Origin of the sequence: Glycomyces buryatensis, from assembly GCF_004912275.1 — a bacterium.
GTDB lineage: Bacteria > Actinomycetota > Actinomycetes > Mycobacteriales > Micromonosporaceae > Glycomyces > Glycomyces buryatensis.
The window spans coordinates 55,707-165,998 of the sequence record NZ_STGY01000021.1 but is presented as its reverse complement, the minus strand read 5'-3'; the positions used below and the strand labels follow the sequence as shown (position 1 = coordinate 165,998).

95 protein-coding genes, 1 other RNA gene and 2 pseudogenes are annotated in these 110,292 nt (G+C 68.5%); 51 read left to right on the top strand and 47 right to left on the bottom strand.

Translation table 11 applies throughout. The features are described from left to right. The 5 genes and pseudogenes from FAB82_RS27435 to FAB82_RS05710 all read right to left on the bottom strand — a co-directional run. Positions 1-413, bottom strand: a pseudogene (locus tag FAB82_RS27435) (hypothetical protein); the annotation flags it as partial. Then, positions 410-1,486 carry a PP2C family protein-serine/threonine phosphatase gene (locus FAB82_RS05725; protein WP_136533578.1) on the bottom strand — a complete coding sequence of 359 codons (1,077 nt, stop codon included), beginning with the start codon at positions 1,484-1,486 and terminating at the stop codon, positions 410-412. The pseudogene FAB82_RS27435 and the gene FAB82_RS05725, both read right to left, overlap by 4 nt. Positions 1,487-1,501: 15 nt before the next feature. After that, a complete protein-coding gene (locus tag FAB82_RS05720) occupies positions 1,502-3,868 on the bottom strand; it encodes a serine/threonine-protein kinase (protein WP_168801433.1) in 2,367 nt (788 codons plus the stop codon). A gap of 13 nt (positions 3,869-3,881) precedes the next feature. Then, positions 3,882-4,853, bottom strand: a complete 972-nt coding sequence (locus FAB82_RS05715; RefSeq protein WP_136533576.1) for a glutamate ABC transporter substrate-binding protein — start codon at positions 4,851-4,853, stop codon at positions 3,882-3,884. Continuing rightward, positions 4,850-6,217, bottom strand: coding sequence for a hypothetical protein (locus tag FAB82_RS05710; RefSeq protein WP_136533575.1), 1,368 nt, complete (start codon positions 6,215-6,217; stop codon positions 4,850-4,852). Before FAB82_RS05710 ends, FAB82_RS05715 begins: the two co-directional genes overlap by 4 nt. Before the next feature lie 68 nt (positions 6,218-6,285). Here FAB82_RS05710 and FAB82_RS05705 point away from each other — a divergent pair, with 68 nt between their 5' ends. From FAB82_RS05705 to FAB82_RS05695, 3 genes are read left to right on the top strand one after another with little or no spacing between them, the layout of a single operon-like run. Beyond that, on the top strand, positions 6,286-6,789 hold the full coding sequence (locus tag FAB82_RS05705; protein ID WP_136533574.1) for a deaminase: 504 nt from the start codon (positions 6,286-6,288) through the stop codon (positions 6,787-6,789). Positions 6,790-6,799: 10 nt separating this feature from the next. Next, positions 6,800-7,609, top strand: coding sequence for a sulfurtransferase (locus FAB82_RS05700; RefSeq protein WP_136533573.1), 810 nt, complete (start codon positions 6,800-6,802; stop codon positions 7,607-7,609). After that, positions 7,606-8,223, top strand: a complete 618-nt coding sequence (locus FAB82_RS05695) for a hypothetical protein (RefSeq protein WP_136533572.1) — start codon at positions 7,606-7,608, stop codon at positions 8,221-8,223. Before FAB82_RS05700 ends, FAB82_RS05695 begins: the two co-directional genes overlap by 4 nt. Positions 8,224-8,494: 271 nt before the next feature. Here the strand turns inward: FAB82_RS05695 and FAB82_RS05690 are convergent, their stop codons facing one another. The 5 genes from FAB82_RS05690 to FAB82_RS05670 all read right to left on the bottom strand — a co-directional run bounded on the left by FAB82_RS05690 (position 8,495) and on the right by FAB82_RS05670 (position 11,712). After that, complete coding sequence (locus FAB82_RS05690) at positions 8,495-9,181, bottom strand: metal-dependent transcriptional regulator (protein ID WP_136533571.1); 687 nt, start codon at positions 9,179-9,181, stop codon at positions 8,495-8,497. 105 nt (positions 9,182-9,286) lie between these two features. Continuing rightward, positions 9,287-10,243 (bottom strand): sigma-70 family RNA polymerase sigma factor, encoded by a 957-nt coding sequence (locus FAB82_RS05685; RefSeq protein WP_136533570.1) that lies wholly within the window; start codon positions 10,241-10,243, stop codon positions 9,287-9,289. Positions 10,244-10,394: 151 nt separating this feature from the next. Beyond that, positions 10,395-10,997, bottom strand: a complete 603-nt coding sequence (locus FAB82_RS05680) for a trimeric intracellular cation channel family protein (protein ID WP_136533569.1) — start codon at positions 10,995-10,997, stop codon at positions 10,395-10,397. Between the two features lie 77 nt (positions 10,998-11,074). Further along, the gene (locus FAB82_RS05675; protein WP_136533609.1) at positions 11,075-11,296 is read right to left on the bottom strand and encodes a DUF3039 domain-containing protein; all 222 of its coding nucleotides are present in this window, start codon (positions 11,294-11,296) and stop codon (positions 11,075-11,077) included. A gap of 89 nt (positions 11,297-11,385) precedes the next feature. After that, positions 11,386-11,712, bottom strand: a complete 327-nt coding sequence (locus FAB82_RS05670) for a DUF3099 domain-containing protein (RefSeq protein ID WP_136533568.1) — start codon at positions 11,710-11,712, stop codon at positions 11,386-11,388. A gap of 41 nt (positions 11,713-11,753) precedes the next feature. Here FAB82_RS05670 and dtd point away from each other — a divergent pair, with 41 nt between their 5' ends. Both dtd and FAB82_RS05660 read left to right on the top strand, forming a co-directional pair. Next, a complete protein-coding gene (gene dtd, locus FAB82_RS05665; RefSeq protein ID WP_136533567.1) occupies positions 11,754-12,176 on the top strand; it encodes a D-aminoacyl-tRNA deacylase in 423 nt (140 codons plus the stop codon). 61 nt (positions 12,177-12,237) lie between these two features. Next, on the top strand, positions 12,238-13,950 hold the full coding sequence (locus FAB82_RS05660) for a DEAD/DEAH box helicase (RefSeq protein ID WP_136533566.1): 1,713 nt from the start codon (positions 12,238-12,240) through the stop codon (positions 13,948-13,950). Positions 13,951-14,118: 168 nt separating this feature from the next. Here FAB82_RS05660 and FAB82_RS05655 read toward each other — a convergent pair whose 3' ends face one another. From FAB82_RS05655 to FAB82_RS05645, 3 genes are all read right to left on the bottom strand, one after another. Continuing rightward, positions 14,119-14,358: a DUF7455 domain-containing protein gene (locus tag FAB82_RS05655; protein ID WP_136533565.1), complete on the bottom strand. Its 240-nt coding sequence runs from the start codon at positions 14,356-14,358 to the stop codon at positions 14,119-14,121. A 259-nt stretch (positions 14,359-14,617) separates the two neighbouring features. After that, positions 14,618-16,222 (bottom strand): RNA polymerase sigma factor, encoded by a 1,605-nt coding sequence (locus tag FAB82_RS05650; protein ID WP_136533564.1) that lies wholly within the window; start codon positions 16,220-16,222, stop codon positions 14,618-14,620. 211 nt (positions 16,223-16,433) lie between these two features. Beyond that, positions 16,434-16,925: a LytR C-terminal domain-containing protein gene (locus tag FAB82_RS05645; protein WP_168801431.1), complete on the bottom strand. Its 492-nt coding sequence runs from the start codon at positions 16,923-16,925 to the stop codon at positions 16,434-16,436. A gap of 342 nt (positions 16,926-17,267) precedes the next feature. On the opposite strand from FAB82_RS05645, the gene FAB82_RS05640 reads away from it, so the two are divergent. After that, positions 17,268-17,567, top strand: a complete 300-nt coding sequence (locus FAB82_RS05640) for a DUF4193 domain-containing protein (protein WP_136533562.1) — start codon at positions 17,268-17,270, stop codon at positions 17,565-17,567. Between the two features lie 223 nt (positions 17,568-17,790). Here FAB82_RS05640 and FAB82_RS05635 read toward each other — a convergent pair whose 3' ends face one another. After that, positions 17,791-18,270 (bottom strand): DUF3093 domain-containing protein, encoded by a 480-nt coding sequence (locus tag FAB82_RS05635; RefSeq protein WP_211116393.1) that lies wholly within the window; start codon positions 18,268-18,270, stop codon positions 17,791-17,793. Between the two features lie 41 nt (positions 18,271-18,311). On the opposite strand from FAB82_RS05635, the gene dut reads away from it, so the two are divergent. Genes dut through FAB82_RS05615 form a run of 4 tightly spaced genes read left to right on the top strand, consistent with a single transcriptional unit; the run spans position 18,312 to position 20,741 of the window. Next, the gene (dut, locus tag FAB82_RS05630) at positions 18,312-18,788 is read left to right on the top strand and encodes a dUTP diphosphatase (protein ID WP_136533560.1); all 477 of its coding nucleotides are present in this window, start codon (positions 18,312-18,314) and stop codon (positions 18,786-18,788) included. Next, positions 18,781-19,527 (top strand): DUF3710 domain-containing protein, encoded by a 747-nt coding sequence (locus tag FAB82_RS05625; protein ID WP_136533559.1) that lies wholly within the window; start codon positions 18,781-18,783, stop codon positions 19,525-19,527. The genes dut and FAB82_RS05625 overlap by 8 nt, the downstream gene beginning before the upstream one ends. An 8-nt stretch (positions 19,528-19,535) precedes the next feature. Next, positions 19,536-19,913 carry an OB-fold nucleic acid binding domain-containing protein gene (locus tag FAB82_RS05620; protein WP_136533558.1) on the top strand — a complete coding sequence of 126 codons (378 nt, stop codon included), beginning with the start codon at positions 19,536-19,538 and terminating at the stop codon, positions 19,911-19,913. A 27-nt stretch (positions 19,914-19,940) separates the two neighbouring features. Next, positions 19,941-20,741, top strand: coding sequence for a DUF3159 domain-containing protein (locus FAB82_RS05615; RefSeq protein ID WP_136533557.1), 801 nt, complete (start codon positions 19,941-19,943; stop codon positions 20,739-20,741). Here the strand turns inward: FAB82_RS05615 and FAB82_RS05610 are convergent. The 4 genes from FAB82_RS05610 to FAB82_RS05595 form a co-directional block, all read right to left on the bottom strand. Further along, entirely contained in the window at positions 20,738-21,802 is a 1,065-nt protein-coding gene (locus FAB82_RS05610) for a lytic polysaccharide monooxygenase (RefSeq protein WP_136533556.1), read from the bottom strand. The genes FAB82_RS05615 and FAB82_RS05610 overlap by 4 nt on opposite strands. A 166-nt stretch (positions 21,803-21,968) precedes the next feature. After that, complete coding sequence (locus FAB82_RS05605; protein WP_136533555.1) at positions 21,969-22,661, bottom strand: lytic polysaccharide monooxygenase auxiliary activity family 9 protein; 693 nt, start codon at positions 22,659-22,661, stop codon at positions 21,969-21,971. Positions 22,662-22,794: 133 nt separating this feature from the next. Further along, the gene (locus FAB82_RS05600) at positions 22,795-23,460 is read right to left on the bottom strand and encodes a potassium channel family protein (RefSeq protein ID WP_136533554.1); all 666 of its coding nucleotides are present in this window, start codon (positions 23,458-23,460) and stop codon (positions 22,795-22,797) included. Then, positions 23,460-24,125, bottom strand: coding sequence for a potassium channel family protein (locus FAB82_RS05595; protein ID WP_136533608.1), 666 nt, complete (start codon positions 24,123-24,125; stop codon positions 23,460-23,462). The genes FAB82_RS05600 and FAB82_RS05595 overlap by 1 nt, the downstream gene beginning before the upstream one ends. A 155-nt stretch (positions 24,126-24,280) precedes the next feature. Here FAB82_RS05595 and FAB82_RS05590 point away from each other — a divergent pair, with 155 nt between their 5' ends. The 5 genes from FAB82_RS05590 (at position 24,281) to FAB82_RS05570 (ending at position 29,931) form a co-directional block, all read left to right on the top strand. Then, entirely contained in the window at positions 24,281-26,266 is a 1,986-nt protein-coding gene (locus tag FAB82_RS05590; RefSeq protein WP_136533553.1) for an APC family permease, read from the top strand. A 105-nt stretch (positions 26,267-26,371) separates the two neighbouring features. Then, positions 26,372-28,000, top strand: a complete 1,629-nt coding sequence (locus FAB82_RS05585) for a BCCT family transporter (RefSeq protein WP_136533552.1) — start codon at positions 26,372-26,374, stop codon at positions 27,998-28,000. 129 nt (positions 28,001-28,129) lie between these two features. After that, positions 28,130-29,308, top strand: a complete 1,179-nt coding sequence (locus tag FAB82_RS05580; protein WP_136533551.1) for a class I SAM-dependent RNA methyltransferase — start codon at positions 28,130-28,132, stop codon at positions 29,306-29,308. Positions 29,309-29,356: 48 nt separating this feature from the next. Next, positions 29,357-29,614 (top strand): hypothetical protein, encoded by a 258-nt coding sequence (locus FAB82_RS05575; RefSeq protein ID WP_136533550.1) that lies wholly within the window; start codon positions 29,357-29,359, stop codon positions 29,612-29,614. Further along, positions 29,611-29,931, top strand: a complete 321-nt coding sequence (locus FAB82_RS05570) for a type II toxin-antitoxin system PemK/MazF family toxin (RefSeq protein WP_136533549.1) — start codon at positions 29,611-29,613, stop codon at positions 29,929-29,931. The genes FAB82_RS05575 and FAB82_RS05570 overlap by 4 nt, the downstream gene beginning before the upstream one ends. A gap of 40 nt (positions 29,932-29,971) precedes the next feature. Here FAB82_RS05570 and FAB82_RS05565 read toward each other — a convergent pair whose 3' ends face one another. The 7 genes from FAB82_RS05565 to FAB82_RS28325 all read right to left on the bottom strand — a co-directional run bounded on the left by FAB82_RS05565 (position 29,972) and on the right by FAB82_RS28325 (position 38,468). Continuing rightward, positions 29,972-31,228: a DUF5685 family protein gene (locus FAB82_RS05565; RefSeq protein ID WP_136533548.1), complete on the bottom strand. Its 1,257-nt coding sequence runs from the start codon at positions 31,226-31,228 to the stop codon at positions 29,972-29,974. A gap of 83 nt (positions 31,229-31,311) precedes the next feature. Beyond that, a complete protein-coding gene (locus FAB82_RS05560; RefSeq protein ID WP_168801430.1) occupies positions 31,312-32,682 on the bottom strand; it encodes an alginate lyase family protein in 1,371 nt (456 codons plus the stop codon). A 169-nt stretch (positions 32,683-32,851) separates the two neighbouring features. Next, positions 32,852-34,162 (bottom strand): alginate lyase family protein, encoded by a 1,311-nt coding sequence (locus FAB82_RS05555; protein WP_136533546.1) that lies wholly within the window; start codon positions 34,160-34,162, stop codon positions 32,852-32,854. 204 nt (positions 34,163-34,366) lie between these two features. Beyond that, positions 34,367-35,287, bottom strand: a complete 921-nt coding sequence (locus FAB82_RS05550) for a glycine betaine ABC transporter substrate-binding protein (RefSeq protein ID WP_136533545.1) — start codon at positions 35,285-35,287, stop codon at positions 34,367-34,369. A gap of 60 nt (positions 35,288-35,347) precedes the next feature. Further along, the gene (locus FAB82_RS05545; protein ID WP_211116392.1) at positions 35,348-36,247 is read right to left on the bottom strand and encodes an ABC transporter permease; all 900 of its coding nucleotides are present in this window, start codon (positions 36,245-36,247) and stop codon (positions 35,348-35,350) included. Next, positions 36,244-37,296 (bottom strand): quaternary amine ABC transporter ATP-binding protein, encoded by a 1,053-nt coding sequence (locus FAB82_RS05540; RefSeq protein WP_136533544.1) that lies wholly within the window; start codon positions 37,294-37,296, stop codon positions 36,244-36,246. Before FAB82_RS05540 ends, FAB82_RS05545 begins: the two co-directional genes overlap by 4 nt. Positions 37,297-37,565: 269 nt before the next feature. Beyond that, positions 37,566-38,468 carry a hypothetical protein gene (locus FAB82_RS28325; protein WP_136533543.1) on the bottom strand — a complete coding sequence of 301 codons (903 nt, stop codon included), beginning with the start codon at positions 38,466-38,468 and terminating at the stop codon, positions 37,566-37,568. A gap of 162 nt (positions 38,469-38,630) precedes the next feature. Here FAB82_RS28325 and dxs point away from each other — a divergent pair, with 162 nt between their 5' ends. Continuing rightward, positions 38,631-40,538, top strand: a complete 1,908-nt coding sequence (dxs, locus tag FAB82_RS05530; protein WP_136533542.1) for a 1-deoxy-D-xylulose-5-phosphate synthase — start codon at positions 38,631-38,633, stop codon at positions 40,536-40,538. Positions 40,539-41,179: 641 nt separating this feature from the next. Here the strand turns inward: dxs and FAB82_RS05525 are convergent. The 6 genes from FAB82_RS05525 to FAB82_RS05500 all read right to left on the bottom strand — a co-directional run bounded on the left by FAB82_RS05525 (position 41,180) and on the right by FAB82_RS05500 (position 51,511). Further along, positions 41,180-42,736, bottom strand: a complete 1,557-nt coding sequence (locus FAB82_RS05525) for an HNH endonuclease signature motif containing protein (protein WP_136533541.1) — start codon at positions 42,734-42,736, stop codon at positions 41,180-41,182. 405 nt (positions 42,737-43,141) lie between these two features. Then, on the bottom strand, positions 43,142-45,799 hold the full coding sequence (locus FAB82_RS05520; protein WP_136533540.1) for an SCO7613 C-terminal domain-containing membrane protein: 2,658 nt from the start codon (positions 45,797-45,799) through the stop codon (positions 43,142-43,144). Positions 45,800-45,935: 136 nt separating this feature from the next. After that, complete coding sequence (locus FAB82_RS05515) at positions 45,936-46,781, bottom strand: hypothetical protein (RefSeq protein WP_136533539.1); 846 nt, start codon at positions 46,779-46,781, stop codon at positions 45,936-45,938. A gap of 337 nt (positions 46,782-47,118) precedes the next feature. Continuing rightward, entirely contained in the window at positions 47,119-47,961 is an 843-nt protein-coding gene (locus FAB82_RS05510; RefSeq protein WP_136533538.1) for a hypothetical protein, read from the bottom strand. Between the two features lie 275 nt (positions 47,962-48,236). Continuing rightward, a complete protein-coding gene (locus tag FAB82_RS05505) occupies positions 48,237-50,321 on the bottom strand; it encodes a 3-hydroxyacyl-CoA dehydrogenase NAD-binding domain-containing protein (protein WP_136533537.1) in 2,085 nt (694 codons plus the stop codon). Beyond that, a complete protein-coding gene (locus tag FAB82_RS05500) occupies positions 50,321-51,511 on the bottom strand; it encodes a thiolase family protein (protein ID WP_136533536.1) in 1,191 nt (396 codons plus the stop codon). Before FAB82_RS05500 ends, FAB82_RS05505 begins: the two co-directional genes overlap by 1 nt. Positions 51,512-51,647: 136 nt before the next feature. On the opposite strand from FAB82_RS05500, the gene FAB82_RS05495 reads away from it, so the two are divergent. Continuing rightward, positions 51,648-52,706, top strand: coding sequence for a flagellar basal body-associated FliL family protein (locus FAB82_RS05495; RefSeq protein ID WP_136533535.1), 1,059 nt, complete (start codon positions 51,648-51,650; stop codon positions 52,704-52,706). 19 nt (positions 52,707-52,725) lie between these two features. Here the strand turns inward: FAB82_RS05495 and FAB82_RS05490 are convergent, their stop codons facing one another. Beyond that, the gene (locus tag FAB82_RS05490; protein WP_246039453.1) at positions 52,726-53,940 is read right to left on the bottom strand and encodes a ribonuclease D; all 1,215 of its coding nucleotides are present in this window, start codon (positions 53,938-53,940) and stop codon (positions 52,726-52,728) included. 199 nt (positions 53,941-54,139) lie between these two features. Between FAB82_RS05490 and hemE the strand changes: the two genes are divergently transcribed. From hemE to FAB82_RS05425, 13 genes are all read left to right on the top strand, one after another. Next, positions 54,140-55,198: a uroporphyrinogen decarboxylase gene (hemE, locus tag FAB82_RS05485; RefSeq protein ID WP_136533533.1), complete on the top strand. Its 1,059-nt coding sequence runs from the start codon at positions 54,140-54,142 to the stop codon at positions 55,196-55,198. After that, positions 55,195-56,595, top strand: coding sequence for a protoporphyrinogen oxidase (hemG, locus tag FAB82_RS05480; protein ID WP_136533532.1), 1,401 nt, complete (start codon positions 55,195-55,197; stop codon positions 56,593-56,595). Before hemE ends, hemG begins: the two co-directional genes overlap by 4 nt. 14 nt (positions 56,596-56,609) lie before the next feature. After that, the gene (hemQ, locus tag FAB82_RS05475; protein ID WP_246039452.1) at positions 56,610-57,323 is read left to right on the top strand and encodes a hydrogen peroxide-dependent heme synthase; all 714 of its coding nucleotides are present in this window, start codon (positions 56,610-56,612) and stop codon (positions 57,321-57,323) included. Between the two features lie 12 nt (positions 57,324-57,335). Then, positions 57,336-57,761: a S24/S26 family peptidase gene (locus FAB82_RS05470; RefSeq protein WP_136533530.1), complete on the top strand. Its 426-nt coding sequence runs from the start codon at positions 57,336-57,338 to the stop codon at positions 57,759-57,761. Positions 57,762-57,826: 65 nt separating this feature from the next. Next, positions 57,827-59,671 carry a dihydroxy-acid dehydratase gene (ilvD, locus tag FAB82_RS05465; protein WP_136533529.1) on the top strand — a complete coding sequence of 615 codons (1,845 nt, stop codon included), beginning with the start codon at positions 57,827-57,829 and terminating at the stop codon, positions 59,669-59,671. Positions 59,672-59,782: 111 nt separating this feature from the next. Beyond that, positions 59,783-61,381 carry an FtsB/FtsL family cell division protein gene (locus FAB82_RS05460; protein ID WP_136533528.1) on the top strand — a complete coding sequence of 533 codons (1,599 nt, stop codon included), beginning with the start codon at positions 59,783-59,785 and terminating at the stop codon, positions 61,379-61,381. Positions 61,382-61,557: 176 nt separating this feature from the next. Then, a complete protein-coding gene (locus FAB82_RS28320; protein ID WP_136533527.1) occupies positions 61,558-64,209 on the top strand; it encodes a putative bifunctional diguanylate cyclase/phosphodiesterase in 2,652 nt (883 codons plus the stop codon). A 287-nt stretch (positions 64,210-64,496) separates the two neighbouring features. Further along, positions 64,497-66,359, top strand: coding sequence for an acetolactate synthase large subunit (locus tag FAB82_RS05450; protein ID WP_136533526.1), 1,863 nt, complete (start codon positions 64,497-64,499; stop codon positions 66,357-66,359). After that, positions 66,360-66,878 carry an acetolactate synthase small subunit gene (ilvN, locus tag FAB82_RS05445; RefSeq protein WP_136533525.1) on the top strand — a complete coding sequence of 173 codons (519 nt, stop codon included), beginning with the start codon at positions 66,360-66,362 and terminating at the stop codon, positions 66,876-66,878. Positions 66,879-66,901: 23 nt separating this feature from the next. Beyond that, positions 66,902-67,912, top strand: coding sequence for a ketol-acid reductoisomerase (ilvC, locus tag FAB82_RS05440; protein ID WP_136533524.1), 1,011 nt, complete (start codon positions 66,902-66,904; stop codon positions 67,910-67,912). 136 nt (positions 67,913-68,048) lie between these two features. Next, positions 68,049-68,303 (top strand): type II toxin-antitoxin system VapB family antitoxin, encoded by a 255-nt coding sequence (locus FAB82_RS05435; protein ID WP_136533523.1) that lies wholly within the window; start codon positions 68,049-68,051, stop codon positions 68,301-68,303. After that, positions 68,300-68,725 carry a type II toxin-antitoxin system VapC family toxin gene (locus FAB82_RS05430; protein ID WP_136533522.1) on the top strand — a complete coding sequence of 142 codons (426 nt, stop codon included), beginning with the start codon at positions 68,300-68,302 and terminating at the stop codon, positions 68,723-68,725. The genes FAB82_RS05435 and FAB82_RS05430 overlap by 4 nt, the downstream gene beginning before the upstream one ends. Positions 68,726-68,733: 8 nt before the next feature. After that, entirely contained in the window at positions 68,734-69,981 is a 1,248-nt protein-coding gene (locus FAB82_RS05425; protein ID WP_136533521.1) for an ATP-grasp domain-containing protein, read from the top strand. Between the two features lie 9 nt (positions 69,982-69,990). On the opposite strand, the gene FAB82_RS05420 is transcribed toward FAB82_RS05425, so the two are convergent. After that, complete coding sequence (locus FAB82_RS05420) at positions 69,991-70,602, bottom strand: TetR/AcrR family transcriptional regulator (protein ID WP_136533520.1); 612 nt, start codon at positions 70,600-70,602, stop codon at positions 69,991-69,993. An 86-nt stretch (positions 70,603-70,688) separates the two neighbouring features. On the opposite strand from FAB82_RS05420, the gene FAB82_RS05415 reads away from it, so the two are divergent. Then, positions 70,689-71,735: an aldo/keto reductase gene (locus tag FAB82_RS05415; protein ID WP_136533519.1), complete on the top strand. Its 1,047-nt coding sequence runs from the start codon at positions 70,689-70,691 to the stop codon at positions 71,733-71,735. A gap of 165 nt (positions 71,736-71,900) precedes the next feature. Next, complete coding sequence (miaB, locus tag FAB82_RS05410) at positions 71,901-73,430, top strand: tRNA (N6-isopentenyl adenosine(37)-C2)-methylthiotransferase MiaB (protein WP_136533606.1); 1,530 nt, start codon at positions 71,901-71,903, stop codon at positions 73,428-73,430. A 42-nt stretch (positions 73,431-73,472) separates the two neighbouring features. Here miaB and FAB82_RS28780 read toward each other — a convergent pair. Then, positions 73,473-73,928 (bottom strand): annotated as a pseudogene (locus FAB82_RS28780) (DUF1707 and DUF4190 domain-containing protein); the annotation flags it as partial. A 117-nt stretch (positions 73,929-74,045) separates the two neighbouring features. Here FAB82_RS28780 and FAB82_RS05400 point away from each other — a divergent pair. Beyond that, a complete protein-coding gene (locus FAB82_RS05400) occupies positions 74,046-74,849 on the top strand; it encodes a class I SAM-dependent methyltransferase (RefSeq protein ID WP_136533518.1) in 804 nt (267 codons plus the stop codon). A gap of 60 nt (positions 74,850-74,909) precedes the next feature. On the opposite strand, the gene FAB82_RS05395 is transcribed toward FAB82_RS05400, so the two are convergent. The 4 genes from FAB82_RS05395 to FAB82_RS05380 form a co-directional block, all read right to left on the bottom strand. Then, a complete protein-coding gene (locus FAB82_RS05395) occupies positions 74,910-76,760 on the bottom strand; it encodes an ABC transporter ATP-binding protein (protein WP_136533517.1) in 1,851 nt (616 codons plus the stop codon). Next, a complete protein-coding gene (locus FAB82_RS05390) occupies positions 76,760-78,568 on the bottom strand; it encodes an ABC transporter ATP-binding protein (RefSeq protein WP_211116389.1) in 1,809 nt (602 codons plus the stop codon). Before FAB82_RS05390 ends, FAB82_RS05395 begins: the two co-directional genes overlap by 1 nt. Positions 78,569-78,720: 152 nt before the next feature. Next, complete coding sequence (locus FAB82_RS05385) at positions 78,721-79,464, bottom strand: tyrosine-protein phosphatase (protein WP_136533516.1); 744 nt, start codon at positions 79,462-79,464, stop codon at positions 78,721-78,723. A 40-nt stretch (positions 79,465-79,504) separates the two neighbouring features. Then, a complete protein-coding gene (locus FAB82_RS05380) occupies positions 79,505-80,722 on the bottom strand; it encodes a DUF349 domain-containing protein (protein ID WP_136533515.1) in 1,218 nt (405 codons plus the stop codon). A gap of 100 nt (positions 80,723-80,822) precedes the next feature. Here FAB82_RS05380 and miaA point away from each other — a divergent pair, with 100 nt between their 5' ends. Further along, the gene (gene miaA / locus FAB82_RS05375; RefSeq protein ID WP_136533514.1) at positions 80,823-81,839 is read left to right on the top strand and encodes a tRNA (adenosine(37)-N6)-dimethylallyltransferase MiaA; all 1,017 of its coding nucleotides are present in this window, start codon (positions 80,823-80,825) and stop codon (positions 81,837-81,839) included. On the opposite strand, the gene FAB82_RS05370 is transcribed toward miaA, so the two are convergent. The 5 genes from FAB82_RS05370 to nadA all read right to left on the bottom strand — a co-directional run bounded on the left by FAB82_RS05370 (position 81,811) and on the right by nadA (position 87,824). After that, positions 81,811-82,806, bottom strand: a complete 996-nt coding sequence (locus FAB82_RS05370) for an aldo/keto reductase family protein (protein ID WP_136533513.1) — start codon at positions 82,804-82,806, stop codon at positions 81,811-81,813. The genes miaA and FAB82_RS05370 overlap by 29 nt on opposite strands. A 63-nt stretch (positions 82,807-82,869) precedes the next feature. Then, positions 82,870-83,952, bottom strand: coding sequence for a WG repeat-containing protein (locus FAB82_RS05365; RefSeq protein WP_136533512.1), 1,083 nt, complete (start codon positions 83,950-83,952; stop codon positions 82,870-82,872). Between the two features lie 210 nt (positions 83,953-84,162). Next, complete coding sequence (locus FAB82_RS05360; protein WP_168801429.1) at positions 84,163-84,810, bottom strand: DUF3043 domain-containing protein; 648 nt, start codon at positions 84,808-84,810, stop codon at positions 84,163-84,165. Between the two features lie 192 nt (positions 84,811-85,002). Beyond that, positions 85,003-86,343: a UDP-N-acetylglucosamine 1-carboxyvinyltransferase gene (gene murA / locus FAB82_RS05355; protein WP_136533604.1), complete on the bottom strand. Its 1,341-nt coding sequence runs from the start codon at positions 86,341-86,343 to the stop codon at positions 85,003-85,005. Positions 86,344-86,657: 314 nt separating this feature from the next. Then, positions 86,658-87,824 (bottom strand): quinolinate synthase NadA, encoded by a 1,167-nt coding sequence (gene nadA, locus FAB82_RS05350; protein ID WP_136533510.1) that lies wholly within the window; start codon positions 87,822-87,824, stop codon positions 86,658-86,660. A gap of 142 nt (positions 87,825-87,966) precedes the next feature. On the opposite strand from nadA, the gene FAB82_RS05345 reads away from it, so the two are divergent. The 10 genes from FAB82_RS05345 to FAB82_RS05300 all read left to right on the top strand — a co-directional run bounded on the left by FAB82_RS05345 (position 87,967) and on the right by FAB82_RS05300 (position 99,947). Further along, positions 87,967-89,295: an RNA-guided endonuclease InsQ/TnpB family protein gene (locus FAB82_RS05345; RefSeq protein WP_211116387.1), complete on the top strand. Its 1,329-nt coding sequence runs from the start codon at positions 87,967-87,969 to the stop codon at positions 89,293-89,295. A 120-nt stretch (positions 89,296-89,415) separates the two neighbouring features. Beyond that, positions 89,416-90,528 carry a glycerate kinase family protein gene (locus FAB82_RS05340; protein WP_211116386.1) on the top strand — a complete coding sequence of 371 codons (1,113 nt, stop codon included), beginning with the start codon at positions 89,416-89,418 and terminating at the stop codon, positions 90,526-90,528. A 119-nt stretch (positions 90,529-90,647) separates the two neighbouring features. Next, positions 90,648-91,013, top strand: coding sequence for an iron-sulfur cluster insertion protein ErpA (gene erpA / locus FAB82_RS05335; RefSeq protein WP_136533508.1), 366 nt, complete (start codon positions 90,648-90,650; stop codon positions 91,011-91,013). A 140-nt stretch (positions 91,014-91,153) separates the two neighbouring features. After that, entirely contained in the window at positions 91,154-91,852 is a 699-nt protein-coding gene (locus FAB82_RS05330; RefSeq protein WP_136533507.1) for a carbohydrate kinase family protein, read from the top strand. A 207-nt stretch (positions 91,853-92,059) separates the two neighbouring features. Further along, positions 92,060-93,730 (top strand): peptide ABC transporter substrate-binding protein, encoded by a 1,671-nt coding sequence (locus FAB82_RS05325; protein ID WP_168801428.1) that lies wholly within the window; start codon positions 92,060-92,062, stop codon positions 93,728-93,730. 100 nt (positions 93,731-93,830) lie between these two features. Next, positions 93,831-94,841 (top strand): ABC transporter permease, encoded by a 1,011-nt coding sequence (locus tag FAB82_RS05320; protein WP_136533505.1) that lies wholly within the window; start codon positions 93,831-93,833, stop codon positions 94,839-94,841. Continuing rightward, positions 94,834-95,757, top strand: a complete 924-nt coding sequence (locus FAB82_RS05315; protein WP_136533504.1) for an ABC transporter permease — start codon at positions 94,834-94,836, stop codon at positions 95,755-95,757. The genes FAB82_RS05320 and FAB82_RS05315 overlap by 8 nt, the downstream gene beginning before the upstream one ends. A 7-nt stretch (positions 95,758-95,764) precedes the next feature. Next, on the top strand, positions 95,765-96,802 hold the full coding sequence (locus FAB82_RS05310; protein ID WP_136533503.1) for an ABC transporter ATP-binding protein: 1,038 nt from the start codon (positions 95,765-95,767) through the stop codon (positions 96,800-96,802). Continuing rightward, positions 96,792-97,880, top strand: a complete 1,089-nt coding sequence (locus FAB82_RS05305; protein ID WP_136533502.1) for an ABC transporter ATP-binding protein — start codon at positions 96,792-96,794, stop codon at positions 97,878-97,880. The genes FAB82_RS05310 and FAB82_RS05305 overlap by 11 nt, the downstream gene beginning before the upstream one ends. A 396-nt stretch (positions 97,881-98,276) precedes the next feature. Continuing rightward, the gene (locus FAB82_RS05300) at positions 98,277-99,947 is read left to right on the top strand and encodes a hypothetical protein (RefSeq protein WP_136533501.1); all 1,671 of its coding nucleotides are present in this window, start codon (positions 98,277-98,279) and stop codon (positions 99,945-99,947) included. On the opposite strand, the gene FAB82_RS05295 is transcribed toward FAB82_RS05300, so the two are convergent. Beyond that, positions 99,897-101,012: a cysteine desulfurase family protein gene (locus tag FAB82_RS05295; protein ID WP_136533500.1), complete on the bottom strand. Its 1,116-nt coding sequence runs from the start codon at positions 101,010-101,012 to the stop codon at positions 99,897-99,899. The genes FAB82_RS05300 and FAB82_RS05295 overlap by 51 nt on opposite strands. Before the next feature lie 141 nt (positions 101,013-101,153). Here FAB82_RS05295 and ctaC point away from each other — a divergent pair, with 141 nt between their 5' ends. Together ctaC and FAB82_RS05285 are read left to right on the top strand one after the other, a co-directional pair. Further along, complete coding sequence (ctaC, locus tag FAB82_RS05290) at positions 101,154-102,116, top strand: aa3-type cytochrome oxidase subunit II (protein ID WP_136533499.1); 963 nt, start codon at positions 101,154-101,156, stop codon at positions 102,114-102,116. A gap of 13 nt (positions 102,117-102,129) precedes the next feature. Then, positions 102,130-102,576, top strand: coding sequence for a cytochrome c oxidase subunit 4 (locus FAB82_RS05285; RefSeq protein WP_136533498.1), 447 nt, complete (start codon positions 102,130-102,132; stop codon positions 102,574-102,576). On the opposite strand, the gene FAB82_RS05280 is transcribed toward FAB82_RS05285, so the two are convergent. Further along, the gene (locus FAB82_RS05280; RefSeq protein ID WP_136533497.1) at positions 102,543-103,103 is read right to left on the bottom strand and encodes an NUDIX hydrolase; all 561 of its coding nucleotides are present in this window, start codon (positions 103,101-103,103) and stop codon (positions 102,543-102,545) included. The genes FAB82_RS05285 and FAB82_RS05280 overlap by 34 nt on opposite strands. Positions 103,104-103,177: 74 nt before the next feature. Then, positions 103,178-103,563, bottom strand: an RNA gene (gene rnpB / locus FAB82_RS05275) — RNase P RNA component class A. Positions 103,564-103,594: 31 nt separating this feature from the next. On the opposite strand from rnpB, the gene FAB82_RS05270 reads away from it, so the two are divergent. The 4 genes from FAB82_RS05270 (at position 103,595) to FAB82_RS05255 (ending at position 107,928) form a co-directional block, all read left to right on the top strand. Next, the gene (locus tag FAB82_RS05270; RefSeq protein ID WP_136533496.1) at positions 103,595-104,356 is read left to right on the top strand and encodes a sulfite exporter TauE/SafE family protein; all 762 of its coding nucleotides are present in this window, start codon (positions 103,595-103,597) and stop codon (positions 104,354-104,356) included. Positions 104,357-104,417: 61 nt separating this feature from the next. Beyond that, the gene (locus FAB82_RS05265) at positions 104,418-106,166 is read left to right on the top strand and encodes an NAD+ synthase (RefSeq protein ID WP_136533495.1); all 1,749 of its coding nucleotides are present in this window, start codon (positions 104,418-104,420) and stop codon (positions 106,164-106,166) included. A 132-nt stretch (positions 106,167-106,298) separates the two neighbouring features. Then, entirely contained in the window at positions 106,299-107,168 is an 870-nt protein-coding gene (gene panB, locus FAB82_RS05260) for a 3-methyl-2-oxobutanoate hydroxymethyltransferase (protein ID WP_136533494.1), read from the top strand. Positions 107,169-107,241: 73 nt separating this feature from the next. Next, the gene (locus FAB82_RS05255) at positions 107,242-107,928 is read left to right on the top strand and encodes an HAD family hydrolase (protein WP_136533493.1); all 687 of its coding nucleotides are present in this window, start codon (positions 107,242-107,244) and stop codon (positions 107,926-107,928) included. Positions 107,929-108,049: 121 nt separating this feature from the next. Here the strand turns inward: FAB82_RS05255 and FAB82_RS05250 are convergent, their stop codons facing one another. Next, positions 108,050-108,673, bottom strand: coding sequence for an MOSC domain-containing protein (locus FAB82_RS05250; protein ID WP_168801427.1), 624 nt, complete (start codon positions 108,671-108,673; stop codon positions 108,050-108,052). Positions 108,674-108,859: 186 nt separating this feature from the next. On the opposite strand from FAB82_RS05250, the gene FAB82_RS05245 reads away from it, so the two are divergent. Next, positions 108,860-110,200 carry a glutamine synthetase family protein gene (locus tag FAB82_RS05245; RefSeq protein ID WP_136533491.1) on the top strand — a complete coding sequence of 447 codons (1,341 nt, stop codon included), beginning with the start codon at positions 108,860-108,862 and terminating at the stop codon, positions 110,198-110,200. The last annotated feature ends 92 nt before the right edge of the window (positions 110,201-110,292 follow it).

Below are 110,292 nucleotides of genomic sequence, written 5' to 3'. Positions count from 1 at the left end.
TGGCCGTAACCACCCTGCTGCGGCTGCTGCCCATACGGATCCGGCTGCTGCTGGCCGTAGCCCTGCTGCTGCCCATAAGGATCGGGTTGCTGCTGGCCGTACGGGTCCTGCTGCTGCGGCTGCCCATACGGGTCCTGGCCGTAACCACCCTGCTGCGGCTGCTGCCCATACGGATCTTGCGGCGGCGGCTGCTGCTGCCCATACGGATCCGGCTGCTGCTGGGCGTACGGGTCGTTCGGCGGGTATCCCTGTCCGAAAGCGGCTGGAGACTGCGGGGCCTGGCCTTGCTGCCACGCCGGGTTGGGCGTACCACACTGCTCACAGAACTGGGCTTGCGGGAAAGCCCCGCAGGCGCACTGGTATCCGCCCGGCTGTGGGGCACCGCCGCCGGGGTAGGTCGGCTGGTAGGTCAAGGTCGTCCCCCTCCAAGCAATTCGGTGTACTCGGCCTCACTGGCGATACCGAGCAGCGGAGCGGGCTCGGCTCCCTTGGGTCCGGACGGGTCCGGGTCGGCAGATTCCTGCTCCTGCACATCGACCTGGACCGAACCGGGGGATTCGAGTTCCACCACCGCGACACTGATGTTGTCGTGCCCGCCATTGGCGAGCGCTTGTCGTGTCAACGCTACAGCCTTGTCGCCAACTGTGCCTTCCGGCAGTGGCAACAGGTCGGAATCGTCATTGAAATAGCGCGACAGACCGTCACTGCACACTACGACATGCCCGCCGCGCAAATCCACCCGGAGGAGGTTCGGATTCAGCGTCGGCGCGTCGGCTCCGAGCCACGCCAGCAGCGCTTTCGCATATGGATTCTTGTACCGGTCGTCCGAGGGATCGACCCCCTGGTAGACCAGGCGGTCGTGGATCGTGTCGTCCACCGTGAGGCGCTTGGCCTCCTTCTCGCCGGCCCAGAACGCCTGCGAGTCGCCCACCCAGCACAGGATGACCTGGTCGCCTTCGATGACCGCCGACACATAAGTGGAGGACGGCGGTGAGTTCGGATACTGCTTGCCGACGGCGGCCACCGCGGAGTGCGCGGCGCCGACCCCGCGGCGCGAGGCGTCCTCGGCGCTCATGCCCTCGCCGAGCCCGGTGCGGATCTCGGCGATCGCCGCTTCCACCCCCGCGAGTGACGCCCGTTCGGAGTCGGAGGCGCCCGAGACGCCGTCGCAGACCACTACGATCTTGCGGCCGTCGTCGGCCAGCGAGATCGCGATCGAGTCCTGGTTGTAGTGGTGCCGCTTGCCGACGTCGGTGCAGGCGCCGATGCCCGGCAGCGAGAACGACGTGTGGTCGTCCGAGCCGCCCGGGTGCTCGGGATTGTCCTCGGTCGCGGCCGAGGAGATCCACGCCGGGGCCTCGGCCGGCAGCGCCAGCTCTTCGAGGTCGCCGCCGCAGATCTCGCAGTAGCGGCCGACGTCGGCGGCCAGGCCGCACGCCGTGCATTGCTTCGAGGAGCCTTGAGCGGCTTCCGTGGAGGGCTGCATTGAATGGCTCCTTCGCTACAGCATCGTGCGGGGACGGTGGCGGTTGGCCTGGTCGAAGTAGAAGACCTGGTCCTCGCGTTTGGTGCAGGCGTGGGCGAGTTGGCGGTAGGTCGTCTCCAGCGTGAGGCGCAGGTCGCGCTCCTCGCAGGGGGCGTTGAAGATGTGCGGAGCGCCGCCCGGCCCGGCCTGGCCGACCAGACCGATGGCCTGGTGCAGGATCCGGGTCGCCACCAGGTGGCGACGCCGCGGCTCCAGCTTGAGTTCGTCGAGCCGACCCGCCATGTGATGCAGATCCATCATCGACGGCAGGGCGGTACGGCTATGCAGGGACGTCTGGATCGCCGCGGTCTGCGCGATCCCGTACTGCGCCGACGTCTTCGGCACCTGGTGCAGCGTGCCGATCGCCTCGGTCGAGCGGCCGTCCAGGTCGAGCAGGCGCGCCCGACCGTAAGCCGCCGAGACGAATCGGTGGTCGCACGTCCAGATGCGCGTGTAGTGCGGCAGCGCCAGGTCGGCCCGGCCGGCCATCTCGGCGCACGCCGCCAGCGCCAGGCGCGGCGCCAGCTCTCCTGGGAGGTGGGAGTAGACGGCATCGAAATGCGCCGCGGCCGTGTGGAAGTCGGCTGCCAGCAGCGAGATGACGCCGCGCAGCCAGGTCACCTGCCAGGTGTTGCCCTCCTGCTGCGCGTACTGGTCGAGCGCGGCGACGGCACCGGCGAGGTCCCCGGCGCCGATGAGCGTCCGGACGCGCCGCAGGTGCACCTCGGGGCTCTGCACCGGCGCGGAGGCGAGCTCGGCGAGGATTCCGGCGGCGTGGGTGGCCTGCATGGAGGCCAGGTAGGCGGCGGCCGGGTCGGCCAGGTCGAGCATCGGGTCCGGCAGTGCGTGGGCGACCTCGAACGGGTCGCCGATCGCGGCCTTGTCGTACTCGATGTCGGGCTCGCCGAACACCGCCTGCTCGGGGCCGAACAGGGTCGAAGGCTCGAACCTCGGCTCGTTCTTCTGCACCGACTGGACCTCGTGGAGGACCCCGCGCACCTGGGTGCGCATCTCGTCGGCGTCCTGGAAGCGCGAGCGCGGCTCGGTGTGGCAGGAGCGCAGCAGCAGTCGGTGGAACGACCCGAAGTCCTGGAACACGGGCGTGTCGGCGGCGGGCGGGAACGAGTCGCGGTACTGCCCGGTGAAGCCCTTGAACTGCAGCGCCAGCACGGCCATCGAGCGGCCGATCGTGTACAGGTCGGAGGTGATCGACGGGCCGACCGACAGCACCTCGTCATTGGGCACTGAGTAGCCGGGGGTGCCGTAGATCGCCGATTCGAGGTCGTCGACGCGGCGCACCGCGCCGAGGTCGATGAGCTTGAGCCAGGTCTCGACGTGGATGACGTTGTCGGGCTTGAAGTCGCAGAACAGCAGGCCCCGGTCGTGCAGGTAGGAGAACGCCGGCAGCAGTTCGGAGGTGTAGGTCAGGACCTGCTCCAGTGACAGCGGCTCGCGCTCGCCGTCCTCGGAGACGTCGTCGCGGATGTCGCGCAGGGACTTGCCCGCCACGTATTCCATGACGATGTAGGACTGGAGTTGGCCCGAGCGCGGGTCGGCGGCGGCCACGAAGTCGTGGATGTTGACGACGTTCGGGTGGTCGATGCCGACCAGGAAGCGCCGTTCGTTGATGGCCGCCTCGATGGCGTCTTCGTCGGTGGTGTTGATGAGGCCCTTGATGACCACCCATCGCTGGGTCAGGTCGTCGGCGAAGTTCCGGTCATTGGCGAGGTAGATCCAGCCCAGGCCGCCGTGCGCGATGGCGCCGAGGATCTCGTAGCGCTCCGAGAGGACGTCGCCGGGGGCCAGCGAGGGCGTGAACCAGTAGCGGGAGCGGCAGTAGGGGCAGAAGCCCTCGACCCGTCCGGCCCGGCCGGCCTGCGGGCGACCGACGGGCTTGCCGCAGGAGGAGCAGAAGCGTTTGTGCTCGGAGACCTTCGGGTCGTCCATGACCGCTTGGGCGGGGTCGCGCGGTGGGACCGGCGGCATGTCGGACAGGCCCCCGCGCTGGCGGGAGCTGGAGGTGGTGGAGCGCGTGACGGGGCCGGTGATCGGCTGGGGGAGTGGCGCGGCGGGCGCGCGGTACGGGGCGGGCGGCGGCGAGGGGGCCTGTGCGGGCGCGACCATCTGCGAGACGGGTCGCGAGATCGCCTGCGTCCCATCGGGCATCGGCGGGGAGGGCGCGAAGCCGGGCTGGGCGGGGACGGCCGGGGGCGTGGAGAGGCGCTTGCGCACCCGGAGGGTGTCGGAGCCGGCCCCCTCGGGGTCGTCCGCCGCTTCTTGCTGGACCTGCCGGACACTGGGCGTGTAGCGCTGTGTGTGTTCGGGCTGCTGCGGGTCGCTCATCTGGTACTCGCCTTCAGTCCTGGTACTTCGCCGCGGGCGGGGTGGCGTCGCCGAGCCTGGGGGCGAGCCACTTGTCGTAGATGTCCTGCCATCTGCCGTCGGAGCGCATGTCGGCGAGGACGCCGTTGACGTAGCGGGCCAGGTCGGTATTGCCCTTCTGGAAGGCGATGCCGTAGGGCTCATCGGAGAAGGGCTCGCCGACGACCTCGATGGTGGGGTCCTGGATGGCCATGCCCGCGAGGATCGTCTCGTCGGTGGAGACGGCGTCGACGGTGCCCTGCTGGAGCAGCACCAGGCAGTCGTTGAAGTCGGGGACGGTGACCGGTTGCGCCTCGGTGACGGCGGCGATATTGCTCGGGGAGGTGGAGCTCTCGCCGGTGCAGACGGTCTGGTCCGCGGTGAGTTCTTCGGCGCTTTCGATACCGGCGTCCTTGGGGACGAGGAGTCGCTGTCCGGCGCTGTAGTACTCGGTGGAGAATTCGACGTTCTCCCACCGTCCGCAGTTCATGGTCATGGTGCGCACGACCATGTCGACGCGGTCGTTGTTGACGGCGTCCTCGCGTTCGCGGGAGGTCATCGGCACCCAGGTGATCTGGGCGTCGGCGCCGAGCAGTTCGGTGATGATGGCCTCGGCGATCTCGATGTCGAAGCCTTCGAGCTGGTTGGTGACCGGGTCGCGGTAGCCCATGAGGTTGGTGGACTGGCTGATGCCGATGGAGATGTGGTCGTCGGAGTCGAGCTGTTCACGGGCCTGTTCGGCGGTGATCGAGCCGGGGTCGTAGGACGCGAGCGGGTCGCAGCTGTCGTCCGCCTCCGCGGTGGAGATGTCGGGCTCGAAATTGATGCCCTCGGGCAGCGGGGTGGGGACGTCGACCTCGGCGGGGTCGATGCCGGCCTGTCCGGAGCAGGCGGCGAGCAGCAGCAGCGCGGACCCGGTGACGAGGGCCAGGGGGGCGGACCAGCGGGATCTGGGTCGATTCATCATGCGTGGTACTCCGACACTCGCATTTGGATGCCCACGGCCGCACTGATGAGGGCGAGCAGGGCCAGGGTCGCCAGTCCGGCCGCCGCGCCGGCCAGGGATCGCCGCGCGTCGGCGGTGGCCTGGTCGAAGCGGTCGGCGCTGACGTCGGTCGCTTCCGTCAGTTGCGCGTTGAGCGTGTTGAACGAGTTGGTGAGGCTGTCGTCTTCTTCGCCGACGGCCATTTCGACGGCGTCGGTGTACTGGCCTTCCGTGGCCAGCTTGATGACCGCGTCGTGGCCGGAGCTCCAGGCCGAGGCGGCCTCGGCGGCGGCGGTCAGCGCGTCGCTGATCTCGGGGTCGTCGCCGTATTCGGCTTCGAGCCGGTCGAACAGGCCGCCCGAGCCCATGAGCGTCTCCATCTGGGCGGCGTAGCGTTCCTCGGCCGCGCTGTCCTCGCCGCGGGCGATGAGCACCAGGGATTCCTCGGCTCGCGCCTGCTGGGTGGCGATGTGGGCCTCGGCCAGCAGTTCCAGCGGGATCGCACCATCCTCATGGGACCGTTCGGTGTGAGTGGCGGACGCCAGCGCGGCCATGGCCAGCCAGCCGGAGAAGAGCGCCAGCATGACGGTGGCGCCGACCAGTCCGAGGTTGAACACCCGGTTGGTCTTGCGGCTCAGCCACATCTGCGCCCACACCAGCACGACGAGCGCCAGTGCGGCGAGGCCGGCGGTGATCCACGGGAACGCCTGGGCCGAGGAGCGCGATTCCGAGAGCTGGTCGAGCGCATTGTGTTGCAGCTCGTCAGCCCTCGGCAGGACCTCGGTACGCATGAGCGTGGAGGCCTGCTTCTGGTAGGTCGCGCCGATCGGCTCGCCGAGCCGGTTGTAGCTGCGGGCCGTTTCGACCAGTCCGGTGTAGACGGGCAGGCGGGCGTTGAGCTCGGCGACCAGCTGGGCGTCGGCCGCGGTCTCGACCTGGCCGGAGGCGGTGGTGAGCGCGACGGTGGCGTCCCGCATGGCCTCCTGGTAGGTGTCGCGGGTGGTCTGCGAGGAGCCACCGGCGGTCAGGTAGGAGCTGGCGGCGGTCGCGTCGGCCTGGGAGAGGGCCTGGTAGAGCTGGAGGGCGGCCACGGACAGGCGTCCCGACTGGGTGGTGGTCTCCTCGATGACGGCGGACTTGGCGAGCACCGCGGTCATGCCGGTGACGCCGGCGCCGATGATGAGGACCACCAGGACCACGAGGATGCCGCGCAGTTGGCCGGGCGTTTGCCGCAGGGCCGCTTGGACTCGCGCGAACCGCTGTCGCCGCCCGGGTGCGGCGCCCGGCGCCGCAGTGGGCGTTGGCGCCTGGGTCGGGGCGGGAGGGGACTGGACGGTCAACTTCACCTCGCTAGTAGACGACTCCGCGAACGTATCGGGGAGTCTGTGTCCGGGGTCGCCTACATCGTATCGGCATGCGGCAACGCGCGGTGACAGCCGCCTGCGGTCGAGTCGCCGGGTATTTTGGGGCCGTGTCAATTTCCGTTAATGCCGACGATGCCCGTTGGATGTCCCGAGCCGTGGAGCTGGCCGGGCAATGCCCGCCGTCGAAGACCGCCTTCAGTGTCGGCGCCGTGATCGTCGCCGACGGAGAGAACATCGGCGAGGGCTATTCGCGGGCCGAACAGGACCACGACCACGCCGAAGAGGTGGCGCTGCGCCGCGCCACAGCATCGGTCGAGGGCGCCACGGTTTACTCCACTATGGAACCTTGCGGGCACCGGGCCTCGCGTCCGGAACCCTGCGCCCAGCTGCTCATCGAAGCGGGGGTCGCCCGTGTCGTCTATGCGGTCGGCGAACCCGAGAACTTTGTCGAAACACCTTCCGGCGCCCGCGCATTGCGCGAGTCAGGCGTGGCCGTCGACGTCATGCCGGAATTCGCCCCGGCGGCCGAAAGGCCCAATTCCCACCTCCGATAGCCTGGGTCGCATGAGCCCACTTATCGGTGCCGACGAGGTCGCGGATCTGGCCGGCGCGGTTCTGCTCGACGTCCGCTGGACGCTCGGCGGGCCCTCCAAGGAAGCGGACTACGCCGCCGGGCACCTGCCCGGCGCCGTCTGGATCGACTTCGACCGCGACGTCTGCGGCCGGGTCGGTGCCGTTGGCGGTCGCCACCCACTGCCCGACCCCGAAGTCCTGCAAGTGGTGCTGCGCGAGGCCGGCATCGATTCGGGCACCCCGGTCGTGGTCTACGACGACGGCGACGGCATGGCCGCCGCCCGCACCTGGTGGACGCTGCGCTGGGCCGGCCACGAGGACGTCCGCGTCCTCGACGGCGGACTCGCCGCCTGGACCCGGTCCGGCCGCGAGCTCACCACCGACGTCCCCTCTCCGCCGCCCGGGGCCTTCACCGTCACGCCCGGCGCCATGACGGTGCTGGACGCCGACGAGGCGGCCACCTGGGCCGACGAGCGCGAGCTCGTCGATGTGCGAGCCCCCGAGCGCTATCGGGGGGAGAATGAACCGATCGACCCCGTCGCCGGGCACATCCCCGGAGCGGTGAACCTGCCGCTCGCCGAGGACAATGCCTCGGGCGGGGGACTGGTGGACGCGGATACGCTGCGCGGACGCTACGAGAAGCACACCGAGGCCGCCTTCTACTGCGGCTCCGGAGTCGGCGCGGCCCGCACGGCCCTCGCCGTCACCGCGGCCAGACTGCCGACGCCGCCGATCTACATCGGCTCATGGAGCGACTGGACGTCGCAGGGCCGACAGGCCGCCACCGGGGAGGAATCATGAAACGACTCGCAATCGCCATACCTGTCGCGGCCCTCCTGCTGGGCGCGGCCGCGTGCAGCGACGACGGCGGCAACGCGGAAGACCCGGTCGACACCGCGGCGCAGGAGGAGACGAGTGCGGACGAATCGACCACCCCGGTCGAACTCGACCTCGAGGAGGCGGGCGGCGCCTGCACCCTCATCGACGGCGACCTGCTCGACTCGGTGACCGGCGAGCACTTCCGCTTCGCCTCCGGCGGCCCCGAACCCGACGGCGAGGAGGAGGACGCCCCCGCCCAGCTCAGCTGCGCCGTCCAGACCGGCGAGGCCGCCTACCCCGACCTGACGACCTTCATCGCCCCCACCGACGCCAGTGCGGACGTCTACAAGGACGAGGAGCCGGGCGACTCCGAAGAGATCGAGGACCTGGGCGACGCCGCCTACTGGATAGTCCACACCGAGGACACCGGAGCCGGTCCGGCCCTGGAACTGGGCTGGCTCGCCGACGGCAATATGTTCGAGATGCGCTACACCACCCCCGAAGGCACCGAGGCCGGGACGGTGGAAGAACTCGTCCCGGGCTTCACCGATCTCGCCAAGAGCATCAACCAGGCCAACGCGGACGCCGCGGAGTAAACGCTTCAGAACGCCGAACGGCCCGGTCGCACTGTCCTCGAACAGTGCGACCGGGCCGTTGCGCTTCGCAATAGCGAGCGCCCTCCCTGCCGGGGGTGCAGGGAGGGCGCTCTGGTGCGGAGTTCGGTATCGGGGGGCGTAGAAAACTAAGGCGCACATAGCGTGCGCAAGCGTTTTCAAGCCGTTCATTACCCTACCCCGGCATAGGAATGCGGTCAAGACACCAGAAAGCACGAATCGCACAACCGCCCCCGGCGATTGTGCGATCGGGCTATTCGACCGGAGCGGCGAACACCTTGGCGGCGTCGTCGACGCTCAGGCGGATCGTGTCGGAGTCGGCGGTGATGACCACATCGCCGTCGGCGCGGTCGACCAAGACCTCCGCCTCGGGATCGATGCCCGCGCGGTGGAGCGAGGAGAGCAGGTCCGGGTGGGTCTGCACCGACTCGCACAGGCGCGTCACGCGCACCTTCGAGCCGGGTGCGACCACACTCATGGGCCGCTCGTCGGTCACGCCCAAGGCCACCACGGCGGCCGAGTCGAGCGCCTGGAGACCGGGGATGGAGTTGCCGTACGGGGAGCGGGTCGGGTGCTTGAGCAGCTCGTAAACGCGCTTCTCGACCGCGTCGCTCATGACGTGTTCCCACTTGCAGGCCTCGTCGTGGGCCTCGATGTAGGACATGCCGATCACGTCGACGAGGAGGCGCTCGGCGAGCCGATGCTTGCGCATCACGGCCACGGCCTGGCGTCGGCCCTCTTCGGTGAGTTCGAGGTGGCGGTCGCTCTTGACATTGAGCAGGCCGTGGCGCTGCATGCGCCCGACCGTCTGGGAGACCGTCGGACCGCTCTGGTCGAGCCGTTCGGCGATCCGTGCGCGCAACGCCGGAACGCCCTCCTCCTCGAGTTCGAGGATGGTGCGCAGATACATCTCAGTAGTGTCGACGAGGTCCGTGGTCACAGCTTCGTTCCTTCACTAGATCCGCCCGAATGCTTCGAAAGGCAGCGGGGCGGGATGGGTCAGGTAGCCGCCAGACCCCCTGTCTCCATCCATGATATATGCCGGTCAAGCCACATATTCAGCCAGCCGTCCCGCGTAGTCGGGTTGGCGCAGGCGGTGGAGCGCATTCTTTTCGATCTGGCGCACGCGCTCCCGGGACAGACCGAAGTCGGCCGAGACCTCTTCGAGCGTGCGCTGGCGGCCGTCGTCAATGCCGAAACGCAGACGCAGGACGGTTTGTTCCCGCTCGGGCAGGCTCGCCAGCACCGAGGCGATGTGGCGGCGCAGCAGCCCGTACGAGACCGCGTCCTCGCTGCCCTGCTCGCGCGGCATGTGGGCGACCAGGTCGCCCAGTGCCGTCGAGTCGTCCTCGCCGACCGTCTGGTCGAGGCTGACCGGCTCGCGGTCGTATGACATGAGCTCCAAGACCTTGCCGGGACTGACCTCGAGCTCTGCGGCGATCTCCTCACAGCGCGGTTCGCGGCCCAGCTCGGCCAGCAGGTCCTGGCGGGCCCGGTTCATGCGCTTGATCTGGTCGACGGTGTGGGCCGGGACGCGGATCGTGCGGGACTGGTCGGTGACGGCGCGGTTGATGGCCTGCCTGATCCACCAGGTCGCGTAAGTCGAGAATTTGTAGCCCTTTTGGTAATCGAACTTCTCCACGGCGCGGATGAGGCCGAGATTGCCCTCCTGAATGAGGTCGAGGAGGCTCATGCCCGCCCCCGAATACCGTTTCGCGACACTGACCACGAGTCGAAGATTCGATTCGAGCATGCGCTGCTTGGCGGCGCGGCCCTCGGCCGCTATTTTCGCCAGGTCCCCGCGCAGATCGGGATCGGTGGTCTCGGAGATACGGCGCACGGCCATGAGGCCTGCCTCGATCGCCTTGGCGCACTCCACTTCCTCGGAAGCGGTGAGAAGCCTGTGTTTGCCGATGCCGTTGAGGTAGGCGCGCACGGGATCGCCGGAATACTCGGCCGGACGCTGAGCCGGGCGTTGACGGATGCTGCCTGCGGATGCCATCGTTGGTTCGCCTTTCGCTGCTGACCCTCCCATGCGGGGTGGGTCGCCCCGCACCTGACCCGGTGGGCACCGGGTGAGGTACCAGCTTGCAGCGGAATTCCCTGAATGAAACCCCTCAGCGCGAAGGGTGGCACGAACCCGGGAGACAGCATCAGAATTTCGGTTTCGGTGCCTCCCACCGAAACCAAATGGCCACCAGCCGGACAACAAAGATCGTCGCCACCGCGATGGTCGTCAGCGTGGCCGAGCCGATCTGCGACTCCCACCGCTGCCCCACCACCTCGACGATCGCGCCGATCGTCGCGGCCAGGGCGTAGAAGTCCGACCGCAGCACCGCCGGTATCTCCTGAGTGAGCAGATCGCGCAGAAGGCCACCGCCGACTCCGGAGAGTACTCCAACGATGCAAGCCGCGTAGGGCGAGAAACCGTAGTCGAGGCCCTTCGCGGTCCCCACCACCGTGAACAGGGCCAACCCGGCCGCGTCCAGGACCAGCATCGTCATGCGCACCCGCGAGAGCGTCGGGTGGATCCAGAACACCACCCCGGCCGCGAACATGGCCACGGTCGGGTAGCGCCAGTCGGTGAGCACCAGGGGCGGCGCGCCGATGAGGATGTCGCGGAGCATCCCGCCGCCGAGCGCGGTGATCACCCCGATGACGACGATGCCGAACATGTCGAGTCTCTTGCCGATCGCGGCCGAAGCGCCCGATGCGGCGAACACGGCGGTACCGACCAGTTCGGCCACCAGACTCATAGAAAAAGGCTCCACCTGTGCGTTATAGCAGGTAGAGCCCGATCACATACCGTCTCCAACAACGATGGCGACGAGGACTACTTTCGCATCGACTCGTAGATCTCCTTGCAGCTGGGGCAGATCGGGAAGCGCTCGGGGTCGCGTGTGGGCACCCACATCTTCCCGCACAGTGCCTTCACCGGGACGCCGTCGACCATTGCGGCCATGAGCTTGTCCTTCGGCACATAGTGCGAGAAGCGCTCCTCATCGCCATCCTCGTAGACGAAGTTCGGCTTGGTCTCGGTCTGCTCGTCGAGCATTGTCGAACCACCGGTGGTGGGAAGCTCGCTCACGGGTCTCACTCCTATGTCGCGGACAAGATCACCCAAGTCTGCCACGAGACCGGCGATTATTCGGAATCGAGCATGCGATGTTCTGGCGCCTCGAGCGTCTCGGCCCTGCGCTGGCGGCGGTGGAACACGCCCGGGCGGTCCTGCGGGAGACTGTCGTTCGCCAGCGACACGGCCAGCCACGGCAGCACCGCCATGCCGATGAAGCCGAGCGGGAGCCACAGCCACAGCAGGGGCGCCTCGAGGATCACCAGGATGCCGCACGCCACCAGCAGGACGACGCGGACGCCCATCATGACGACGTAGCGGATGGTCCGGTAGCGGCGCTCCTCGTCGAGCGAGGTGCGCGCATCCGTGATGCTGGTTGCCTTCTCACGCCGTCCCACCCTTCGAGCCTACGCCGAAGCGGTAGGCGATGATCGTCCGCATGAAAGCCGTTGTGCAGACCGTCAGCGAAGCCGAAGTCACCGTCGAGGGCGCCGGCGTCGGAGCGATCCGGGACGGCCTGCTCGTCCTGGTCGGTATCACCCATACGGATGGACCCGACCAGGTGAAGTGGATGGCCGAGAAGATCTGGAAGCTGAGAATCATGGAGGACGAGCAGTCGGCGTCCGATCTGGACGCACCGATTCTCCTGGTCAGCCAGTTCACCCTCTACGCGGACTCCCGCAAGGGCCGCCGCCCGTCCTGGAACGGAGCCGCCCCCGGTCCGGTCGCCGAACCCCTGGTCGAGGCCGTCGCCGCCGCCCTGCGCGGCCTGGGCGCTCACGTCGAGACCGGAACGTTCGGCGCGATGATGCGCGTATCCAGCGTCAACGTCGGACCCACCACCATCCTGCTGGAGCGGTGAACGTGACCCGCCTCGCCCCTTAGAATCGACCGGGTCCGCCGACCGTCCGTAAGGAGCCCGCATGATCCCGGCCGCCCCACCCGAATCGCTTCCCTCGCTTCGGGTCTGGCAGCGCAAAGCGATGGTCGCCTACCACCGGGATCAGACACGGGACTTCCTCGCCGTGGCAACACCCGGAGCCGGCAAGACCACCTTCGCGCTTCGCATCGCCTATGACCTGCTCGCCGACGGCACCGTCGACACCGTGACCGTCGTCGCCCCCACCGAGCACCTCAAGACCCAGTGGTCCGACGCCGCGGCCCGCTTCGGCATCCAGCTCGACCCGGCCTTCCGCAACGCCGATGTCCACAGTGCCGCCGACTACCACGGCGTGGTCCTCACCTACGCCCAGATCGGCGCCGACCCGGCCGTCCACCGCCGCCGCACCCTGGCCCGCCGCACCCTCGTGATCCTGGACGAGATCCACCACGCCGGCGACGCCCGAACCTGGGGCGACGGCGTCATGACCGCCTTCGACGAGGCCGAGCGCCGCCTGGCGCTCACCGGCACCCCGTTCCGCTCCGACGCCAACCCGATCCCGTTCGTGGAGTACGAGGAGGACGCCGAGGGCGCCAAGCGCTCGCGCGCCGACGCGCTCTACGGCTACCGGGACGCGCTCGCCGACGGCGTCGTCCGCCCCGTCATGTTCATGGCCTACTCCGGACAGGCCAAATGGCGCTCCAGCGCCGGCGACGAACTGAACGTGCGGCTGGGCCAGCCGCTGACCAAGGACCTCACCGCCCAGGCCTGGCGGACCGCCCTCGACCCCGAGGGGGAGTGGATCAAGCAGGTCATCGGAGCGGCCGACCGGCGGCTGTCCAACCTGCGGGCGGCGGGCATCCCCGACGCCGGCGGGCTCATCATCGCCTCCGACCAGAACACCGCCCGTGCCTACGCCGGAATCCTCAAGCGCGTCACCGGGAAGAGCGCGGTCATCGTCCTCTCCGACGACGCCGGATCCTCGGACCGGATCGCGAAGTTCGCCGCCTCCGAGGACGAGTGGATGGTCGCGGTCCGCATGGTGTCCGAGGGCGTCGACATTCCGCGCCTGGCGGTCGGCGTGTACGCCACGAACGCGCAGACCCCGCTGTACTTCGCGCAGGCCATCGGCCGCTTCGTGCGCTCGCGGAGGCCCGGCGAGACGGCTTCGGTGTTCCTGCCCAGCGTGATCCCGCTGCTGGCGCTGGCGGAGAACCTGGAGGCCGACCGGGACCACGTCATCAAGCCCAAGGCCGAGGACGACGACCCCGAGGACCTGCTGGAGCAGGCGCAGCGGCAGCTCAACGAGGGCACCGAGCTGGGCGGCCAGCGCGAGACGCTGGAGTCGAGCGCGGAGCTGGACCAGGTCATCTTCGACGGCGGCTCGTTCGGGCTGCCGGTGCAGTCGGGCAGCGCCGAGGAGCAGGAGTACCTGGGCCTGCCGGGCCTGCTGACGCCCGATCAGGTGCACCTGCTGCTCCAGAAGCGCCAGCGGGAGCAGATGGCGAAGCAGAAGCAGTCGACGGCCACGGCGACGGCGGCGAAGCCGGCGGCCGAGCCGACGATGACGAACGCGCAGCGGCGGTTGAAGCTGCGGAAGCAGTTGAACGCTCTGGTGGCCGCCCGTTCGTTCGCTACAAGCGAACCTCACGGGAAGATCCACGCGAAGCTCCGCTCCAGCTGCGGGGGCCCGCCGTCGGCCCAGGCGACCATCGAGCAACTGGAGGAACGGATCGCGACTATCCGTTCCTGGTAAGCGAAACGACGGGGGGCGGGCGCCGCGGCGCCCGTCCCCCGTCGTTTCGCCCTGGCGGGCGGAGCCCGCGACGCAAGCGGCGTCATCGCCTTCTCGACGGATTTCCCGGACGTGCGAAAAGGCCCGGACGGCTTGTCGTCCGGGCCTTTCCTCAAGTCTTATTGCGCGCTAGTTCTCCGAGGTCATAAGGTCGCTGCCGCGCCACTCGAATTCGGGGTCGGCATTGAAGTCGATGGCGATCGGTACCAGCTTCTCGGCGTACTGATTCGCGTGGTGGCCGCAGAAGACGAGGTCGATGTCTTCCGCAAGCGTTACGCGAAGCTTCGCCGCGGCGCTACACCGATCGCAGCGCTCGCCCGCGATCGGACGTTCCTCCGTCAAGGGCGGGGGCGTCAGGGTGGATGTCATACCAGGTCCTCCGCTGCGTTCGGTAGTCGTTGTTTCCTTTGCCGACCTGTTGACCGGCTCTTCCCGATCAACGCCTGCACTGTACTACCTCTTCCCCAAACCGTCTCAGTGAGACTCGGCTCACTTCGACCGCGGTTCGCGATAGTTGTTCCACACCGTAGCCCACACCGCGTCAAACGACAACCCGGCCGGGCGATCGGCGCCCGACCCGAACGGGTGATACGGATCGGCCGCCGTCATCCAAAGTGGAGAGTGGTTCCTAGTCGAGGTAGTCGCGCAGCACCTGCGAGCGCGACGGGTGCCGCAGCTTCGACATCGTCTTCGACTCGATCTGGCGGATCCGCTCGCGCGTGACGCCGTAGACCTGTCCGATCTCGTCGAGCGTGCGCGGCTGGCCGTCGGTGAGCCCGAAGCGCAGGCGCACCACGCCGGCCTCGCGCTCGGACAGGGTCTGGAGCACCTGCTGGAGCTGACCCTGCAAGAGCGAGAAGGAGACCGCGTCGACCGCGACGATCGCCTCGGAGTCCTCGATGAAGTCGCCGAGCTGGCTGTCGCCCTCGTCGCCGATGGTCTGGTCCAGGCTGATCGGCTCGCGCGCGTACTGCTGGATTTCCAGGACCTTCTCCGGGGAGATGTCCATTTCCTTGGCCAGCTCGTCGGGGCTGGGCTCGCGGCCGAGATCCTGAAGAAGCTCACGCTGTATGCGGCCGAGCTTGTTGATGACCTCGACCATGTGGACTGGTATACGGATGGTCCGTGCCTGGTCGGCCATGGCGCGGGTGATGGCCTGCCGGATCCACCAGGTGGCGTACGTGGAGAACTTGTAGCCCTTGGTGTAGTCGAACTTCTCGACGGCGCGGATGAGGCCGAGGTTGCCCTCCTGGATCAGGTCCAGGAACGCCATGCCGCGGCCGGTGTAGCGCTTGGCGAGCGATACGACCAGGCGGAGGTTCGCCTCGAGGAGGTGGTCCTTGGCGCGGTCGCCGTCGCGGACGATCCACTCCAGGTCGCGTCGGACCTGGGTCGGGATGTCCTCGCCGGCTTCGCGCATCTGCTTGAGGCGCTCGACGGCGTACAGCCCGGCCTCGATGCGCTTGGCGAGCTCGACCTCCTGGGCCGCGTTCAGCAGCGGCACCTTGCCGATTTGCTTGAGGTAGGCGCGGACCGAGTCGGCCGAGGCCGTCATCTCGGCGTCCTTGCGCGCCTGCTTGAGCGCCTGCTTGAGCGCCTCGGAGTCCTCTTCGTCCCACTCGAAGTCGTTCTCGTCGGGGTCGTCGCCGTCTTTCTTGGACGACTTCTTGCCCGCGGCGGCCTTCTTCGCGGCCTTCTTGCGGGTGGCCTTCTTGGCCGGCCTCGCGGCGGCGGCCTCGGCGAGTACGTCGTTGGACAGCTCAGTGTCGGACGGCTCGTCCGCGTCAGCGGACTTCGCGGTGGCCTTCCTGGCGGCGGTCTTCTTCACCGCCTTCTTGGCGGTCTTCTTCGCGGCGGTCTTCTTGACGGTCTTCTTGGCGGTGTCGTCACCGTTGTCGGCGCTCTCGCCGTCATCGGACGGCTCGGCTTTCTTCGCGGCGGTCTTCTTGACGGCCTTCTTCGCGGTCTTCGCCGTCGCGGTGCGGGACGAAGTGGCGGTGCGGGCGGCGGGGACGCGCTTGCGGTGCGAGGAGGAGCCGTCGACGACGACGGTGACGTCGGCTTCGGCCAAGGCGCGCAGGACCTTCTTGCCTTCGGCAGGAGAGGCCTGCACCGACTCCAAGACCTGAGCGACCTTCGCTGACGTCAATTGACCGTCACTCTCACGGGCAAGAGCGAGCAATGAGTCGGTCAATGAATTGACGTCGGTGCCGTTGGGACGTGCGTCAGTCACGAGCAACCTTCCGAGGCAATGGCGGGCACGGCGCAGCCGGGCTCCATGTTGGGTGAGCATTGGAATATTAGGTCGGCAGCCCAGGTCGGAACACGACCGGGCAGGCGTGAATTGTAACGCCGAAAATCGGCTTCGGCCCGTCCGTGCTGTCGTTTCGAGCTGTGTTTCCGCATTTTCAGTGGCAATATCGCTGGTTCGGGGTGACGGCGATCTATTCTACCGTGCAGGTGCCCTCGGGCGCCGTGATGCCGCCGCTCTGCGCGAACGACTGGCGTGCATCCGAGGTCGATCGGACCTCCTTGAAGGCGTCGCCGAGCACCACGGTGATCGGTTCCTCCCATTCCAGGTCGAACCCGTCACGGCCCTGGTAGAAGTACGCATGGGTGTGAATTCCGGCGGCGTACTGCCCGGGTCCGAACCTGACCAGGGCGGAGCCGTCGAATGTCTCCTCGGTGTCGCCGACCTCCACGACGTTGAAGCCGCGGTCCTCCAACTGGCTCGCCGCCTGGTCGCCGAGCCCGGTCCGGTCGGTCCCGTTGAGCACGACCACGTCGATCTCCGAGGGGTCGGGGATCGGGGACGTCTTGATCTCGACCGCGCCCGGCTCGCAGTCGCCGCCGTTGGCGGACAGCTGTGAGTCGTTCCTAATAGCCCAGACCGTGATCACGCCCGCGAGCAGCGCCAACGCAACCAAAAACGTCAAAGCGCGGATGCGAGCTATTCGCACGGCGGCCTCCCCGAGTGTCGATGTAGACCAAAGGCTATCGTGCGCGGGTCGAGTTCGCAGGCGAGAGGCGGTACACTCGCTGCCCTCGCCACAGAAGTGTTTCTCGCCACAATAGGGATGAAAAAGCGAGCGACATGGTGTATAGCAATGGACTGCACGCGGTAAGGTACGCCGCCTGCAAGGACGGAACAGAACCCGTCAGGAAACCGAAGTCGAACCGAGCGTCACCGAAAAAGCCTCCGCGGTACACCCGCCGCAGCCCTCGGAGTCGCCCCGCTCGACGCCTGTGCCAAAAGAAACCAATGGGAGTGGAAGACGATGGCAACCGACTACGACGCCCCGCGCCGGGACAAGGAAGAGCAGACCGGCGGCGCCGACAGCATCGAGGCGCTCGCCAAGGGCCGCAGCGATCAGACCGGGTCGGTCGACGTCGATGAGGCCGAGGTAGCGGAGAATTTCGAACTGCCTGGGGCCGACATCAGCGACGAGGAGCTCTCGGTCAAAGTCCTGCCGATGCAGGCTGATGAGTTCCGATGCGGCAGCTGTTTCCTGGTACACCACCGGAGCCAGTTCGCCAAGGAGAAGAACGGGCAACCGATCTGCAAGGACTGCGCCTAGCCCTAAGGCGCGTCGCCTGGCCCTAGGGGTTCGAACCATCCCCGTGGGCCTGTCGTGTGGATCCGAACGGGCTGTATCCGGCCCATTTTTCGCTCGCTTCGTTGTCGGACCTCCAGATCCAACACCGGGATCTGGAGGCCCTTCCGCCTTGCGAGCGAACAAATGGACTCGGATTCAGCCTCGCCCGGACCCACACGACAGGCCCTAGGTCTCGCATCTTCGATCAGACGGCCTCGCGCTCGCGCGAGGCCGTCAGTGCCTCCCGCAGCCCCTCGGGGTTGCGGGAGGACACCACCCAGTACGGGGTCGGGTCCTGAGGGTCGTCGAGCACGATCCGCACGCCCCGGGAGATCCACGGCCGCTGCACCACGAACGCCAGGGGATGCAGGGCGACGCGCAGCGCGTCCGCGTAGGCCGTCCGGTCCAGCACCTCGACGTCGGAGACCACCGACATGGGCAGTTTCGCGTCGTCGACGTGCAACCACACCTCGTCGTCGGTCTCGACCACCCGCACCGGCACTCGACCCATCCACCAGGCCCCCACCAGCGGGGCCGCGAAGATCAGCACGCTGGCGGTCACCCGCCACCAGCGCAGGTCTCCCATATTCGACAAAGCGGCGGCGATCACGGCGCACGCGATCACGGCCGGCCAACCCAGCCACGGCATGGCCATGCGCTCGGCGTACCGTTCCCGACTCCTCATATCTGAGACCATATCCCTCGTCCGAGAGGAGACAGAACACCGTGAACCACGACGTGCCGGTCGCCATCAGGCGGCTCGATCCCGACCTGCCCATCCCCGCCTACGCCAATCCCGGCGACGCCGGGGCCGACCTCTACGCCGCCGAGGGCGTCGCCCTCGCCCCCGGCGACCGCGCCCTCGTTCCGACCGGGGTCGCGGTGGCCATCCCCGACGGCTACGTCGGATACACCAATCCCCGCTCCGGCCTGGCCCACCGCCTCGGCGTCACCATCGCCAACGCCCCCGGCACCATCGACTCCGGCTACCGCGGTGAGATCAAGATCAACCTCGTCAACCTCGACCCGGAGCGGACCGCCGTCATCGAGCGCGGGGACCGTGTCGCACAATTGGTTATCCAACCGGTAGTACGAGCCAGCTTCACCGAAGTCGCGGAACTGACCGCGACCCAGCGCGGAACCGGCGGTCACGGGTCAACCGGCGGTCACCGCCGACTCGAAGAGGAGAGCGAACGTGTTTAGACGGCGACGGTCGTCGAAGAAGCAGCGCCCCAGCGAAGGCGCCGTCCTCGACTCACTGGCCGAAAGCGGCGAAGAGGTCGTCCGTGAGACCACCGAAGGCCCCTTCGACCTCGCCGACGCCCCAGAGGACGACGTGCGGCGCATCGATCTGGGAGCGATCCGACTGCCCGTACCCAAGGGCGTGGGCTTCCAGGCCCAGACGGACGCAAAGGGCAATATCAGCCAGGTCCTGCTCACCACCGGAGCCTCCGCGCTCCAGCTGCTGGTGCGCGCCGCACCCCGCTCCGAAGGCATCTGGGAGGAGATGCGCGAAGAGCTCAGCGGCCAGGTCACCGGCCAGGGCGGCCAGACCCAGGAGATCGAGGGCCGCTGGGGCACCGAGATCCTCGCCAAGCTCTCCACCAAGAAGGGCACGAACACCGTGCGCTTCGTCGGCGTCGACGGCCCCCGCTGGTTCGTCCAGGCCACCTTCCAGGGCAAGCGCGCCACCGATGAGGACGCCGCCCCCGAACTCGATGAGGCCCTGCGCAACCTCGTGGTCGACCGCGGTTCGTCCGCCATGCCGGTGCGTGAACCGCTCCCGCTGAAACTGCCGCCCAAGATGGCAGAGGAAGCCGCCCAGCGCATCGCGCAGCGCAAGGCCGAAGGCGGCGACGGCTCCCGCGCCATCGTCGCGGCCGGCGACACCCCCAAGCCCGCCGTCCGCCGCAAACCCTCGCCGCGCCCGCGTCGGCATTAGGGCGCGACGTGGCTTCCGGTGAGGACGCGAAACGAAAGGTCACCGGCTGGCTCAGGCGGCTGGCCGCCCCGTCGCAGGAACTGTTCGCCGAGGACGTCCGGCGCACCGGCGCCGGCGACACCACCCCCGTCGACCAGGTCGAGCCGCGCCAGCAGGTGGCCGTGGCCGGGCGCCTGAGGGCGGTCGTGCTGCGCACCGACGGCCGTTCCCCGTCCGTCGAGGCGGAGCTCTTCGACGGCACCGGCCAGGTGCACCTGGTCTGGATGGGTCGGCGGCGTATCGTGGGTTTGGAGGCCGGGACCAGGATCACGGCGCGCGGGCGAGTCGCCCAGCGCGCTGACGGCTCCCTGGTGATCTACAACCCGACCTATGAACTGCGGCCCTAAGGCCGAAAGCGACCTGGAAGGCACGCCTTGAGCACCGAGACGCCCGCCCGCACCGACCCGGACGAGCTCCCGCCGTTCACCGAGCAGCTCTCGCAGCAGCTCGGGGGCGTCAAGGGCGTGGTCGAGGCCGCCGTTCCCATCACGCTGTTCGTCATCCTCAACCCGCTCCTGCCCGAGCAGATGGGGCCGCTCACCGGGCTCCAGTGGGCCATCATCATCGCGGCCGCCAGCGCGCTGGGCATCGCCGCCTGGCGGGCCGCCCGCAAGGAATCGATGCGCCACGCCCTCAACGGCCTGTTCGGGATCGCGCTCGGCGCCTGGCTGGCCTGGCGCAGCGAAGACGCCCGCAACTTCTACCTGCCCGGCATCATCCAGGGCGGGATCTACGGGGTCCTGCTCATCGTCTCGGCCCTGGTGCGCCACCCGGTGATCGGCTGGATCTACGCCATCGTCGCCCAGGGCGGCAAGAAGGAATGGCGGCAGAACAAGCCGCTGGTGGACGTGCTCAGCCGCATCACGATCCTGTGGGGCGTGGTGTTCCTCCTCAAGAACGCGCTGCGCGCGTGGCTGTACTACGTGGACTCCGGCGCGCTCGGTCTGGTGACGCTGTTCGGCGGCTGGCCTGTCACGATCGCATTGACCGCCTTCACGATCTGGGCCGTGCGCCGCAAGATGAGGGACGTCGAGGCCGCCGCCGCGGTGGCCGGTGACGCTCCGGTCGACGCGTCCGGCGCCGCGGCTCCGGACGACTCCGAGGACGAGGCGAAGCCTGCGGTGGCAGAGCCCCGGACCGGCACGAGCGAGCGCCGGCCCGGAGGCGTCCACTAAGCGGGTAGGCAGTCCATTTCTGGCATCGACGTCAGCGATCCGCTGACATTGAAGCCGAACGTGACCGTATCCGACGCGTTGATCTTCTGGTTGTAGGAGACCGGCTCGGCCATCTCCAATCCGCCCATCTGGGAATGCTCAGCGCCCCAGATGTTCGAGATCGCGACGTTCGAACCGTCCGCCCAGGCCCAGTGGAGCATCCACGAGTTGACCGTGCGTGCCCCGGTGGCGGCGACCGTCACCTGGACCGTGGCGCCCGAGCCCCAGCTGGAGACCGTCGCGCTGGCCTCGCAGGCGAGGTCGGCGGGCTCTCCGGTGGTGGGGCCGTCCGAGGTCGGGTCGTCGGTGGGTTCATCGGTGGGGGACTCGGTCGGGTCGGTCGGCTCCTCGGTCGGGCCGCCCTCCCCGAACCAGACGTCCGAGCAGGAGTAGAAGGCCTGGTCGAGGTGGCTGGCCTGCCAGACGACGTAGACGATGTGCGCGCCGGTGCGGCCCGGGGCGCTCACCGGGATGTCGACCGCTTCGCCGGGCTCGTAGGTGCCGGTGGTGACCACCCGTTCGAGGTCACCCCAGCCCAGCGCTTCGGTGGTCGGATCGAACCCCTGCTTCGTCACGTAGACCCAGTAGTAGTCCGAGCCGTGCCTGGCGGTGTCCTCGTAATGGAGCGTGAAGTCGTTTTCGAGCGGTGTGGTGTGCCAGGGACCCACCTCGTCGAGGGAGTTGTAGCGGCCGCCCTCGGCGTGTCCGCCTGAGCACAGCTGGCCGTCGGGGATGGCGGTCTCGTGCTGGTCGTTCAGGCCCTCGCGCAGGAGGCCGTTCCAGTTCCACATCGTGTTGGGGTTGGCCTGCCAGGCCTGCCAGCACATGGGGTCCTCTTGGGCCATGTCGGGATTCAGGTGGTCGTCTCCCCAACGCTCCCAGCAGGAGTACTGGCGCGCGGGCGGGGTGGTGGCGGTGCCGTGGCCGGAGGCGGTCTGGATGAACACCAGCCCCGACACGGCGGCGAACATGGCCGCGACGATCACGATCAGTGATCTTCGGAGTTTCCGCGTTCTAAGCATGATAGCGCTCCCAATGAATTGAGAAATCGAGAACCTTCAATGTAACGTCCGCGGCTCCCAATTGTAAAGGCCCTGGACGAAATGGGGACGGTGCAATGAGGACGAAGCGGGGCCCGCCGAGGCCATCGGCGGGCCCCGCTTCGCGGCGATTCATACGCGGACTCCCCTAGCCGAACATGACGTCCGAGCAGGAGTAGAACGTCTGGTCGAAGTGGCTGGCCTGCCAGATCATGTAGACCACGTGGTGCCCCGTGCGGCCGGGGGCCGACACGTCGATATCGACCAGGGTCCCGCCGCCCTCGGCCGCCTCGCCCTCGCCGGGCGCGATGACATCGGTCTCGGCGACCAGTTCGAGGTCGCCCCAGTCGAGGGCGTCGCCCGCGGCGTCGTACCCCTCGGTGGTGACGTAGATGCGGTAGTAATCGGCGCCGTGGTTGGCCTGGTCCCAGTTGGTGAAGGTGAAGTCCTCCTCGACCTGGGTGGTCGTCCATGCGCCGGGGTCGTCGAGCGGGGCGTACCGGGTGCCCCCCGTCTGTCCGCCCGAGCACAGCTGGTCGTCGGGGATGGTCCCCTCGTGGTCGCCGCCGACCTGCTCGCGGTAGAGGCCGTTCCAGTTCCACATTGCATTGGGATCGTTCTGCCATGCGGCCCAGCACATGGGGTCCTCGGTCTCCATGGCCGGATTCTGGAAGTCGTCGCCCCACCGCTCCCAGCAGGAGTACTGGCGCGAGGACGGCCCGATGGCGGTGCCGTGGCCAGACGCCGGCTGCACGAACAGCGCGGCCGAGGCCCCGGCGACGAGGATCGCCGCGAGAGCGATGAACGTTCGACGGAGCCGGAATTTGGGTGATCTTGTCATGGTTGCGCTCCCAATATATAGGGACATTGAACACAATCAATCTAACTTGTCCTAGTTCGACCTGTAAAGACCCGCGGGAGGCCAGTTAGGCCTTGCGGAGCAAACCCACAGGGAACGGAACGCGCTCAGCGCGTCAGCGGGACTTGCCCAGGATCACCGCTCGGGCGGCGTCCTCGGCGTCCTCGTGGCAGACGAAGACGAGTTCGTCGCCCGATTCGAGGGTGTCGTCCGGGGACGGGGCGAAGACCCGGCGGCCGCGGATGATCGCCACCATGGCGACGTCGCTCGGGAGCGGGACGTCGGCGACGGCACTGCCCACGTGCGGCGCGTCCAGCGGGAGGGTGATCTCGACCAGGTTCGCCTGGGACTGGCGGAAGGTCAGCAGCCTGACCAGGTCGCCGACGCTCACCGCCTCCTCGACGAGGGCGGCCAGCAGGCGCGGTTTGGAGACCGAGACGTCGACGCCCCACTCCTCATTGAACAGCCACTCGTTCTCGGCGCGGTTGACGCGCCCGACCACGCGCGGGACGGCGAACTCGGTCTTGGCCAGCAGGCTCACGACGAGGTTGACCTTGTCGTCGCCCGTCGCGGAGACGGCCACGTCGCAGCTCTCCAGGTGGGCCTGGCGCAGGTTCTCCAGCTCGCAGGCGTCGGCCAGGAGCCATTCGGCCTCGGGCACGCGCTCGGGGCGCATGGCCTCGGGGTCGCGTTCGATCAAGAGGACCTGGTGGCCGTTGCCGACCAGTTCGGCGGCGATGGAGCGGCCCACATTGCCGGCTCCGGCGATTGCGACGCGCATCAGACCCCTCCTTGCGGGGCGGCGCCCGCGATCTCGGCGATCTTCGCCTCGCTGTCGTCGGCCACCAGCATGAAGACCTGGTCGCCGTCCTGCAGCACCATCGACGCCGTCGGCAGCGTGGCGCGGCCGAAGCGGTTGATGTAGGCGACCCGGTGGCCCGTGGCCTGCTCCAGGGTCGCCAGCGGCACGCCGACCCAGGCCTCGTCGCACAGGACCTCGATCATCGACAGCGTCGCCGTCGGGTCGCGCCACAGCGGCTGCTGGTCGGTCGGGATGAGGTGGCGCAGCAGGCGGTCGGCCGTCCAGCGCACCGTCGCGACGGTGGGGATGCCGAGGCGCTCGTAGACGCTGGCGCGCTGCGGGTCGTAGATGCGGGCGATGACGTTGGGGACGCCGTAGTTCTCGCGGGCGACGCGGGCGGCGATGATGTTCGAGTTGTCGCCGGAGGAGACCGACACGAACGCGTCGGCCCGCTGGATGCCGGCCTTGGCCAGCACCTCGCGGTCGAAGCCGACGCCGCGAACGGTCGTCTCGTCGAAGTCGGGGCCGAGCCGGCGGAACGCCTTGGGGTCCTGATCGATGATCCCGATCGTGTGGCCCCGCTCCACCAGGCTGCGCGCCAGCGAGGACCCGACGCGGCCGCAGCCCATGATCACCACGTGCACCTGGCGCACCCCTCCCGTTGTTACGTCGGAGCGACGATACCGCGCGCGGCCCTGCTCCCGCCGCCCACGCTACCCGCAGCTGGAAGCCTCCGACCGGGTCCTGGATGGAATCAACTCCGCGCTCGCGATTCGAAACCGGGCGTTACGCTACGGCTGTGACCCGGTCCTTGTCAGTCTTCAAGCGCCTGCTGGTGGGGGAGCCGTTCACCAGCGAGCGGCAGCAGTCCCTTGAGCTGTCCAAGCGCTACGCCATCCCGCTGCTCGCCGTGAACCCGATTTCCTCCATCGCGTACGCGCCCGAGCAGGTATTCCTCATCATCGGCGCCGCCGGCACCGCCGCCTACGCCTACTCGGTGTGGACCGGCCTGGCCGTCGCCGCCGTCATGCTCGTGGTCATCGCCTCCTACCGCTACACGGTGCAGGCCTACCCGGGCGGCGGAGGCGACTACCGGGTCGTCACCGCGAACCTCGGGCCCGGAGTCGGGAAGCTCGCCGCCGCCGCGCTCGTCCTCGACTACATCCTCACCGTCGCCGTCTCGGTGTCGGCCGCGATCGCCGCCGCGGCGGTCCTGTGGCCGAGCCTGAGGGACTGGCGTGAGCTCGCCGCCGCCGTCGTCATCGCCGCGATCATGGCGTTCAACCTCCGCGGCCTGCGCGTCTCGGGACGCATCGCCGCCGCCATCGCCCTCGCCTTCGTCGTCGGCATGGCCTCGATGCTCCTCGTCGGCTTCATTCGCATCGGCGCCGGCGAGGCGATCCAGGCCGCCTCCGCGGACGCGGCCGCCGCCGAAGAGTCGCGCGAATGGACCTCCGCGGCGCTGTTCGTGCTCTGCGCCCGCGCCTTCGCGGCCGGGTCCGTCGCCGTCACCGGCATCGAAACCTTCACCACCCGCGTCCGCTTCTTCCGCCCGCCCCGGGGCCGCAACGCCGCCGCCGCGATCACCGCCGTCGGCGCCGCCACCATCACCCTGTTCGTGGGCATCGTCGTCCTGGCCCACCTGATCGGGGCCCGCACCAGCGCCGACCCGGTCGAGGCCGGCGAGGCCGACGACTACCTGTTGCACCCGCTCATTGGCCAGCTCGCGAACACCGTCTTCGACGAGTCCCCGGCCGCCGTCTGGCCGTTCATGCTCGCCACCGCCGGGGTGCTCCTGCTGGCCGCGAACACCGCGTTCGTCGGCTTCCCGCAGCTGGCCTCGATCTTCGCGCAGGACTCCCTGCTGCCGCGCCAGCTCCACAAGCGCGGCGACCGGCTCGTGTACTCCAACGGCATCATCATCCTGGGCGCCAGCGCGATCGTCCTCGTCATCGCCTTCGGCGGCGCCACCTACGGCCTCATCGGCCTGTACATCGTCGGCGTGTTCCTGTCGATGATCCTGGCGAACGCCGCGATGGTCCGCCACTGGCGCCGGGTCCTGGGCGTCGAACGCGACCCCGCGCGGCGCACCCGCGCCCGCCGGGCCCGCCGCACCGCCGCCCTCGCCGTGGTCGTCTGCGCGATCGTGCTGGCGATCGTCGCCTTCACCGACTTGCGGCGCGGCGAATGGTTCGCGGTGTTCATCATCGGGTTCTGCTACTGGCTCATGTGGTTCATCTCCCGCCACTATGCCGCCGTCGCCTCGGACCTGGCCCTCCCCAAGGGCAAGCCGAAGCTGCCCACCCGCAACCACGCGGTCGTCCTCGTCTCCAGCGTCAACCGGCCGCTCATGCGGATGCTGTCCTACGCCAAGGCCACCCGGCCCGACACCATCACCGGCCTCACTGTCAATGTGGACGCGGCCTCCTCGCGGGCGCTGCTGGCCGAATGGGAGGAGCGCAAGATCCCGATCTCGCTGACCATCGTGGACTCCCCCTACCGCGAGATCACCGGCCCGATCGTCGACTATGTCAAGGCCATGCGCACCAATGCGCCCCGCGACATCGTCACCGTCTACCTGCCCGAATACGTGGTCGGGCACTGGCGGCAGCGCCGTCGCTTCTCCGGCGACTACTTCCCCTGGGTGACCAACCTGCTGCACAACCAGACGACGAAGGCGATCCGCCGCCAGCTCAAGTACGAGCCGGGCGTCATGGTCTGCATCGTCCCCTGGATCCTCGGAGAGAACACCGAACCGCCGCCGCTGCGCCGCATCAGGAAGTGAGCGGCGCCAGGATCGGCAGCGGTTTTCGCGCGGTTGTCCGGCGGCGGATCGCTACCACTAAGATGAAAAAGGTCCAAGTGCCTACATCTACCCAATTAGGACACAATGACCTCGACAGATACCGAACATAGAAAGTCGGCGTTCGCCAAGGCCCGAGAGGCCATCGCCCCTCGCGTTTTCTACCCAAGCGCCGCAATCATTCTGGCCTTCGTGCTGGTGGGAACGCTGTGGCAGACCCCCGAACCGGCCGAGGGGGAGACGAAGGAGACCGACTTCTCGGTCGTCCTCGACAACATCAATACCTGGATCACCCAGAAACTGGGCTGGTACTACCTCTTCGTGGTCTTCGGCTTCGTGGTCTTCGCCGCCGTGGTCGGCTTCTCCAAGCTCGGCCGGATCAAGCTCGGCCCCGACGACGCGAAGCCCGAGTTCTCCCGCGGCTCCTGGTTCGCCATGCTGTTCAGCGCGGGCATGGGCATCGGCCTGGTCTTCTGGGGCGCGGCAGAGCCCTTGGCGCACTACGCGACCCCGCCCTACGCCTCTCCTGAGACCGAGGCGGCCGCCCGCGATGCCATGCACGCCTCGTTCATGCACTGGGGCTTCCACGCCTGGGCGATCTACATCGTCGTCGGACTCGCCCTGGCCTACGCCACCCACCGCAAGGGCCGTCCGCTGTCGCTGCGTTGGACGCTCGAACCCCTCCTCGGCGACCGCGTGCGCGGCACCATCGGCGACCTGATCGACATCACCGCCGTGGTGGCGACCCTGTTCGGCGTCGCGACCTCCCTGGGACTCGGCGCCCAGCAGATCAACGCGGGACTCGACGCCCTCGGCCTCGCCTCCTCGCCGGAGGACTCCACCCAGACGAACGCCACCCAGATCATCATCATCGCGGTCGTCACCTCGATCGCGATCTGGTCGGTCCTGACCGGCGTCAAGAAGGGCATCAAGTGGCTGTCGAACATCAACATGGTGCTGGCCGCCGTGGTGCTGGTGTTCGTCTTCATCGCCGGACCCACGCTGTTCCAGCTGCGTGAGCTGTTCACCTCGATCGGCTACTACTTCCAGAACATCCTCAGCACCTCGCTGGACGCCGGGGCCTACCCGGCCGAGAACAGCGGCTACCCCGAGGCCGGCGGCTTCCAGGCGGCCTGGACGGCCTTCTACTGGGGCTGGTGGATCAGCTGGGCGCCGTTCGTGGGCGTGTTCATCGCCCGCATCTCGCGCGGCCGCACCGTCCGCGAGTTCTGCCTCGGCATCCTGGCCGTGCCCACCGCCATCTCGTTCGTGTGGTTCGCCGTCCTCGGCGGCACCGCGATCGACCAGGCGCAGGGCGGGGCCGACATTCTCGGCCTCGACGAGGCCTCCGCGCTGTTCGCGGTCCTCGACGGCCTCCCCGCCACGCCGCTCCTCACCGGGCTGGCGACATTGCTGGTCGTCACGTTCTTCGTGACCTCCTCCGACTCCGGCTCGCTGGTGATCGACACGCTCGCCTCGGGCGGGAACCTGGAGCCGCCCAAGCCGACCCGGGTGTTCTGGGCGACCCTGGAAGGCCTGGTCGGCATTACGCTGCTCGTCGTCGGCGGCATCGTGGCGCTCCAGACCGTCTCGATCGTGACCGCCCTGCCGTTCTCGCTGATCATGATCGCCATCTGCGTGGCGACCTGGCGCGGCCTGAACAACGATCCGGCGATCAAACTGAAACCGAAGCGGAAACAACCCGCGAAATCCTGATCCGGCGGGGCCGGGCACCCGTCCAGGGAGCCCGGCCCCGCGCCGCAGCCCTTCCCTGTACCCTGGCGAGTTGGGCCGGATCTCGGCCCGCAGACTTTTTAGACCGCATCAGCAGGGGATTGGAAGACGATGATCGTCACCGTAGGGGACGTCGCAGCAGGAGGCCATTGCGTGGCCCGCGTCGACGGCGAGGTGTACTTCGTCCGCCATGCCCTTCCCGGTGAGAAGGTGCGCATCGAGATCACCGACCGCAAGAAGCGCTTCGCCTTCGCCGACGCCGTCGAGATCATCGAGGCCTCGCCCGATCGCGTCGAGCCCCCCTGCCCGTACGCCGGCCCCGGCAAGTGCGGCGGCTGCGACTTCCAGCACGCGACCCACGACGCTCAGCGCCGCCTCAAGGCCCGCGTCCTCCAAGACCAACTCACCCGCATCGGCGGGATCGACCCGGCCGACCTCGAAGGCGTCGAGGTCGAGGAGCTGCCCTCGAAGGAGGGCCCGCTCGGCTGGCGCACCCGCATGCAGTACGCGGTCGACGCCGACGGCAAGCCCGGACTGCGCGGCCACAAGTCCCGCGACATCATCCATATCGACCAGTGCGCCATCGCCACCGAGCCGATCCGTTCGTCGAAGACCCTCTTCAAGGACTGGAAGGGCATGGGCGCGGTCGGCGTGGTCGACGCCGACGACGACAGGCTCGCCGTCTACACCCAGCTGCGTCGCACTTCCCGGCCGCATCACAAGAGCGGACCCAAGCTCGTCCACCAGCGGGTGGGCGAGTTCGAGTTCGAGATCAACTTCGACGGTTTCTGGCAGGTCCACCCGGCCGCCGCCGAGACCTTCCTGTCGTGCGTGCTCGACCAGCTCGACCCGCAGGACGGCGAGGCCGCCTGGGACCTGTACGCCGGTGCCGGGCTGTTCGCCGCCGGGCTCGCCGACGCGATCGGTGAAACCGGTCGCGTTGTCGCCGTTGAGAACTCCAAGTCCTCCCGCACCGCCTCGAACCTGTCCGGCTTCGCCAATGCCGGAGCGGTCGACGGCGACGTCGCCGAGACTGTTCCCGCGCTCGGCAGCGTCGACCTCGTGGTCCTCGACCCGCCGCGCAGCGGCGCCGGGACCGACGTGGTCGCTTCGATGATCGAGGCCGGTCCGCGCGCGATCTGCTACGTCGCCTGCGACGCCGGCGCGCTGGCGCGCGACGCGAAGGCCTTCGCCGAACACGGCTGGAAGCTGACCCGCCTGCGCGCCTTCGACGCCTTCCCGATGACCCAGCACTTCGAGACGATCGCCCTGTTCGAACCCGCGAAATAGCTGGTGTTCGGGTAGCCGTGACGGTGGTTAAATTGGTATACTCAGGGTATGACCACGATGACCACCATCAAGGTTCCGGTCGATCTACGCGATCGCATCGCGGAGCTGGCGCGGAACCGCCACGAGACCATGTCGGAAGCCGTCGCGCACGCGCTCGACGCCGCTGATGAAGAGCAATTCTGGGCCGAGGCCAGGGCCACGATGGGAGTGGATACGGCCCGTGCCGAGCTGCAGCGCGAGAGCGAGCGGTTGTCCGCGACCTTGACAGATGAGCTTGAGCCCGAGGACTGGAGTGACATCCTTTGAACCGGGGTGACATCTACCTGTGCGACTTGGGCAATCCCATCGGGCATGAACAAGGCGACCGGCGACCGGTCGTCATCGTCTCGCGCGATGAGATGTCGCGGTTCGGTATCCCTGTGGTGGTACCGGTCTCCAGGACCCGCAAGGAGTACCCGACCCATGTCGAGCTGGAGGGCGTCCTCCCGGTGACCAGCTACGTCCAATGCGAGCATCTGCGAACAGTCTCGACTGAGCGGTTCATTCGGCACGTGGGCACCGTGGACGGCATCCACATGATGAAGATCGAACTGGTACTGCGGCGAATCCTCGGTTTGACTTAGCCCGGGCGCGAATGGCTCGCGAGGACGCAGCCGTAGAGCCTCAGCAGCTGCAATCGCAGCCGCAGTCGCCGCAGCATCCGTCGCTCGAACAGCAGTTGCAGCAATCTCCGCAGTTGCCGCAGCATTCCCCGCAGCAGTTGCAACCCTCGCCGCAGCCCTCGGCCTGGTGGCAGCAGCCCGAGCGCGACTCGCCCGTCCACGGGTCCTCGTACTCCGACCGGCAGCAGCTCTGGCAGGTGCAGCACAGGGCTGTGAAGATGCACAGGCCGCCCCAGAAGCCGCGGATCCGCGGGCGCTTCGGGCGCCCCTGCTTGTCCGGCGGCGTCTCCTCGGGGCGCTCGTAACCGGGGGGCCAGCTCTCGCGCGGGGGCCCGCCGGGGAGCCGCGGGTCGGCGCCCGGCTCGCTGTACGAGGCACCGGGTTCGTGGTGGTGCGAGGCAGCGCAGCTGCTGCCGAAGGTCTTCGAGACGGCGTGCCTCGCGTAGCGGTCCAGCAGCAGGTGCACCATCGCCTCGTCCACGAACGTCGCGGCTTCGAGCGCGGCCCGCATGTCGGCGAGCGCGCCCCGCGCCAGGGCCCTGGCCCCCTCCACGCCCGTTCCGGTGGCGGCCAAGGGGTTCCAGGCGCCGCGCGCGGCGTCTTCCTCGAAGTCGTCGGCGGCGTCGAGCAGATGGGCGAGGCGGCCGAAGGCGCGGCCGGCGGTGCGAAAGGCGCCCGCATTCTCGGGGCGGTCGGCCAGGAATGCGGCATGGGCGAAGAGCTCCGCCGTCGCCTCCTCGGTCGGCGCGGTGACGTCCGTCAGCGGTGTGGTCGGGCCGCAGGCGGCCTCGACGGATTGCTGGCGTTCGATCGCGGCGATGACGCGGGCGGTCGGCAGGTCGATCGTCTCGCCGATGACGGTGGCCTTGGTGCGGTAGCGGTCGGCGGTCGCTCCCGCCAGGCCCCGGGCGCCGGGTCGGGCCACGAAGCCGTCGCCGTCCTCGACGTGGTCGCGGAGCTTCGCCGAGGCCAGCAGGAGCGAGGCGGTGGCGGCCAGGCGCGGACCATTGCCCGTCGCGATGCGCTGGCGGCGCATGCCGCGGAGCGCGCAGGGCCCGGCGGTGCGGGAATCGGCGTCCGGATCGCCCTGGGCCTCAACGAGAACGGAGAGGGCGAGCGCGTCGTAGTTGGTGGTGAGGCGAGCGAGGTGCCCGGCGTCGTCGCGCAGTTCGAGGCACAGGCCGCAGAAGTGCCCCATCCAGCGCGGCTTGAGGGCTTCGGGCGTGCGGGAGGGGCAGGGGGCGAGGATGCCGAACACGGCAGGGCTCCTGGGGTCGGGGAGGACGGTCTGGGGAATCCTACCGACGCGCCGCAACGCGGCCGGCAATCCGGCGCCGGTTGTCAGCGGGCGTGGGTGAGGGTGCCGAATCCCAGGTGGTCGAAGCCGCCCGAGCCGAAGCCGTAGTCGCCTCCGCCGCCTTCGGGGCCGTTCTGCGCCATGATATCGGCGACGTTCGGCATCGACAGTCCTTGGCGCCCAGCGTAGTGGTGGTACAGCAGTGCCCACATCGGCCGCACCTGGCCGCGCTGCGCGGCGGAGATCTGGGTCTGCTCGTTGTAGCGGCAGTCTTGGCCGTTGTACCAGATGTACTCGGTGTACGGCACGTCCTGGCCGAGGTTGTAGCGGGCCACGTATTCGGCGCACTTGGCTAGCCGGTTGTCGTCCATGCCGTACAGGTCGACCCCTTGGTTCCAGGCCATCTCGCACAGGGAGCCCAGCAGACCGGTGGCCATCAGGGAGTGCCCCTGGTCGCGGCCGCTCTCCTGCTGCTGGGCGAGGCCCTCGTCGTCGTAGACGAACGGCACCGCGTTCTTCAGCGCGCCGTTGCCCTCGCCGTTCTCGTAGTAGTCCAGGGCCCGGCCGACCAGGCCCTCATCCTCGTTGAAGATCCCGATCGCCAGGACCGAGTTGAGGTTGCACAGGTCCCAGTTGGACCAGTAGTTGGTGACGCAGGCGTCGTTGTGGTCGTTCAGGAAGTGGTCGTTGAGCGGGTAGAAGACGTCGGTGAGCATCGTCTGGAAGCGTTCGAGCTCGAACCCGTCGATGTCGCGCACGAGCTCGGCGGCGTTGGCGGCCTGGTAGCCCTGGATGCCGGCGGCCAGGAAGCGGTCGGCGTTGCCGGTGATCTCCTTGAGTGACGCCGACCAGGCGTTGAGGATGTCGACGGCGGCCGTGGCATGGGCCTCGTCGCCGCTGATCTTCCAGCGCAGGCCGTTCTGGTAGGCGGCGTGGATGTCGGTGAACATCTGCCCGACGTTGTCGCCGTCGCCACCGCGGACGACGGTCTCCAGCGGCCGCGGCGACCAGTCGGCGGCAGAGCGGCCATTGGCGGTGAGGCGGTTCCAGCCGTCGATCCAGGGCGACTCGCCGGCCTCGACCTTCTCGGCCATGCGCTCGAAGTCGGCGGCGGTGTGAAGCATGCCGCGTTCGAACTCCACGCCGTCGACGCGGGCATTGTCGCCCGCGCCCGCGCCGCCGGGAGTGGGTGTGGGACTGGGGGAGGCGCTCGCCCCGGCGGTGGTCTCGGGCGCGGCCTCGGGTGTCGTGGAGGAGGTCTCGGTGTCGCGGGTGAACCAGTACCCGGCGACGCCCACGGCGGCCAGGCCGCCGCCGATGGCCACCCCTTGGAGGAAGCGGCGGCGGTCCCCGAGGAGTCGGTCCTTGAGGCGGCGCGGTGCGGGTACGGCGGAAGACGCACGGTGCTTGGACATGCTGTTCCTAATACGGGTGCAGCGAAATGCCGGGGAGATTCGCTGCCGGTCGGAGGAGGTGCGGAAGCGCCGTTGCTTCACAACAGGATTCTCACACATCACCGAGAACGATCGAAATCGAACAGCGGGTAGCGCGACGGGCTCCGGCTCGGGAGCCCGTCGCGGTCGGTCAGCCGAGCGGGGTCAGATCGTCGGGGATGTCCTCCCAGTGGAGCCTGACGTGGGCGAGCGTGCCGAAGCCGAGGGTGTCGTAGCCGCCGGAGTTCGAGCCGTAGTCGCCGCCGCCGCCCTCGGGGGTGTTGGCCCCCGCGAGCGCCGCGACGTTCGGCATCGCGAAGCCCTGCCGCTGGGTGTAGTGGCCGTAGACCATCTCCCACACCGGCCGCGCCTGCCCGCGTCCGCCCTCGCCCATCACGGTCTGCTCCCGGTAGTCGCAGTTCTGGCCCGTGCCCCAGCTGTAGGTCGTGAACGGCAGGTCGTCGTTGCCGGAGTTGTAGCGCGCCACGTACTCCGCGGCCTTCGCGAAGGCGTTGTCGTTGGCGCCGTAAAGGTCCACGCCCTGATTCCAGGCCATCTCCATGATCGAGGACATCAGGCCGATGCCCATGATCGAGTGCCCCTGGTCGCGGCCCGATTCCTGCCACTGCGCCAGTCCGCCGTCGTAGACGAAGGGGATCGCATTGTCGATCGCGCCGTTGCCCTCGCCGTTCCAGAAGTAGTCCACGGCCCGGTCGAACAGGACCTGGTCGTCGCAGAGGATCCCGGCGGCGAGGATGTTCGCCATATTGCACAGGTCCCAGTTCGCCCAGTAGTTGGTGATGCAGGCGTCGTTGTGGTTGGTGAGGAAGTGCTCCGACATCGGCACGAAGATGTTCGTGATCATGTCCTGGAATCGGGGCAGGTCGAAGCCCTCGACGTCGCGCACGATCTCGGCGGCGTTGGAGAACTGGTAGCCGTAGATACCGGATGCCAGGAACCGGTCGGCATTGCCCGTTACCTCGACGAGGGTCTCGGACCAGGCATTGAGGATGTTCACCGCGCAGTCCCGGTGCGCGGTGTCGCCGCTGACCTTCCAGCGCAGCGCGTTCTGGTAGGCGGCGGCGATGTCCGGGAACAGCTGGGCGTAGTTCTGGCCGTCGCCGCCGCGGATGACCGTCGCGAGCGGCCGGGGGGACCAGTCGGAGTGCGAGCGGCCGTTGGCGACCAGCTTGTCCCAGCCCTGGATCCAGGGCTCCGCGCCCGCGGTGACCTGCTCGGCCATGCGGTCGAAGTCGTCCTGGGTGTGGAGCATTCCGGGGTGGCCGCTCTGAGTGGCGTCCGCGGTGTCGTCGTCTTCTGCCGCCTGGGCGATCTGGAGACCGCCGACGCCGGCGGCGGCGAGGCCTCCCGCGGCCACGGCGCCCTTGAACAGGCGCCGCCGACCGAGGCTTGCGCCACCTCGCTCGTGGCGCGGGGTGGATGTCGAGTTGTGGGTGGACATGGAGCTCCTAAAGCGCCATGCGGTTCACGATGCCGGGGAGCGCGACCGCGAATCGGTGACGTTCGGCGGATGCCCGTCTTGCGTCGATTTCGATGGTAGTACATCGCATCTACATATTTCAATCTATTTCATCGTAAGTCATCGATTCCCCAGGCAGGCAAATGGGGACGGGCACCGCCCGTCCCCATTTAATGACCCTATGTATTACTTGATCAGGTCGGCGAAGCTATTGTCGGCGAGCCACTTGGTGACGCCGCCTTCAACGTCGCCCTCTTCGTCGGTGAATACGGTCTTCTCGAGCGAGGCCAACTGCTCATCGTCCATTTTGAACTTTTCGAGCGCGCCGGCGACATCGGCGAACTCCGAGCTGAAGCCCTCGCGGGCCAGCGTGTTGATCGTCTCGGCATCGCCCAGGGTGACCTCGGGGTCCTCCAGGTTCTTGATGTCATAGGCGGCGTAAGCCCAGTGCGGCTGCCAGAGTGTCACCACGATCGGCTCCTCGGCCGCGATGGCCGAGTCCAGCTCCGCGAGCATCGCCGAGGTGGAGGAGGTCTCCAGCGTCAGGTCGGTGATGCCGTAGGTCGGGATCGTGTTGTTCTGGACCGCCTCGGTCAGGCCCGCGCTGGCCTCGATGCCGATGATCTTGCCGCCGAACAGGTCGGCATTGTCGTTCAGCTCGGTCAGCGAGTTGACGTCGACGTACGACGGGACGGCTACGGTGAGCTTGGCGTTCTCGTTCCAGGTGCCGAGCTGCTCCAGCTGGTCGCCGTACTCCTCCATATAGGTCTGGTGCGTGATCGGCAGCCAGCCGTCGAGGAAGAAGTCCAGCTGGCCCGAGGACAGGCCCTCGAACAGCGGCCCGGCCTCGCTGAACTCCTGGGTGGTGACCGTGTAGCCGGAGGCCTCCAGGGCCTGGCGCCACATCTCGGTGGCGACGACGGCCTCATCCCAGTTGATGTAGCCGATGGTGATCTCGCCTTCGCCCTGGGGCAGGCCGAAGTCCATGTCGTCATTGGAGCCGGAGTCGGTCCCGGGCTCCTCCTCGACGCCGCAGGCGGCCGCGAGGGCGGGGACGGACAGGGCGCTCGCGATGGCGGCGCCTCGCATGATTGAACGGCGTTGCATTGTGCCTTCTTTCCGGTGCGCCGGGGGGCGCACCTATCCGTGGGGTGTCGGTGGTGTTCGTCAGGTGGCCAGCAGGGCGGCCTTGGCGACCGGGGTGCGGTCGGAAAGGCCCTGGGTGACCCGGTCGAGGAAGATCGCCAGCAGCACCACGGCGAGGCCGGCGTTGAACCCGGCGGCCATGTCGAGGCGGCCCAGCGAGGAGACGATGACGCCGCCGAGTCCGCCTCCGCCGACCAGGCCGGCGATGACGACCATGGACAGCGCCAGCATGATGACCTGGTTGATGCCGGCCATGACGGTCGGCAGTGCCAGGGGCAGCTTGATGCGGGCCAGGATCTCGCCGGGGGAGGCGCCGAAGGCCTGTCCGGCCTCGGTGACCTCGCGGTCGACCTGGCGCAGGCCCAGTTCGGTGAGCCGCACGCCGGGGGGCATGCAGAAGACGATGGTGGCGATGATGCCCGGCACGGCCCCGATGCTGAAGAACATGACGGCGGGGATGAGGTAGACGAACGCCGGCAGCGTCTGCATCAGGTCCAGGATCGGCCGCATGACGGCCGAGAACGCCCGGTTCTCGCTGGCGGCGATGCCGAGCGGGATGGCGATGACCGTGGCGATCGCGGCCGCGACCAGGACCATCGCCAGGGTCTGCATCGTCTCTTCCCAGTAGGGCATCCAGGCGACGATGAACATGCCGATGCCGATGCCCAGGCCGAGCTTCCAGCTCCTGGCGAAGTAGGCGATCGCGGCGAAGAGGAGGACCATCAGGCCCGACGGCAGCCACAGCAGGCCGTCGGCGAAGCCCTGGTAGAGCCCGGTGAGGCCCGTGGTGGTGGCGTCGAACATCGGCGCCCAGGCGACGCGCGACCAGCGCACGAACGCCTCGAGCCAGTCGCCGAAGGGCATGTCGGGCAGCGGCTTCCAGATGTAGGTCCAGAACCAGTTCCGGAGGTATTCCATCATGCGGGCTGGGTCTCCTCTTCGGTCTCGGTCCGGTCGGCATCCGTCTCGGACACGAGCGATTTGATGATGGCCCTGGGCGTGACGACGCCGAGCGGATCGGACCGGTCGTCGACGACCAGCACCGGGTGCTGCGAGGACAGCACGGACTCGTACAGCTCGTTGACGTGCGTGTCGGACTCGACGGTGTCGTAGGAGCTGGTGTCGGCGTCGCCCAGCGGCTCCATGACCGCCTCGGCGGTGAGGACCCTGGTGCGGTCGACGTCTGCGGTGAAGTCGGTGACGTAGTCGTTCGCCGGGTTCATGAGGATGTCCTCGGCGGTCCCCAGCTGCATCACCTGGCCGTCGCAGATGGCGATCCGGTCGCCGATGCGCATGGCCTCGTTGAGGTCGTGGGTGATGAAGACGATGGTCTTGCCCAGCTTGGCCTGGAGTTCGAGCAGCTGGTCCTGCATCTCCTGGCGGATGAGCGGGTCCAGGGCGCTGAAGGCCTCGTCCATGAGCAGGATGTCGGTGTCGGCGGCGAGCGCGCGGGCGAGGCCGACGCGCTGCTTCATGCCGCCGGAGAGCTGGGCGGGGAGCTTGTCCTCGGTGCCGGTGAGGCCGACGAGATCGACGGCCTCCTGGGCGCGGGCGAGGCGCTCCTCCTTGCCGAGTTTCTTGATCTCCAGGCCGAAGGCGACGTTCTCGAGCACGGTGCGGTGGGGGAGCAGCGCGAAGTGCTGGAACACCATGCTGATCCGCTCGCGACGCAGCTGGCGCAGGGCGCGAGGGGAGAGCGCCCCGAGGTCCGTGTTGTCGATCCAGATGGTCCCGGAGGTCGGCTTGATGAGGCCGTTGAGCATTCGGATGAGCGTGGACTTGCCCGATCCCGACAGGCCCATGACCACGAAGATCTCGCCGGAGGAGATCTCCCAGGTGTGGTCGATGACGGCGGCCGTCACGTGCTTGGACAGCTGGTCGCGGGGCGTCCCCGACTTCAGTTCGGCGACAGCGTGCTTGGCGCCTTTGCCGAAGATCTTGTAAAGGGAATCGACTGCTATAGCAGGCATTACGTCCTTCCAAACTGCAGGCGTCCGCTTGGCGCGCGGTAACAGGGGCAACCTGAACAACACTAGTCAGAACCTGGGGTTTTTTCATCTGAGCACAGCGTGAGAAGATCGACACGAGGGACGATAATTGATCGTTTTTGCAGGTCACTGGCCTGGAAATCGGTCTCCGCCTGTCGGCGCTCCGATTGTCTGCAATCCGACGTTGTCACGACTGTTGCACAATGGAAACAACTTCCACAGTGAACTGACGCGGAAAGTGCTCCGGGAGCTCAGAGCAGTCGGGCGGTCTTCGCACGCTCGGACAGGTCCGACAAGTCCGACTCACTCAGTCCGAGCGACGCCGCCTTCGCGTACTCCGCGGCGATATCGGTGCCCATTCGCATCGGCGAATCGGTTCCCAGCACCACGTCCACGCCCGCCTCCAAGAACCGCGGCAGCGGATGCTCCTCCAGCGAATCGACCATGCCCAGCACCACCGCCGACGTCAGGCACGCCTCCACCGTCACGCCCCGCTCCGCCAGCAGTCGGACGATCCCCGGGTCCAACGCCGCACCCACGGCATGCCCGATCCGGCCGACCTGCTCGATCTCCGCCAGCGACGCCACGTTCGTGGAGTTGAACGCCCCCGCCGGGACCGTCACGCCCAGCCCGGCCGCCCCGGCCGCCTCGGCCACGATCCGGCCCCGCGTCCAGTCCGCCTCGGCCGCATAGGGGACGTAGATGATCTCGATGCCCGCCAGTCCGGCCGCCGCCGCGTCGCCGAACGCGTCGCACAGCTCCCGCAGCATCGGATCCCACAGGTTCATGCTCAGCACCGCGCCCGCGTCGAACCCCGGATACACCTCCGCCACCCGGTCGCGCGCCGCCAGGAACCGCGCCATGAAACCGGGGTAGACCACCGACTCCTGCGGCAGCCGCAACTCCGTGTACACCGCCCCCGCCGCCGCCGAGGCCGTCAGGGCATCCTCCAGGATGCCCTCGTAGACCTCCGGCTCCACCGCGTCGAGATCGAACCGCGGCACCGCCGACATCCGCTGGAGCCGGGCCAGTCCGGGCGGATCGTCGGTCCGGGCCCGCTCGCGCCGCTGGGTCCAATCGACCGGCGCAGAACTCAACACCTGATCGAGGCGCGCGGGCCACTCGGTGTTCTGATGCAGGTCGATGAGGTCCATGTTGGGATGATCACACCAACTTCGCGGAGCGGCCGGACTTTAGCCCGGCGTGTCCCTTTCGGGGAGTGACTGCTTTCCGACAGTCACTCCCCTCATGCAACCCGTCTCAGCGACCCTCGTGCATTACCGGTCCGGCCGCCTCCCCCGATAGAATTCGACTTTATGAACTCACACGACGAACCCGGGATGGGCCCGCTGCTGTCGTCCATCGGGCGGCTGGCCGATTTCAAGTCGCTCGACGAGGCCGAGCTGCCGCGGCTGGCCGACGAGCTACGTGAGTTCCTCATCGACGCGGTCGCCAAGACCGGCGGCCACATCGGCCCCAATCTCGGCGTCGTGGAGCTGACCATGGCGGTCCACCGCGTCTTCGACTCCCCGCACGACCAGGTCGTGTTCGACACCGGCCACCAGTCGTACGTCCATAAGGTCCTCACCGGGCGCGCCCCGCAGTTCGGCGACCTGCGCAAGCGGGACGGCCTCACCGGCTACCCCAGCCGCGAGGAGTCCCCCCACGACCTGGTCGAGAACTCCCACGCCTCCACCTCGCTGTCCTATGCGGACGGACTCGCGAAGGCCAACGCGCTGGCCGGCTCCGACCGGCACGTCGTCGCCCTCGTCGGCGACGGCGCCCTGACCGGCGGCATGTGCTGGGAGGCGCTGAACAATATCGCCGCCCGCGACGACCTCAAGCTCGTCATCATCGTCAACGACAACGGCCGCTCCTACGCGCCGACCGTCGGCGGCCTCGCCAAACGCCTCTCGGGCGTGCGGCTCAACCCCGGCTACGAACCGGCGCTGGAGAAGATCAAGGACACCGTCGAGCGCATACCCGTCGTCGGCCGCGCCGCCTATTCGGCGATGCACGCGGCCAAGACCGGCATCAAGGACGCCCTCGCGCCGCAGGGCATGTTCTCCGACCTGGGCATCAAGTACGTCGGCCCCGTCGACGGCCACGACCTGACCGACCTGGCCGAGGCGCTGGAGAAGGCCAAGGGCTACGGCGGCCCCGTCATCGTCCACGCCCTCACCGAGAAGGGCCGCGGCTGGGCCCCCGCCCGCGAGGACGAGGCCGAGCAGATGCACTCCCCCTCCGCGGCCTTCGACCCGATCACCGGCGAGCCGATCGCCGCCTCCAAGCGCCGCTGGACCGGCGTCTTCGCCGATGCGCTGGTCGAGCAGGCCGAGGCCCGTCCCGACCTGGTCGCCATCACCGCCGCCATGCCCGGCCCGACCGGTGTCAACAAGTTCATGGAGCGGTTCCCCGAGCGGTTCTTCGACGTCGGCATCGCCGAGCAGCACGCCGTCACCTCCGCCGCCGGGCTGGCCATGAACGGCCTCCACCCGGTCGTCGCCGTCTACTCCACCTTCATGAATCGCGCCTTCGACCAGACCGTCCTCGACGTGGCCATGCACCGCCTGCCGGTCACCTTCGTGCTCGACCGGGCCGGGATCACCGGCCCCGACGGGCCCAGCCACTACGGCATCTGGGACACCTCGATCTTCCGGGTTGTCCCGGGCATGCGCATTGCCGCCCCGCGCGACGAGGTGACCCTGCGCGAGGAGTTCGCCGAGGCCGTCGCCGTGGACGACGGCCCCACCATGCTGCGCTTTCCGACCGGCGCGATCCCCGCCGAGAACCTGTCGCCGGTCGACTCCCGCGAGGGCCTGGACTTCCTGGTCGAGAACGACGACGCCGAGCTGCTCATCGTGGCCTGCGGCGCCCTGGCGGGCACCGCCGTCGCGGCCGCGACGCTCCTGGCCGAGCAGGGCGTCAGGTCCACTGTGGTCGACCCGAGATGGATCGCCCCGGTGCCGGACGCGCTCGTCAAACTCGCCGGGCAGTACCGCCTGATCGCGACCGTCGAGGACGGCATCCGCACCGGCGGTTTCGGTGACGCGCTCGCGCAGTCGCTGCGCGACGCGGGCGAGGACGTCCCGCTGATCGACTTCGCCGTCGCCCGCGACTGGCACCCGCACGGCACCCGGGCTCAGCTGCTCGCCGACCTCGGCCTGACCCCCGCGGCCATCGCCGAGAAGCTGCACGCCGAGGCCGCGCGCCGCCTGCGATAGAAGAAACGGCTCTTCTCTAGTTTCCGTGGGCGGCTGAGCTGGGGGTATAGAAGGGACATGCTGTCGGCTGCATAGGTTTCGGGGTGGCTGGGCCGTGCGAATCTGGTGGAAGAAGACGGTGTGTCCTTGAGTAGCGGATTCGGGCGTCTCCTCGGGTTGGAGGACACGCCGGTCCCGGTCGGCGGTTCGGTGGGCGTCAAACCGATCAGCGACAGCGGGGGTCTGCCCGGGCTGAGGGTGGCCGGCCGGCGGTCGGGGCGTGTGGGGGCCGAGCTTCAGGCGGATCGGCGATGGAGGGGTGGGTTTCCCTTCGGGTCGGCTGCTGGCCTTCGGGTTCGGTGGTGGTTGTGGTCAGGGCCGGCAGCGACAGCGGAGGTCTGCCTGGCCTGGTGCCGGTCGGCTGGCGTTCGGGGTGCGCGTGGATTGAGGTTCAGGCGGATCAGCGATGAAGAGGTGGAGGGTGGCTGCTGTTCGTTGCCGGGGTGGGGTCTTCGGTGGGCCGGTGCGGGCGGTGGGGAGTCCATTGAGGTCCGGATGCCGCCTGTGAGCATGGTGGGCATGACGAGGGGCCCGATCTCCGTTGGTTTCCCTTGGGGTTCGGGCTGCACATCCTGGTATGGGTGTGCTTTCCCCCGCCGCCATCACTGCCTGGCGGCGGGGCATGGTAACCGGTCGGCCGGTTCGGCTTCCGGAGGAGCTGGTGTGCGGAAGCGTTCTCGTGCACGGGCTTTGGCCCGTTTGAGGTCGATGCCGATGCGGTGGAGGGTGTAGGAGTCGAGGAGGTCTTTGAGTTCCCGGTCTGGGACTTGTGCGTGTTCTTCGGGGTAGAGGCCGGTGGGGAAGGCGTCGTCGGGCCCTGCGGTGAAGTCCTCATCGAGGTCCGCATCGGTGCGGTGGTCTTCGCAGCCGTACCCGCAGCCCTGGCCGCCCGAGTATTCGTGCATGTCGGCCGGGGCGGTCTCGTGGCCGTCGTGGTGGACGATCAAGGCCTGGCCGGGGCCGGTCTTCGTGACCGTCCAGCCGGGGGTGTGGATGCGGCCGTGGTGGAAGCGGCACAGCAGGATCAGGTTGTCCGCGTCCGTCTTTCCACCGTCGGCCCAGTGTGCAATGTGGTGGGCCTCGCACCATGCGATGGGCCGGTCGCAGTCGTGCCAGGCGCACCCGCCGGGCTGTTCGGCTTCGAGCTTGCGGCGCAGGGCGGTGTTGGGGAGGCGTTCGGCTCGTCCGAGGTCGACTACTTCACCGGTGGCGTAGTCGTAGACCATGGGGATGACGTTGCCCTCGCAGGCGAGGAGGCGGGCCTTGGCGAGGGAGATCGGCTGGCCTTCGAGGGTGGGGGTGCGGCCGGTGTCTTTGCCTTGCAGGGTCTCCAGGTCGCACAGGAGCGAGAGGGTCGCGGTGTGCCCGTGCCGGGTGGGGGCGTCGGTGCTGGCCCCGTAGGAGGCGAGCATCTGGTGGAGGGCTTCGGCGTTCCGGTTCGCTACCGCGGGCAGGTCCCCGTCGGCATCCGTCTCGTCCTGGCGGGGTGGGGGTACCGATGTGGTGAGCATCTTGGCGAACAGGACACCGGTGTCGGCCGACAACTGCCCGGCGAGGGTCCACATGCCGTTGGGGTTCTCGGACAGTTCGAGGTATTGCAGGGACTGCTCCCCGAGCCCTTCGAACAGTTCCGCGCTCTCGGCGAGGGACGCTTCGATCTCGGCCAGGTGCGCTTTCAAGTCCTTGAACGGTGCGTGGGCGCAGTACTGGACGACCAGGGCTTCAGGAGTCGCACAGGACACCGCAGCGTCGAAGGGGGAGGTCACGGCCTCGCGGTAGGGAGTGCGGGCGTACAGGCGCATCGCAGGGGTCTTGTCGAGTTGGCGCACCGCGTAGGCGACCGGATCGATCCTGGCCTCCCGAGACGTGGCGGCAGTGGCGAGGAGGGCGAACTTCCTTGCGCGGCGGGCGATCGCGGCCAGATCGGAGGCTACCTGCTGATGGAAGTCGAACGTCGACACCAGCCATTCCCGCACTGCGGAGAACCCGTCGAAATCCCGGTGAATGTTCGCCGCCTTCGCATCGATCACCGAAGCCAGCACCTGAGCGTGAGCGGCATTGATCAGAGCCGCCTGCGCATCGAGGAGGGCGTGGATGGCCTCGGACTTGCCCCGCCGGTCAGAACCGGCCGGTGCGGTACTGGTGTTACTGGTAGCCATCTATCTCACCTCCTCGTAGAGTCTGTATCTCGAACAGTTCGACTGTTCTGATGCTCCTGTTCTATGACTCAATGGTGCCATATGGACGGCCTGACCGCATCACTCAAACGGGTGAACACTGGCAGTGTTTTCCCTGCTCAAGTGCCTCGTACCCTGCGGTCGGGCGTGTCGCCCGGGCGCCCTTCCCCCGCTCCTCCGTCGCTGCCGCCTGAACACCGACCCGAACGGCGCGGCAGAGTCCCATGGAAACCCACCCACGGCCACGAGAGAAGAGCCGAAAAAACGGCGGACCCTGCGCGGGGCCCGCCGTTTAACCGGTGCAATGGACAGACGCCGCAGGCAGCCGGATGGTTGCATTCCTGCGGCGTCTCTTTTGGATCGTCGGTGTTCAAGGTCCTTGCGACGCTATCGCATCGATTTCACCGCTTGTCCGATTCGTGCCACGTCCTTGCGGCGCTGCTCCAGCGTCGCGCCCGCACCGATCAGGACGGCGCCGCCGATGGCGAGCGGAATCCACTTCGGGATCAGCGTCCACACCAGCGACAGTTCATTGGCCGTGATGGCCAGCAGGACGATCGCGCCGAGCACCAGGGGCGCCTGCCAGCGCCGGTGCACGCCCGCGATCACGACTGCCACACCGGCGGCGGCGACCCCGGCCCGGCGGACCGGATCGTCGTCGCCGAGGGCCAGCAGCAGGCTCGGCCCGATTCCGATGCCGATCGGCAGCGCCAGTGCCGCCCATGAACCGGTCTGGGGCCGCCGCTCCAGGCGCCACAGTCCGAGCAGGAACAGCACCGCCGCGGGCGGGACGGTGAAGAATTCGAGGGTGTCGATGTCTTGCGAGGAGAGCAGCGTCCACCAGCCGACGGTGCCGGTGCACAGCGCGGCGATCGCATACGCACCCTTCTTGACCGGCACGATGAGCGCGACGCCGGCCAGGGCGAGGGTGTAGATGCCGAACCCCAGCGGGAGCATCATGGTCATCGGCTCGCCGTTCCAGGCCGTTTCGAACCCCTCGATCACCAGCCAGAGGCCGAGCATGGATCCGGCCAGGATGTGCGAGAGCACCACGCCGAGCACCCGGTCGGGGCGGCTGCGCCGGGGTGCCCCGGCGGCGAGCACGAGCATGAACGCGGCCGCGACGACCACGGCCAGCTCGATCGTGTCCTCGGGCAGGTCGAGGTGGAGGGCGGCGCCGGCGGTGGACGCGATCCACGCTGCCAGCAGCACCCAGCCGGTGCAGCGTCCGCTGAGATTCTCCGAGAGGAGGGCGGCGGCGAGGGCGATGGCGGCGCACAGCCCGAGCCCGAGCGTCGCGAGCAGGTGGCCCTCGGGTCCGGAGTTCAGCATGCCGCCGGCGGCGAGGACGGCGGAGGTCAGTGCCAGCGCCAGGAAGTCGAACCGGAATCGGCGCGGCAGGAGCGCGGCGCCGAAGGCCAGGACGCCCAGGACGATCGGGATCTCCCAGTCGAGGGCCCCGGCATCGTCGCCCCACCAGATCAAGGGCAGTGCGGTCAGGGAGATGAGCGTCGCGGCAATGCCGACGCCGACCCCGCCGACATAGCCGGCGCGCCGCACGGCGGTCCGCAGCGGATCGGGCAGCAACAGCGACGACAGTCCGATGGCGAGAGTCGCGACGAGGTAGGCGGTCAGGTCCGGCGCGTCGAAGGTGACGATGGCGAACCCGGCCAGTGCGGTGATCCCGGCGGCGGCCGCGACCACGATCGAGTGGTCGTCGTCGGACTTGTCTTCGAGGTTCACCAGCGCCACGATGACGGCGGCGAGCAGGGCGAGCGAGGGGATGGCCAGCTCGACGGAGCCGGAGCGGATGGCCAGCACCCACGCGCACACCAGGAGCGCGCCGGTGGTGGCGGTGCCGATCAGGAGGGTCGCGAACGTGGCGCCGCCCCGCCGGACGTAGAGGATGGCCAGGAGGTTTCCGGCGGCCATGAACGCGATGGCGGCGGCGACGATCGGGATGATCGCGCCGCTGAGTCCGAAGGCCACGCGAAGTCCGGCGAGGAAGGCCTCGATGACGGCGGTGCACAGCAGCAGTCGGGCGATCCACTGGTCGCTGCGCGGGTAGTGGCTGCCGCGGCGGGAGACGACCCAGGAGGCGGCGGCCAGGACCGCGGCGGTGGCGAGCATGAGCGGGGCGGCGAAGCGGACCGGGCCGGAGGCGGCGAAGGCGGAGCCGACGGCGGCCAGCGGCAGGAGCGCCCAGGCGGGGGCGGCGGTCCTGACGCCGGCGCGGTACGCGGTGAGGGCGGCCAGCACCAGGGCCGACCAGGTGCCGACGGCCTCGGAGCTGAGCGAGCTGCCGCCCGGCAGATAGAGGTAGTAACCGGCCAGGGCCGAGCACCACAGGGCGAGCGCCGCGAGCGAGGCGAAGGTCTCGGCGGTGGCCCACAGTCGGAAGCGGATGAGGACCGCCGGAACGGCCAACAGGAGCGTGGTGAATCCGCCCAGGACCACCAGTCGCCCCGCGTCGCCCATGCTCTGCCAGGCGACGGCGGTGAAGATGATGATCGCGGCGGCGACGAGGATCCCGCCGAGGCTGAGCAGGGTCGTCTGGACGGTCTTGGCGGCGACCTCGCCGCGCTCGGGCCGGGCCTGGACCGGTGGGGGCAGTGTCGGGGGCGGAGGTGCGGCGCTCCCGAGCGGGCCGGCGATGCCCGCCGAGGGGGTCTGGGGCGGCGCGGACTGCGAAGGCGGTGCCGCGTTCGGGGTCTGCGCCGGCGCCTGGAGAGTCTGCCCGGGCGCGAACTGCGGCTGTGGTCGCGATTGTGGCGCGGGCATTGCGGGCGGAGCCGAGGCGGCGGCGTGCTTCGCGGCCTGCTCGGCCTCGGCGCGGTAGGCGACCGCGACCTTCTTGAGCTCTTCGAGGACCCGGAGTCGCTCGGTCTCGACGGCGGCTCGGCTGCTCAGGGTGGGGGGCATGACGGCGAGGGTCGCGTCGAGCTCGGAGAGCTTAGCGAGCAGGGGCACCGGCCCGCGTCCGCACGCATCGCACCGCTCGGGCGGACTCTGCGCGCCGCATCGGGGGCAGTTGTAATTGGTCATGTCGTCAGTCTGTTCGCACCTGTCAAGCGGATGAACGGGCGAAACGGACAACTGTTGTGGGGCGTCCACAACCCACGGGCCCCCGCCTGGGCATTTCCACGGAAAAGTTTGTAAGAATCCTCTAAACGGTTCGGACTCAACCGACCTGGGCGTCGATGATGTCCCAGGCGAGGTCCTCCCACTGGGCGTAGTAGTCGGGGTAGGCCGAGATCTGCACGGCCTGCGCGGCCGAGGCGATCGACATGTCCTCCCACCCGGAGACGTCTTCGAGGGTGCCGTAGAACTTGGCCGCCGACGCCCGAGGGTCCATGAGCTCGGCGACGGTGCCCCAGCCCATCGACGGGCGCTGCTGGAACAGCCCGATCGAGTCGTGGTCGGAGTACTCGATGTCCCAGTCGTAGTCGTACGACGCGGGCACGACCGGGTTGGCCGAGTTGTAGAACTTGGACTCCTGCATGGCGGTCGCCAGGGCCACCGCCCAGGCCCGCTCGCCGAGCCCGCGATCCATGCCGGCCTGGATGATCGCGGCGGCATTGCCCATCTGGGTCTCGTCCAGGCCTCCGACGGGGGCGGCGTCAGCGTTCACGGTCGGCGGGATCTCGTTCGCCTCGGACTTCGCGGCGGCCGGCGCGACGGTCCCCGCGGCCTCCTTCATCGGCATGATGCTCGGCATGGCCTCGACGTTGTCCCAGTCGTAGTCGGCGCCGATGGCCTCGGCGACGATGGTCCGCGCCACGCGCTCCTCGACCGTGGGGTCGTCGGCGTCGGAGAGGGTGGCTCCGGCGGCGCCCGCCGTGCCGGTGGCGACGACGGCGGCGGCCGAGGCGGCGGCGAGGCGGCGCAGCACCTTGGATCGGCGCCGATGGTGGCCGCGTCTGCCTGAGTCCGGTGCGTTCTCGCGGGCGCGGCGGCGCGCCTCGTATAGGGCCAACTCGCTGTCCGGGTCCGCCTGCGGCTCGTCGGGGGAAGTCTGCTCGCGCATTCGCGTAAGGCTAGAGGGGAATCGGCGCAGGTCAGACGGACAAGGAGGGCGACTCCACAAAGTCACGGCCCGGTTCTCACCCGACAGAGTGAGTGGCCGTTTCATCCGGTAGGGGCGCTATCGCTGCGGGTGGGCGCGGCGGCCGGACTCGGGAGAGATGCCCCGGCCGAACGGATGAGCGGCCCCTGACCGGCGGGCGGCGCGGAAAGCGCCGTTGGTGTCGTGTGATCGCCGTCATGTGCACGGAGTCGCAATTCGACTCCGCAATGTAAAGGGAACGGGCCCCGCACCTGAGTGCGGGGCCCGTTCCGCGGGAGGCGAGAAAGGTCTTCCGTGCTTACTTGGCCGCGTTGTAGGCGTCGATGACGTCCCAGGCGAGGCCTTCCCACTGGGCGTAGTAGTCGGGGTAGGCCGAGATCTGCACGGCCTGCGCGGCCGAGGCGATCGACATGGACTCCCAGCCCGAGACGTCCGAAAGGGTGTTGTAGAACTTGCTGGCCGACGTCGAGACGTCCATCAGCTCTTCGACGCTGCCCCAGCCCATCGACGGACGCTGCTGGAAGATGCCGACCGAGTCGTGGTCGGAGTAGCTGACCGAGGAGTCGGAGTACTCGAAGCTCTCCGGGACGGCCTCGGAGGCGGCGTTGTACATCTTCGCCTCCTGCATGGCCGTGGCGAGCGCGACGGCCCAGCCCTGGTCGTCGAAGCCGAGCTCCGCGCCGGTCTCGATAATCGTGACGGCGTTGGCCTCCTGCTCGTCGTCGAGGTCCGAGACGTCGATGTCGACGGGCCCGGGATCGGGCGCCTCGGTGGTCTCCTCCTCGGTCGTCTCCTCGGGGGCGGGCTCCGCAGGGGCCTCCTCGGTCGCTTCCTCGGTAACTTCCTCCGTCGGCGCCTCGGTGGTCGCCTCCTCCGTGGCCTCCTCGGTGGTGGCGTCTACGGCGACGGCCTCCGGCTCGCCGTAGGTCTCCTCATTCGTCGTCAGCGCCCACGCGGCGGTGGCGCCGGAGCCGACGAAGACCGCGGCGGCGAGAGCGATGACGGCGATGCGGCGACGGCCGCGGTGTTCCCCGGACAGTCGCTCGACGGCGGCGACGCGCACCCCGTTCAGGCGGGTCGCGACGGCCGATGCGGCGTTCCGGACGGTGCCGGTCGCGCCTTCAATGATCTTGCTAAGCACCGGGCAACCGTAAGAGCGAAGAACCGCAGGTGAAAGCCGTGCTCATCAAAGGATTCCAAGGAGTGGACGCGATAACATATAACTGTGGACGGCGCGCGAGGTTTCCCGGATAGCTCCGCTTCCGAGCGATGAGTCCGGTTACTCCCCAGTTCACTACAGTCGGGCTCCGGACACGGGACGAGCCCGGACTCAGCCTTTCGGACGAGTCCGGGCTCGGCGTAAAGATATCGTGACTGCTGGCACAGACCAGGCTTTACGCCTGGGCCGAGCCTCGGTCAGCCCATCGCCGCGAACGGCTTACCGGACACCTCGGTCGAAATGCCCACCCGGTCGAGGTACGGCGTCAGGCCACCGAGCCAGAACGGGAAGCCCGCACCCAGGATCATCGCCAGGTCGATCTGCTGCGGACCGGGCACGACGCCCTCCTCCAGCATCAGCGCGACCTCCTCGGACAGGCCCGACAGCACCCGGTGCTCGACCTCCTCGGACGTCAAGACCTTGTCCCCGAACTCCAGCAGCGCCCGGCCGGCCTCCGTCAGGCGCCCCTTGCCCTGCTTCTCCGCATCGAACACGGGGACATCCGACTCGGCCAGGCGCCGCAGGTTCTCCGAGATCGGGAACCGCGGACCCAGGTCCTCGTTCAGGTGCGTCGTCAGGTGCGAGGCGACCTGCAGACCCACCAGCTCCAGCAGCGCGAACGGCCGCATCGGCAGGCCCAGCTTGTCGAGCGACACGTCCGCCACGTCCACCGGAGTGCCCGCGTCGACCGCGCCGGTGACCTCGGCGAGCATCCGCCCCAGCAGGCGGTTCACGATGAACGCCGGCCGGTCGGCCGAACCCACCGCGGTCTTCCTCAGCTTCTTCGCGACCGCATACGCCGTCGCGAGCGTCTCCTCGTCGGTCGAGGAGGTCGCGATGATCTCCACCAGCGGCATGACCGCCACCGGATTGAAGAAGTGCATCCCGACCAGCCGCTCCGGATGCGCCAGCTTCGACGCCATGGCGGTGATGCTCAACCCGGAGGTGTTGGTGACCAGCAGGCACTCGTCCGAGACGATCGGCTCGATCTCCCCGAACACCGCCTGCTTGACCTGCAGCTCCTCGAACACGGCCTCGATGACGAGGTCGCAGTCCGCGTACACCGACTTGTCGGCGCTGGCCGACACGAGTGCCCGCAGCTTCGCGGCCTTGAGCTTCGAGGCCCGGCCCTTCGCCTCCAGCTTGTCGATCTCGGCGCGCACGTAAGCGAGGCCCTTGGCGGCCCGGTCGGCGTCGAGGTCGGTCATGACGACCGGGACTTCGAGCCGGCGCGCGAACATGAGCGCGATCTGCCCGGCCATGAGTCCGGCCCCGACCACGCCGACCTTGCCGATCTCCTTCGCCAGCCCGGGACTCGGCGCACCGGCCGGGCGCTTGCCCAGCCTGCGCACCAGGTCGAACGCGTAGAGGCTCGTCTTGAACTCCGGAGCCATCTCGCAGTCAGCCAGGGCCTCGTCCTCGGCGAGCGAGCCGTCCTCGAACGACGCGGTCCGCGCCAGCTCCAACAGGTCGAGCGCCTTCATCGCGGCGGGGGAGGCGTTGTGGATCTTCTCGTCCACGAGCTTCCTGGCCCCGGCGATGACCATCGGCCAGCTGTCGCGGTCGATGGCGGCGCGGTCCACGCCGATCTCGTCATTGACGACGCCGACGGCCCAGGCCAGGGACTCCTCGATGAAGTCGGCGGCCTCGAACTCGACGTCGGCGATGCCCATGGGCACCAGGTCGGTCCCGCGCATCATCTTGTTCTGGTTCAGCGGGTTGCCGATGATGACCTGCGCGGCCTTCTCCGGTCCGATGAGGTTCGGCAGGATCTGCGAGCCGCCCCAGCCGGGGATGAGCCCGATGGAGACCTCCGGCAGGCCCAGGCCGACGGCGCTGGTGGAGATGGTCCGGTAGTGGCAGTGGAGCGCCAGCTCCATGCCGCCGCCGAGCGCGGTGCCGTTGACGAACGCGAACGTCGGGACCGTGGAGTCCTTGAGCCGCTTGTAGACGACGTGTCCGGCGCGGGCCATGGCCAGGCCCTGCTCGCGGGTCTCCAGCAGCGGCATCATCTTGATGTCGGCGCCGGCCAGGAAGATGAACGGCTTGCCGGTGACGGCGATGAGCCCGACGCCCTCGGCGGCCTCGACCTCGTCCAGGGCCGCCCACAGGCTCTTGAGTCCGCGGGGTCCGAACGAGTTGGGCTTGGTGTGGTCGTAGCCGTTGTCGAGCGAGATGAGCGCGGCCTTGCCGCTCAGGCCCGGTACGTCCAAGAACTGGACCTTGGACTCGGTGACGACCTCTTCGTCGAAGTCGGGAAGTTCAACGGGAAAGCTGCTCATTACTTGGCCCCCTCGAAGTTCGGGTTCTCCCAGATGACCGTGCCGCCCTGGCCGAGGCCGACGCACATGGTCGTGATGCCGTAGCGCACCTCGGGGTGCTCGGCGAACTCGCGGGACAGCTGGTTCATCAGCCGCACCCCCGAGGAGGCCAGCGGGTGGCCCATTGCGATCGCGCCGCCCCACGGGTTGACGCGCGGGTCGTCGTCGGCGATCTTGAAGTGGTCGAGGAAGGCCAGGACCTGGACGGCGAAGGCCTCGTTGATCTCGAACAGCCCGATGTCCTCGATCGAGAGCCCGGCGCGCGCCAGGGCCTTCTCGGTGGAGGGGATGGGCCCGACGCCCATCGTCTCGGGGTCGACGCCGGCGAACGCGAAGCCGACCATGGTCATGCCTACCGACAGTCCCAGCTCGGTGGCGGTCTCGGAGTCGGTGAGCAGGCAGGCGGTGGCGCCGTCGGTCAGCGGCGCGGCGGTGCCGGCGGTGACCTTGCCGTGCGGGCGGAACGGCGTCCGCAGGTTCGCGAGGCCCTCGACCGTGGTCTCGGGGCGGGGGAGCTGGTCCGCCGAGGCGACCGTCCATCCGTCCTCGGTGGACCGCGCGGCCATAGTGGTGATGTCCCCGCTGAGCTGCTCGATGTGGGCCGCGTAGCGCTGCTGGCTGCCCACGGCGTAGGCGTCGGCGCGGTCCTTGGTGATGGCCGGGAACAGGTCGTGCAGGTTCTCGGCGGTGTTGCCCATGACGAGCGCGTCGGGGTCGACCAGCTTCTCCGCGATGATGCGGGGGTTGGGGTCGACGCCTTCGCCCATGGGGTGGTTCGACATCGACTCCACGCCTCCGGCGATGGCGATGTCGTACTGGCGGGCGGCGATCGCGGAGGACACACTGGTCACCGCGGTCATCGCGCCCGCGCACATGCGGTCGATGGAGAAACCGGGGACCGAGCGCGGGAGCCCGGCCAGCAATGCGGCCGAGCGGCCCAGCGTGAGTCCCTGGTCGCCGATCTGGGTGGTCGCAGCCAGCGCCACCTCGTCGACTCGCTCAGGCGGCAGCTCCGGATTGCGGCGCAGTAGCGTCCTGATGCAGCGGATGATCATGTCGTCGGCCCGGGTCTCTTCAAAGAGTTTCCCCGCCTTGCCGAACGGAGTTCGCACTCCGTCAACGAAGACGACATCACGAATGGTGTTACTCACGCTTTGGCCCTCCTTTGGGTATGCGGCGTCACAGCAGATGTTACTCGCAAGTAGCTCCGATGTCACGAGCCGCCCCGAGCATGTCGCAATCGAACGCGGGACCCGCCCGATTCGGGCCGATCGATACGCTGTGGACATGAGCTTCCCCCCAGGCCCGTACGGCTCGAACCCCCAGCCCGATCCCTACGGCCAGCCCCCGGCACAGCAGTACCAGCAGCAGCCGGACCCCTATGGCCAACCGCCGCAGCAATACCAACCGCAGCCCGGCCCCTACGGTCAGCAGCCTCCGCAGCAGTATGGCGCCCCGATGCCGCCGCAGTACGGCGGTCCGCCGCAGACGCCTGGTCCCTACGGCGGGCCGGTGTTGCCTCAGCCGGGGAACCAGAACAAGATCGGACTGATCGCCGGCATCGTGATCGCGCTCGTGGTCCTCCTCGGCGGTGGGGGCGCCGCGGCATTCGTCCTGCTCGGGCAGGAGGAACAGGCGGACTGCGCCGTGGGCACCGAAAGCGGTGTCTATGCCTGCGTCGAACCCAGTCCGTCTGCCGACGAGGCCGAATCGGAGGACGAAGCCGGCACGGAGGAGCAGGCCAACCCGCTCGCCGCCGCCGACGCCGTCGACCTCACCGAGGGCCTCGATCCGTTCGAGCCCACCGACGACTACGTGTCGCTCACCGACGAGGAGGACGCCTGGCTGCCGGTCTATCCCGAGCCCTGGGTCGAGGTCTCCGAGGCGGACCTGAGCGGCGCGAGGCTCGGGTACCAGACGTGGGACGGCGAGGAACGCGTCGCCGGCGTCAGCTGTTACACCGCCTCCGACCGCAATATCGAGATCGCCGACTTCACCGACGACCAGGGCGTCTTCGACGCGGTCGACGGTTCCCTGCGCGACATCCGCGGCGAGGAGGCCGAGTACGAGGCCAACGGCGCGACGGCGTTCGAGCACTACCTCATCGACGGGCACGCCGCATTGACCGCCGAAGTCGTGAACGAGTGGACCAAGGGACTCGACGGCACCACCGGCGAGCAAATCGACGTCGACTGGGTCGAGGTCTGGGGATTCATCGCGATCGAACGCGGCGACGCCGACACCGTGATCTGCTCCTACGGCGAATGGATCGACGGCGCGGGCGGCACTCCCGAGTACATTGCCGAGGCCTCCGAAACCCTCCTGGGGATCCGCCTCACCGAATAGCGCTTCCGGTGATAGAGCCTCAGCCGAGGGCTTCGGCCAGGCCCTCGGCCAGCAGGTCGATCTGCCATTGCCGGGCCCCGGCCTCCGAAAGCGTGGCCCGGATGTGCTTCTCCGAGGCCTTCTTCGGCGGCTCCCACGCCAGCCCCCGCACGATCGCGGGGGTGATCAGGTTCTCCGCCGGGAGATTGTGCTGCTCGGCCACCTTGGCCACCAGCTCGCGGGCGACCGACAGCCGCTCGGCCGCGACCGGGTCCCGGTCGGCCCAGCGGTGCGTCGCCGGCGGACCGTCCTGCGGCGGGGTCGTCGAGGGCAGCTCCGTGCCCGGCACGTCGCGGGCCTCGGACAGCGCCGCCAGCCACAGCCGCGCGTTCGTCCGTCCGCCGCGCCGCCGGAATCCCGGCAGGCTCATCAGCTCGGCGAAGTCGGTGGGGTCGTTCGTCGCCGCCTCCACGATCGCCGCGTCGGGAAGGACCTTCCCCGGCGCGCGGTCCAGCTTGCGCGCCAAGCCGTCCCGGGCCTCCCACACCGCGCGGACCCGGCCCAGTGCCTTCGGCCCGCGGACCTTGTGGATGCCCGACGTGCGCCGCCACGGCTCCTTGCGGGGCTTCGGCGGACCGGCACCCCGGACGTGCTCGAACTCGGCCTCGGCCCATTCGGTCTTGCCCTGCTTCGCCAGCTCGGCCGCGAGCTTTCCGCGCATCTCGATCAACAGCTCGACGTCGAGCGCGGCGTAGACCAGCCAGTCGTGCGGCAGCGGTCGCGAGGACCAGTCGGCCGCCGAATGCTGCTTCTCCAGCCGGAAACCCAGCAGCTGCTCGGTGATCGAGGCCAGCCCGACCTTCTCGAAGTTGCACAGCCGCGCCGCCAGTTCGGTGTCGAACAGGCGGGTCGGGCGCAGCTCCAACTCCTCCAGGCACGGCAGGTCCTGGCTGGCCGCGTGCAGGATCCACTCAGGACCCGTCAGGGCGTGGCGCAGCGGTTCCAGATCGTCGATCGGGATGGGGTCGACCAGGACCGATCCGGCGCCGGCGCGGCGCAGCTGAATGAGATAGGCCCGCCCCGAATAGCGGAAACCCGAGGCCCGCTCGGTATCGATCGCGATGGGGCCCGATCCGGCCTCAAGGCGTTCGGCGGCCTCGGCCAACTCGGCCGAGGTCTGGATCAGCGGGGGCATGCCTTCGCGTGGCTCGGTGAGGAGTTCGGACGCGGGCTCGTCGGGTTGGGGATCGGTCACCTGTTCACGGTACGGCCAGGCGCCCAGCTCGCGCCACTGCCCCGCCCGTCCGGCGACCGATATCCACCCGATAGTGATCCAATCGCCTGTTTCAGGAAAGCGCATCGACGCCGCGCGCGCCACACCCGTTCCGACCGTGCGCGCCACATCGCACTCGCCGCTGCGGGCGACGGTCGAATGGGCGTGCCAAGATTGAGTCGTGTCTAGCGCTGCAACGGCAACATCGACCTCGTCCCCGTTCCTAGCGGCCTGCCGCGGTGAGGAACCCGAGCACACCCCCGTCTGGTTCATGCGCCAGGCCGGGCGCTCCCTCCCCGAATACAAGGAGGCGCGGGCCGGCACCACCATGCTGGAGGCCTGCCGCACCCCCGAGCTCGTCGCCGAGATAACGATGCAGCCGGTCCGCCGCTACAGCACCGACGCGGCCATCTTCTTCTCCGACATCGTGGTGCCCATCGCGGCAATCGGCGTCGACATCGAGATCGTCCCCGGAGTCGGCCCCGTCGTCGCCGAGCCCTTCCGCTCCGACGCCGACGCGAAGCGGCTGCGCAACCTCGACCCCTGCGACGTCGGCTACGTGACCGAGGCGATCGGCCTGCTCACCAAGGAACTCGGCAATATTCCGCTCATCGGCTTCGCCGGCGCCCCGTTCACCCTCGCCTCCTACCTCATCGAGGGCGGGCCCAGCCGCGACCACGCCAAGACCAAGGCGCTCATGCGCTCCCACCCCGACGTGTGGCACTCCATCGCCTCGCGCCTGGCCGCGATCTGCGGCGAGTTCCTCCGCGTCCAGGTCGAGGCCGGCGCGCAGGCGGTCCAGCTGTTCGACTCCTGGGCCGGGGCCCTCTCGGAGGCCGACTACCGCAGGTTCGCGCTGCCGCACTCGACCGCCGCGCTGGCCGGCGTGGCGAAGTCGGTGCCGCGCATCCACTTCGGGGTGGGCACCGGGCACCTGCTCGAGGCCATGAGCGAGACCGGCGCCGAGGTCATGGGCGTCGACTTCCGCATTCCGCTCGACGAGGCCGCCGCGCGGCTGCCGGGCAAGACCCTCCAGGGCAACCTCGATCCGGCCGCGATCCTCTCCGACGACGAGCCGCTGCTCGCCGAGACCGACGAGGTGCTGCGCGCCGGTCGAGCCGCGAAGGGCCACATCTTCAACCTGGGTCACGGCGTCCTGCCCGACTCCGACCCCGCCAAGCTGAAACTGGTCGTCGACCGGGTTCACGAGCAGTCCAGCCGCGAAGCCTCACGGCGATGAGCTGGGCGATCACTCCGGATCGGGCGGACGGCGGCCCGGCGCGGGTCCTCGTCGTCGGCGCCGGCATCACCGGTCTGGCCGCGGCGCACCGGCTCCGCGACCACCTCGGCGAGGACGCGACCATCGTCGTGGCCGAGCAGTCCTCGCGACTGGGCGGCAAGATCCGCACGGTCGACTTCGCCGGACGGGCCGTGGAGACCGGGGCCGAGTCGCTGCTGGCCGCCCGCCCCGAAGCGATCGAGCTGGCCCGCGCCGTCGGGCTCGGCGGCGACCTGGTCTATCCGGCCGGTCTCAAGCCGGGCCTGAGTCTCGGCGGTGAACTGGTCGACTTCCCGGCCGGGCACATGATGGGCATCCCCGGCGACCCGGCCGACGTGGCGGCGATCGCCGATGCGAAGGAGCTGCCCGACGACGGCATGCCGATCCTGAGGCCCGGCGCGGACATGTCCGTGGGCGAACTGGTGCGCTCGCGACTGGGCGCCGAAGTCCTCGACCGGCTGGTCGCGCCGATGCTGTCCGGCGTGTACGCCGGCGACGTCGACCGGCTGTCGCTCCGGGCGGTCATGCCGCAGCTGGCGACCGCGCTGGAACGTCACTCCAGGCTCACCGATGCCGTCACCGAGATCAAGCGGCCCGCGGGTACCGGACCGGCCAAACCGGTGTTCGCCACTGTGGATGGCGGGTTGACCCGTCTGGTCTACGCGACCTCCGCCGCGGCCCGCGCCGATGTCCGGCTCGGCATGACGGTGCGGGAACTGCGCCAGACCCCCTACGGCTGGGAGGCCGTCGCCGGTCCCGTCCCGGACCCGATGCGGCTCAAGGCCGACGCGGTCATTCTGGCCGTCCCCGCCCGCCCGGCCGCCGACCTGCTGCGCGGCGTCGAACCCCACGCCGCCGCCACCCTCTCGGGCGTCCCGTACGCCTCGGTGGCCTTGGCGGCCTTCGCGTTCGACCACATCGACCTGCCCGAGCGCTCGGGCTTCCTGACCCCCGCGTCGGGCGGTAAGACGGTGAAGGCCGCGACCTTCGCCAGCCAGAAGTGGCCGCACCTGGGCCGGCGCCGCCAGATTGTCCGCGTCTCGATGGGCCGCCTCGGCGAGGAGGCGCTGCTCCAGTACGACGACGCCACCCTGGCCAAGACCGCCCTGCGCGAACTCGGCGAGCACCTGGGCATCGCCGTGCCCGAGCCGATCGAATGGCGCATCGACCGCTGGGGCGGCGCTCTGCCGCAGTACTCGCCGGGGCACCTGACCCGCGTGGCCGCCGCCCGTGAGGCGCTGGGCAAGCGCGCCATCGCGATCGCCGGTGCCGCCGTCGACGGGGTCGGCATCGCCGCCTGCATCGCCTCCGGCCAGGCCGCCGCCGACGAGATCTCCGCACAATTGAAGTCCGAATAACGAAGGGCCGCACCGTGGCAGACCACTCGAACAATCCGAACGCGCAGCGCATCAAGGAACTGAACGACACCATCCGCTACACCCTGTGGTCGGTGTTTCGCGCGAGTGAGGCGCTGCCCTCGATTCGCCAGGACCTCGCCAGCGACACCGAGTGGTTCTTCGAGAAGCACTGCAAAGACCTGGACGTGACCGTACGAGGCACCTACGACCTCACCGGGATGCGGGCCGACGCCGACCTCATGGTGTGGTGGCACGCCGAATCTTCCGACCGGCTCCAGAAGGCCTACTCCGACTTCCGTCGCAGCGCCTTCGGGAAGCATCTCGCCCCGGTCTGGTCGAACATGGCCGTGCACCGTCCCGCCGAGTTCAACCGCAGCCACATCCCGGCGTTCCTGGCCGATGAGCGGGTGCGCGACTACCTGTGCGTCTACCCGTTCGTGCGGTCCTACGAGTGGTATCTGCTGCCCGACGAGGAGCGCCGCGACATGCTGCGCGAGCACGGGATGCAGGCGCGGGACTACCCGGACGTGCGGGCCAACACGGTGCCGTCGTTCGGCCTGGGCGACTACGAGTGGATCCTGGCGTTCGAGGCCGACGAGCTGCACCGCATCGTGGACCTGATGCGCGAGCTGCGCGCCTCGCGGGCCAGAAGGCATGTGCGCGAAGAGATCCCGTTCTACACCGGCCGCCGCCGCTCCATCACCAGCATCATCAACGACCTGCCGTAGCGACCGACGCCGATGACTTCTTCTGAGTGGCTGGCCGCGCTGGCGCTGATCGTCGGCGTGCTGCTGATGGCAGAGTCGGTGCGGCAGCTGCGGCGGCGCTGGCTCCTCGTCAGGGTCGAGGGCGTCTCGATGGAACCGGCGCTGCGCGACGGCGATGAAGTCCTCGCCAAGCGCACCCGCCGGTTCGCCACCGGCGACGTCGTGGTGGTCGCCGCCCCCGATCCGGACCTCGGCTGGGCCGAAGTCCGCAAGGCCCGCGCGCCCTGGTGGATCAAGCGCGTCGCCGCCGGTCCGGGCGAGGCGATGCCCGGCACCGGCGACCTCGTCCCGCTCGATCACTACTTCCTGCTCAGCGACAATCCGGCGGGGGAGGACTCGCGCCGCCACGGCCCTGTCCCGGCCGCCCTGATCGCCGGAACCATGCTCCGCAAGTTCTAAAACCTGAGTCAATCCTAAGGAGCGGGCAGTTGTTCCCGCGATCTGGAACGTGGCAGACTGGATCCATGCCAGCGCTACGTTCACGTACTTCAACCCACGGTCGGCAGATGGCCGGCGCTCGCGCGCTGTGGCGCGCCACCGGTATGACCGACTCTGATTTCGGCAAGCCGATCGTGGCCATCGCCAACTCGTACACGCAGTTCGTTCCCGGACACGTGCACCTCAAGGACATGGGCGACATCGTCGCCGGCGCGATCGCCGAGGCCGGCGGCGTCTCCAAGGAGTTCCACACGATCGCCGTCGACGACGGCATCGCGATGGGCCACGGGGGGATGCTCTACTCCCTCCCCAGCCGCGAGATCATCGCCGACTCGGTCGAGTACATGGTCAATGCGCACTGCGCCGACGCGCTCGTGTGCATCTCCAACTGCGACAAGATCACCCCGGGCATGCTCATGGCCGCCCTGCGCCTGAACATCCCCGTCGTCTTCGTCTCCGGCGGCCCCATGGAGGCCGGCAAGACCATCGACGACAACGGCGTGGTGACGCAGAAGCTCGACCTCATCAACCCGATGATCGCCGCCGCGAACGACGACGTCTCGGACGCGCAGCTGCTCAAGATGGAAGAGGCCGCCTGCCCCACTTGCGGTTCCTGTTCGGGCATGTTCACCGCCAACTCGATGAACTGCCTCACCGAGGCCCTCGGGCTCGCGCTGCCGGGCAACGGTTCCACCCTCGCCACCCACTCCGCCCGCCGGGACCTCTTCACCGAGGCCGGGCGCGTGGTCATGGACCTGGCCCGCCGCTACTACGACGAAGACGACTCCTCGGTCCTGCCGCGCTCGATCGCCACGCACGACGCCTTCGAGAACGCGATGGCCCTGGACGTGGCGATGGGCGGCTCCACCAACACCGTCCTGCACCTGCTCGCGGCCGCCCGCGAGGCGGGCCTCGAATTCTCCGTCTCGGACATCGACGCGGTCTCGCGCCGCGTCCCCTGCATCTCCAAGGTCGCCCCGAACTCCGAGAAGTTCCACATGGAGGACGTGCACCGCGCCGGCGGGATCCCCGCCATCCTCGGTGAGCTCCACCGGGGCGGCCTCCTCAACGACGACGTCCACTCGGTTCACTCGGCCTCGCTCGGCGAGCACCTCGCCAAGTGGGACATCCGGGGCGAGAGCCCGTCGCCCGAGGCGATCGAGCTGTTCCACGCCGCGCCCGGCAATGTCCGCACCACCGAGGCGTTCTCGACCTCGAACCGGTGGGCGAGCCTGGACACCGATGCGAAGGACGGGTGCATCCACTCGGTCGAGCACGCCTACACCGTCGACGGCGGCCTGGCGGTCCTGTTCGGCAACCTCGCCGAGGACGGCAGCGTCGTCAAGACCGCCGGCGTCCCCGAGGAGAACTGGACCTTCACCGGCCCGGCGCACGTCTTCGAGTCGCAGGACGACGCCGTGCAGGGCATCCTCGACAAGTCCGTCAAGGAGGGCGAGGTCGTCGTCATCCGCTACGAAGGCCCCAAGGGCGGTCCCGGCATGCAGGAGATGCTGTACCCGACCTCGTTCCTGAAGGGCCGCGGCCTGGGCCGCAAGTGCGCGCTCATCACCGACGGGCGCTTCTCCGGCGGCACCTCCGGTCTCTCCATCGGCCACGTCAGCCCCGAGGCCGCCGGCGGCGGCGTCATCGGGCTGGTCGAGGACGGCGACATCATCGAGATCGACATCCCGGCCCGCAGGATGGAACTCAAGGTGGACGAGGCCACCCTGGCCGAACGCCGTGTCGCCCAGGAGAAGCGCGAGCGGCCGTTCACCCCGGTGAGCCGCGACCGCGTGGTCTCGCGGGCCCTCCAGGCCTACGCCTCCATGGCCACCCCGGCCAGCGACGGAGCCATCCGCAAGGTCGATTAACAAGCGCCGCAAGGTCAAGCGGCCGGGACCCCTGTGGGGGACCCGGCCACTTGCCTCTTCAAGGCACAATGAACGGGCCCGTATCCCCTTGCCTTCGGAGTGTGCATCGCGATGACCCGTGTCAACGAGTGGTATTGGAGCGAAGGGGGCCGCGAGCGGTCCCAGATCAATGCCATCAATGAGCTGGACGCGGAGCTGTCCGCGCACGCCCGCAAGCAGAGCCGCCGACTCGACCAGACCAAGTCCGAGCTCCAGAGCGGCCTCAACCGGGTCCAGTCCACCGTCAACGACCGGATCGACACCGTCCTCGAATGGACCGAACTGCGCTTCCAGCTGCTCGAATTCGAGGAGTACATGGCGCGCAAGGAGATCCGCAAGGCCTTCCGCGCGCTCGTGGAGGGCCGCCCCACCTCCATGCCCGATGTGGACGATGTCCTCGGGTACTGGATGCCGCCCGCTGCCATGGCGGTGCTGCGGCTGATCGTTCGCGACGACGCCGCCGCGCGCGGCCAGGCACCCGCCTACCGGCCGCCCGCCGGTTCCTTCACCGACCTGACCGCGGCCCTTGAGAGCGCGCGCGAGCGCGACCCGATCCGCTCCGAACTGTTCAACCTCACCGTCGGGCTGTGCTTCGAACAGCCGGCGTTCATCGACGCGGCCGTGCTGCGCCTGGTCGGCGAGCCCGTCGAACTCGGACTCGCCAAGAGCGGCCAGGTCGCCGCCGGTTGGCGGACCCTGTGGGAGGAGATCGCCCTCGGGCGCTTCGGCCTCGCCGCCGAGGAGCAACTGGCCGATCAGCTCCGGCCGCGCTTCGAGGAGTCGATGCGCGATCAGGACCTGGCCGACTGGGACCGGTCGATCGAGCGCTTCGGCGCCGAGGAGGGTCGGGAACGGGACCGGACCGAGGCCTTCACCGCGCTCCGCGCGCACCTGGCCGAGGCCGCCGCGGTCCCGGAACCGGTCGCCGTGGACGCCGACACCGCGGTCGATCCGCGCTGGCGCCGCTATCTCCAGGAGCTCATCGAGGAACCCAGCCCCGCCGAGCTGCCGGTGGTGCAGGCGATGGAGGACCTGCACCTGCCCGAGGACGAGATGCAGCGCAGCAAGCCCACCTGGTCCGAGTCCGAGGGGACCGTCGCCGAACTGGTGCGCCGCGACCTGTTCGATCCGGAGGCGCCGATCGCCTTGCGCCGCTTGGCATTGCGGCTGGCCGGCTCGATCGTGCGCGAGCGCGTCGAACTGCTGGCCGCCGCCCCGGCCGACTCTGAGCGAATCACCCGCTCCGTCAAGCGCCGCGGCCGCACCGTCACCGTCGACTCGGGCGGCCACGATGAGAAGGAACTCGAAGTCGTCGCCGCCCGCATCACCGACGGCTTCGCCTACGAGGGGCCGACGAAGCAATTCACCCTCGTCCTGGCCGGGATCTTCGGCGCACTCACGCTGCTGTCGCTCATCGGACAAATCTGGTTCCTGGCCGTGCTCCTCGCCATCGGCGTCGTCGCCCCGATCGTGGTCTACCGCAATGCCCTGGCCAAGCACGCCGGCCGCGACAAGCTCTGCGAGGAGAAGATCGCGGAGGTCCGCGCCGAGATCGTGCGGGCCCGTAAGCAGGTACAAGCCGACGAGCGGGCGCGCGACGAGCAGATGAGCGCCGAACGCGACGCCCTGCGGGAGCTGCTGGAGGCACTGCCCGAGAGATCCCGATTCTGACCTCGGCACAGCTCGAACCATTTATCACACATCGTCAGCCGGTGGCCTCAAAATCCGAGGCACCGCAGCCAAAGAAGGTGCATAATGCTCGCCTCCGTCGGAGGCCGCGGTTGGGAATCGCTGTGCCATGGGGCATCCTGTAGGGCACGAAGCTTCCGAGGATTGGGGCTGCATACATGACGCCGACACTCCGTCGCGCCCGCCGCTGGACGGCGTGGACCGCGGCCACAGCGGTGTGGTGTTCCGTATTCGCGGCGGGAATCGCCGTCAGCGTCCGCTCCGAACCGGGCATCCTCGACCCCGACACCGCCGCGGCCCTCGGCAGCCTCGGCGCCGCCTGCGCCGGACTCCTCATGTGGCGCATCGCCGCCCGCGTCAGGGCCGGCCGGCGGACCTCCTACCGGATCATCGCCGCCGGAATCCAGGTCACCGCCTGCGGCGTCGCCACCGCCTGCTGGGTGCCGAACCCCACCGGCGCCATCCTGGCGGGCATCGGCTTCACCATCGCCATGGTCCTGTATGGACTCGCGTTGCTGCGGCTGCCCGACGAGCGCTGGGACCGCCTCGCCGTGCAGCGGCGCCTGGTCGACGGCGGCTTTGTCGGCCTGTGCCTCCTCTTCGCCGTCTGGCTCGAGTTCTCCCGACCCTGGATCAGGGCCAACCAGCCCCACGTCGACTCGGTCGACCTGTGGATCCTCGCCCCCTGGTCGCTCGCCATCGTCCTGGCCGGCGTCGGAATGACCACCACCTTCCGCCTCCATCGCTGGCGCCGCCGCCACGCCTTCGCCTACCTCGCCGTCCTGGTCGTCCACGCCACCGGACTCGCCACGCTCAGTTCCTGGCAGTGGCACCCCACCGAGGTCCGCGTCCTGTGGTTCGGAGTCGCCTGGATCGCCGCCTGCGCAGCCCTCATCGGCGTCACCTACCTGGCGCGCAGCCAGCAGCCTTCGGTCGCCAAACCCAACTACCCCTCCGTTCACTACACCGTCATGGGCGGGGCCGCCGCCCTCGCCGCCGCCGCGCTCCTCCACAATGGCGCCACCGTCGGGTCCCTCCCGCTCGACGCCGCCCTCATCGCGCTGGCCGCCGCCTCGACGCTCGGCGGGCGCCTCGTGCTCACCTACTACGACGTCCGCCGCGTCACCGGCGATGCCGCCGACCGCCACCGCAAGCTGGCCGCAATCGTAGGCGTCGCCTCCGACACTCTGCTGGTCCTCGACCCCGACCTCAAGGTCACCTGGTATCCCGAGGACTCGGCCTGGCGGCCCGTCACCGACGCCGGCCACTGCATCGGCGCCTCCTTCATCGACCTCCTCTACATCGATGACAAGCGAGGCGCCGCAGAGGATCTGCGCTCCCTGCTCGAGGGCGCCCGCGCCACCGGCAGGGTCACGCTCAACCTGCGGATCCGCGATTCGGCCCGTCGCTGGCGATACACCGAGACCGTCGTGACCGATCTGCGCGGCCAGCCCAACGTGCGCGGCCTGGTCGCCCGCATCGAGGACGTCGGCGCCCGCCGCTCCCTGGAGACCGAGCTGGCCCGCATGGCCTACACCGACCCGCTCACGGGCCTGGCCAACCGCCGCGCGCTCCTGCAGAACCTGGAGGACGGCGTCGCCGCCGAGGAGCACCAGACCGCGCTGCTGCTGCTCGACCTCGACGGGTTCAAGAACGTCAACGACACCCGCGGCCACGACTTCGGCGACGAGCTCCTGGTGGAGGTCTCCCGCCGCATCAAGGACCTGCTGGCCCCCACCGACGTGGGCGCGCGCCTCGGCGGCGACGAGTTCGCGATCCTCTTGCGAGCCAATCGTTCCGAGGCCGTCGCCACCGCCCGGGACCTGGTCGACACGCTCGCCGAGCCGTACGTGTTCCACGACGAGTCCACCGTCTTCACCACCGGCTCGGTCGGCATCGCCACCGCCACCGAGGGACTGGACGACCCCGAGATCCTGCTGCGCAATGCCGACCTCGCCCTGCGGGCCGCCAAACAGGCCGGCAAGAACCGCTACGAGACCTATGACGCCGAGTTCGACCGGAAGGTCCGCCGCCGCAACGAGCTCACCCAGGAGCTGCGCGGCGCCATCGACCGCGACGAGCTGCGCCTGGTCTACCAGCCCGTGTTCTGCCTCAAGAACCGCGCCATCATCGGGGCCGAGGCGCTGCTGCGCTGGAAGCACCCCCGCCTCGGCAATGTCAGCCCCGGCGAGTTCATCCCGGCCGCAACCGAATCGGGCCTCACCCAGGACCTCGCGGTATGGGCGGTCAATCGCGCCGCCGAGCAGCTCGCCGAGTGGCACTCCCACGGCATCCGCACCTGGATCTCCGTCAACGTCTCGGTCAAGGAGCTCCACACCCACCTGTTCGCCACCGAGGTCAACACCGCGCTCATCGCGGCCGGCGTCTCCGCGTCGCGGCTCGTACTCGAAGTCACCGAGCACGACTTCTCCCACCAGATGAACACCCTCATCGCCCAGCTGAAGGCGCTGCGCGGCGCCGGTGTGCGCATCGCCCTGGACGACTTCGGCTCCGGCTACTCCTCACTGGGGCAACTCGACCGGCTCCCGGTCGACATCATCAAGATCGACCGCGACCTCATCGCCAAGGACGACGGCGGCGTCGGCCCTCTCGCCTCCGTCACCATCGAGCTCGGCCGCCGCCTCGGCATGGAGGTCATCGCCGAGGGCGTCGAGACCGACCTCCAGCTGAACGCGATGATCGAGGCCGGGGCCCCGATGGTGCAGGGCTACCTGCTCGCCAAACCCATGCCACCTGATGAACTCACCCGCTGGCTGCGCGACTCGCCGAAGGCCATAACCGCAGCCTGAGGGCTCGTTAAGGTCTCTGTGCGACACGCCGAAACACGTCCCGTCATGTGAGAAAAGTTGACTCGCGGGCTCAAATCGTGCATGCTGGGGAACGTGCCAAAGCAGAGCTACGACATCATCGCGACCGAGGTCCTCGTGACCCCGGCGCTCGTTGTAGTACTTACTTAGCGCACCGTCGTTTCCCTGACGGTGCGCTCGCCCCGTGCGTCTAGCACGCGGGCGATTTTTTCTGCCCGGGGAACGACGCCACATGTCGAACCGTCAGCCAACCCTATTGGACAAAGGACATGAGCACACCAGTGAAGGCACCGAAGCCAGGGCCGCAGGCTGCCAAGGCTCAGCCCGCCAGGCCGAAGGCACCCAAGCCGGCACCGCCGCACGGCACCCATGTGGCCGCCCCCGTCCTCACCGGCGCCCAAGCGGTCGTCAGGGCCCTCGAAGAGCTCGAGGTCGAAGCGGTCTTCGGTATCCCGGGCGGCGCGATCCTCCCCGCCTACGACCCGCTCCTGGACTCGACCAAGGTGCGCCACATCCTCGTCCGGCACGAGCAGGGCGCGGGGCACGCCGCCCAGGGTTACGCGCTCGCCACCGGCAAGGTCGGCGTCTGCATGGCCACCTCCGGCCCCGGCGCGACCAACCTGGTCACCCCCCTGGCCGACGCCCACATGGACTCCGTCCCGATGGTCGCCATCACCGGCCAGGTCGCCAGCGCCTCCATCGGCACCGACGCCTTCCAAGAGGCCGACATCTGCGGCATCACCATGCCGATCACCAAGCACTCCTACCTGATCCGCGACGGCGCCGACATCCCGCGCGTGCTGGCCGAGGCCTTCTACGTGGCCGCGTCCGGGCGCCCCGGCCCGGTGCTGGTCGACATCCCCAAGGACATCCTCGCCGGCCCGGCCCCGTTCGTGTGGCCCCCCCGCATGGACCTGCCCGGCTACAAGCCGACGACGCAGCCCCACGGCAAGCAGATCCGCGAGGCCGCCGCGCTCATCGCCGACGCCAAGCGCCCCGTGCTCTACGTCGGCGGCGGCGTCATCAAGTCCGGCGCGCACGCCGAGCTGATGGAACTGGCCGAGCTGACCGGCGCCCCCGTGGTCACCACCCTGATGGCGCGCGGGGCCTTCCCCGACTCGCACCCGCAGCACCTGGGCATGCCCGGCATGCACGGCACCGTGCCGGCCGTCCACGCCCTGCAGAAGTCCGATCTCCTGGTGGCCCTGGGCGCCCGCTTCGACGACCGGGTCACCGGCAAGCTCTCCAGCTTCGCGCCCGACGCCAAGGTCGTCCACGTCGACATCGACCCGGCCGAGATCGGCAAGAACCGCGAGGCCGACGTGCCGATCGTCGGTGACTGCAAGGCCGCCATCTCAGCCATGACCGAGGCCTACGCCGACCCCGGCAAGGAGCGCCTGAAGACCTGGTGGGAGACCCTGGACGACCTGCGCGGGCGCTACCCGCTGGGCTTCGAGGCCCACGGGCCGGACGAGCCGCTGGCGCCCCAGCACGTCATCCAGCGCCTCGGCGAGCTCGCCGAGGAGGGCACCATCTGGACGACCGGCGTCGGCCAGCACCAGATGTGGGCCAGCCAGTTCATCACCTACGACGAGCCGGGCACGTTCCTCAACTCCGGCGGCCTCGGCACGATGGGCTTCGCGGTCCCTGCCGCGATGGGCGCCAAACTCGGCGCCATGGACCGTCCGGTGTGGGCGATCGACGGCGACGGCTGCTTCCAGATGACCAACCAGGAGCTCGCCACCTGCGCGATCGAGGGCATCCCGATCAAGGTCGCCGTCATCAACAACGGCAATCTCGGCATGGTCCGGCAGTGGCAGACGCTGTTCTACGACAAGCGCTACTCCAACACCAACCTGTCGACCCACCACTCCGAGGCCTCGCCGCGCGTCCCCGACTTCGTCAAGCTGGCCGAGGCCCTGGGCTGCGTCGGACTGCGGGCCGAGCGCCCCGAAGAGGTCGACGAGATCATCAAGCAGGCCAACGCGATCAACGATCGCCCCGTGGTGGTCGACTTCACCGTCGGCCAGGATGCGATGGTGTGGCCCATGGTCCCCGCCGGCGTCTCCAACGACGAAATCCTGTACGCACGCGACGTGCGCCCGAGCTTCGAGGACGAGGGGGAAATCTAAATGGCGAAACATACGCTCTCCGTGCTCGTCGAGAACAAACCGGGCGTGCTCGCCCGCGTCTCCGCCCTGTTCTCCAGGCGCGGCTTCAATATCGACTCCCTCGCCGTCGGCGAGACCGAGCACCCCGGCGTCTCCCGCATCACCATCGTGGTGGACGTCGAGACCGGCTTCCTGGAGCAGGTCACCAAGCAGCTCAACAAGCTCATCCACGTGCTCAAGATCGTGGAACTCGAAGCGGACGCCTCCGTGCAGCGCGAACTGCTGCTGGTGAAGGTCCGCGCCGAAGCCGCCACCCGCGGCCAGGTGATCGCCGCCGCCGAGCTGTTCAAGGCCCGGTCGGTCGACGTCACACCCGACACGGTCACCTTCGAGGTCACCGGGAACTCCGACAAGATCGAGTCGTTCCTCGAAGTGCTGGAACCGTTCGGCATCAAGGAGCTCGTCCAGTCGGGGACCGTCGCGCTCGGGCGCGGGGCCAAATCGATGGCCTCGCTCTCCCGCTACGTCACACCGAGCTAGCCAAGTAAGGAAGAAGTATCTCAATGTCCGCTGAAGTGTTCTACGACGACGATGCCGACCTCGCCCTCATCCAGGGCAAGAAGGTCGCCGTCCTCGGCTACGGCTCGCAGGGTCACGCCCACTCGCTGAGCCTCCGCGACTCCGGGGTCGACGTGGCCGTCGGGCTCCAGGAGGGTTCGAAGTCGCGGCCCAAGGCCGAGGAGGCGGGCCTGAAGGTGCTCACTCCGGCCGAGGCCGCCGCGTGGGCCGACGTCATCATGATCCTGGTCCCGGACACCGTGCAGGCCAAGCTGTACGCCGCCGAGATCGCCCCGAACCTGACCGCCGGGAACAGCCTGTTCTTCGGCCACGGGTTCAACATCCGCTACGACCTGATCCAGGCCCCGGCCGACGTCAACGTCGCCATGGTCGCCCCGAAGGGCCCGGGCCACATGGTCCGCCGCCAGTTCGTGGACGGCAAGGGCGTCCCGGCGCTCGTCGCGGTGGAGCAGGACCCGTCCGGTGACACCCAGGCGGTGGCGCTCTCCTACGCGAAGGCGATCGGCGGCACCCGCGCGGGCGTCCTGAAGACCACCTTCAAGGAGGAGACCGAGACCGACCTGTTCGGCGAGCAGGTCGTCCTGTGCGGCGGCACCGCCGAGCTCATCCGCGCCGGCTTCGAGACCCTGGTGGAGGCCGGCTACGCACCGGAGGCCGCCTACTTCGAGTGCCTGCACGAGCTCAAGCTGATCGTGGACATGATCTACGAAGGCGGCCTGACGAACATGTGGTACTCGGTGTCGGACACCGCCGAGTACGGCGGCGTCTCGCGCGGCTCGCGGATCGTCACCGACGAGACCCGCAAGGAGATGAAGCGCATCCTGGGCGAGATCCAGGACGGCACCTTCGCGAAGGAATGGGTCGCGGAGTCCGAGAAGCGCGAGAACTTCAAGAAGCTCCAAGCCGTCCAGACCGACAACCAGCTCGAAGAGGTCGGCAAGAAGATGCGCGACCTGATGCCGTGGGTTCAGCGGGAGATTACTGAAACTGCCTAGTTCGGTATAAATGCCTCAAAGGCCGGGAACTGCACGGCGGTTCCCGGCCTTCGACGTTGGCGGTCGCGGCTTGGATCGGAAACTCGGCGTGGCGATCATCTTCTAGATTTCTATACCTAGAGGTAGAATGGCAGCCATGGCACTGAGTATCAAAAGTCCGGCGGCCGATCAACTCGCTCGTGAGCTTGTCGCGGCTACCGGGGAGTCCCTGACAGAAGCCGTGGAAACGGCGATCCGGGAACGGTTGGATCGGCAAGTTCATGGCGTTCGTTCTCGGCGCATCCATCACCGACTGGACGCGCTCCGCACCGAGCTGCGGGCTTTGCCCGTCGTCGACGCCCGCGCGGCCGATGACATCATCGGCTACGACGAGGACGGCCTGCCAGCGTGACCGCCGCTGACTACTTCGTCGTGGACACTTCGGCGGTTGTCGCCATCCTGAGCGACGAGCCCGGTGCCGACTGGCTGGCCGATACGCTCGCGCAGGCGACTGCGGCGGTCATGCCCGCGGCGACTTACCTTGAACTCGGCATGGTCCTGGAATCCCGCTTCGGACCGCCCGGAACCGGAGCCGCTGCTCGGTTCGTTCGTGACGCCGAAATCGAGATCGTCGATGTCACCGTCAGCGCCGCTGAACGGGCTCTCGAAGGGTGGCGCAGATTCGGCAAGGGACGGCATCGAGCCAAATTGGACTTCGGTGACTGCATCGTCTACGGTGTCGCCGCCGAACTCGACCGGCCGATCCTGTGCGTTGGTGAAGACTTCGTCCACACCAACATCGCTGTCCTGCGGCCGTCGCCGGAGAACGCCTAAGGAGCGTCATGAGCAGACCCACAATTGTCCTGGTGTACCAGCGGCTTTCGCTGCCTTGGGTGTTCGAGGGCGCGCGGCGCGCCGGCATCGACATCGTGCTCATTCCCCGTCGTGACGAGGAGATCGACCCCGCCCGGCTGCCCGAAGCGGTGGTCGAGGTGCTGCGGCTCGACCTGAGCGATCGGACGGCCGCCCTCGCCGAGCTGCGTCGCCGCCACCGCGAGGCCCCGTTCGACGGCATCACCACGCTCTGCGACCCGGAGGTTCCGTTCGTCGCGGAGGTCGCCGAGGCGCTCGGCCTGCCGGGGATCGGCAGCGGGACAGCGCAAGCGGCGCAGGACAAGCGGGTGATGCGCGAGCGGCTGGCCGCGGCCGGGCTCAACGTTCCCGGCTTTGTGCGCCTCGATGGCCCGGACTCCGAGACCGACGCGTCCGCGTTGACATTCCCGGTCGTCGTCAAACCCGCGCGGGGCTTCTCCAGCCTCGGCGTGGTGCGGGTCGATCGTCCCGGCGACCTTTCGGACGCGCTGGCCGAGGTGCGGCGGATCTGCCGCACCAATCTCGGCCGCGCCGAGGACCTGATCGTGGAGGAGTACCTCGACGGCCCCGAATACGCCGTCGAGTCGCTCGCCTATCGCGGCGAGGTCCGGGTGCTCAGCATCGGCTACAAGGGCGAGCCGACCGGTCCTTACTTCGAGGAGACCGTCTACCGCGCCCCCGCCGCGCTGCCCGAGGCCACGGTGGACGCGATCGAGCGGGAGGTCGTCGCCGCCCACGCCGCGATCGGGCTGACCGACGGGCCCGCCCACACCGAACTGCGGCTTCGAGAAGGCAAGCGGCCCTTCCTGCTCGAGATGGGCGCACGGGTCGGAGGCTCGGGCGTCTCCCACCACATCGTCGCGGGCGCCGTCGGCGCCGACCTGGCGGCCGATGCGCTCCGCATCGCCGTCGGCCGCGAGCCCGAGCGCACCACGACGGTGGCGGCCGGGGCGGCGGCGAACTACATCGTGCCGTGCGGGGGTTCGGGGCGCATCACGGCCATCCACGGCCTTGATGAGCTGCGGGACCACCCGTCCGTCGACCACCTCGTGCAGATCCTCCACCCCGGGGACGTGGTTCGGCCGTACCCGGACTTCACCGGCTATCCGGCGTTCGTCCTCTCCACGCACCGCTCGACGGCCGAGGCCGAGCAGTTCCACCGGCACCTGGACGAGTCGATCCGGATCGACTACGCGCCCGAGGGGGCGGAAAGCTAAAACCCGGACTCAGGCGACGAAGACGCCCGCCTTCGCGGCGGCCACCGCGACCAGTACGGCGCGGTCGGCCGCCGCCTCGTCGAGCGGGTCCCCGCTGGCCAGGAGGCGGTAGTACAGGGGCGCGGAGACGGCCCGGATCACCTCGTGCGGGTCGGTCCCGGCCGGGATCTCGCCGCGTGTGACCGCGGCTTCCACGCACGGCGCCCACTCGTCCAGACGGACCCGGTAGAAGCGGTGCAGTGCGGTGGCGGTCTGCTCGTCGCAGGTGGCGGCCGCGATGAGCGCCTTGAACAGCGGCCCCTGCCGGGTATCGGTCAGGGTCCCCAGAACCAGGCGGGCGAAGGCGGTGAGGTCGCCGTCCAGCGATCCGGTCTCGGTGCGCGGCAGGGAGTCCGCGGCCATCTCGCCGAGCATGTCGGCCACCAGTCCGGGGACGGTGCCCCAGCGGCGGTAGAGGGTCGTCTTCCCGACCTCGGCGCGACGCGCGATCTCGGCCAGGTCGAGCCGATCGAAGCCGTCCTCGGCAAGGGCGTCCCCGGCGGCCCGCAGGACCGCTTCGCGGACGCGGGCGGTCCGGCCACCGGGGCGGACGGTGCCGGGTTCGGACGACGACTCATTCATAACGGGACTCCAGTTGCGTTAACGATGGACCGGTGTTAGTGTAATCCACGTATTAACGGAACTGTAGATCCTTTAAGGGGTTCATCATGGAATACCGCAGACTCGGCTCCTCCGGCCTCCACGTCCCGGCCCTCAGCTTCGGAGCGGGCACCTTCGGCGGCAAGGGCGCGCTGTTCAGCGCCTGGGGCGACACCGGCGTCGAGCAGGCCCGGCGCATGGTCGACATCGCCATCGACGCGGGCGTGAACATGTTCGACTCGGCCGACGTCTACTCCGACGGAGCCTCCGAGGAAATGCTCGGCGAGGCGATCAAGGGCCGCCGGGACGAAGTCCTGATCTCCACCAAGGCGAGCCTGCCGATGGGGGAGGGGCCGAACCGGGCCGGCTCGGGCCGCGCCTATCTCATCGGCGCCGTGGACGATGCCCTGCGGCGGCTCGGCACGGATTACATCGACCTGTTCCAACTGCACGCCTTCGACGCCGGAACCCCGGTGGAGGAGACCGTCCGGGCCCTGGACGACCTGGTGAAGGCGGGCAAGATCCGCTACACCGGAGTATCGAACTTCGCCGGATGGCAGCTGATGAAGTCGCTGGCCGCCGCGGACGAGCACGGCTGGAACCGCTACGTGGCCAACCAGGTCTACTACTCGCTCGTCGGCCGGGACTACGAGTGGGAGCTCATGCCGCTGGGCCACGACCAAGGCGTCGGGGCGGTGGTGTGGAGCCCGCTGGGCTGGGGCCGCCTGACCGGCAAGATCCGCCGCGGCCGGCCGCTCCCGGAAGGAAGTCGCCTGCACGAGACCGCGCAGTGGGGCCCGCCCGTCGAGGACGAGCGCCTGTACAACGTGGTCGACGCCCTGGACGAGATCGCCGAACAGACCGGGAAGACGCTGCCGCAGATCGCCCTGAACTGGATCCTGCAAAGGCCCACGGTCGCCTCGGTCATCATCGGGGCCAGGAACGAGGAGCAGCTGAAGCAGAACCTGGGAGCGGTCGGCTGGAACCTGACCTCCGAACAGGTCGCGGCCCTGGACAAGGCCAGCGGCAAGGTCCCGCCGTACCCGTACTACCCCTACGAGAACCAGGAGGGCTTCAACCGCCTCAACCCGCCGCTGACCCCCTCCGGCCTCTAACGGCGCGAGTGTTCACCGGGGCCGGTCCGTCGATAGGACCGGCCCCGAACCGCGCCGATCGGCAGGCCGCCCCCCGCCTCGCGGGCGGGCCGAACCCGGTCCCCAGCCCCCGCCGGCCCACGGGCCGATTCCCGGGGTCCGACGGTGACGGGGGTCGCGTCTATCCTGGAAGGCGTGGCTCAGCAAGGTGTGAAGACGTATCAGGTCAAGACCTACGGATGTCAGATGAACGTCCACGACTCCGAGCGGATCGGCGGTCTCCTCGAGGAGGCCGGCTATATCCCCGTTCAGGGGACGGACGCGCCCGACCTCGTCGTGTTCAACACCTGTGCCGTCCGCGAGAACGCCGACAATAAGCTCTACGGCAACCTCAGCCACCTCGCCCCCGCCAAGGCCGCCAACCCCGACATGCAGATCGCCGTCGGCGGCTGCCTCGCCCAGAAGGACCGCGGTGAGATCACCAAGCGCGCGCCCTGGGTCGACGCCGTCTTCGGCACCCACAACATCGGCTCCCTCCCGGTCCTGCTCGACCGCGCCCGCCACAATAAGGCCGCCGAGGTCGAGATCCTCGAATCCCTCGAGACCTTCCCCTCCGCCCTGCCGACCAAGCGCGACTCGACCTATTCGGGCTGGGTATCGATCTCCGTGGGCTGCAACAACACCTGCACGTTCTGCATCGTCCCGTCGCTGCGCGGCAAGGAGAAGGACCGCCGCCCCGGCGAAATCCTCGCCGAGGTCCAGGCCCTGGTCGACGAGGGCGTCTCCGAGGTGACCCTGCTGGGCCAGAACGTCAACACCTACGGCGTCGAGTTCGGCGACAAGCTCGCCTTCGGCAAGCTCCTGCGCGCCTGCGGCGAGATCGACGGCCTCGAGCGCGTGCGCTTCACCAGCCCCCACCCCAAGAACTTCACCGACGACGTCATCGCCGCCATGGCCGAGACCCCGAACGTCTGCCACCAGCTGCACATGCCGCTCCAGTCCGGATCCGACAAGGTGCTCAAGGAGATGCGCCGCTCCTACCGCTCCAAGGCGTATCTGGAGATCATCGACAAGGTCCGCGCGGCCATGCCCGACGCGGCCATCACCACCGACATCATCGTCGGCTTCCCGGGCGAGACCGAGGAGGACTTCCAGGCCACCCTCGACGTCGTCGAGGCCTCCCGCTTCTCCTCCGCCTTTACGTTCCAGTACTCGATTCGCCCCGGCACCCCCGCCGCGACGATGGAGAACCAGATCCCCAAGGCCGTCGTCCAGGAACGCTACGAGCGCCTGGTCGAACTCCAGGAGCGCGTCTCCTGGGAGGAGAACCGGAAGCTCGAAGGCACCGACGTCGAAGTCCTGGTGACCGTCGGCGACGGCCGTAAGGACGCCGCGACCGGCCGCCTCTCGGGCCGCGCCCGCGACGGCCGCCTGGTCCACTTCGCCGTGACGCCGAGCGAAAAGGACGCCGTCGGCAATGCCGAGGGCATCCGCCCCGGCGACGTCATCACCACCAAGGTCACCTACGGCGCCCCGCACCACCTGGTCGCCGATGAGCGGGTCCTGACCCACCGCAAGACCAAGGCCGGCGACGCCTGGCAGGCCGGCAAGGCCACCAAGCTCCCCGGCGTCAGCCTCGGCATGCCGTCGATCGGACGCAAGGCCGAGCCGAAGGCCGAAGCGACGACCGAGGCCCCCGGCTGCGCCTGCGGCTAACCACCAGAAGATCGAGCTGATCACGATGAGCGTGATCCACACCGGAATGCTGATCGAACCGAGGATTATCCCGGCCAACGCGCTCGACCTATTGTCGGCCTGACCCTTGTTGACCTTGTCGATCCCGATGGCGCCCAGGACGATCGCAATGATCGAGAACGGGAAGAAATTCACCACCGACAGCAGCCCGCACACCAGCGCCCCGGTCCCATAGCCGTTCGAATACGGCTGTTCGAGAGGCTGCACCGCGGGCGGCACTGGAGCCGGGGGCGACGATTGCGGCTCAGCGGCTTCCGGCACGGCGAGGGCCGCACCGGGCAAGTCCTCCAGCAACCGGTTGAGATCGTCATAGGTGATGGCCTCGTAGACCGCGCGAGTGCGCTCGTCGAACTCGCCCAAGTTGATCCGGCCTGAGTCGAGCGAGCTCTGCAATTGGGCGACGACCGCCTCACGCTCGTCGTTGGAGACGCGAAGCGAGGAGGGATCCGGCTGGGACATGGCGGCATTCCTACGGGTGCAAAGGGGGTGTGCCCGAGGGGCCGGAGGCCCTCCGGGAGCTTTCCCCTCAGTGTACGGGTATCCCTGGTGCTCCCATTCGTGCCAGAATGTGTGGCTATGGCAGCGGAACTGAGCCCGCAGGAGCGGCGCGACCTGATGTACGGCGAGCACGATCTCAGCTCGCTGGCGATCTTCTCCGGTTCATTCATCAACTACGGGTACTGGTTCGGCGCCGATCCCGACCGGCCGATCACCCTCGCCGAACGCACCGAGAGCCAGGCCGAGATGTACCGGCAGATCACCGCCCGGCTCGAACCGGGGCCGGGGAACCGCCTGCTCGAACTCGGCAGCGGCCTCGGCGTCGGTGCGGCCCTGGTCGCCCGCGAGATCGGCGCGACCGTCGCGGGCCTGGACCGCTCGGACGACCAGCTCGCGCGCGCCGCCGAGACGAACGCCGCCGCGCTGGCAGAGCCCGACGCACGCCTCTCGTTCCACAAGGGATCGGTCACCGACATCCCTTGGCCCGGTGGCTCCTTCGACGGCGTGTACGCCATCGAAATGCTCCAGCACGTGGACGACCTGGCCGCCACCGCCCGCGAGATCCACCGCGTCCTGAAGCCCGGGGGCCGCTTCGCCACCGCCACCTTCTTCGCCCCCCAGGCGCAAGAAGCGCCGCTGGCGGACCTGCTCGAAACCGTCGAATCCGGCATCGACCTGATCCGCCCGGTGGGGGAGTTCGTTGGGGACCTCGAGGCCGCAGGATTGACGGACGTCGAGGTCACCTCGATCGGCGAACACGTGTGGCCGTACATGGACCGCTGGCTGTCCCAGACCGAATTCGCCGACACCTGGGGCCGTAACTGGTTGCGCTGCTACGAAAACGGATGGATCGACTACTACCTCGTCACCGCCCGCCGCTGAGCGGGTGCCAACACCAGAGCAGCCCCCGCAAACGCGGGGGCCGACCCGGCCAATCGGGCATCACACCAGACTGTCCGCCCACTGGCGGTGGAGCGTCGCGTACTCGCCTCCAGATTCGATCAGCGAATCCGGGGTGCCGTCCTCCTCGATGACGCCCTGGCTCAGCACCAGGACCCGGTCGGCGATCTCCACCGTCGAGAGGCGGTGGGCGATGATGATCGCCGTCCGGTCGGCCAGGATCGTGCGGAGCGCCCGCTGCACCAGCCGCTCCGAGGGAATGTCCAGCGAGGACGTCGCCTCGTCCAGGATCAGGACCCGCGGATCGGCCAGGAACGCCCGCGCGAAGACCACCAGCTGGCGCTGGCCGGCCGAAAGCCGCCCGCCCCGCTTGCGCACGTGCGTGTCGTAGCCGTCGGGAAGCGCCTCGATGAACTCGTGGGCGCCGACCACCTTGGCCGCCTCCACGATCCGCTCGCGGCTCACCCCGGGCATGCCCAGTTCGATGTTCTCCGCGATCGTGCCGTTGAACAGGAAGTTCTCCTGGGTGATCATGACGACGTTGGCGCGCAGGTCGGCCTCGGAGAGATCGCGCAGGTCCACGCCGTCGAGCGAGACACTGCCCTCCCGCGGGTCGTAGAAGCGGCTCACCAGCTTCGCGATCGTCGTCTTGCCCGCGCCGGTGGCGCCCACCAGCGCGACCGTCTGTCCTCCCGGTATGCGGAGGTTCAGATTCGGCAGGACCTGCTGGTCCTCGCGGTAGTGGAACCCGACGCCGTCGAAGCGGATCTCGCCCCGCGGCGACGCGATCTTCTGCGGCGCCTCGGGTTCGGGCACGTCGATCTCCTCGTCCAGGACACCGGAGAGCTTCTCCAGCGCCGAGGTCGCCGACTGGAGCACGTTGTAGAACTGCACCAGTTCATTGAGCGGGTCGAAGAATCGCTTCATGTACAGCAGGAACGCCGCCAGGACACCGACCTCGGTATTGCCCTGCATGACCTGCCAGCCGCCGAACAGCAGCAGCACCACGGTCGCCAGGTGGCCGATGCCGCGCATACCGCCGGACATGAACGCGTTCTGCTGGTGCCCCTTGGCCTGCGCGAATCGGTTGTCGGTATTGAGACCGGAGAACAGCTCCCGGTCCCGGTCCTCGCGCCGGTAGGCCTGCACGGCCCGCACCCCGCCCATCGACTCCACGAAGTAGACGATGAGGACCGCGACGGTCTCGCGCGCCTTGCGGTACGCGATCGCCGAGACCTTCGAGAACCAGCGGCCCAGCATGAGCATCAGCGGGAACGTCAGCAGCGTGACGGCGGCCAGCAGCGGGTCGATCACCAGCATCACCACGGTGATCGTGACGACGTTCATCGCCGCCATGACCAGGTCGTCCACGCCGTTCTCGGTCAGTTCCCGGATCGACTCCATGTCGGCGCTCTGGCGCGCCGTCACCCGGCCGGACGTGAAGCGCTCGTGGAAGGCCACCGACAGCCGCTGGAACTTCCAGAAGATGCGCTTGCGCAGCTCGTAGAGCATCGTGTTGCCGACCTTGGACGACTGGACGATGTAGAGCCGCACGCAGACGTACTCGATGATCGACGCCGCCGCGAAGGCGATGCCGACGCCGATCATGACCGAGTAGTCGCCGTGGTCGGCGATCGCCGGAATGCCGTGGTCGATCCCGAACATGACCAGGATCGGCGTGGACATGCTGCCCAGGACCTGGACGGTCAGAATGCCGACCAGGAACCAGATCGAGCGCTTGTGGGGCCGCATCATCGACCCCAGCAGCTTCCGGCTGGCCGTGCGCAGCTGCCGGATGGACTCCTCGTCCTCGAGCTCGGCGCTGGTCCGGTCCGCCTCGGCGGACTCGGAGCGGCCGCGCCAGGACGCGTGCTTGTCGTTCTGCACCACCATTACGCGGCCACCTCCTCAGATTCCGCCGACAGCACGTCGACATAGGCGGGACTGGACTCCATCAGCTCCGAGTGCCGACCCACCGCCGCGATCCGGCCCTCGTGCAGCAGCGCGACCCGGTCGGCCAGTGCCACCGTCGAGGGACGGTGCACCACGATCAAGGCGGTGGTCCCCTGGAGGACCTGCGCCAAGGCGCGCTCCACCAGTTCCTCGGTGTGCACGTCGAGCGCCGACAGCGGGTCGTCGAGGACCAGCACCGCCGGCTTCACGACGACCGCGCGCGCCAGGGCCAGGCGCTGGCGCTGCCCGCCGGAGAGCGAGAGCCCCTGCTCGCCGATGCGGGTGTCGAGCCCGTAAGGCAGGTCGTAGACGAACTCAGCCTGCGCGACCCGTACGGCCTCTTCGAGGTCGTGCTCGTCGGCGCCGGGACGGCCGAGCGCCAGGTTCTCGCGCACGCTCATCGAGAACAGCGTGGCCTCTTCGAACGCGGTGGTCACGACGTGGCGCAGGCTCGCGAGTTGCAGGTCGCGAATGTCGGTGCCGTCCAGGGTGATCCGGCCGCCGGTCGGGTCGTTGAGTCGGGACGGCAGGGACACGAGTGTGGACTTTCCGGAGCCGGTCTTGCCCGCGATGGCCACGGTCTCACCGGGTCTGACGGTCAGGTCGACGCCCGCCAGGATCTCCCGGGGGTCGTCGTCGAAGGCGAAGCGGACGTTCTCGAAGACGAGCTCGCCGTTCACGTCGGACCGTTCGACGGCGCGGGCGCCGGGCCGGTCCTGGATGGCCGGTTCGGTGTCGAAGACCTCGTAGACGCGGTCGGCGGCCGTCATGGCCTCGTTGCCGTGGGCCATGACCCAGCCCGATGCCTCGATCGGCCACAGCAGGGCGAGCTGCAGCATGATGAACGCGGTCAGGTTGCCGATCGTCATCTGGCCGTTCGCGACCAGGATCGCGCCGAACACCAGGACCGCGCCGAGCGCGGCCGAGGCGATGGCGCCGAAGGCCGACCAGGAGCGGGAGGCGATGACGCTCTTGCGGATGCCCCGCTCGCGCAGTTCCTTGGCCTCGACGTCGAAGCGCGAGGCCATGAGCGGGCCCCGTCCCAGTGCCTTGATGGCCCGGATGCCGAGCGCCGATTCCTCTGCGGCACTGGAGACCTCGCCGGACTGGTCCTGCTCGGCCCGGGCGGCCGGCAGGAAGTCGCGGAAGAAGGCCCGTCCGATGAGGAACAGCGGGATCGCGGAGGCGATGGCGATGAGCGCCAGCCGCCATTCGATCCACAGCAGCTGCGCCAGGATGATCGTGATCATCCCGATCGAGGTGATGGCGAAGACCAGGCCGCCGGCGAAGAAGCGGCGGATCATGCCCAGGTCGGTGGTCACGCGCGAGAGCAGCTGGCCGGTCTGCCAGCGGTCGTGGAATCCGGTGTGGAGCTTCTGCAGGTGCTCGTAGAGGGCCGCCCGAAGGTCGGCCTCGATGGCCATCGCGGTGGTCGTCTGGAAGTAGCGCCTGACCAGGTTGATCAGGGCGTCGGCGGCGCCCAGGCAGCCGATGACGGCGACGAGGGGCCACAGCCGCGAGAAGTCGCCGTCGTCGATGGGCCCGTCGATCGCCCGGCCGACCAGCGGCGGGATCGCGAGCCCGGAGATGATGTTGAGGAGCACCAGGGTCCACAGGATTCCGAGGCGGACCCGGTAGGGACGCAGGTACTTCTTGATCCGCCACAGGTTCGTCAGGGCGGTGGGCTCGGTAGAGGGATCGTCTGAGTCTGAAGTGCCGGTGGATTTTCGTTTCGTCTTTGCCCGCACTGTGCACCCTCCTGTCGCCCACCGCCGTCGGTTTCGCGGTGGGCAGGTTCCAACCAATGACCGTAAGCGGTTTCTGTGGTCGGGTGCAACTGATTTTCTAGCCGCGCGGCTAGGAGAATTTGTACGGGTTTCGGATGGCGTTGGGGCGCTTGCTATTCGAGCAGGCGCTCCCGCAGCAGGTCGGCCTTGTTGAACCCGGCCGCGATGGCGTAGTTCTCCAGGGAACCGAAGCGGTCGTTCATCTCCGCGATGGTCTGGCGCATCGCCTCGGCGGGGGTGCTCAGGCCGCCGTCGATCTCGGGCTTGCCCCAGGTCGCGTCGCGGTAGGCCCGCCACCGGGCGATGCCCACGTTCGACAGCTCGTAGTCGGCGGCGATGTCGTCGTCGCTCACGCCCAGGATCGACAGCAGCACGGCCGCGAGGATCCCGGTGCGGTCCTTGCCGGCCATGCAGTGGAAGACCACCGGCTCGCCCCGGGCGATGACGTCGAGCGAGTCGCTTATCGACTGGTAGCCGGCCTCCAGCATCCCCGAGTAGCGGTGGCGCAGGAACCGCACGATCTCGGACTCAGCGGAGCCGGACGGGTAGTCCACGCCGATCAGCTCCCACTTGATGTGGAGCAGTTCGAGGTGGTGGAACGTGACGGAGTCGATCTCGGGGAAGCGGCCCGTCGCCTCGAGCTCTTCGTGGCGGCGCAGGTCGATGACGTGGCGGATGCCCAGCTCATTGACGACGCGGTCGAGATCGGCCGCGGTGGCGCTGCCGAAGTTGTCGGAGCGGAAGACGATGCCGCTCTTCACCTTCGCGCCGTCGGCGCCGTTCCAGCCGCCGACGTCGCGGAGGTTGAAGATCTGCTCGGTGGGAATGAACTGCGGGGGGAGGAAGTCGGGGGACATGCGGTCTCCTACTTCGCCCCCTCGGCGATTTGCAACCGTGTCACTTGGTTCCCTCCGCAAGCTCCAGGAACTGCCTCTTGCTCGTCAGGTCCGACTCGGCCTTCTTGATCCGGCCGGCGTTGCCGTCGGCCTTGGCCCGCTCGAGCTTCTCCTCGGCCTCGGTGACCTGCTGGCGCATCTGGAGCAGCAGCGGGTTCTCGTCGACCGGGACCTTGCGCCAGGCGGTGTCGAGCGCGTCGCGGAGCTTGTCCTCGACATTGCGCAGCCGCCGCTGGAGCTTGGCCTGGTTCTTGCGCGGGACGGCGCCGGCGTCGTGCCAGCCGGCCTGGATCTCCCGCATGGCGGCCTGCGCGGCCTTGGGGTCGGCCGCGACGTCGAGCGCCTCGGCCTTCTTCAGCAGCTCTTCCTTGGCGGCCTGGTTGGCCTCCAGCTCCGCGTCGCGGGCGGAGAAGACCTCGGAGCGGGCGTTGAAGAACACGTCCTGCGCGGCCCGGAACCGCTTCCAGGCTTTCTGCTCGGCATCGGGAGCGAGGCGTCCGGCGTCCTTCCACTCGGCCATGAGGGCCTTGAGCCGGTCGGCGGTGGGGCCCCAGTCGGTGGAGGTCGACAGCTCCTCGGCGGCGGCGATGAGCTCTTCCTTCTTGGACGCGATGACCTTGCGCTCGGAGTCGAGCTGGGAGAAGTAGGCGCCGCGGTGGCGGGTGAAGGTGTCGCGGGCGGTGGAGAACTTGCGCCACAGCTTCTGGTCGGTCTTGCGGTCGACGCCGTGGATGGCCTTCCACTGGTCGATCATCTCGCTGAAGCGCTGCCCGGAGGCCTTCCAGTGGCTGTCGCGGGAGGCCAGCTCCTCGGCCTCGGCGACCAGGGCCTCCTTGGCCGCGATGGCCTCGGTGCGCTCGGCGTCCTTGGCGGCCTTGAACTCGCCGACCTTGTCCTCGGCGTGCTTGGACAGCGTGTCCAGGCGGGCGCCGAGTGCGTCGACATCGCCGACGACCGCCGCGGTCTCCAGGCTCTCGCGGAGCTTGCGCAGCTGCGAGGCCGCCTGCTCCACGTCGGCCGAGTCCGAGTTCAGGCGGGCGGCGATGAGATCGACTTCGACCACCAGGTCGGCGTATTTGCGCGCGAAGTGCGCCAGCCCCTCGTCGGTGGAGCCGGCCTGCCACGAGCCGACCGCGCGCTCGCCGGAGGAGGTTTTCACGTAGACCGTGCCTTCGGCGTCGATGCGGCCGAAGCTGGTCCAGTCTCCGAGGTCACTCATCGCGGTAATCTCAAATCCTTCACACGAACTAAGGGACGTATTTCCCGTACCTTACGGTGGTTGCCGGGTCGCTGCCAGCCGGGTCCGTCTACCTCGACGGATGAAACGCGCGAATCTACGCGATCCAGAATTCCAGGGCCAGGCGCGCCTGCCTGCCCGAGCGAACCGAAGGGGTATTCAGTTGGCAAGTGGAGGCAGCTCCCCCACCCTACCGCCGCCGGTGATCGCGGTCGTAGGCCCCACCGCGGCCGGCAAGACGGCGCTGTCCGTCGCGCTCGCCGAAGCGTGCGACGGGGAGGTCGTCAATGCCGACTCGATGCAGCTCTATCGGGGCATGGACATCGGCACCGCGAAGATCACCGAGGCCGAGCGCCACGGGATTCCCCACCACGTCTTCGACGTCCTCGACGTCACCGAGGCCGCCGATGTGGCCCGCTACCAGGCCCTGGCCAGGGAGGCCATCGCCGACATCCGCTCCCGCGGCAAGCGGCCGGTGCTGGTCGGCGGCTCCGGCCTCTACGTCCAGGCCGCCCTCGACGAGATGGACTTCCCCGGCACCGACCCCGAGATCCGGGCCCGGCTCGAAGCCGATCTCGAACGGATCGGCTCCGACGCGCTGTGGCACCGCTTGCGGGAGGTCGACCCCGCGGCCGCGAAGGTGATCCTCCCCTCCAACGGGCGCCGCGTGGTGCGCGCGCTCGAGGTGGTGGAGCTGACCGGTTCGTTCACCGCGAGCCTGCCCGAACCCAAGGCCCACATCGAGGCGGTCCGCATCGGCGTCGACCTCGACACCACCGTCCTGGACGAGCGCATCGAGCGCCGCGTCCGCACGATGTGGGAGGCCGGGCTGCTGGACGAGGTCCGCGAGCTGGAGGCGCAGGGCCTGCGCGAAGGCCGGACCGCCTCGCGCGCGCTCGGCTACCAGCAGGTCCTGGCCCACTTCGCGGGGGAGTACGACGAGGACGAGGCTTTCGAGCGGACCGTTCGCGGCACCCGCCGCTTCGTGCGGCGCCAGCGCTCCTGGTTCAAAAGGGACGGCCGCATCGAATGGTTCGATGCGGCCGACCCGGAGCTTGTCTCGAAGGCGATTACGCGCGCGGTCTCGGCGCCGTCGTGAGGTTGGGGTCGGTCTTGGCGACCGGCTCCAGGAGCTCGTTGATCTTCGCGTAGGTCTCGGCGTCGAGCTTGACGCCGGAGGCCTTGACGTTCTCCTTGACCTGCTCGGGGCGGGTCGCGCCGATGATGGCGGCGGAGACGTTCGGGTGGTGCAGGACCCACGCCAGGCTCAGCTGGGCGATGCTCAGGTCCAGGCCCTCGGCGATCGGGGCCAGCTGCTGGACGCGTTCGAGGGTCTCGTCGCCGAGGAAGCCCTCGACGAAGCGGCCGTACTTGGGGTCGGCGCCGCGCGATCCCGCGGGGGCGGCCTGGCCCGGCTTGTACTTGCCGGTGAGGACGCCCTGCGCCAGCGGCGACCAGACGATCTGGCCTATGCCCAGCTCCTCGGAGGCCGGGATGACCTCGGCCTCGATGACCCGCCATAGGGCCGAGTACTGGGGCTGGCTGGAGACGAGCTGGATGTTCAGGTCCTGCGCGAGCGCGTGGGCGCGGCGGATCTGGTCGGCGGTCCACTCGGAGACGCCGATGTAGTGGGCCTTGCCGGCTCGCACGACGTCGGCGAACGCCTGCATGGTCTCGTCGAGCGGGGTCTCGACGTCGAAGCGGTGGGCCTGCAGCAGCTCGACGCGGTCGGTCTGGAGGCGGCGCAGGGAGTTGTTGATCGACTCCTTGATGTGCTTGGTCGACAGGCCGCGGTCGTTCTTGCCCTCGCCCATGGGCCAGTAGACCTTGGTGAAGATCTCCAGGCCGTCGCGGCGTTCGTCCTTGAGCGCGCGGCCCAGGACCTCTTCAGCGGCGCCGTGCGCGTAGACGTCGGCGGTGTCGAAGGTGGTGATGCCCTCATCGAGCGCGGCCTGGACGCACGCGACGGCGGCGTCCTCTTCGACCTGTCCGCCGTGGGTGATCCAGTTGCCGTAGGTCAGTTCGGAAATGACGAGGCCGGAACGGCCGAGATGACGAAACTCCATGCTGAAGAGATTACCTGCCGCACGGCTAGCGTCAACGAAACCAACGTCACAAGAGCTGAACTCCTAGAGCGGACCGTCGTCGATGGAGACCGCCGCGTCGAGCGTCCGGGCCGCCTCGGCTCTGTCCATTCTGGGTGGACGTATTTCGGCGCCGTCGAGTCCGGCGGTGCCCCAGGAGTAGCCGTCCATCGAGACGAGGAACCCGGCGGGATGGACGGCGATGTGCTGGTAGCGGGGCGGGATGACGATGCGTCCGGACTTGTGGACGACGCCGTAGCGGCCCCGCTGCCCGGCCACGGCGACGCCGCCGACGAAGCCGAGCACATTGCGCCCGTCCACGGTCGGCGTCTCCAGCGAGTCGTAGAGCATCGGGACGACCACGGTGCCGTGCTTGTCGATCGCGCCCCAGTCGCTCTGGCGGACCGCCGCGACGCCGCCGCGGAAGTCACCCGCCTGCGTGAACGCGGCCTTGACGACCGGGCGCCCCTCGGGCCCGAGATAGCCGTAGCGGCCGGAGGGCTGATCCTTGAACAGGTCGGGCGCGGGGTGCCCGGCCCGTTCGGCCCAGCCGCGCGGGGGAGGCCCGAAGCCGCCCTTGGCGGCGCGCTCCTCGGCGAGGTCGAGGCCGGTCTCCACGATCTGCATGACGAAGTTGTGCGGGTTGTACTCGCTGGCGCGTTGCAGGTGGATGAGCGCCTCGGTGACGCGGCCCTGGGCCAGGCAGGACAGCGCCGCGTAGGCGCGGGCGGCGCCGGTGAGGGTGCGGGGGAGTTCGCCGGCCTCGGCCAGGGCGAACAGGCCGTCGGCCTCCTCGAAGTGGCGCTGGACGCGCTTGACCTGGGCGAGCCGGGCCCTGGCGGGGGCGAGGAGGAGGTCGGCGCCGATGGCCTCGGCGTATTTGACGGCGGCGGCCGCATCGATCTCGGCGCCGTCGAAGTCCCCGAGGACTCGCAGGATGACGGCGCGGACGCCGAGCAGCCGGGACTGGTCGGCCTCGGACGCGTGGCGGGCGAGCCGCACGGTGGCCTCCTCGCGGAGCTGCGCGAGGGCCGCGGCGTCGGCGATCGAGTGGCGCATGGTGGCCCGATCGAGCGGTCCGAGGGCGCGGACCAGCCCGGTCCGCAAGTCCGCCGCGACATCGACCACGTTGACTACTTTCCGGGGTAACGGAGGGTTACGACATACAGATTAAGGCATCGGGGTCCGTCTCGGGAGGGGTGAGTGGGCTGGGATCGGGACGGTTCGCCTGGCACGTCGAGTCGGGGCCGATCCGGACCCCTGCCCGGTCCGGGTCGGCGGGCGGGGCGCCGGTGTTCCACCGGTACTACTTGACCCCGTGCCTATTCGACGCTCTGCCTACTTGACGACTTGCCCGAGGTCGTCCTCGGTGGCCTTGTAGCTCATGCGCGGGCGCGGGTTCCGCATGGAGCGGAACATGATGGAGCGCTGGATGGCGTACCAGTACAGGCCGGGCTTGCGCTGCGTGGTCTTGGGGAACCGCTTCATGACCAGGCGCCACACCTTGCGGCACAGGAAGTACGAGTCGACGGCGAAGCCGAGCATCATGGCGGCCCACACCAGCATGAGGATGTTGACGTAGGCGGGGAAGACGTTGGTGGCCAACAGGAGCGCCATCGTCAGGGCGAAGAAGTACTGGGCCACGGTGCGCCGCGAGTCGACCAGGTCGCGCACGAGCAGGCGCTCGGGGCCGCGGTCGCGGGGCAGGTGGTACTTGTCGAAGAGCGGGTCGCCCTTCCACTGGCCCTCGGCGATGCGGGCGCGCTCGGCCCGGATATCGGCCTTGGCCTGCGACTTCTGCTCCTTCGAGAGCGGCGCGGACTTCTGCTGCGCGCGCTTTTCCTTCGAGGTCAGCGGGGGGTTCACCGGCGGGCGAGCCTTGGACTGGGTGGGCCGCTTGGGCGTGGCCTTCCCCTTCTTGTCGGTCGCGGAGACGGGCTTGCTCTCTTCGACGGCCGGGGTGGCTTCGGCGGACTTCTTCCCCACGGGACGATCGCCCTTCCTACATTCGGGACGGCATGCTGTCTTTCCAGCATACCCAGGGTCACGGCGACGTCGATGCCAGCGGCTCCGGCTCGGGCCTCCGGTAGCGATGGCGCAGGCCGGGCCGATGACGGCCCGACCTGTGTCGACGGTTAGACGGGTGGTCGCCCGCTTTTCGCGGGTGATGCCCGTCGTCTAGTTCGCGGCGGCCGCGACCGGCGCGGGGCGCTCGATCTTGGCGCCCAGGCCCTCGAGCTTCGCCTCGAAGTTCTCGTAGCCGCGGGTGATGTAGCGGTCCACGCCGTAGACGCGGCTGGTGCCCTCGGCCGCCAAGGCGGCGATGAGGTGGCTGAAGCCGGCCCGCAGGTCGGGGATCTGGAGGTCGGCGGCGTGCAGCTTCGAGGGCCCGGCGATGACGGCCGAGTGCAGGAAGTTGCGGCGGCCCCAGCGGCACGGCGTGCCCCCCAGGCAGTCGGAGTACAGCTCGATGTTCGCGCCCATCTGACGCAGCTCGCGGGTGTAGCCGAGACGGTTCTCATAGACCGTCTCGTGCATGATCGACAGGCCGTCGGCCTGGGTCAGCGCCACCACGATCGGCTGCTGCCAGTCGGTCATGAGCCCGGGGTGCACGTCGGTCTCCAGCGCGACCGGCTTGAGCGGCGTGCCGGGGTGCCAGAAGCGGATGCCGCCGTCGACGGGATCGTCGTCGACCTCGTAGGCGCCGCCGATGGAGCGGAAGACGTTGAGGAAGGTCATCATGCTGGCCTGGTTGGCGCCCCGCACGTTCACGCTTCCCTCGGTGGCCAGCGCGGCCGATGCCCAGGAGGCGGCCTCGATGCGGTCGGGGAGGGCCCGGTGGGTGTAGCCCTTGAGCTCCTCGACGCCGACGATCTCGATGACGCGGTTGGTGTGGACCTTGATGATCGCGCCCATCTTCTGCAGGATGCAGATGAGGTCGATGATCTCCGGTTCGATGGCGGCATTGCGCAGCTCGGTGGTGCCCTGGGCCATGACGGCGGTGAGCAGGACCTGTTCGGTGGCGCCGACGGAGGGGAACTCCAGCTCATAGCGGATGCCGTGGAGGCCGTCGGGGGCCGACAGGTGGGTGCCGTCGACGCTCTTCTCGACGTGAGCGCCGAACTTGCGGAGCGCGTCGAGGTGGAAGTCGATGGGGCGGCCGCCGATATTGCAGCCGCCGAGGTCGGGGATGAAGGCGCGGCCGAGACGGTGCAGCAACGGGCCGCACAGCAGGATCGGGATGCGGCTGGTGCCGGCGTGGACGTTGATCTCCTCGACGCCGGCGGATTCGACGGAGGTGGGGTCCATGTAGAGCGTGTCGCCGTCGAGCGCGACATCGACGCCGTGGACGCGCAGCAGTCCGGTGACGACCTCGACGTCCCGGATGGCCGGGACGCTCTTGAGCACCGACGGGGAGTTGCCGAGTAGCGCCGCGACCATCGCCTTGGAGACAAGGTTCTTGGCGCCGCGGACGTGGACCTCGCCTTCGAGGGGGGTGCCGCCATGGATGATCAGCATGTCTTCTTGAGGGGGGGCGTCGGTGCTGCTCAACAGGTCTCCTCTGGGATGGAGTTCAGGTGCAAGAGCCGGGAGGCGTCACGGTCCGCTGGCGGCTCCGCCAGGCCCGGACGTTCGACGAATCGTCGCCCAACGATAACGGAACAGCCACCGCGAATACCCCCAGGTAGCGACCTAACCCACGGTGATCATCCGCACCCCGCGGGCATGCAACCCGGGGTGGCCGCAACTCGTGTATCTCCTCTTTGTGAGCCACAAAGGACGGCGCCCGGTCACGCGGGATTCTCCCGCGTGACCGGGCGCCGGAAAGATCGCTACGGCAGGGCGAGCATCCGGTCCAGGGCGGCCCGGGCGTATTTGGCCGTCTCGACGTCCACCGTGATCGGGTTGGGGACTCGGCCGGCGACGAGTTCTTCGAGCGCCCACACCAGGTGGGGCAGGTCGATGCGGTTCATCGTGGAGCAGTAGCAGACCGTCTTGTCCAGGAACGAGATCTTCTTGTCCGGGTGCGCGTTCGCCAAGCGCCGCACCAGGTTCAGCTCGGTCCCCAGCGCCCACGAGGAGCCGGGCTCGGCCGCGTCCAGGGCCTTGATGATGTACTCGGTCGACCCCACGTAGTCCGCGGCCGAGACGACCTCGTGCGTGCATTCGGGGTGGACCAGGACATTGACCTCGGGGTCGAGGCGGCGCATCTCCTCGACGGATTCGAGCGTGAACCGCCCGTGCACCGAGCAGTGGCCCTTCCACAGGATGATCTTGGCGTCCCGCAGTTCCCGCTCGGTGAGCCCGCCGTTCGGCTTGTGCGGGTTGTAGAGCACGCAGTCCTCGAGCGAGAAGCCCAGTTCGCGGACCATCGTGTTGCGGCCCAGGTGCTGGTCGGGCAGGAACAGGACCTTCTCGCCTCGCTCATAGGCCCACTTCAGGGCCCGCTCGGCGTTCGAGGAGGTGCAGACCACGCCGCCTTCGCGGCCCACGAAGCCCTTGATCGCGGCGGTGGAGTTCATGTAGGTGACCGGGACGGTCGCCTCGGCGATCCCGGCCCGCTGGAGGTCCTCCCAGCACTGTTCGACCTGGGAGGCGGTGGCCATGTCGGCCATGGAGCAGCCAGCGGCCAGGTCGGGCAGGATGATCTGCTGGTGGTCGCCGGTGAGGATGTCGGCGCTCTCGGCCATGAAGTGCACGCCGCAGAAGAGGATGTACTCGGCGTCGGGGCGGGCCGCGGCCTGCTGCGCGAGCTTGAACGAGTCGCCGGTGACGTCGGCGAACTGGATCACCTCGTCGCGCTGGTAGTGGTGGCCGAGGACGAAGACGTTGCCGCCCAAGGCCTCCTTGGCCGCCTTCGCGCGTGCGACCAGGTCGGGGTCGCTGGGCGCGGGCAGCTCGCCGGGGCAGTCGACACCGCGCTCGGAGCCGGAGTCGGTGCCCCGCCCGAGCAGCAGGAGCGCGGTCTGAGTGGGAGCAGGTTCGTTGAAGCCCGTCATCTGTTTCTCCTGATGGATACCCCGGTGTTCAAACTGGGGGAGGAAATCATAGTTGATTGCTCGCTCGACTGTCCCGTGTCAACTGGTCTGTTCGACACGTTAGCCGCAGAAAGTGTCACACCCGGTTTTTATTATCGTGAGCGTGACAGTGAATCACATCCGATATCAGTACCGGATCTATCCGACACCAGGTCAGCGGATCATGTTGGCCAGGACGTTCGGTTGCTGTCGCACGGTGTGGAACGACGCGCTGCGGATCTTCCGTGCCGCCTACCAGGCGGGTGAGGATCGGCCCGCGTTCGGGGCGGTGACCACTGCGGTGACGGTGGCCGCGAAGCGGAGGCCGGAGCGGTCGTGGCTGGGTGAGGTTTCGTGTGTGCCGTTGCAGCAGTCCATGCGGCAACTGTATGCCGCGTTCGGAAACTTCTTCGACTTCTTGTCAGGGAAACGCCAGGGCCCGAGGGTCAATCCGCCGCGATTCAAGCGGCGTTCTGCGCGCCAGTCGGCTGAGTTCACCCGAAATGGATTCCGGTTGCGCGAGAACGGGAAGCTGTATCTGGCGAAGATCGGTGAGGTCAAGGTCGCCTGGTCGCGTGAACTGCCGTCAGGGCCGTCGAGTGTGACGGTGATCAAGGCCGCCGACGGGAAGTACTTCGTCTCGTTCGTGGTCGCCGTGGATGGCGCGCCGCTGCCCTGTCTCGGGGAAGACGCGGTGGTTGGGATCGATCTGGGCCTGAGTGCGTTCGCGGTCACGAGTAGTGGGAAGCGGATCGAGTCGCCGAAGTTCCTGCGCCGGGCCGAGCGGAAGATCAAGAAATATCAGCGGGCAGTGTCCCGCAAACAGCAGGACTCGAACAATCGCCGGAAGGCGAGCTTGAAGTTGGCGAAGGTCCATGCCAGGGTCGCAGCGCAGCGTCGCGACTTCATCGAACAGGAAACGACACGCCTCGTGCGCGAGAACCAAGTGCTCGCGGTGGAGACGTTGAATGTCAAAGGCATGGCCACCAAAGGAATGCACCTCGGCAAGAGCGTGCACGACCAAGCATTGGGCATGTTCCTGTGCGTGCTGGCCGCGAAGGCCGCCAGAGCGGGGCGGACCGTGATCGCGGTCGACCGGTTTTACGCGTCCACGCAGATCTGCTCGGCGTGTGAGGCGACGACCGGGCCGAAGGGCAAGGACGAACTCCATATCCGGGAGTGGACGTGCACCGCATGCGGTGCGGTCCATGACCGGGATGTGAACGCTGCAATCAATATCCTGCGGGAGGGCTTGCGCCTGATCGCTGAAGTCGAACAGCTCGCCGCTGGACACCGAAAGGCCCGGAACACGCTTCCGGGAGCGGAGAGTGAAAACGCCTGTGGAGACCGTGTATCAAAGACCGGCTCAGTGTCGGCAGTGGTCGAAACCCCCAGTCATGGGGAAGAAGCAGGAACCCGTGCAGAACCGGACAGTCGAGAGACCTACCGGTAGATGTGAAATCCTCTCCGTTCGCGGAGGGGAGGAGGTCAAAGTTGCACGTCCGGGCGGCAGGTGCACCTGGGGATGGCAAGCGATTACACGCAGTTCCGGGGCATCGACTACCCTTTTCGTGTGCGCATCCTCATAGCTCCCGACAAGTTCGCCGGAACGCTCACGGCCGCCGAGGCCGCCGCCTCCATCGCGGAAGGCTGGCTGCGTTCAAGGCCCGACGACACCGCCACCGAGCTCCCCCTCGCCGACGGCGGCCCCGGCTTCATCGACGTCCTCGAAGCGGCCATCCCCACCGCCACCAGGCGAACCGTAGACACCCTCGACCCCCTCGGACGCGCCGTCAAGGCCGACTACCTCCGCGACGGCGACACCGCCTACATCGAATCCGCCGCCGCCTGCGGACTCCACCTCCTCACCCCCGCCGAGCGCGACCCCCGCCGCACCACCACCTACGGCCTCGGCCTCATCATCGCCGCCGCCATCGAGACCGGCGCCAAGCAGATCGTCGTCGGACTCGGCGGCTCCGCCACCAACGACGCCGGCGCCGGCATGCTCACCGCCCTCGGCTACACCTTCCGCGACGCAGCAGGCGAACCCATCGGCTACGGCGGAGCCGCCCTCGCCGCCGCCACCAGCGTCGACGGCCACCTCCGCACCAGGGACGTCCGGTTCATCGCCGCCACCGACGTCGACTCGCCCCTGCACGGACCGGTCGGCGCCACCGCCGTCTTCGGACCCCAAAAGGGCCTGCGACCCGAAGACCAGAAGCAGCTCGAGCACGCCTTGATGGTCTTCACCTCGATCTGCGAACGGGACATCGGCTACCTCCACGCCGCCGAACAACCGGGAGCCGGCGCCGCGGGCGGCCTCGGCTACGCCTTCAACCTGCTCGACGGACGCCGAGAATCCGGCGCCCGACTCACCTGCGACGCCGTCGGACTCGACGCCGCCATCGCCGCAGCCGACCTGGTCATCTCCGGTGAAGGCTCCTTCGACTCCCAGAGCCTGCGCGGCAAGCTCGCCGCCGAGGTCGCCTCCGGCGCGGCCGCCCACGGCAAGCCCTGCCTCGTCCTCGCCGGACGCTCGGAAGTCGACTCCCACCCCGACCTCGCCGGTGTCTATTCCGTCACCGACCTGCTCGGCAGCGCCGCAAAGGCGATGAAAGCCCCGGCCCAGGGCCTGAGCGCGCTGGCAGAGCAAGTCGCCCGCCAATGGATAGCCAACCGGGCTTGAACACAGATCCCTCACGCAAGCGCTCGGGAATAGAGACGAGCTCAGTCCCGTTGGGTACTGTTGTCAGGTCGAAGAGACCCGATCGACGCCGTTGATCACAAGCAAAGGGAGCTAGCACTGTGAGCGCTACCCAGCAGGCCGAGGACGTCAAGGACACCGCCACCGGCGTGGTGCTTACTGACCAGGCCGCCAGCAAAGTCAAAACCCTGATCGAGCAGGAGGGCGAGGAGAACCTGCGCCTGCGTGTCGAGGTCAGCCCCGGTGGTTGTTCCGGTCTGCGCTACGGCCTGTTCTTCGACACCGACAAGCGCGAGGCCGACGTGATCCAGTCCTACGACGGCTTCGAGGTCATCGTGGACAAGATGAGCCTTCCGTACCTGATCGGCGCGAGCATCGACTTCGCCGACCGCATCGACGCCCAGGGCTTCACCATCGACAACCCCAACGCGCAGGGCAGCTGCGCCTGCGGAGACTCCTTCCACTAGGCCTCTCGCCGAAGGAAGCAGTCCCCGAATCAACGCCGGCCCGGCCGAAGCCGCCCCATAGCGAGTGCGCTCGGCCGGGCTGTGCCGTGTCCGGCCTCCGCCGGCACACCGCCGTCACCGACCGAAAAGGTCCATTCACCGTGAACAGCTTGAACACCGCCGTCGCCGGCCAGACCGCGGCGTACATCGCCCACGGTCTCGCCCAGCTCGGCGTGCCGCCGGTCATCCTCGAACCCGACCGGGCCGACTACGACCTCATCGACGTCATGGAGCGCACCGGGACCTTCGGGCTGCTGCACATCGGCCCCGACGACCCGAAGGCCATGCTCGCCTACGCCGACCAGGCCCGCGAGCTGGGGCTCGACTTCAGCGCCGACCCCGGTCGGCTGGAGGGGACGGAGGCGGTCGACTTCATCGAGGGCGCGAAGTTCCTGGTGGGCAGCCGCGAGCGCTACCAGTTCCTCCAGGCCGCCACGGGACTCACCGACGACCAGATCCTGGCCAAGGTCCGGGTTCGCATCACCACCGACGACGCCGACGGCATCGAGGTGGTCGGCCACGACATCGATCGCGTCCACGTAGGAGCCGCGCGCTTGCGCGGGGTCATCGATCCCGCCGGTGCGCCCGAGGCGGCGACCGCGGGACTGCTCGCCGCGATCGGGTGGGGCATGGGATTGCGCCGGGCCGCCGAGGTGGCCGGACAGATGGCGGTCATAGCACTCGAATCGGTTGGACCGCAGGGATATACGGTCAATCCCGTGGATTTCATGCGTCGCCTGGAGGAGTCGTACGGTGCCGCTGCGGCGGCGGAGGCATCGGCATACCTGTTGCCCGAATGAACTCGGGAGTCTCAGGTTTTCACTACCGCAACACCAATCTCACTGATTGGGATTGGGACGGCAATGCAAACTTAACATTGGCGCTGCAATGTCTCCAGTGGTCGTCCTTGTAGTAACGATTTCACAACGCACTCTTTCTTTTCGATGTGCCGTGCGCCATGGTGTGAGTTAACCCACGACCCTCAACTCACACCTCTGGAGCGACCCTTGAGACGAATTCGAATGACGGTGGCCGCCGCGGCCGCCGCGACGCTCGCCCTCACGGCGTCCGCATGCGCGGGCGACGAAGGCGACGTCGACGGCGAAGGCGGCGGTGGCGGCATGCTCAATATGCAGATCGGCGAGGTGCGGAGCTTCATTCCCGGCGGATCTGGCGAGTCCGAGGGCTACCGCGTCATGAAGAACATCTACGACGGACTCGTCTACTACAACAACGAGACCGGCGAGGCCGAGAACCTCGTAGCCGAGGAGATCACGTCCGAGGACAACCAGACCTGGACGATCAAGATCAAGAGCGGCCTGACCTTCCACAATGGCGAGGCAGTGGACGCCAACGCGTTCATCCGCTCCTGGAACCGCACCGCGTACGCCCCGAACGTGCTGCCGCTCAACTACTTCTTCGCGACCATCGCGGGCTACGAGGAGATGAACCCCGAACCGCTCCCGGCTGAGGAGTGGGCCGACCCGGAGGTTCCCGAGTACGCCGACGTCGACGTCACCGAGCTGTCCGGCCTGACCGCCGTCGACGACCTGACCCTCCAGGTCGAGCTGACGGCGCCGTTCATCGGCTTCCCGACCATGCTCGGCTACGAGGCGTTCTACCCGGTCGCCGAGGAGTGCCTGGCCGACACCGAGGCGTGTGAGAAGAAGCCGATCGGTAACGGCCCCTTCATGTTCGAAGAGGAGTACAACGTCGAGAGCGGCGGCACCGCCGTCACCTGGGCGGACTACGCCGGCGACAAGAAGCCGTCCATCGACGGGGTGAACTGGAAGGTCTACCTCGAAGGCAGCGACTGCTGGGCCGACTTCCTGACCGGTGACATCGACGTCTGCCGCCCCACCGCGGCCGACTACGAGGCCGCCGTCAACGACGAGGAACTGGCCGAGCGCCGGATCCAGCAGCCCGACCCGTCGGTGCTGATGCTGGGCTTCCCGCTGTACGTGGACACGTACCAGGACGTCGACCTGCGCCGCGCGCTCTCGATGGCGATCGACCGCGAGGGCGTTCGCACCGTCGTCGGTCCCGACCGCTTCTACCCGCTCGACACCTGGGTCCCCGACTCGATCCTCGGTGGCGGCCAGGGTGCCTGCGGCGAGTACTGCACGTATGACCCCGATGCGGCCGCGGCGCTGCTCGAGGAGGCCGGCGGCTGGCCCGAGGGCGAGAAGCTGGAGATCGTCGTCAACGACGCGAGCGACAACCTCGACATCTTCCGCGCGATCGGTGACTCCATCACCGAGTCGATCGGCGTCGAGTACGAGCTGGTGTCGATGGAGTGGACCGACTTCCTCGGCGCCCGCGAAAACCACACGGTGACCGGTCCGTTCCGCTCCGGCTGGAGCCCGGACTACAACCTGAACGAGAACTACCTGGAGCCGATCTACGGCGGCGGCGCCGCCACCAACGACCAGGGCTGGGAGAACGAGGAGTACGACGCGAAGATCGCCGAGGCCGGTGCGGCCGCGACGATCGACGAGGCCGTGACGCTCTACCAGGAGGCCGAGATGATCCTCGCGGAGGACATGCCGAGCATCCCGATCTTCGGTGAGACGATCAACTTCTTCTACACCGAGCGCGTCGACAACGTGATCATCAACCCGATCTACGCCGGACCGGGCGGTGACGCCGAACTGCGCGACATCGAAATCGTCGAATAACCCGAACTGAAGACGGGTACCGCGGGCGGGCTAGGGGTTCTTGAACACCCCTAAGCCGCCCGCGGGCCTTGAACGACCTGTCCTCTAGAACGGAATATTCATGGGACGCTATGTCATTCGACGCTTGCTCCAGGCCCTGCTCACGCTGGGGATCGTGCTGTTCCTGCTGCACTACCTGATGGCCCTGTCGGTCCAGGTCCGCGGGAATCCCGCGTTGCTGTTCTTCGGCGGGGAGCGCACTCCCGACCCGGCGATGCTGGCCCAGGTCGAGCGTCTGTACAACCTCGACAACCCCTGCTATGAGCGCACCGGAGATCCGTGCGTGCGGCCGTTCATCGAACGGCTCCAGAACTACGCCGCCGGCGACTTCGGAACGACCCTCAACGGCAACCGCGACGTCGGCGAGCTGCTGGGCGTCTACATCCCCAACACCCTGCGGCTGTTCGTGTTCTCCACGATCACCCTGGTCGTCCTCGCGATGGTCCTCGGCACCTGGGCGGCCCGCCACCACGGTCGGGTGATCGACCACTCGGTGCGCGGCACGACCATCCTCATCGACTCGGTCCCGGTCTTCTTGATCCTGCTGGCCTACGTCTACATCGTGGCGGTCCCGCTCACCAGGTGGGCGAGGGGCATCTGGGACACCGAATCGTTCATGGGCCAGGTGTTCAGACCGAACTACAACCCCGACTATCCATGGACGACGATCATCGTCCCGGGCATCATCCTGGGTTCGGTCGGACTCGCCACCCTGACCCGCCTGGTCCGGGCGAGCCAGCTGGAGAACCTCGGCTCCGACTTCGTCAAGACCGCGAAGGCCAAGGGCCTCAAGCAGATGCGGATCACGGTCGTGCACGTGGTGCGCAACTCGATGATCCCCATCGTCACCGGCGTCGGCTACCTGTTCGCGTTCATGCTCTCCGGCGCCGTCCTCACCGAGGGCGTCATGGGCATCCCGGGCATGGGCCGCATGATCTTCGGCGCCGTCCAGCGCCAGGAGACGAACCTGGTCATCGTCGGACTCACCATCAGCGCGATCGTCGTGGTGGTCGTGAGCCTCCTGGTCGACCTCATCTACGCCGCACTCGACCCGAGGATTCGATATGAGTGAGCTGACCGCCCCGCTCCCCGAGCCGGATGCCGCCCAGGCCTCGCTGTGGAAGGACGCCTTCCGCACCATGCGCAAGCGTCCCGACGTCATCATCGCCACGGTCATCCTGCTGTTCGTGTTCACGATGGCGGCGTTCCCGTCCCTGTTCACCGACAAGGACCCCGCCCGCTGCATCGGCCGCGACGCCCGCCAGCGCCCCGACACCTGGTTCTTCGGCGATCACCCGCTCGGCACCGACGGCTTCGGCTGCGACTTCGCGTCCACCATCGTCCACGGCACCCGGCCCACGATCGTGCTGGCGCTCAGCGTCATCATCTTCTCGGTCATCATCGGGCTCCTGCTGGGGCTGCTGGCCGGGTACTACGGCGGCTGGCTCGACACGATCATCTCCCGGGCCCTGGACGTGTTCATCGTCGTGCCGATGCTGCTCGGGGCGATCCTGCTGCTGAGCCTGTTCCGCGAGCGGGGCTCGGGCGGGAACCTCATAGAGACGGTCGCCCCGGCGGCCATCGCCCTGTCCCTGTTCGGGTGGATGGAGTTCTGCCGCTACGTGCGCGCCGCGACCATGGAGACGAAAAACCTGGACTACGTCGTCGCCGCGAAATGCCTGGGCGCCAGGGACCGGCGGATCATGTTCCGCCACATTCTGCCCAATGCGATCGTGCCGGTGACGGCCGTCGTCCCGACCTCCATCGGCGCCATCATCGTCACCGAGGCGGCCCTGGCCGTCCTCGGCATCGGCGTGCAGCCGCCGGCCACCAGCTGGGGCGTGCTGCTGTCCAAGGGCACCGAATGGGCCGGCGGCGGCTACATCTACCTGTTCGGGATTCCCTTGGCGCTGCTGATCATGACCGTGTTCGCTTTCGCGACCTTCGGCGACGCGCTCCGCGACGCCCTCGACCCGAAGATGAGGTAGCAGAGCGATGTCAGAGACCCTGCGCGTCATCGGCGACACCCTCCCGGGCGCCGACCTGAACGCCCCGCTGCTCGAAGTGGAGAACCTCCAGGTCGAGTTCAAAGTCCGCGGCAAGTCCGTCCCCGCCGTCCGCGGCGCGACCTTCACCCTCGAACAGGGCCGCACCCTCGCCGTCGTCGGCGAGTCCGGCTCCGGCAAGTCGGTCACCAGCCAGGCCATCATGGGCATCGTGGACGACCCGCCCGGCCGCGTCACCGGCGGCGAGGTGCGCCTGCACGGCATCGACCTGCTGAAACAGGACGAGGAGACCCGAAGGACGGTGCGCGGCAACCACATCGCCGTCATCTTCCAGGACGCCCTGTCCGCGCTCAACCCGCTGTGGTCGGTCGGCTTCCAGATCGGGGAGCTGTTCCGCGTCCACCGCGGCTCCACCCGCGCCGAGGCCAAGAAGCGCGCGATCGAGCTGCTCGACCAGGTCGGCATCCCCGACGCGAAGAACCGGGTGGGCCACTACCCGCACCAGTTCTCCGGCGGCATGCGCCAAAGGGTCATGATCGCGATGGCCCTCGCCCTGGACCCCGAGGTGCTCATCGCCGACGAGCCGACCACCGCGCTCGACGTCACGGTGCAGGCCCAGATCATGCGGCTGCTCAAGCAGATCCAGGACGAACGCCACATGGGGCTCATCCTCATCACGCACGACCTCGGGGTCGTCGCGGACGTCGCCGACGAGGTCGCCGTCATGTACGCCGGCGAGGTGGTCGAGCGCGCGACCATCCGCGACACCTTCAAACAGCCCGCCCACCCGTACACCAAGGCGCTGCTGCGGGCGATCCCGCGTGTCGACACCGTCGGGCAGGAACTGGAGGTCATCCGGGGCCTGCCGCCGAACCCGGCGTCGCTGCCCGGCGGGTGCCCCTTCCACCCGCGCTGCTGGGCCGCCGAGGACAAGTGCTCGACGGAGGTCCCGCCGATGATCGAGGCGGCCCCCGAGCACCGCAGCCGCTGCCACTTCGCCACGGAGGTCTACACCAATGAACGCTGAACTGGGGCACGGCGATCCCGAACCCGAGCCGATCCTCGAGGCGAAGGACGTCGTCAAGCACTTCCCGATCCAGCGCGGCATCGTCCTGAAGCGGACCGTGGGCCACGTGCAGGCCGTCGACGGCGTCGACCTGAAGCTGTACCCGGGCAAGACCCTCGGCGTCGTCGGCGAGTCCGGCTGCGGCAAGTCGACCCTGGCGAAGCTCCTGGTCGGCCTCGAACCGCCGACCTCTGGGTCGATCAAGGTGCAGGGCAAGGAGATCGGCAATCTCTCCTCCCGGCGCATCCGGCCGGTGCGGCGCGACATCCAGCTGGTCTTCCAGGACCCGTACACCTCGCTCAACCCGCGCATGACCGTCGGCGACATCATCGGCGAGCCCTTCGAGATCCATCCGCAGGTGGTGGCCAAGGGCGGGCGCGCCGCCGCCGTCAAGGAACTGCTCGACATGGTCGGCCTCAGCCCCGACCACATCAACCGCTACCCGCACCAGTTCTCCGGCGGGCAGCGCCAGCGCATCGGCATCGCCCGGGCGCTCGCGCTGCGCCCCAAGGTCCTGGTGTGCGACGAGCCGGTCAGCGCCCTGGACGTGTCGATCCAGGGGCAGGTCATCAACCTGCTCGAACGGCTCCAGGACGAGCTGGGGCTGGCGTACGTGTTCATCGCCCACGACCTGTCGGTGGTGCGCCACATCGCCGACGAGGTCGCGGTCATGTACCTGGGCAAGGTCGTCGAGCGCGGGACCAGCAGCCAGATCTACGACCACCCGCGGCACCCGTACACGCAGGCGCTGCTGTCGGCCGTTCCCGTTCCCGACCCGGACCTGCGCGGCCAACGCGACGAGATCATCCTCCACGGCGACGTCCCGTCCCCGATCAACCCGCCCTCCGGTTGCCGCTTCCGCACCAGGTGCTGGAAGGCGACCGACAAGTGCGCCGAGGAGGTCCCGACGCTCGAAGTGGGGGACAAGGGCAAGCGCCCGCCCGTCTCCCCCCACCACCCGGACCGGACTGAAGGCTCTAGCCATCCCGCCGCGTGCTTCTACGCGGAGGAACGCGACGTCACGCACGCCGTGAAGTAACCGGCACACTTCACTGCGCTACCCCTCTGAACAGGGCCCCATCGCTTTCGTGATGGGGCCCATGCCGTGTCGACTATCGGCATACAATCTGGCTCACAAAGGCGCACTGCGACAAGTGATTCCCGAACCGGCCAAGGCGTCGGGAGTGAATCGAGTTCGTCACGCTACTGAGGGTGCCCCTGCTATTGGGAGACTTGACACTGGCTTCTGGTGGCATTTATGGTGAATCAGTTCTTGTCCCTCAGACAATATGTATTCAGATGACGACTCCCCAGCCGTGCCCGTCCTTGATCCCCAACGGCCGCAAGCGAGGGCGGATTCGAACCAGATCCAAGGGGATCATTCATGCACCTATTTCCCACCTCTGACCACGGATAGTAAGCGGACTCTTTCGAAATGACCACGGACCCCAATTCCGCCCCGGCGTTGAATATCGATGCGCGCGAAGCGAACCGCATCGCCGACGCCACCGCTCACCTCTGCGCCGCCGTCTATCTGGACCCGGAGCTGCGCGATGCCGTGCTCGACGACATCCTCGACCGAACCGACCGCGCGCTGGCTCCAAGCCCCGGGATCGACGTCGGGCCGATCGTCAGGCACGCTCGCCAGGCGCGCGCGATCAACGCGCTCAGGATGTCCGCGCTGGCTTTCATGGTCGTCTGCTTCTTCGCCTCGCCTCAGATGCAGAGCATGGTCCTCACCGCGGCACTGGTCGTGTGGCTCTTCGTGGCCTGCCTCGCCCAGTTGACACTGGCCAAGGGGAACCTCTTCTTCGATCACCACACGGTCAGCCAGGCGCTCGCCACCGGCCCCGTGCTGTTGATCATGGGCCTCGTGGGTGCCGTCCTGGTCGTCCTGGTGGTCCAGCGGGCGACCGAGTCCAGGGTCGCCTGGGGGCCGCTGGTCGGCTCCGTCCTCGCCCTCGGCGTGGTCGGCTCGCTGGGGCACTGCTGCAGGGCGTGGCGCCTGATCACCATCCCGGAGCAGCGGAACCCGCCCTCGCTTCCCAGCGCCCGGGTGGAGCAGTTCGAAGAGGTCCAATACGCGGAGATCATTTCCCATCGCGCCCGAGGGCCGTTCACCGGTTTCGGGAAATCGGTGCTGCAGATGAACACGAAACTGCCACTGGTCGCCGCGAAAGGCAGGGTACGACCGGACCCCGTCGAACTGGAGGAATTGATCAAACACATCAGGGCCGGGATCGAGGGACTCACCCTCGCCTCCGGCCACAGCTCGTGCCCGGGCAGGCTGGAGTTCTCCGAACCGGTCTTCGTCGCGGACAGGGACGAGCCCGTCTACCGCCTGGCGGACCTCGTACTCGAAGGCCGCTCGTTCGAGTCGGTCGCCCAGATCCGAGCCGATCCGAGCCTGGCCGCACAGCCCATGCTGCGGATGCAGGTGGTGCGCCGCAACGGCGAGCTGGTCACGAACCTGCTCGCCAAGTGCGTGATCCAGGCGGACACGCTCTGGCTCGACTTCTACGGTTTCTGCCTGCCCCCGACCCGGTCCGAATACCACCAGTTCCCTGGAGGCAAGGCCCGGAAGACCGCGATCCTGACCTGGTCGGCGGTCAACGGATTCGTCAACCCGCCGTTGGAACTCATGCAGATCCCGGTCAGCCTCGCCCTGACCGCCTGGCACCAGGGCGCCCGACTCTGGCGAAGCCTGACCAGCGGCGCGAAGCCGACCGCCGGGAACTGCGGCCCCTCCATCTCGATCCGCGAACTCGGAACCGACCTGCAGCAACCGCACCCGGACGAAGAGGAGGAATCACAGCGGATCGCGGCGGTCTTGGCCCACCGCTGCATGGAGGCCGTCAAGGGCTACCTGCGGGACAAGGTCGACATCACCGGGCTTGAAGACCACATCTGCAGGGTCGCCACCAGGTTCGAGATCGACACCTCGGGCGGCGACATCGACTTCTCGATCGGCGTCATCGGCGACGACGCCCACGCGAACATCGGCGCCGTCGGCACCGACAGCCACGGCACCACCCAGGTGAACCAGGACCCCGAGTCAGCGGGCGAGGCGGCGAATGCCCTCGACGATGCCGGGGAGGACCGCTAGGAAGCGGTCGACCTCTTCCTCGGTGGTCTCACGGTGGAGCGAGATCCGGACATTGCCGTGGCTGAGCACGCCCATCGCCTGGAGCACATGGGAGGGCCGCAAGCGCGTCGAGGCGCAGGCCGAACCCGACGAGACCGCGAAGCCCCGCTTGTTCAGCTCCGTCAGCAGCACCTCGCCGTCGACCCCGAGGCAGGAGAACGTGACGATATTGGGGAGCCGGTCCACCGGGTCGCCCGGCAGCTCGACCTCCGGGATCGTCTCGGCGATGTGCTCGCGGATCCGCTCGGTCGACGCGAACATCCGCTTCGAGAGCTCGGCGCGCTCGGCCACCACCGCGCGCAGCGACGCCGCCGCGGCGACCGCCGCCGGGACGTCGATCTCGCCGATCGCCTCCCGGATCGAGGAGTCCTCCCCGGGGTAGGGATTGCGCCAGCGCGTGCCCTTGCGCACCACCAGAAGGCCGCTCCCGGCCAAACCGCCCCACTTACGGGCGCTGGCCGCCAGGACCGACCAGCCGGCCGGTACGGGCTCCCAGGGGAGGCTCGCGGCCGCGTCGCACACCAGCGGCACGCCGTCCAGGTGCGAGGCGATCGCCGCGATCGGCTGGCGGGTGCCGACCTCGTGGTTCGCGCTCTGCACGGCCAGGACGGAGGCGCCCTCGATCCCGGCGAGCGGGTCCTCATCGATGCGGCCGAGCCGGTCGACGCCGACGGAGACCGAGGTCCCGCCGTTCCTGGAGTGCCAGTCGGCGGCGTGCAGCACGGCGGAATGCTCGACGGCACTGTAGACGAGCGGACCCGGTTCACTGCGGGCCGCGATCACGCCCAGTACTCCCGCCTGCACCGCCTGTGTACCGCTCGATGTGAAAGTGACCTCATCGGGGCTCACGCCGAGCGAAGCGGCCGCGGACTGGCGGGCCGCGTCCAGCAGCATCCGCGACCGACGGCCCAATGTGTACAGACGACCGGGACCGGCCCAGCCTTCCGACAAAGCCGCAGCATAGGCATCGCGGGCCGCCGGGTGGGGCGGCTGCGCGGTGGCGCCGTCGAAGTACGTCTCGTTCACCTACCCAATGTAGAAGACTCCGCGCCCCGAACCCAACCCCTTGCGCCCGGCCCCCGGTCTGGGGCAGTAGGCTCTGGTCCGTTAGAACTGCGTCAGTCGCCTGCCCGGCGGCAGGGGCGCAGCCGAAGCGCTGAGAAAGGCATGGGACAAGTGGTCGGAAAACCGTCCCGGGAACGTCGCGGCCGAGCCCGCCGCGCCATAGGTCTCGCCGGCATCGCCGCGTTGACCCCCTTGGTGCTCACAGGTTGCAGCCTTGAGGACGCCTTCTACTTCGGCTGGCCCCGCACCAAGCCGACCGACCAGTCCGAAATGATGATGGACATGTGGATCGGCTCCACGGTCGCCGCCCTCGCGGTCGGCGTCATCGTGTGGGCCCTGATCTTCTGGTGCGTCGTCGCATACAAGAAGCGCGGATCCAACCTCCCCGCGCAGGACCGCCTCGACGAGGAGGCCCTGCCGAGGCAGACGAAGTACAACCTGCCGGCCGAGCTGACCTTCACCGGCCTCCCGTTCATCCTCATCGGCGTCCTCTTCTACTTCACGGTCGTCGTGCAGGACGAGGTCACGCACATGAGCGAGACCCCGAACTCGTGCACCCAGGTGACCGCGTTCAAGTGGAACTGGCAGTTCACCTACTCCGAGTGGGACGCCGCCGAAGCGGAGTGTGTCTCGCTCGAAGGCGCCGACGGCGAACCCGTGCTGGAGACCGGCGACTCCGACTACATCCCGATCATCGTGGTGCCCAACGAGGAGGACGTCCGCTTCGTGGCGAACTCCGAGGACGTCATCCACTCCTTCTGGGTGCCGGACCTGCTCTTCAAGCGCGACGTGATCCCCGGCGGCGAGGCGCAGACGACCCGCTTCGAGGTCGACTTCAACACCGAGGGCACCTTCGTCGGCCGCTGCGCCGAACTGTGCGGCGCCTACCACGCGTTCATGAACTTCGAAATGCGCGTGGTCTCGCCGGACGACTACCAGACCTTCATCGACGCTCGAGTCGACGGCGCCAGCACGCCGGAGGCGCTCGAGGCCATCGGGCAGGACCCGTTCGCCACGACCACCGACGTCTACAACACCGACCCGGCTTCGGGCGAAGCGAGCTAGGGGGAGCTGACTCATGAAGACTGAGAACCGCCTCTTTTTCATCGTCATGGTGTCGATGTTCATCTTCGCGGGCATCTACGCGCCGATCACGTACTACAACGAGAACCCCGCCTACGGGGCGCCGAACCAGGTCGAGATGGTCGGGACGCTGGCCCTGGTCTTCTCCGGGCTGCTGACCGGCATGATCTGGTTCGTGTTCTGGCTGATCTCGCGCCGTATCGACCCGCGACCGGAGGACCGCCCCGACGGCGAGATATCCGACGTCTCCGGTGAGGTCGGCTTCTTCAGCCCCGGCTCCTACTGGCCCCTGGGTCTGGCCGTGACCGCCGTGCTCTCGGGCATCGGCGTCGTGTTCTGGCTGCCCTGGCTCCTGGTCGCCGGCGGCGCCGCACTGCTCTTCGCGGTCGGCGGGCTGACCTTCGAGTACTACACGGGCACGCGCAAACTCGGCCCGCAGTAACCAAGCATTACCGAAAAGGCCCGACGCTTCGTAAGCGTCGGGCCTTTTCGTTCGCCACCTAATGCCAGCGGGCCGAGGCCGTAGTTCGACAAGAGCTTCGCCGTCGCCCGCGTCATCTCGGGAAGCGCGCCGACCGGATGCCAGGCCGCGTCCCACACCTCGTGGCCGTCCACGATGATCTGCGTCGTCGCCGGATCGCGCTCCAGCCGGAACACATTGTCGACCCAGCGGCCGTCGGTGTGGACCACCGCGCAGGGATCGGCCGGAACCAGCTCCTCGACCGAGGCCACGATCCCGGTCTCCTCCTCGAGCTCCCGCCGACATCCCTCGATCGGCTGCTCCCGCCGGTTCAACAGCCCGGCGGGGAGCGACCAGCGCTTCCCTGGAGGCTGACGCAGCATCAGCAGCTGCTCGCGGTCAGGGTCCATCACCAGGACCACCGAACCGAGCGTGTACGTCGGCGTGGCGATCCGCACGATGCGCCGCCGCATCGGATGGGGGAGTGAGTAGAAGACCAGACCCACCATTCGGCGAACCAAGGGGGCCTTGCGTTTCTGAACAGATGGAGCCACCGCTGTACGGTACCCATCGTTCGAACTGGGAGACGAGACGGCCGGTACGCCGGGTCCTGTCGTGGACGGCCATCCATCTAGGCGCGCCGTTGCCGACGCGCTCGAGCGGTCTACCCGCGAAGGCACCCCGAGGGGTTCGGGCGGGCCGCCCTCGAACCTTCGCGCAGAGCCTTGCGGCTCCTCTTGACCTTGCTCCGGGTGGGGTTTACCTAGCCGCCGCAGTCACCTGCGGCGCTGGTGGTCTCTTACACCACCGTTTCACCCTTACCGATCCGAAGACCGGCGGTCTGTTTTCTGTGGCACTGTCCCGCGAGTCACCTCGGGTTGCCGTTAGCAACCACCCTGCCCTGAGGAGCCCGGACGTTCCTCGGCAGCGACAGAACTCTGTCACTGACGCGACCGCCTAGCCGTCTCGTCCCAGCGGCCAAGCGTACGCTGTCCCGGCCATGAATCTGCTCCAGGTCTCCTCCTTGCTGCTCGCCGGGCTCGCCGGCGGCGGGCTCAACGCCGTCGCCGGCGGCGGATCGCTCATCACGTATCCGACCCTGATCGCCGTCGGCGTCCCGCCGCTTCAGGCCAACGCCACCAACGGCATCGCGGTCGCCCCCGCCTACGCCGCCGCGGCAGTCGGCTCCCGCGAGGGCCTGCGCGGCCAGAGACGCCGGGCCCTCCAGCTCATTCCCACCGCCCTGGTCTCCTCCGTGTGCGGTGCGCTGCTGCTGCTCAATACCTCGCACGAGGTCTTCGAGAACATCGTGCCGTTCCTGGTGCTGGGGGCGACCCTCCTCATGGCGGTCGGACCCTGGGTCAACCGCAAGGTGACCGCCCTCAACGGCGGAAGGGACCTCCACCCGGTGGCGCTCCACATCGGCGTGGCCGCCGGCTGCGTATACGGCTCGTACTTCAACGCCGCGCTCGGGCTCATCCTCATCGCCGTGATCGCCATGAGCCTCAGCGAATCCCTCGTCCGCGTCGGGGCGCTCAAGAACTTCTGCACCATGCTCGTCGGCGTCGTCACCAGCGTCATGTACGGGGTGTGGGCGGACGTCGCCTGGTGGGCCATCGGCGTCCTGGTGCCCGCGACCTTCCTGGGCGGCTACCTCGGCGCCAGGGTGTTCCAGAAGATCCCCGAGAAGCCGCTGCGGGCGGCCATCGTCATATACGGCGTCGTCCTCTCGATCGTCCTCATGTTGCGCCATTGGAGTTAATCCGAGGCATCTTTGCCCTACTCGGATGACGAAGCGGTGCCCGACGCGGAAGAATAGGCGCATGCCGACGCTCCGTATCGCACTCGCCCAGGACAACCCGGTCGTTGGGGACCTTGACGCCAACGCCGCCCTCATCCGCGCCGCCGCCGGCGCGGCCTCCGCCGCCGGTGCGCACCTCCTAGCCACCGGGGAGCAGTCGCTGACCGGCTACCCCGTCGAAGACCTGGCGCTGCGTCACTCCTTCGTAGAGGCCAGCCGGGAACGGCTGATCCGCCTCGCCGCCGAACTCGCCGAGGACGGCCACGGCGCCCTCCCGGTGGCCGTCGGCTACCTCGACTCGGACGGACCCATCCCCGAGAGGATCGGTGCGGTCGGCGGACGGGGCATCCGAAATGCGCTGGCGCTGCTTCAGGATGGCAAGGTCCTATTCCGCTACTACAAGCACCACTTCCCGAACTACGGAGTTTTCGACGAGGAGCGGTACTTCGTTTCCGGCCACGAACTGCACCTCGCCCGCATCGGCGGGGTCGATGTGGCGTTCACGATCTGTGAGGACATCTGGGGCGGCGTCCCGATCACCGCGGCCGACGAGGCCGAGGCCGGACTCGTCGTCAATATCAATGCCTCCCCCTATGAGCAGGGCAAACACGAGCGGCGGCTGGCGCTCGTCAAGGAGCGGTCGGCCGAGGTCGGTGCCCCGATCGCCTATCTCAATCTCGTCGGCGGCCAGGACGAGATCGTCTTCGACGGCGGCTCGTTCATCGCCGACACCGCAGGCAAGATCCTCTCCAGCGCCCGGCGCTTCTCCTCCGAGCTCTTGATCACCGACGTCGAACTCGCGGCCGCCTCCGGCGCGGACGTCGCGAACCACTCGGGCACCACGATGAGCACCTCGCTCCATGTCATCTCCGCGGAGCCGGCCGCGATGGAGACCCGCATCGAGCCGTCCTACGCGCCCGACCTGGAGCGCCTGGAGGAAATCTGGGAGGCCCTGTGCCTGGGCCTGGGCGACTACGTGCGCAAGAACGGCTTCGAGTCGGTGATCTTCGGGCTCTCGGGCGGCATCGACTCGGCGCTGACGGCCGTGATCGCCCGCGACGCGATCGGGGCCGACCGCGTCCACACCGTCGCGATGCCCAGCCGGTACTCCTCGCAGCATTCGCAGGACGACGCCGCCGACCTGGCCGCGCGCTGCGGGATCAACCACTCGGTCGAGGAGATCCAGCCGATCGTGGACTCCTACCTCGCGGACATCGGAATATCGGGTCTGGCGCTGGAGAACCTCCAGGCGCGGGTGCGGGGCAATATCCTCATGGCCCTGTCGAACCAGCACGGGCACCTGGTGCTGGCACCTGGCAATAAGAGCGAGTACGCGGTGGGCTATTCGACCATCTACGGAGACGCGGTCGGCGGGTTCGCCCCGATCAAGGACGTGCTCAAGACCCTCGTCTACGAGCTGGCGACCTGGCGCAATGCGAAGGCCCGGAGCCTGGGGGAGACCGAGCCGATCCCCGAGAACACGATCCTCAAACCGCCGAGCGCCGAGCTGCGCCCGGACCAGAAGGACTCGGACTCGCTGCCCGACTACGAGATCCTAGACGGCATCCTCTCCGGTTACGTGGACTCGGACCGCGGCCGCGAGGACCTGGTCGAACAGGGCTACCCGGCCGACGTGGTGGACCGGATCGCCGGCCTGGTGGACCGGGCCGAGTACAAGCGGCGCCAATCGGCGCCGGGCACGAAGATCACCGTCAAGTCCTTCGGCCGCGACCGGCGCCTGCCGATCACCAATCGGTTCAGAGGGAAATAGGGGAGGGGGCGGCGTAGTTTGTCACACCGCCCCTTCACCCGGCCGCGGAGACATCGATGAGCGTTAGTCTTGATTCCGTAATTACCCGGGGACCGGCTCGTCCGGCCACGAGGAGATTCAGGAGTTACGACGATGACGGCGCCTTCGAAGAGCACAGCATCGACTTCCCCCGACGAGATCCCGAGCTTGTACGGGCCGGGCAAGAACGTCAAACGCGTCCGCACCCGCCACCTCATCGAAGCCAAAGAGCGCGGTGAGAAGTGGGCGATGCTGACTTCCTACGACATGTACACCGCCGCCCTGTTCGACGAGGCCGGGATCCCGGCCCTGCTGATCGGCGACTCCGCGGCGAACAACGTATACGGCTACGAGACCACCCTCCAGGTCTCGGTCGACGAGCTGGTGCCGCTGGTGGCGGCCGTGGCCCGCTCTACGATGCGGACCCTCGTCGTCGCCGACCTCCCGTTCGGGTCCTATGAGGCCGGTCCGGCGCAGGCCCTGGAGACCGCCGTCCGGTTCATGAAGGCCGGCGCCCACGCGGTCAAGCTCGAAGGCGGGCGCCGCATGGCCGCCCAGATCCGGGCGCTGACGGACGCGGGCATTCCCGTCATGGGCCACATCGGTTTCACCCCGCAGAGCGAGAACATGCTCGGGGGCTACCGGGTCCAGGGCCGCGACGCCTCCGCCGCCGAGGTCGAGGCCGACGCGCACGCCGTAGCCGAGGCCGGGGCCTTCGCCGTGGTTCTGGAGATGGTGACCGCCTCGGTCGCCGCCGAGATCACCAAGCAGATCGCGATCCCCACGGTCGGCATCGGAGCGGGTCCGGACACGGACGCGCAGGTGCTGGTGTGGCAGGACATGGCCGGGATGCGGCGCGGCCGCGCCCCGCGATTCGTCAAGCGCTACGCGGAGGTCGCCGACGTCCTGCAGGGCGCCGCAAAGGCATTCGCCGACGATGTGCGGGCCGGGTCCTTCCCGACGGCAGAGCACAGTTTCGATTGAAGCTGAAACTCTTTGGTGAGTGTCGTCGCCTTCTCCTTTGGGGGAGGCGACGATTCGCGTAGCGTCTCAATACGTGAACGACGCTATCCTGCTTTTCGACTACGACGGCACGGTCCGGCTCGGCTGGGAGCACGCCGCCCACTATGCCCGCCTCGTCGCCTCGGAGCTCGAATCCGACGACCGCAAAGCCTTCCTCGACGCCCACACCGCGTTCGTCGCGGGTAAACCCACCACCGGCTCGACCTTCGACGCCTTCGACCCCGACAACGCCGTGCGCCGCCTCGCCGGCGACTACGGCATCGACGACAAGGTCCGTCAGGCCGCCTACGAGGACACCCGCGCCCTGATGGCCGAGGGCCAGTTCAACGTGTGGGCCCCGGCGGGCCTGCGCGAGATGATCTGGGGCCTGCCCCGGCAGGTCGAGATCTACCTGGCCACCAACGCCCCGGCCGAGAGCCTGGAGCCGGTCCTCGACCGGCTCGGCCTCGACGGACTGTTCGACAAGGTCATCGGCGATGCCAACAAGCCCGACGGCATGCCCGAGATCCTGGACGACCTGCTCGACGGCCGCGACCCGTCCTCGCTGCTCAGCATCGGCGACATTCCCCGCAACGACCTGGCCCCGGCCGTTGACTATGGCTGCGCGACCGCCTACATCGACCACTTCGGCAGGCCATGGCCTGCCGCCGACGTCTCAGTTTCGACCATTGAGGAGCTGTACCCGTTCATCCACCGCTGGGTGACCGAGCGTTTGGCGTGACTCCCCGTTTCGTGCCGGGCCTGATCGACTGGGACACAGGATGTCGGTCCGCCGTTTTATGCTGGTCATACGCCCTGAGCCGACCGATCCCCGGCTCAGGGCGTCCTCGCTTTCACCGCTCTCAACCGCTGATCTGGTCGCCGACGGCGATAGTCGCCTTCGCCTCGGTTCGGACGTAGATGCCGAAGCGGTTGTCCAGCTCCTTGACGATGTGTTTGTGCAGGTCCTTGTCCCGTTGGCGCCCATAGGGGTCCCAGCTCGGCAGGATGCACCGTTCGCACGGCTTCTGGACGGTGAAGTCGTTGTCGCCCAAGCGGATCCGCGAGCCCGGTTCGAAACCGGCCTCGGCGAAGGCGTCGGCGTCGGATTCGCACAGCACGTTGGGGCGGAAGCGCTCGACCTCGATCTCGCGGCCCATCTGCTCCGAGAGCCGCTTCAGGCTCGCCTCGAAGACCACCAGGAGCCGCCCGTAGGAGCGGCCGTGCGGGCGCAGCTCGATCGCGTCCTCACCCAGGTCGGCGGCCATGACCGCCGGCAGGTCCGGGTCGTCGGCCGCCCAGGCGGCCCCGCTCGGCTCGTAGACGACGGGAGCGTCGCCGGTGCCGTCGGCGCAGCCGCACTGCGCGGGCCAGGCCGCCTCCCACTCCATCATCCGAGGGTGCGAGCCGCCCCACAATTTATCGTCTGAACCGGCCTTGAACACCTCGAGGACCCGGTCCCCGGCCATGCCGTTCCGATCGACCACAGCGGACCGGACCGTCTCGCCCCGAAGGGCTTTGACGGGCCACCGCCACATTTGAGTAACCGTTCCTGCGAACACGCTCACGAATCTACCTCGGTCGCGTTCGCAGCGACGTTTGCCTGGGTTAACGTCGGGGACACAATCAAGTGAGAGAATTGCCGCCCCAGGACCAGCTAGAGGAGAGACACGATGGAACGCCAGAAGGAGTTCGTGCTCCGGACGCTCGAAGAGCGCGATATCCGATTCGTGCGACTGTGGTTCACCGATGTCCTCGGCACCCTCAAGTCCGTCAGTGTCGCCCCCGCCGAGCTCGAATCCGCCTTCGAGGAGGGCATCGGGTTCGACGGCTCGGCCATCGAGGGCTTCGCGCGGGTCTACGAGTCCGACATGGTCGCCATGCCTGACCCGACCACCTTCCAGGTCTTCCCCTTCGAGGGCCGCGGCATCGGCGAGTCCGCCCGCATGTTCTGCGACATCCTGACCCCCGAGGGCGCACCGTCCTGGGCCGACCCGCGCCACGTGCTGCGCCGGTCCCTCTCCAAGGCCGCCGACCGGGGCTTCACGTTCTACGTGCACCCCGAGATCGAGTTCTTCCTCCTCAAGGACGGCAGCGAGAACCCCGTCCCCGTCGACGACGGCGGCTACTTCGACCACACCACGCACTCGACGGCCCGCGACTTCCGCCGCCAGGCCATCATCGCGCTCGAGCGCGTCGGCATCTCGGTCGAGTTCTCGCACCACGAGGTCGCGCCCGGCCAGCAGGAGATCGACCTGCGCTACGCCGACGCGCTGACCACCGCGGACAACATCATGACGTTCCGCCACATCGTCAAGGAGGTCGCCCTGACCTCCGACGTGACCGCCTCGTTCATGCCCAAGCCGTTCACCACCCAGCCCGGCTCCGGCATGCACTCCCACCTCTCGCTCTTCGAGGGCGAGGACAACGCCTTCCACGACCCGGGCGACGAGCAGCGGCTCTCCAAGACCGCCAAGGCCTTCATTGCAGGACTCCTGCGCCACGCGCCCGAGTTCACCGCGATCACCAACCAGTGGGTCAACTCCTACAAGCGCCTCTTCACCAGCCCCCAGCCGGGCCAGATCTCCGAGGCGCCCTCGTTCGTGTCCTGGGGCAAGGCCAACCGCTCCGCGCTGGTCCGCGTCCCCGCCTACGGCAAGCCGAACTCGGCCCGCGTCGAGATCCGCTCGCTGGACTCGGCCGCCAACCCGTACCTGGCCTACGCCGTCCTGCTCGGCGCCGGCCTCAAGGGCATCGAAGAGGGCTACGAACTGCCCCCGGGCACCGAGGACGACGTCGCGTCGCTGACCAACGCCGAACGCGTCGCCGCCGGCTACCAGCCGCTCCCGTCGAACCTCGCCGAGGCCCTCGACGCGATGGAGGCCTCCGAGCTCGTCCCCGAGGTCCTGGGTGAGCACGTCTTCGACTACTTCCTCAAGAACAAGCGCAGCGAGTGGGAGGACTACCGCACACAGGTGACCGCCTTCGAGCGCCGCAGGTACATCAACCTCTGAGCGCCCGCAGAAGCGGACACACGACTAAGACCGTGGGGCCTGTCCCGGATCGATCGATCCGGGACAGGCCCCACGGCCGTTTCCCGTGAAGG

What these genes read in the sequence shown, in the direction of transcription:
- FAB82_RS05725 (WP_136533578.1), bottom strand. Translation starts at nt 1,486, where the DNA reads ATGCAGCCCTCCACGGAAGCCGCTCAAGGCTCCTCGAAGCAATGCACG.
- FAB82_RS05720 (WP_168801433.1), bottom strand. Translation starts at nt 3,868, where the DNA reads ATGAGCGACCCGCAGCAGCCCGAACACACACAGCGCTACACGCCCAGT.
- FAB82_RS05715 (WP_136533576.1), bottom strand. Translation starts at nt 4,853, where the DNA reads ATGATGAATCGACCCAGATCCCGCTGGTCCGCCCCCCTGGCCCTCGTC.
- FAB82_RS05705 (WP_136533574.1), top strand. Translation starts at nt 6,286, where the DNA reads ATGCGGCAACGCGCGGTGACAGCCGCCTGCGGTCGAGTCGCCGGGTAT.
- FAB82_RS05700 (WP_136533573.1), top strand. Translation starts at nt 6,800, where the DNA reads ATGAGCCCACTTATCGGTGCCGACGAGGTCGCGGATCTGGCCGGCGCG.
- FAB82_RS05695 (WP_136533572.1), top strand. Translation starts at nt 7,606, where the DNA reads ATGAAACGACTCGCAATCGCCATACCTGTCGCGGCCCTCCTGCTGGGC.
- FAB82_RS05685 (WP_136533570.1), bottom strand. Translation starts at nt 10,243, where the DNA reads ATGGCATCCGCAGGCAGCATCCGTCAACGCCCGGCTCAGCGTCCGGCC.
- FAB82_RS05680 (WP_136533569.1), bottom strand. Translation starts at nt 10,997, where the DNA reads ATGAGTCTGGTGGCCGAACTGGTCGGTACCGCCGTGTTCGCCGCATCG.
- FAB82_RS05675 (WP_136533609.1), bottom strand. Translation starts at nt 11,296, where the DNA reads ATGCTCGACGAGCAGACCGAGACCAAGCCGAACTTCGTCTACGAGGAT.
- dtd (WP_136533567.1), top strand. Translation starts at nt 11,754, where the DNA reads ATGAAAGCCGTTGTGCAGACCGTCAGCGAAGCCGAAGTCACCGTCGAG.
- FAB82_RS05660 (WP_136533566.1), top strand. Translation starts at nt 12,238, where the DNA reads ATGATCCCGGCCGCCCCACCCGAATCGCTTCCCTCGCTTCGGGTCTGG.
- FAB82_RS05655 (WP_136533565.1), bottom strand. Translation starts at nt 14,358, where the DNA reads ATGACATCCACCCTGACGCCCCCGCCCTTGACGGAGGAACGTCCGATC.
- FAB82_RS05640 (WP_136533562.1), top strand. Translation starts at nt 17,268, where the DNA reads ATGGCAACCGACTACGACGCCCCGCGCCGGGACAAGGAAGAGCAGACC.
- FAB82_RS05635 (WP_211116393.1), bottom strand. Translation starts at nt 18,270, where the DNA reads ATGAGGAGTCGGGAACGGTACGCCGAGCGCATGGCCATGCCGTGGCTG.
- FAB82_RS05610 (WP_136533556.1), bottom strand. Translation starts at nt 21,802, where the DNA reads ATGCTTAGAACGCGGAAACTCCGAAGATCACTGATCGTGATCGTCGCG.
- FAB82_RS05605 (WP_136533555.1), bottom strand. Translation starts at nt 22,661, where the DNA reads ATGACAAGATCACCCAAATTCCGGCTCCGTCGAACGTTCATCGCTCTC.
- FAB82_RS05600 (WP_136533554.1), bottom strand. Translation starts at nt 23,460, where the DNA reads ATGCGCGTCGCAATCGCCGGAGCCGGCAATGTGGGCCGCTCCATCGCC.
- FAB82_RS05585 (WP_136533552.1), top strand. Translation starts at nt 26,372, where the DNA reads ATGACCTCGACAGATACCGAACATAGAAAGTCGGCGTTCGCCAAGGCC.
- FAB82_RS05580 (WP_136533551.1), top strand. Translation starts at nt 28,130, where the DNA reads ATGATCGTCACCGTAGGGGACGTCGCAGCAGGAGGCCATTGCGTGGCC.
- FAB82_RS05575 (WP_136533550.1), top strand. Translation starts at nt 29,357, where the DNA reads ATGACCACGATGACCACCATCAAGGTTCCGGTCGATCTACGCGATCGC.
- FAB82_RS05560 (WP_168801430.1), bottom strand. Translation starts at nt 32,682, where the DNA reads ATGTCCAAGCACCGTGCGTCTTCCGCCGTACCCGCACCGCGCCGCCTC.
- FAB82_RS05555 (WP_136533546.1), bottom strand. Translation starts at nt 34,162, where the DNA reads ATGTCCACCCACAACTCGACATCCACCCCGCGCCACGAGCGAGGTGGC.
- FAB82_RS05550 (WP_136533545.1), bottom strand. Translation starts at nt 35,287, where the DNA reads ATGCAACGCCGTTCAATCATGCGAGGCGCCGCCATCGCGAGCGCCCTG.
- FAB82_RS05545 (WP_211116392.1), bottom strand. Translation starts at nt 36,247, where the DNA reads ATGATGGAATACCTCCGGAACTGGTTCTGGACCTACATCTGGAAGCCG.
- FAB82_RS05540 (WP_136533544.1), bottom strand. Translation starts at nt 37,296, where the DNA reads ATGCCTGCTATAGCAGTCGATTCCCTTTACAAGATCTTCGGCAAAGGC.
- FAB82_RS28325 (WP_136533543.1), bottom strand. Translation starts at nt 38,468, where the DNA reads ATGGACCTCATCGACCTGCATCAGAACACCGAGTGGCCCGCGCGCCTC.
- dxs (WP_136533542.1), top strand. Translation starts at nt 38,631, where the DNA reads ATGAACTCACACGACGAACCCGGGATGGGCCCGCTGCTGTCGTCCATC.
- FAB82_RS05525 (WP_136533541.1), bottom strand. Translation starts at nt 42,736, where the DNA reads ATGGCTACCAGTAACACCAGTACCGCACCGGCCGGTTCTGACCGGCGG.
- FAB82_RS05520 (WP_136533540.1), bottom strand. Translation starts at nt 45,799, where the DNA reads ATGACCAATTACAACTGCCCCCGATGCGGCGCGCAGAGTCCGCCCGAG.
- FAB82_RS05515 (WP_136533539.1), bottom strand. Translation starts at nt 46,781, where the DNA reads ATGCGCGAGCAGACTTCCCCCGACGAGCCGCAGGCGGACCCGGACAGC.
- FAB82_RS05505 (WP_136533537.1), bottom strand. Translation starts at nt 50,321, where the DNA reads ATGAGCAGCTTTCCCGTTGAACTTCCCGACTTCGACGAAGAGGTCGTC.
- FAB82_RS05495 (WP_136533535.1), top strand. Translation starts at nt 51,648, where the DNA reads ATGAGCTTCCCCCCAGGCCCGTACGGCTCGAACCCCCAGCCCGATCCC.
- hemG (WP_136533532.1), top strand. Translation starts at nt 55,195, where the DNA reads ATGAGCTGGGCGATCACTCCGGATCGGGCGGACGGCGGCCCGGCGCGG.
- FAB82_RS05470 (WP_136533530.1), top strand. Translation starts at nt 57,336, where the DNA reads ATGACTTCTTCTGAGTGGCTGGCCGCGCTGGCGCTGATCGTCGGCGTG.
- ilvD (WP_136533529.1), top strand. Translation starts at nt 57,827, where the DNA reads ATGCCAGCGCTACGTTCACGTACTTCAACCCACGGTCGGCAGATGGCC.
- FAB82_RS05460 (WP_136533528.1), top strand. Translation starts at nt 59,783, where the DNA reads ATGACCCGTGTCAACGAGTGGTATTGGAGCGAAGGGGGCCGCGAGCGG.
- FAB82_RS28320 (WP_136533527.1), top strand. Translation starts at nt 61,558, where the DNA reads ATGACGCCGACACTCCGTCGCGCCCGCCGCTGGACGGCGTGGACCGCG.
- FAB82_RS05450 (WP_136533526.1), top strand. Translation starts at nt 64,497, where the DNA reads ATGAGCACACCAGTGAAGGCACCGAAGCCAGGGCCGCAGGCTGCCAAG.
- ilvN (WP_136533525.1), top strand. Translation starts at nt 66,360, where the DNA reads ATGGCGAAACATACGCTCTCCGTGCTCGTCGAGAACAAACCGGGCGTG.
- ilvC (WP_136533524.1), top strand. Translation starts at nt 66,902, where the DNA reads ATGTCCGCTGAAGTGTTCTACGACGACGATGCCGACCTCGCCCTCATC.
- FAB82_RS05435 (WP_136533523.1), top strand. Translation starts at nt 68,049, where the DNA reads ATGGCACTGAGTATCAAAAGTCCGGCGGCCGATCAACTCGCTCGTGAG.
- FAB82_RS05425 (WP_136533521.1), top strand. Translation starts at nt 68,734, where the DNA reads ATGAGCAGACCCACAATTGTCCTGGTGTACCAGCGGCTTTCGCTGCCT.
- FAB82_RS05420 (WP_136533520.1), bottom strand. Translation starts at nt 70,602, where the DNA reads ATGAATGAGTCGTCGTCCGAACCCGGCACCGTCCGCCCCGGTGGCCGG.
- FAB82_RS05415 (WP_136533519.1), top strand. Translation starts at nt 70,689, where the DNA reads ATGGAATACCGCAGACTCGGCTCCTCCGGCCTCCACGTCCCGGCCCTC.
- FAB82_RS05400 (WP_136533518.1), top strand. Translation starts at nt 74,046, where the DNA reads ATGGCAGCGGAACTGAGCCCGCAGGAGCGGCGCGACCTGATGTACGGC.
- FAB82_RS05395 (WP_136533517.1), bottom strand. Translation starts at nt 76,760, where the DNA reads ATGGTGGTGCAGAACGACAAGCACGCGTCCTGGCGCGGCCGCTCCGAG.
- FAB82_RS05385 (WP_136533516.1), bottom strand. Translation starts at nt 79,464, where the DNA reads ATGTCCCCCGACTTCCTCCCCCCGCAGTTCATTCCCACCGAGCAGATC.
- FAB82_RS05380 (WP_136533515.1), bottom strand. Translation starts at nt 80,722, where the DNA reads ATGAGTGACCTCGGAGACTGGACCAGCTTCGGCCGCATCGACGCCGAA.
- miaA (WP_136533514.1), top strand. Translation starts at nt 80,823, where the DNA reads ATGAAACGCGCGAATCTACGCGATCCAGAATTCCAGGGCCAGGCGCGC.
- FAB82_RS05370 (WP_136533513.1), bottom strand. Translation starts at nt 82,806, where the DNA reads ATGGAGTTTCGTCATCTCGGCCGTTCCGGCCTCGTCATTTCCGAACTG.
- murA (WP_136533604.1), bottom strand. Translation starts at nt 86,343, where the DNA reads ATGCTGATCATCCATGGCGGCACCCCCCTCGAAGGCGAGGTCCACGTC.
- nadA (WP_136533510.1), bottom strand. Translation starts at nt 87,824, where the DNA reads ATGACGGGCTTCAACGAACCTGCTCCCACTCAGACCGCGCTCCTGCTG.
- FAB82_RS05320 (WP_136533505.1), top strand. Translation starts at nt 93,831, where the DNA reads ATGGGACGCTATGTCATTCGACGCTTGCTCCAGGCCCTGCTCACGCTG.
- FAB82_RS05315 (WP_136533504.1), top strand. Translation starts at nt 94,834, where the DNA reads ATGAGTGAGCTGACCGCCCCGCTCCCCGAGCCGGATGCCGCCCAGGCC.
- FAB82_RS05310 (WP_136533503.1), top strand. Translation starts at nt 95,765, where the DNA reads ATGTCAGAGACCCTGCGCGTCATCGGCGACACCCTCCCGGGCGCCGAC.
- FAB82_RS05305 (WP_136533502.1), top strand. Translation starts at nt 96,792, where the DNA reads ATGAACGCTGAACTGGGGCACGGCGATCCCGAACCCGAGCCGATCCTC.
- FAB82_RS05300 (WP_136533501.1), top strand. Translation starts at nt 98,277, where the DNA reads ATGACCACGGACCCCAATTCCGCCCCGGCGTTGAATATCGATGCGCGC.
- ctaC (WP_136533499.1), top strand. Translation starts at nt 101,154, where the DNA reads ATGGGACAAGTGGTCGGAAAACCGTCCCGGGAACGTCGCGGCCGAGCC.
- FAB82_RS05285 (WP_136533498.1), top strand. Translation starts at nt 102,130, where the DNA reads ATGAAGACTGAGAACCGCCTCTTTTTCATCGTCATGGTGTCGATGTTC.
- FAB82_RS05280 (WP_136533497.1), bottom strand. Translation starts at nt 103,103, where the DNA reads ATGGTGGGTCTGGTCTTCTACTCACTCCCCCATCCGATGCGGCGGCGC.
- FAB82_RS05270 (WP_136533496.1), top strand. Translation starts at nt 103,595, where the DNA reads ATGAATCTGCTCCAGGTCTCCTCCTTGCTGCTCGCCGGGCTCGCCGGC.
- FAB82_RS05265 (WP_136533495.1), top strand. Translation starts at nt 104,418, where the DNA reads ATGCCGACGCTCCGTATCGCACTCGCCCAGGACAACCCGGTCGTTGGG.
- panB (WP_136533494.1), top strand. Translation starts at nt 106,299, where the DNA reads ATGACGGCGCCTTCGAAGAGCACAGCATCGACTTCCCCCGACGAGATC.
- FAB82_RS05245 (WP_136533491.1), top strand. Translation starts at nt 108,860, where the DNA reads ATGGAACGCCAGAAGGAGTTCGTGCTCCGGACGCTCGAAGAGCGCGAT.